General features: G+C 62.6%; 104 protein-coding genes (2 of these 104 only partly in view). 52 read left to right on the plus strand and 52 right to left on the minus strand.

Translation table 11 applies throughout. The features are described from left to right. From BLR66_RS15135 to BLR66_RS15160, 6 genes are all read right to left on the minus strand, one after another. A protein-coding gene (locus BLR66_RS15135; RefSeq protein ID WP_093288876.1) for an ATP-grasp domain-containing protein crosses the window boundary here: on the minus strand, window positions 1–839 show its 5' portion. Its footprint begins 319 nt before the window's first position; only the first 839 of its 1,158 coding nucleotides appear in the window; the start codon lies at window positions 837–839; the stop codon falls past the left edge of the window. Then, window positions 832–1,674 carry an MBL fold metallo-hydrolase gene (locus tag BLR66_RS15140; RefSeq protein WP_093288879.1) on the minus strand — a complete coding sequence of 281 codons (843 nt, stop codon included), beginning with the start codon at window positions 1,672–1,674 and terminating at the stop codon, window positions 832–834. The genes BLR66_RS15135 and BLR66_RS15140 overlap by 8 nt, the downstream gene beginning before the upstream one ends. Then, the gene (locus BLR66_RS15145) at window positions 1,661–2,656 is read right to left on the minus strand and encodes an NAD-dependent epimerase/dehydratase family protein (RefSeq protein ID WP_093288882.1); all 996 of its coding nucleotides are present in this window, start codon (window positions 2,654–2,656) and stop codon (window positions 1,661–1,663) included. Before BLR66_RS15145 ends, BLR66_RS15140 begins: the two co-directional genes overlap by 14 nt. A 3-nt stretch (window positions 2,657–2,659) precedes the next feature. After that, entirely contained in the window at window positions 2,660–3,676 is a 1,017-nt protein-coding gene (locus BLR66_RS15150) for a beta-ketoacyl-ACP synthase 3 (RefSeq protein WP_093288885.1), read from the minus strand. Window positions 3,677–3,881: 205 nt separating this feature from the next. After that, the gene (locus tag BLR66_RS15155) at window positions 3,882–5,129 is read right to left on the minus strand and encodes an HlyD family secretion protein (RefSeq protein WP_093288888.1); all 1,248 of its coding nucleotides are present in this window, start codon (window positions 5,127–5,129) and stop codon (window positions 3,882–3,884) included. A gap of 171 nt (window positions 5,130–5,300) precedes the next feature. Then, window positions 5,301–7,424, minus strand: a complete 2,124-nt coding sequence (locus BLR66_RS15160; protein WP_093288890.1) for a peptidase domain-containing ABC transporter — start codon at window positions 7,422–7,424, stop codon at window positions 5,301–5,303. On the opposite strand from BLR66_RS15160, the gene BLR66_RS15165 reads away from it, so the two are divergent. Beyond that, the gene (locus BLR66_RS15165; RefSeq protein ID WP_093288893.1) at window positions 7,344–7,568 is read left to right on the plus strand and encodes a helix-turn-helix domain-containing protein; all 225 of its coding nucleotides are present in this window, start codon (window positions 7,344–7,346) and stop codon (window positions 7,566–7,568) included. The genes BLR66_RS15160 and BLR66_RS15165 overlap by 81 nt on opposite strands. Before the next feature lie 228 nt (window positions 7,569–7,796). On the opposite strand, the gene uvrD is transcribed toward BLR66_RS15165, so the two are convergent. Together uvrD and BLR66_RS15175 are read right to left on the minus strand one after the other, a co-directional pair. Next, the gene (gene uvrD, locus BLR66_RS15170; protein WP_093288896.1) at window positions 7,797–9,986 is read right to left on the minus strand and encodes a DNA helicase II; all 2,190 of its coding nucleotides are present in this window, start codon (window positions 9,984–9,986) and stop codon (window positions 7,797–7,799) included. A gap of 53 nt (window positions 9,987–10,039) precedes the next feature. Further along, window positions 10,040–10,645, minus strand: coding sequence for a TIGR00645 family protein (locus BLR66_RS15175; protein WP_093288898.1), 606 nt, complete (start codon window positions 10,643–10,645; stop codon window positions 10,040–10,042). Between the two features lie 113 nt (window positions 10,646–10,758). Between BLR66_RS15175 and BLR66_RS15180 the strand changes: the two genes are divergently transcribed. The 4 genes from BLR66_RS15180 to BLR66_RS15195 all read left to right on the plus strand — a co-directional run bounded on the left by BLR66_RS15180 (window position 10,759) and on the right by BLR66_RS15195 (window position 16,134). Further along, the gene (locus BLR66_RS15180; protein WP_093288901.1) at window positions 10,759–11,475 is read left to right on the plus strand and encodes a glutathione binding-like protein; all 717 of its coding nucleotides are present in this window, start codon (window positions 10,759–10,761) and stop codon (window positions 11,473–11,475) included. Between the two features lie 55 nt (window positions 11,476–11,530). Next, window positions 11,531–13,765 carry a S9 family peptidase gene (locus BLR66_RS15185; protein WP_093288904.1) on the plus strand — a complete coding sequence of 745 codons (2,235 nt, stop codon included), beginning with the start codon at window positions 11,531–11,533 and terminating at the stop codon, window positions 13,763–13,765. Between the two features lie 50 nt (window positions 13,766–13,815). Continuing rightward, complete coding sequence (locus BLR66_RS15190; RefSeq protein WP_255402758.1) at window positions 13,816–14,250, plus strand: cytochrome c oxidase assembly factor Coa1 family protein; 435 nt, start codon at window positions 13,816–13,818, stop codon at window positions 14,248–14,250. A 90-nt stretch (window positions 14,251–14,340) separates the two neighbouring features. Further along, window positions 14,341–16,134 (plus strand): DUF885 domain-containing protein, encoded by a 1,794-nt coding sequence (locus BLR66_RS15195; RefSeq protein ID WP_093288910.1) that lies wholly within the window; start codon window positions 14,341–14,343, stop codon window positions 16,132–16,134. A 298-nt stretch (window positions 16,135–16,432) separates the two neighbouring features. Here the strand turns inward: BLR66_RS15195 and BLR66_RS15200 are convergent, their stop codons facing one another. The 3 genes from BLR66_RS15200 to BLR66_RS15210 form a co-directional block, all read right to left on the minus strand. Next, entirely contained in the window at window positions 16,433–17,119 is a 687-nt protein-coding gene (locus BLR66_RS15200) for a hypothetical protein (protein ID WP_143014667.1), read from the minus strand. A 17-nt stretch (window positions 17,120–17,136) separates the two neighbouring features. Next, window positions 17,137–18,795, minus strand: a complete 1,659-nt coding sequence (locus BLR66_RS15205; RefSeq protein WP_218119658.1) for an alkaline phosphatase — start codon at window positions 18,793–18,795, stop codon at window positions 17,137–17,139. A 197-nt stretch (window positions 18,796–18,992) separates the two neighbouring features. Beyond that, complete coding sequence (locus tag BLR66_RS15210; RefSeq protein ID WP_093288916.1) at window positions 18,993–19,424, minus strand: hypothetical protein; 432 nt, start codon at window positions 19,422–19,424, stop codon at window positions 18,993–18,995. A gap of 171 nt (window positions 19,425–19,595) precedes the next feature. On the opposite strand from BLR66_RS15210, the gene BLR66_RS15215 reads away from it, so the two are divergent. Continuing rightward, a complete protein-coding gene (locus BLR66_RS15215) occupies window positions 19,596–19,844 on the plus strand; it encodes a hypothetical protein (RefSeq protein ID WP_093288919.1) in 249 nt (82 codons plus the stop codon). A 60-nt stretch (window positions 19,845–19,904) separates the two neighbouring features. Here the strand turns inward: BLR66_RS15215 and BLR66_RS15220 are convergent, their stop codons facing one another. Both BLR66_RS15220 and BLR66_RS15225 read right to left on the minus strand, forming a co-directional pair. After that, window positions 19,905–21,479: a dipeptide ABC transporter ATP-binding protein gene (locus BLR66_RS15220; RefSeq protein ID WP_176943908.1), complete on the minus strand. Its 1,575-nt coding sequence runs from the start codon at window positions 21,477–21,479 to the stop codon at window positions 19,905–19,907. 10 nt (window positions 21,480–21,489) lie between these two features. Beyond that, window positions 21,490–22,347, minus strand: a complete 858-nt coding sequence (locus BLR66_RS15225) for an ABC transporter permease (RefSeq protein ID WP_093288926.1) — start codon at window positions 22,345–22,347, stop codon at window positions 21,490–21,492. Window positions 22,348–22,574: 227 nt separating this feature from the next. Between BLR66_RS15225 and hemB the strand changes: the two genes are divergently transcribed. The 4 genes from hemB to BLR66_RS15245 all read left to right on the plus strand — a co-directional run bounded on the left by hemB (window position 22,575) and on the right by BLR66_RS15245 (window position 25,849). Next, window positions 22,575–23,570 carry a porphobilinogen synthase gene (gene hemB, locus BLR66_RS15230; RefSeq protein ID WP_093288929.1) on the plus strand — a complete coding sequence of 332 codons (996 nt, stop codon included), beginning with the start codon at window positions 22,575–22,577 and terminating at the stop codon, window positions 23,568–23,570. A 101-nt stretch (window positions 23,571–23,671) separates the two neighbouring features. Beyond that, window positions 23,672–24,514, plus strand: coding sequence for a shikimate dehydrogenase (gene aroE / locus BLR66_RS15235; protein ID WP_093288932.1), 843 nt, complete (start codon window positions 23,672–23,674; stop codon window positions 24,512–24,514). 11 nt (window positions 24,515–24,525) lie between these two features. Next, a complete protein-coding gene (locus BLR66_RS15240; protein ID WP_093288935.1) occupies window positions 24,526–24,897 on the plus strand; it encodes a hypothetical protein in 372 nt (123 codons plus the stop codon). A 175-nt stretch (window positions 24,898–25,072) separates the two neighbouring features. Continuing rightward, window positions 25,073–25,849, plus strand: a complete 777-nt coding sequence (locus BLR66_RS15245) for a ThuA domain-containing protein (RefSeq protein ID WP_093288938.1) — start codon at window positions 25,073–25,075, stop codon at window positions 25,847–25,849. Window positions 25,850–25,879: 30 nt separating this feature from the next. Here BLR66_RS15245 and BLR66_RS15250 read toward each other — a convergent pair whose 3' ends face one another. From BLR66_RS15250 to BLR66_RS15285, 8 genes are all read right to left on the minus strand, one after another. Then, on the minus strand, window positions 25,880–26,932 hold the full coding sequence (locus tag BLR66_RS15250) for a DUF4380 domain-containing protein (protein WP_255402670.1): 1,053 nt from the start codon (window positions 26,930–26,932) through the stop codon (window positions 25,880–25,882). A gap of 93 nt (window positions 26,933–27,025) precedes the next feature. Next, a complete protein-coding gene (locus tag BLR66_RS15255) occupies window positions 27,026–28,324 on the minus strand; it encodes a DUF58 domain-containing protein (RefSeq protein WP_093288941.1) in 1,299 nt (432 codons plus the stop codon). Window positions 28,325–28,469: 145 nt separating this feature from the next. Continuing rightward, a complete protein-coding gene (locus BLR66_RS15260; RefSeq protein ID WP_093288944.1) occupies window positions 28,470–29,483 on the minus strand; it encodes an AAA family ATPase in 1,014 nt (337 codons plus the stop codon). Next, window positions 29,480–30,664 carry a DUF4350 domain-containing protein gene (locus BLR66_RS15265; protein ID WP_093289890.1) on the minus strand — a complete coding sequence of 395 codons (1,185 nt, stop codon included), beginning with the start codon at window positions 30,662–30,664 and terminating at the stop codon, window positions 29,480–29,482. Before BLR66_RS15265 ends, BLR66_RS15260 begins: the two co-directional genes overlap by 4 nt. Next, complete coding sequence (locus tag BLR66_RS15270) at window positions 30,661–32,199, minus strand: DUF4129 domain-containing protein (protein ID WP_093288947.1); 1,539 nt, start codon at window positions 32,197–32,199, stop codon at window positions 30,661–30,663. Before BLR66_RS15270 ends, BLR66_RS15265 begins: the two co-directional genes overlap by 4 nt. After that, complete coding sequence (locus BLR66_RS15275) at window positions 32,189–33,193, minus strand: stage II sporulation protein M (RefSeq protein WP_093288950.1); 1,005 nt, start codon at window positions 33,191–33,193, stop codon at window positions 32,189–32,191. The genes BLR66_RS15270 and BLR66_RS15275 overlap by 11 nt, the downstream gene beginning before the upstream one ends. Continuing rightward, window positions 33,190–33,870, minus strand: coding sequence for an RDD family protein (locus tag BLR66_RS15280; protein ID WP_093288953.1), 681 nt, complete (start codon window positions 33,868–33,870; stop codon window positions 33,190–33,192). The genes BLR66_RS15275 and BLR66_RS15280 overlap by 4 nt, the downstream gene beginning before the upstream one ends. Further along, the gene (locus BLR66_RS15285) at window positions 33,870–34,379 is read right to left on the minus strand and encodes an RDD family protein (protein ID WP_093288955.1); all 510 of its coding nucleotides are present in this window, start codon (window positions 34,377–34,379) and stop codon (window positions 33,870–33,872) included. Before BLR66_RS15285 ends, BLR66_RS15280 begins: the two co-directional genes overlap by 1 nt. Before the next feature lie 72 nt (window positions 34,380–34,451). Here BLR66_RS15285 and BLR66_RS15290 point away from each other — a divergent pair, with 72 nt between their 5' ends. Next, a complete protein-coding gene (locus BLR66_RS15290) occupies window positions 34,452–34,721 on the plus strand; it encodes a YkgJ family cysteine cluster protein (protein WP_093288958.1) in 270 nt (89 codons plus the stop codon). A 28-nt stretch (window positions 34,722–34,749) separates the two neighbouring features. Here the strand turns inward: BLR66_RS15290 and BLR66_RS15295 are convergent, their stop codons facing one another. From BLR66_RS15295 to BLR66_RS15305, 3 genes are all read right to left on the minus strand, one after another. Next, entirely contained in the window at window positions 34,750–34,947 is a 198-nt protein-coding gene (locus BLR66_RS15295) for a hypothetical protein (RefSeq protein WP_093288961.1), read from the minus strand. 36 nt (window positions 34,948–34,983) lie between these two features. After that, window positions 34,984–35,889, minus strand: coding sequence for a DUF2167 domain-containing protein (locus BLR66_RS15300; RefSeq protein ID WP_093288964.1), 906 nt, complete (start codon window positions 35,887–35,889; stop codon window positions 34,984–34,986). A gap of 152 nt (window positions 35,890–36,041) precedes the next feature. Beyond that, window positions 36,042–36,575 (minus strand): gamma carbonic anhydrase family protein, encoded by a 534-nt coding sequence (locus BLR66_RS15305; protein WP_093288966.1) that lies wholly within the window; start codon window positions 36,573–36,575, stop codon window positions 36,042–36,044. A 50-nt stretch (window positions 36,576–36,625) separates the two neighbouring features. On the opposite strand from BLR66_RS15305, the gene BLR66_RS15310 reads away from it, so the two are divergent. Both BLR66_RS15310 and xth read left to right on the plus strand, forming a co-directional pair. Then, complete coding sequence (locus tag BLR66_RS15310; RefSeq protein WP_093288968.1) at window positions 36,626–38,035, plus strand: coniferyl aldehyde dehydrogenase; 1,410 nt, start codon at window positions 36,626–36,628, stop codon at window positions 38,033–38,035. 91 nt (window positions 38,036–38,126) lie between these two features. Further along, window positions 38,127–38,897, plus strand: a complete 771-nt coding sequence (gene xth / locus BLR66_RS15315) for an exodeoxyribonuclease III (RefSeq protein WP_093288970.1) — start codon at window positions 38,127–38,129, stop codon at window positions 38,895–38,897. Between the two features lie 221 nt (window positions 38,898–39,118). On the opposite strand, the gene BLR66_RS15320 is transcribed toward xth, so the two are convergent. Then, the gene (locus tag BLR66_RS15320) at window positions 39,119–39,376 is read right to left on the minus strand and encodes a GlsB/YeaQ/YmgE family stress response membrane protein (RefSeq protein ID WP_093288973.1); all 258 of its coding nucleotides are present in this window, start codon (window positions 39,374–39,376) and stop codon (window positions 39,119–39,121) included. A 238-nt stretch (window positions 39,377–39,614) separates the two neighbouring features. Here BLR66_RS15320 and BLR66_RS15325 point away from each other — a divergent pair, with 238 nt between their 5' ends. The 9 genes from BLR66_RS15325 (at window position 39,615) to BLR66_RS15365 (ending at window position 47,305) form a co-directional block, all read left to right on the plus strand. Beyond that, on the plus strand, window positions 39,615–40,211 hold the full coding sequence (locus tag BLR66_RS15325; protein WP_093288976.1) for a 4'-phosphopantetheinyl transferase family protein: 597 nt from the start codon (window positions 39,615–39,617) through the stop codon (window positions 40,209–40,211). A 107-nt stretch (window positions 40,212–40,318) separates the two neighbouring features. After that, window positions 40,319–40,963 (plus strand): 16S rRNA (guanine(527)-N(7))-methyltransferase RsmG, encoded by a 645-nt coding sequence (gene rsmG, locus BLR66_RS15330; RefSeq protein ID WP_093288978.1) that lies wholly within the window; start codon window positions 40,319–40,321, stop codon window positions 40,961–40,963. Between the two features lie 258 nt (window positions 40,964–41,221). Next, a complete protein-coding gene (locus BLR66_RS15335; RefSeq protein ID WP_093288981.1) occupies window positions 41,222–42,022 on the plus strand; it encodes a ParA family protein in 801 nt (266 codons plus the stop codon). Continuing rightward, entirely contained in the window at window positions 42,023–42,922 is a 900-nt protein-coding gene (locus tag BLR66_RS15340; RefSeq protein WP_093288984.1) for a ParB/RepB/Spo0J family partition protein, read from the plus strand. A 68-nt stretch (window positions 42,923–42,990) separates the two neighbouring features. Then, window positions 42,991–43,332, plus strand: a complete 342-nt coding sequence (locus BLR66_RS15345) for a hypothetical protein (RefSeq protein WP_143014668.1) — start codon at window positions 42,991–42,993, stop codon at window positions 43,330–43,332. Between the two features lie 293 nt (window positions 43,333–43,625). Continuing rightward, window positions 43,626–43,862, plus strand: coding sequence for a 50S ribosomal protein L28 (rpmB, locus tag BLR66_RS15350; RefSeq protein WP_093288990.1), 237 nt, complete (start codon window positions 43,626–43,628; stop codon window positions 43,860–43,862). An 11-nt stretch (window positions 43,863–43,873) separates the two neighbouring features. Continuing rightward, window positions 43,874–44,038 carry a 50S ribosomal protein L33 gene (gene rpmG, locus BLR66_RS15355; protein WP_014159264.1) on the plus strand — a complete coding sequence of 55 codons (165 nt, stop codon included), beginning with the start codon at window positions 43,874–43,876 and terminating at the stop codon, window positions 44,036–44,038. A gap of 344 nt (window positions 44,039–44,382) precedes the next feature. After that, window positions 44,383–45,831 (plus strand): cardiolipin synthase, encoded by a 1,449-nt coding sequence (cls, locus tag BLR66_RS15360; RefSeq protein ID WP_093288993.1) that lies wholly within the window; start codon window positions 44,383–44,385, stop codon window positions 45,829–45,831. Between the two features lie 61 nt (window positions 45,832–45,892). Next, window positions 45,893–47,305 (plus strand): FAD/NAD(P)-binding protein, encoded by a 1,413-nt coding sequence (locus BLR66_RS15365; protein ID WP_093288996.1) that lies wholly within the window; start codon window positions 45,893–45,895, stop codon window positions 47,303–47,305. Window positions 47,306–47,378: 73 nt separating this feature from the next. On the opposite strand, the gene BLR66_RS15370 is transcribed toward BLR66_RS15365, so the two are convergent. From BLR66_RS15370 to BLR66_RS15380, 3 genes are all read right to left on the minus strand, one after another. Further along, complete coding sequence (locus tag BLR66_RS15370) at window positions 47,379–47,891, minus strand: gluconokinase (RefSeq protein WP_093288998.1); 513 nt, start codon at window positions 47,889–47,891, stop codon at window positions 47,379–47,381. Continuing rightward, window positions 47,888–50,209, minus strand: a complete 2,322-nt coding sequence (locus BLR66_RS15375; protein WP_093289891.1) for a GH36-type glycosyl hydrolase domain-containing protein — start codon at window positions 50,207–50,209, stop codon at window positions 47,888–47,890. The genes BLR66_RS15370 and BLR66_RS15375 overlap by 4 nt, the downstream gene beginning before the upstream one ends. Window positions 50,210–50,286: 77 nt before the next feature. Continuing rightward, window positions 50,287–51,684: an MFS transporter gene (locus BLR66_RS15380; protein ID WP_093289001.1), complete on the minus strand. Its 1,398-nt coding sequence runs from the start codon at window positions 51,682–51,684 to the stop codon at window positions 50,287–50,289. 163 nt (window positions 51,685–51,847) lie between these two features. Here BLR66_RS15380 and BLR66_RS15385 point away from each other — a divergent pair, with 163 nt between their 5' ends. After that, a complete protein-coding gene (locus BLR66_RS15385; RefSeq protein WP_093289003.1) occupies window positions 51,848–55,291 on the plus strand; it encodes a hybrid sensor histidine kinase/response regulator in 3,444 nt (1,147 codons plus the stop codon). Between the two features lie 14 nt (window positions 55,292–55,305). After that, window positions 55,306–55,683: a YkvA family protein gene (locus BLR66_RS15390; RefSeq protein WP_093289892.1), complete on the plus strand. Its 378-nt coding sequence runs from the start codon at window positions 55,306–55,308 to the stop codon at window positions 55,681–55,683. A 52-nt stretch (window positions 55,684–55,735) separates the two neighbouring features. On the opposite strand, the gene BLR66_RS15395 is transcribed toward BLR66_RS15390, so the two are convergent. From BLR66_RS15395 to acs, 3 genes are all read right to left on the minus strand, one after another. Continuing rightward, on the minus strand, window positions 55,736–56,821 hold the full coding sequence (locus BLR66_RS15395; protein ID WP_176943909.1) for a diguanylate cyclase: 1,086 nt from the start codon (window positions 56,819–56,821) through the stop codon (window positions 55,736–55,738). A 145-nt stretch (window positions 56,822–56,966) separates the two neighbouring features. Next, the gene (locus tag BLR66_RS15400) at window positions 56,967–57,635 is read right to left on the minus strand and encodes a response regulator transcription factor (protein ID WP_093289009.1); all 669 of its coding nucleotides are present in this window, start codon (window positions 57,633–57,635) and stop codon (window positions 56,967–56,969) included. Between the two features lie 170 nt (window positions 57,636–57,805). Further along, complete coding sequence (gene acs, locus BLR66_RS15405; RefSeq protein WP_093289012.1) at window positions 57,806–59,749, minus strand: acetate--CoA ligase; 1,944 nt, start codon at window positions 59,747–59,749, stop codon at window positions 57,806–57,808. Window positions 59,750–60,022: 273 nt separating this feature from the next. Between acs and BLR66_RS15410 the strand changes: the two genes are divergently transcribed. After that, a complete protein-coding gene (locus BLR66_RS15410; RefSeq protein WP_093289015.1) occupies window positions 60,023–61,399 on the plus strand; it encodes a DcaP family trimeric outer membrane transporter in 1,377 nt (458 codons plus the stop codon). 27 nt (window positions 61,400–61,426) lie between these two features. Beyond that, complete coding sequence (locus BLR66_RS15415; RefSeq protein ID WP_093289018.1) at window positions 61,427–63,091, plus strand: MFS transporter; 1,665 nt, start codon at window positions 61,427–61,429, stop codon at window positions 63,089–63,091. Window positions 63,092–63,187: 96 nt separating this feature from the next. Here the strand turns inward: BLR66_RS15415 and BLR66_RS15420 are convergent, their stop codons facing one another. Both BLR66_RS15420 and BLR66_RS15425 read right to left on the minus strand, forming a co-directional pair. Next, a complete protein-coding gene (locus BLR66_RS15420) occupies window positions 63,188–63,517 on the minus strand; it encodes an EF-hand domain-containing protein (RefSeq protein ID WP_255402680.1) in 330 nt (109 codons plus the stop codon). A 101-nt stretch (window positions 63,518–63,618) separates the two neighbouring features. Next, window positions 63,619–64,830: a DesA family fatty acid desaturase gene (locus tag BLR66_RS15425; protein WP_093289024.1), complete on the minus strand. Its 1,212-nt coding sequence runs from the start codon at window positions 64,828–64,830 to the stop codon at window positions 63,619–63,621. Between the two features lie 139 nt (window positions 64,831–64,969). Between BLR66_RS15425 and BLR66_RS15430 the strand changes: the two genes are divergently transcribed. The 4 genes from BLR66_RS15430 to BLR66_RS15445 all read left to right on the plus strand — a co-directional run bounded on the left by BLR66_RS15430 (window position 64,970) and on the right by BLR66_RS15445 (window position 70,551). Further along, window positions 64,970–65,809: an ABC transporter ATP-binding protein gene (locus BLR66_RS15430; RefSeq protein ID WP_255402760.1), complete on the plus strand. Its 840-nt coding sequence runs from the start codon at window positions 64,970–64,972 to the stop codon at window positions 65,807–65,809. A 203-nt stretch (window positions 65,810–66,012) separates the two neighbouring features. After that, window positions 66,013–66,825, plus strand: a complete 813-nt coding sequence (mutM, locus tag BLR66_RS15435; protein ID WP_093289030.1) for a bifunctional DNA-formamidopyrimidine glycosylase/DNA-(apurinic or apyrimidinic site) lyase — start codon at window positions 66,013–66,015, stop codon at window positions 66,823–66,825. A 70-nt stretch (window positions 66,826–66,895) separates the two neighbouring features. After that, entirely contained in the window at window positions 66,896–67,462 is a 567-nt protein-coding gene (locus BLR66_RS15440; protein ID WP_093289033.1) for an ECF-type sigma factor, read from the plus strand. A 290-nt stretch (window positions 67,463–67,752) separates the two neighbouring features. Then, window positions 67,753–70,551 (plus strand): serine/threonine-protein kinase, encoded by a 2,799-nt coding sequence (locus BLR66_RS15445; RefSeq protein WP_093289036.1) that lies wholly within the window; start codon window positions 67,753–67,755, stop codon window positions 70,549–70,551. A 24-nt stretch (window positions 70,552–70,575) separates the two neighbouring features. On the opposite strand, the gene BLR66_RS15450 is transcribed toward BLR66_RS15445, so the two are convergent. After that, window positions 70,576–71,205, minus strand: a complete 630-nt coding sequence (locus BLR66_RS15450) for a thymidine kinase (RefSeq protein ID WP_093289039.1) — start codon at window positions 71,203–71,205, stop codon at window positions 70,576–70,578. Window positions 71,206–72,056: 851 nt separating this feature from the next. Here BLR66_RS15450 and BLR66_RS15455 point away from each other — a divergent pair. The 3 genes from BLR66_RS15455 to dcd all read left to right on the plus strand — a co-directional run bounded on the left by BLR66_RS15455 (window position 72,057) and on the right by dcd (window position 74,513). Beyond that, window positions 72,057–72,542 (plus strand): hypothetical protein, encoded by a 486-nt coding sequence (locus BLR66_RS15455; protein ID WP_093289042.1) that lies wholly within the window; start codon window positions 72,057–72,059, stop codon window positions 72,540–72,542. Window positions 72,543–72,738: 196 nt separating this feature from the next. Beyond that, the gene (locus BLR66_RS19025; protein ID WP_218119659.1) at window positions 72,739–73,923 is read left to right on the plus strand and encodes a hypothetical protein; all 1,185 of its coding nucleotides are present in this window, start codon (window positions 72,739–72,741) and stop codon (window positions 73,921–73,923) included. Further along, window positions 73,920–74,513 carry a dCTP deaminase gene (dcd, locus tag BLR66_RS15460; RefSeq protein ID WP_093289045.1) on the plus strand — a complete coding sequence of 198 codons (594 nt, stop codon included), beginning with the start codon at window positions 73,920–73,922 and terminating at the stop codon, window positions 74,511–74,513. The genes BLR66_RS19025 and dcd overlap by 4 nt, the downstream gene beginning before the upstream one ends. Window positions 74,514–75,486: 973 nt before the next feature. Here the strand turns inward: dcd and BLR66_RS15470 are convergent. Together BLR66_RS15470 and BLR66_RS19030 are read right to left on the minus strand one after the other, a co-directional pair. After that, window positions 75,487–75,993 carry a hypothetical protein gene (locus tag BLR66_RS15470; protein WP_093289052.1) on the minus strand — a complete coding sequence of 169 codons (507 nt, stop codon included), beginning with the start codon at window positions 75,991–75,993 and terminating at the stop codon, window positions 75,487–75,489. A 508-nt stretch (window positions 75,994–76,501) separates the two neighbouring features. Further along, window positions 76,502–77,485, minus strand: a complete 984-nt coding sequence (locus BLR66_RS19030) for a hypothetical protein (protein ID WP_143014672.1) — start codon at window positions 77,483–77,485, stop codon at window positions 76,502–76,504. Window positions 77,486–78,141: 656 nt separating this feature from the next. Between BLR66_RS19030 and BLR66_RS15480 the strand changes: the two genes are divergently transcribed. Both BLR66_RS15480 and BLR66_RS15485 read left to right on the plus strand, forming a co-directional pair. After that, window positions 78,142–78,447 (plus strand): hypothetical protein, encoded by a 306-nt coding sequence (locus tag BLR66_RS15480; protein WP_093289058.1) that lies wholly within the window; start codon window positions 78,142–78,144, stop codon window positions 78,445–78,447. A gap of 149 nt (window positions 78,448–78,596) precedes the next feature. Beyond that, on the plus strand, window positions 78,597–79,787 hold the full coding sequence (locus tag BLR66_RS15485) for a radical SAM protein (protein ID WP_176943910.1): 1,191 nt from the start codon (window positions 78,597–78,599) through the stop codon (window positions 79,785–79,787). A 559-nt stretch (window positions 79,788–80,346) separates the two neighbouring features. Here the strand turns inward: BLR66_RS15485 and BLR66_RS15490 are convergent. The 4 genes from BLR66_RS15490 to BLR66_RS15505 form a co-directional block, all read right to left on the minus strand. Further along, window positions 80,347–81,042: a hypothetical protein gene (locus BLR66_RS15490; protein ID WP_143014674.1), complete on the minus strand. Its 696-nt coding sequence runs from the start codon at window positions 81,040–81,042 to the stop codon at window positions 80,347–80,349. 110 nt (window positions 81,043–81,152) lie between these two features. Further along, window positions 81,153–81,551: a GNAT family protein gene (locus BLR66_RS15495; protein ID WP_093289068.1), complete on the minus strand. Its 399-nt coding sequence runs from the start codon at window positions 81,549–81,551 to the stop codon at window positions 81,153–81,155. 219 nt (window positions 81,552–81,770) lie between these two features. Further along, the gene (locus BLR66_RS15500) at window positions 81,771–82,244 is read right to left on the minus strand and encodes a hypothetical protein (protein WP_093289071.1); all 474 of its coding nucleotides are present in this window, start codon (window positions 82,242–82,244) and stop codon (window positions 81,771–81,773) included. Between the two features lie 83 nt (window positions 82,245–82,327). Further along, window positions 82,328–82,723: a hypothetical protein gene (locus BLR66_RS15505; RefSeq protein ID WP_093289074.1), complete on the minus strand. Its 396-nt coding sequence runs from the start codon at window positions 82,721–82,723 to the stop codon at window positions 82,328–82,330. Between the two features lie 109 nt (window positions 82,724–82,832). On the opposite strand from BLR66_RS15505, the gene BLR66_RS15510 reads away from it, so the two are divergent. Continuing rightward, window positions 82,833–83,171, plus strand: a complete 339-nt coding sequence (locus BLR66_RS15510; RefSeq protein ID WP_093289077.1) for a helix-turn-helix domain-containing protein — start codon at window positions 82,833–82,835, stop codon at window positions 83,169–83,171. 105 nt (window positions 83,172–83,276) lie between these two features. Here BLR66_RS15510 and radC read toward each other — a convergent pair whose 3' ends face one another. The 4 genes from radC to BLR66_RS15530 form a co-directional block, all read right to left on the minus strand. Continuing rightward, window positions 83,277–83,759 carry a JAB domain-containing protein gene (gene radC, locus BLR66_RS15515; RefSeq protein ID WP_093289893.1) on the minus strand — a complete coding sequence of 161 codons (483 nt, stop codon included), beginning with the start codon at window positions 83,757–83,759 and terminating at the stop codon, window positions 83,277–83,279. After that, complete coding sequence (locus BLR66_RS15520) at window positions 83,743–84,444, minus strand: site-specific integrase (RefSeq protein ID WP_176943911.1); 702 nt, start codon at window positions 84,442–84,444, stop codon at window positions 83,743–83,745. Before BLR66_RS15520 ends, radC begins: the two co-directional genes overlap by 17 nt. A gap of 264 nt (window positions 84,445–84,708) precedes the next feature. Then, window positions 84,709–85,566, minus strand: coding sequence for a hypothetical protein (locus BLR66_RS15525; RefSeq protein ID WP_093289084.1), 858 nt, complete (start codon window positions 85,564–85,566; stop codon window positions 84,709–84,711). Between the two features lie 532 nt (window positions 85,567–86,098). Further along, the gene (locus BLR66_RS15530; RefSeq protein WP_093289087.1) at window positions 86,099–89,974 is read right to left on the minus strand and encodes a PIN domain-containing protein; all 3,876 of its coding nucleotides are present in this window, start codon (window positions 89,972–89,974) and stop codon (window positions 86,099–86,101) included. Window positions 89,975–90,302: 328 nt separating this feature from the next. Between BLR66_RS15530 and BLR66_RS15535 the strand changes: the two genes are divergently transcribed. Next, entirely contained in the window at window positions 90,303–90,887 is a 585-nt protein-coding gene (locus BLR66_RS15535) for a hypothetical protein (protein ID WP_093289090.1), read from the plus strand. Here the strand turns inward: BLR66_RS15535 and BLR66_RS15540 are convergent. The 3 genes from BLR66_RS15540 to BLR66_RS15550 form a co-directional block, all read right to left on the minus strand. Further along, entirely contained in the window at window positions 90,884–91,798 is a 915-nt protein-coding gene (locus BLR66_RS15540; RefSeq protein WP_143014675.1) for a replication initiation factor domain-containing protein, read from the minus strand. The two genes, BLR66_RS15535 and BLR66_RS15540, sit on opposite strands and share 4 nt — an antisense overlap. A 1,142-nt stretch (window positions 91,799–92,940) precedes the next feature. After that, a complete protein-coding gene (locus BLR66_RS15545; protein WP_093289096.1) occupies window positions 92,941–94,239 on the minus strand; it encodes a tyrosine-type recombinase/integrase in 1,299 nt (432 codons plus the stop codon). 228 nt (window positions 94,240–94,467) lie between these two features. Further along, complete coding sequence (locus BLR66_RS15550) at window positions 94,468–95,199, minus strand: tetratricopeptide repeat protein (RefSeq protein ID WP_255402684.1); 732 nt, start codon at window positions 95,197–95,199, stop codon at window positions 94,468–94,470. A 97-nt stretch (window positions 95,200–95,296) separates the two neighbouring features. On the opposite strand from BLR66_RS15550, the gene BLR66_RS15555 reads away from it, so the two are divergent. The 3 genes from BLR66_RS15555 (at window position 95,297) to BLR66_RS15565 (ending at window position 98,463) form a co-directional block, all read left to right on the plus strand. After that, a complete protein-coding gene (locus BLR66_RS15555) occupies window positions 95,297–97,282 on the plus strand; it encodes a UvrD-helicase domain-containing protein (RefSeq protein ID WP_093289894.1) in 1,986 nt (661 codons plus the stop codon). Window positions 97,283–97,505: 223 nt separating this feature from the next. Then, window positions 97,506–97,889, plus strand: a complete 384-nt coding sequence (locus tag BLR66_RS15560; RefSeq protein ID WP_143014676.1) for a hypothetical protein — start codon at window positions 97,506–97,508, stop codon at window positions 97,887–97,889. A gap of 34 nt (window positions 97,890–97,923) precedes the next feature. Next, window positions 97,924–98,463, plus strand: coding sequence for a DinB family protein (locus BLR66_RS15565; RefSeq protein WP_093289105.1), 540 nt, complete (start codon window positions 97,924–97,926; stop codon window positions 98,461–98,463). Between the two features lie 7 nt (window positions 98,464–98,470). Here BLR66_RS15565 and BLR66_RS15570 read toward each other — a convergent pair whose 3' ends face one another. Then, window positions 98,471–99,133 carry a YceH family protein gene (locus BLR66_RS15570; RefSeq protein WP_093289108.1) on the minus strand — a complete coding sequence of 221 codons (663 nt, stop codon included), beginning with the start codon at window positions 99,131–99,133 and terminating at the stop codon, window positions 98,471–98,473. Window positions 99,134–99,323: 190 nt separating this feature from the next. On the opposite strand from BLR66_RS15570, the gene BLR66_RS15575 reads away from it, so the two are divergent. The 5 genes from BLR66_RS15575 (at window position 99,324) to BLR66_RS15595 (ending at window position 106,206) form a co-directional block, all read left to right on the plus strand. Next, window positions 99,324–100,247, plus strand: coding sequence for a 5'-nucleotidase, lipoprotein e(P4) family (locus tag BLR66_RS15575; RefSeq protein ID WP_093289111.1), 924 nt, complete (start codon window positions 99,324–99,326; stop codon window positions 100,245–100,247). A gap of 14 nt (window positions 100,248–100,261) precedes the next feature. After that, entirely contained in the window at window positions 100,262–100,960 is a 699-nt protein-coding gene (pyrF, locus tag BLR66_RS15580; RefSeq protein WP_343123924.1) for an orotidine-5'-phosphate decarboxylase, read from the plus strand. A 317-nt stretch (window positions 100,961–101,277) separates the two neighbouring features. Then, window positions 101,278–102,177 carry a hypothetical protein gene (locus BLR66_RS15585; protein WP_143014677.1) on the plus strand — a complete coding sequence of 300 codons (900 nt, stop codon included), beginning with the start codon at window positions 101,278–101,280 and terminating at the stop codon, window positions 102,175–102,177. Between the two features lie 127 nt (window positions 102,178–102,304). After that, window positions 102,305–104,932 carry a glycerol-3-phosphate 1-O-acyltransferase PlsB gene (gene plsB / locus BLR66_RS15590; protein WP_093289120.1) on the plus strand — a complete coding sequence of 876 codons (2,628 nt, stop codon included), beginning with the start codon at window positions 102,305–102,307 and terminating at the stop codon, window positions 104,930–104,932. A gap of 68 nt (window positions 104,933–105,000) precedes the next feature. Then, window positions 105,001–106,206: a hypothetical protein gene (locus BLR66_RS15595; RefSeq protein WP_093289123.1), complete on the plus strand. Its 1,206-nt coding sequence runs from the start codon at window positions 105,001–105,003 to the stop codon at window positions 106,204–106,206. A 23-nt stretch (window positions 106,207–106,229) separates the two neighbouring features. Here the strand turns inward: BLR66_RS15595 and BLR66_RS15600 are convergent, their stop codons facing one another. Next, window positions 106,230–106,958: an N-acyl amino acid synthase FeeM domain-containing protein gene (locus BLR66_RS15600; protein WP_176943912.1), complete on the minus strand. Its 729-nt coding sequence runs from the start codon at window positions 106,956–106,958 to the stop codon at window positions 106,230–106,232. A 202-nt stretch (window positions 106,959–107,160) separates the two neighbouring features. Continuing rightward, window positions 107,161–107,367 carry a YdcH family protein gene (locus BLR66_RS19255; RefSeq protein ID WP_176943948.1) on the minus strand — a complete coding sequence of 69 codons (207 nt, stop codon included), beginning with the start codon at window positions 107,365–107,367 and terminating at the stop codon, window positions 107,161–107,163. Between the two features lie 67 nt (window positions 107,368–107,434). On the opposite strand from BLR66_RS19255, the gene ttcA reads away from it, so the two are divergent. The 5 genes from ttcA (at window position 107,435) to BLR66_RS15630 (ending at window position 111,183) form a co-directional block, all read left to right on the plus strand. Next, window positions 107,435–108,316 (plus strand): tRNA 2-thiocytidine(32) synthetase TtcA, encoded by an 882-nt coding sequence (gene ttcA, locus BLR66_RS15610; RefSeq protein WP_093289132.1) that lies wholly within the window; start codon window positions 107,435–107,437, stop codon window positions 108,314–108,316. Window positions 108,317–108,398: 82 nt separating this feature from the next. Further along, entirely contained in the window at window positions 108,399–109,304 is a 906-nt protein-coding gene (locus BLR66_RS15615; RefSeq protein ID WP_093289135.1) for a recombination-associated protein RdgC, read from the plus strand. A 139-nt stretch (window positions 109,305–109,443) separates the two neighbouring features. Continuing rightward, window positions 109,444–109,827, plus strand: a complete 384-nt coding sequence (locus BLR66_RS15620; RefSeq protein ID WP_093289138.1) for a hypothetical protein — start codon at window positions 109,444–109,446, stop codon at window positions 109,825–109,827. 56 nt (window positions 109,828–109,883) lie between these two features. Next, window positions 109,884–110,249, plus strand: a complete 366-nt coding sequence (locus BLR66_RS15625) for a hypothetical protein (RefSeq protein ID WP_093289141.1) — start codon at window positions 109,884–109,886, stop codon at window positions 110,247–110,249. Between the two features lie 133 nt (window positions 110,250–110,382). After that, entirely contained in the window at window positions 110,383–111,183 is an 801-nt protein-coding gene (locus BLR66_RS15630) for a M48 family metallopeptidase (RefSeq protein WP_093289144.1), read from the plus strand. 73 nt (window positions 111,184–111,256) lie between these two features. On the opposite strand, the gene BLR66_RS15635 is transcribed toward BLR66_RS15630, so the two are convergent. Continuing rightward, a complete protein-coding gene (locus BLR66_RS15635) occupies window positions 111,257–112,105 on the minus strand; it encodes an alpha/beta fold hydrolase (RefSeq protein WP_093289147.1) in 849 nt (282 codons plus the stop codon). Beyond that, window positions 112,102–113,070: a ferrochelatase gene (hemH, locus tag BLR66_RS15640; protein WP_093289150.1), complete on the minus strand. Its 969-nt coding sequence runs from the start codon at window positions 113,068–113,070 to the stop codon at window positions 112,102–112,104. Before hemH ends, BLR66_RS15635 begins: the two co-directional genes overlap by 4 nt. Window positions 113,071–113,313: 243 nt before the next feature. On the opposite strand from hemH, the gene BLR66_RS15645 reads away from it, so the two are divergent. Both BLR66_RS15645 and tatA read left to right on the plus strand, forming a co-directional pair. Continuing rightward, entirely contained in the window at window positions 113,314–114,210 is an 897-nt protein-coding gene (locus BLR66_RS15645) for a lipid-binding SYLF domain-containing protein (protein WP_093289153.1), read from the plus strand. 81 nt (window positions 114,211–114,291) lie between these two features. Next, a protein-coding gene (gene tatA, locus BLR66_RS15650) for a Sec-independent protein translocase subunit TatA (protein WP_093289156.1) crosses the window boundary here: on the plus strand, window positions 114,292–114,492 show its 5' portion. It continues 36 nt past the right edge of the window; only the first 201 of its 237 coding nucleotides appear in the window; it begins with the start codon at window positions 114,292–114,294; the stop codon falls past the right edge of the window.

A 114,492-nucleotide genomic window follows, 5' to 3' on the forward strand; every position in this document is an offset into this window, starting at 1 on the left:
TGCTCGGAGAACAGATGCAAACCGCTGGTAGCCCGCGGGTTGCATTCGATCACGGTCGCTTCGCCGTCTTCGCCCTGAATCCAGTCGAAGGAGATCTGCCCGGTGAAATTCATCTTGCGCACGAATGCGGAAACGAAACTCCGGATCTTCCCGGAGGGATACGGGTCGAAGTAGAAGCTGGAACTGCGCTGTATCCGGTAGCCGGGCCGATAGACCGCGTGGGCCAGTAGCCGACCACGATCGGCGACTCCGTAGGAACACAGCTCGATACCGGCGTGATACCGCTGCGCCACCCAGGCGCCGGCGATGCCCAGTTCCGGGGCTCGCATCGGCAAACCCTCAGGATAGAGGCGCACATGCACGCCGAAACGCGAGTACTCGGGCTTCAGCACGACAGGTTCGGCACCCGCCCATGCGCGGGCTTCCGCCAATGAAGCGACCCGGCAGCTCGCCGGCACGCGGACGCCGCAGCCTTGTGCGGCTGCGACGAAATGCCACTTGCTATGCAGTGTGCGCAGCGTGCCGAAGTCGTCGGCAAGCACGCGTACGTTCGCCGGCAACAGGTCGCGATATCGCGAAAGATAGAAAACTTCCTCGCATGTCGGCACGATCAGATCTATCCCGTACCTTCTTATCGCAGCGCAGATGCCCTCCACGAAAGCCATCGGCGCATAGCGCGGGGAGGCCAACGACAAAGTCGCAACCACCGAACGCGACCAACCCGAGAGCCGGCAAGGGATACTGTCGGCCAGGCACACCTTCCAGCCTTGGCTTTCGAAACGACGGGCATGATCCAGCGCCACTGGTGCCCTGCCGCCCAGAATGAGCACGCTAGGCATCGGTCCGGCTCCTTGCGGGTCGCCATTCACGACAATGCGAGGGGACTATCCGCACTTCTGGCGCCTCTTTGCCAAGCGCATTCAATTTGGCCAGCGTATCGCGGTAGCTGCGCGTATCGCCCAGCCAGCTTGTCACTAGCGCTGGCGGTGGAATGAAGTCGCGGATGGCCTGGCTGGACCAACTGGCGTCGGCGATCAGGAATACCGGACCGCTGGCGTCCTCGAACAACAGGCCATAGTGGCCGGCGGCATGGCCAGGCAAGGCGATAAGCAACAGGCTGCGATCGCCGAACAGATCGTAGCCCGATCCGAACCGCTCGAATGGACCGGACAAAGCGACCGCGGGCCGATCTTCGAACCACTGCAACCGCGCCTGTGCGTGCGCATCAAGCAGCCCTGGCAGCAGTCCCATGCTGAGCGCGCCGACACGGCTGCGGCTTTGCATGTCCTTCCAGGCCTCGTGCGAAAGCGCGATTTTAGAATACGGAAAATCGGCGAGCCCGCCGACATGATCGCCATGCAGATGGGAAACCACGACCCATGCGACAGCGGATGCGGGAATGCCATCGTGCTCGAGCTGCAACGACAACGCCGCGCCATCGTGCAGGCGCACCGGCGTCACCATCCGGTACAGCCGCTCCGGGAATCGTTCGGTGGCATGGAAGAAGTGCCGGGAGTAGCCGGTATCGAACAGGACGATCCCGTGCCCGGGATGCCGCAGCACCGATACCAGCGCGGGGAATTCGCATGCGCGGAGCGATCCGCCGGCCTTGGTCGCCCGTTCGGGGTGGGTGCAGTACCCGGCTTCATAGAGACGCCATTCAAGTGCCGGCATGCTGTTTCCACCATCGCGCGTAACGCTCGATTCCCTGATCGATGGAGATCGCCGGTGCGTAGCCGAGTTCGCGCCGGGCCAGCGAGATATCCAGCGTCTGCGAATAGCCGAGCACGCCTACGCCGTAACGGGTCAGCCGCGGTTCGGGACGTCCGGGGCGTGCGCGTGCGATGCGTTCCGCAATGCCTGCCATGGCCACCGCGACCCGACGCGGTACTGGGACCAGACGGACTTCGCGGCCCATGGCGGCGAACAATTTGGCGATCAGTTCGACGACCCGGATGGGGTCGCCATTGGTGACGTTGTAGGCGCGTCCATCGGCAACGACATCGGCCTCCAGGCATTGGGCTACGAGTCGCGACAGGTTGCCGACATAGGTCACGTCGATGACTGCCCCACCGCTGTGTATCAACGGGAACCAGCCCCGGTCGGCGATCGCCATCAGCCGGGGCAGGATGGCCTGGTCGCGCTCGCCGAAGACCGCGCGCGGCCTCAGCACCAGCGCTTCCAGCCCATTGGCGGCGGCGGAGCGGACGCAGAGTTCAGACTCCCATTTGCTGCGCGCGTAGTCGGTGATCCATCGCCGCGGCGGTTCGAATCGTTCGTCGATCCCATATTGATCCGCAAAGCGGAAATGGATGCTGGGCGAACCCATGTGGATGAAACGGCGCACGCCAGCGCGCTGGCTCGCTTCCAGGATTCGACGTGTAGCGAGTACGTTGGCGCGCGAGAAGCTGTCCGCTGCGCCCCAGGGAGAAGACAATGCGGCGCAATGGACGACCGCGTCGCATGCCTCCGCCAACGGCTCGAGCGGATCGGTAGACAGGTCGGCGGCAGCCAGCTGCGCTGCCGTACCTTGCAGCAATCGCAGCCGCTCCAGGCAACGTCCATTGGCGATGACCTGGTGCCCCGATGCTGCCAGATGAGCGGCAACATGACTGCCGATGAAGCCGGAAGCGCCAGTGACGAGGATGCGCGCCATGGTTCAGTAGCGCACCACGGCGCCGCCGAACGAAAGTCCGGCGCCCGAACCGACCAATGCGATCAGGTCTCCACGCAGGATTTCGCCCCGCTCTATGGCCCCATGCAGGGCAATGGGTATGGAGGCGGCCATCTGGTTGCCGCGCGTTTCCAGCACCCGCACCAGCATGTCGGAGCGCAGTTCCAGCGCCACTTCCAGATGCTTGAGCGCCTTGGCGCTGGCCTGGTGCGGAACCAGCTTCTTCAGATCGCCGATGGCGACACCGGAACGCGTCGATAGGCGGGCCATGAAGCGCGGCAGATGCTGCGCGGCCAGACGATAGGTGGCCCGTCCGGACATTTCGAAATGCGCGCCCTGCTTGAACGCTTCCAAGCCGTCTGCGATCCGCAATCGCGTACCGCCGGCGCGCACTTGGCACAGCTCGGCGCCTTCGGAATAGGTTTCCATGTGCGCAGCGAGGAATTGCGAACCCTCTTCGGCAAGGCAAGCCTCGGCCACCACGGCCGCCGCGCCATCGCCGAACAGGGGCGCGGTTTCCTGATCGTTCCAGTCCAGCCCTGCAGACGCCACTTCGCTGGAGACGATCAGTACCCTGCGATAGCGGCCGACGGCAATCGCCGCCGCGGCCAGGTCCAGGGCGACGACGAAACCAAGACAAGTCGCATTGATGTCGAATGCGGGAATTCCGCTGCCGGCAAGGCCCAGGCGGCGATGCACCAGCGCTGCGGTACAGGGAATGGCCTGCTCCATCACGCTGCACGCGGATATCACGCAGTCGAGCTGGTCGGCGCGGAGGCCCGCGCGGCGCAACGCGTCTTCAGCGGCGCGGGCGGCCATCAAAGACGCCGGTTCCTCATTGGTCGCGTAGTGCCGGTAGTCGATGCCGAGTTGCCGGCGGGTCCAGCCGGCGGGCTTGTCCCAGCGTGCGTCGAACTCCTCCGACCGGACCAGACGCGACGGGATGTACTCGCCGGTCCCTGTTATTCGGAGCGGAATCGGCGGCGGCGTTCTTTCATCCATGTGTAGCAACATCCTCAAGGTGGCACCGGCGCTAGCCTGAGGCGCTCATGCCGTTGCTTGCAAGCCGTTCGTGGCAGGAACACGCCCATGGCATGCCCGGTATCATAATTTGATACCACTCTCTCTAAGGAATGACTTGGAATGCCGTGTCCACGATGACAACCGCTGTCGCGGCCGGACTTCGCGCATCCCTGAATCACATGAACTAGCTCCCCACTTTTCCACGCAGCGAGTACAGCGGCTCCAATACCCATTCATAGAGCTTGCGGCGCTCGCCCAGTATGTCGGCATCCAGCCGCATGCCCGGCCGCAACGGCTCTTGTTTGCCGTAGGCGGTGATGGATTGCTCTTCCAGGGCCACCAGTACGCGGTAGTAGGGCTCCGCGCTCTGACCGTCGCCGCCGGCAGGGGTAATGGCGCTGCGCGATACACGAATCACTTTGCCGCGGTGGTGTCCGAACTTCTGGTAGGGGTACGCCTGATAGCGCAGCAACACACTATCGCCCGGCTCAATGAAACCTACGGCCGCGCTGGGCACCAGCAACTGCGCCTGCAACCGTGAGCCCTTGGGTAAAAGACTCATCAACGGCTGTCCGGCCTGCACCGCTTGGCCCGGTTCTATCAGGCGATTGGCGACCAGTCCTGCCAATGGCGCTCGCACCAGCAGCTCGCCGTTGGCCTCCTGCTGCACGCGCTCCTGTTCCAGCATCGCCAGATCGCGGCTGGTGGTCGCCAGCAGCCCCCTGCGCTGAGCGGGAAGTTCGCGCAAGGTCTGATCCAGCTGCGCAAGGCTGCGGCGGATCGAAGTGGCTTGCCGTTCCAGGCTTTGCTGGGCGTTGATCAGCTCGAGCAGGGATTGCTGTTGCTGATTCAACTGCACCTGGCTGACATACTTCTGATCCGCTACCAGCTGATAGCGCCCCGTGGTTTCCTTGCCGATACGCACCTGTTCGCGGCGTGTCGATATTTCGTTCTCTATTTGCGCCAGCTCGTGTTGCGCAGTGGCGCGCTGGCGGCCGATGCCCTGGACCTGCGCGTCTATCTGCTCGGCTTGCGACTGGCCCAGTTCGGTCAGGCTGTCGCGCCGGGTTTCCAGACCGCCCCTGATCACCGTCAATGCGTCGCTGCCGGCAGCGGTCACTCGCGGCACATCAATCAAGGTCAGCGCATCGTCGGCTTTCACCTGGTCCCCTTCTTCGGGGAAGAGCCGGCCTACGACGCCATTGGTCGGCGACACGATGGTCGATAGGCCAAGGTCCGGCACGAGTTCTCCTGCAACCCGCGAGCGGCGCGTGTAGTCGCCCATGACCAGGAAACAGATCACGGCCGAGGCAGCGAGCATCGCGAAGCCGGACAACGTCCATAGCCGCAGCGGCTGAGCAAGAGAGATTCCTCCCAGCCAGCTGTTGCGCTTGGCTTCCAGCACTTCATGACGGAACAGGGAATCAGTCATACGACGCGAATCCAATAACGTTCGTCATTCCAGCGAAAGCTGGAAGCTGATTTTCAACAGCCGAATGGCTGGTCATCCATCTTGACTTTGCTGTTGCTTGGCTTTTGGATACCAAGAGCAAATCAAGATCAAGATGGATTCCAGCTTTCGCTGGAATGACGGCTGACGGGTTCATAGCGCCACCGCCGTCAGCGTCGCAGCCGCAGCTGCAACCCGCACCGAAAGATGCTCCTCCACAATCCGCCCACCCTGCATCACCAGCACCCGGTCCGCGCTGGCAATCGTCTCCGTCCGGTGCGCGATGATCACCTTGGTCAACTTGAGCGCGCGCACGGCCTCGTTGACCAGACGTTCGCGCGCCACATCCAGGTGACTGGTGGCTTCGTCCAGGAACAGAATGCGCGGCATGCGGTAAAGGGCGCGCGCCAGGATCACCCGCTGCTTCTGCCCGCCCGACAGTGTGGTGCCCATATCGCCGATCAGGCTGTGGTAGCCCATCGGCATGGCGACTATTTCGTCATGCACGGCCGCCAGGCGAGCGGCGGCTTCGATACGTTCGGAATCGAAGCCTTCCTCGCCGAAGGCGATGTTCTCTGCCACGCTGCCGGCGAAAAGCTGATCGTCCTGCATCACCGCGCCGACCATCCGCCGGTAGTTGTGCGGGCCCAGCTTGGCGATATCGTGCCCGCCCGCGGCAATCGTGCCTTGCGTTGGTTTCAACAGGCCCAGCAGCAGCTTTACCAGAGTGGTCTTGCCGCAGCCCGAGGGACCGACGATGGCGACCGATTCGCCTTCCTCCACGGTGAAGCTGCAGTCCTGCAGCACCCACGGCTCGCCTTCGGCGTAGCGGAAGTTCAGCCCTTTTATTTCCAGGCGCGTACTTGCGGGCGAAGCCTGTTCGAAGCCATGTCCGTCCAGGAGTTCCGGTTCGGCCAGTGCGATATCCGCCAGGCGTTCGCCATGCAGACGCAGCATGCGGAACTCGACCCATTTGTCGATCAGGCCACTGACCCTTCCGGCGAACTGGTCCTTGTAGGCCAGGTAGGCGATCAGCATGCCGACCGAGAACACGTTCTGCATGGCCAACAGCGCGCCTATCCAGATCACGGCGATGCGCTCGGCGCCGAAGATCAGCTGGCTGGCGGTGTTGAAGCCCAAGCCCAGTTTGGCCAGCCAGACATCGCGGTTGACGGTGTCGTTCATCAGGTTGAGGTAAATGGAACACCGGCTGCTTTCGCGTCCGGCAATCTTGACCGATTGCACGCCGCGGATCGACTCAAGCAGATGGCTTTGCTGTTTGGCGCCGGCGACCAATTGCTGCTCGGTGCCTTCACGCACCGGGCGGAAAGCCAATGCGCGAAGACCGAGGTACAGCGCTACGGCCAGCAAGGTGATCAAAGCCAATTTCCAGCTGTAGAGCAGCATCATGCCCAAAGTCACCACGGCCATCAGTCCATCGATCAGGGCTTCGACGAAGCTTGTGGTCAGGGTGCGCTGGATGGTCTGCACGCTGCCCATGCGCGAAGTGATGTCGCCCAGGTGGCGCTTCTCGAAGAAATCCAGCGGCAGCTTGAGCAGATGGCTGAAGACGTTGCCCATCCACTGCAGGCCGAGCCGGCTGGAGAGATACACCACAGACCACCCACGCAATAGTCCAATGCTTACCTGGAGGAGCAGGACCAGAGCGAAACCCAGGCCCAGCACCGTCAGCAAGCTGCGGTCGGCGGAGATCAGTACCTGGTCCACTACCCACTGCATGAAGAATGGGGCCAGGATCACGAACACTTGCAAGGCCACCGACAAAGCGAGAATCAAAGCCAGCGAACGCCACAGACCGGTGACGCGGCCGGTCAGCTGGCGAAAGGAAATGCTGGGCGCGGCTTTCTGCGGCTTGAACTCGGCAGAAGGCGTCAGCTCCAACGCTACGCCAGTGAAATGGTCGGAGATTTCGGCATAGCTGAGCTCGCGCTTGCCGAAGGCAGGGTCAAGAATGGTGATTTTCTTCTTGCCAACTTTGGCCAAAACGACGAAGTGGTTCAAGTTCCAGTGCAGGATGCAGGGCAGCTTAAGTTCGCCCAGATGCTCCATGTCCAGCCGCAATGGGCGGCATTGAAAGCCGAGTTGCCCAGCGACCGTCATCAAGCGTGAGAGGTTGGCGCCTTTCAGCGATAGCGGGAAGCATTGGCGTAGATCGCGCAATGTGAGCTTCTGACCGTGGTGGTCGGCCACCATAGCCGGCTCAGCCAGCGTCAATTGGCCTCCCGCTTGGGGTTGGCGCACAGCACACTGGGACATTGGGAGAACAACCGCTCTTCGCCCAATGCCTGCCATTTGCTTCGTATTGCCGAGATCACCGGTGCCGATGTCTTCTCGCTGCTGACGGGGAAGCCGTCGCTGCGTACCGACGACCCCATGCACAAGAATGAGAAGGCCGCCTGATGCCCGTCCGCGGGCTTTTACTCCGTGTTTCCCCAGCGGATCTTGTGGAGATCGAAGCGTCTTGGTAACGGCAACCGATGGACCTTATGTTCAAGCAAGAAAAAACCCCGGTCGCGGGGGTTTTTTTTGCCCGCTGGGACGGCGAGTCGTTTTCACGCTCTTCCGAGAACAAGCCTTCCGCGGATCAATACGACGTCTTACCGCAGATCGCGAACAGACTCCAGGGCGTCACAACACCTGCAGGTTCGCATAAGCCAGTACCAGCCACTTGCTACCTTCGCTGTCGAAGTTCACCTGCACGCGCGCGTGGGCGCCGGCGCCTTCGTAGTCGGTGACCACGCCCTGCCCGAATTTGGGATGCGAGACATTGGCGCCCAGCTTGAGCGGCGGCGCTTCGATGGGCGCGTGGCCGAAGCTGCGGGGCGCGCCGGCCGAATAGGTGCGCGACACCTGCACCTTGGGCCGCACTTCATGCAACAGGTGCGTCGGGATTTCGCGCAGGAAGCGCGACGGGATGCCGTACATGTCCTGGCCGTGGATGCGGCGCGTTTCCGCATAGCTCAACATGAGTTTCTGTCGTGCGCGGGTAATGCCGACGTAAGCCAGGCGGCGCTCTTCTTCCAGCCGCCCGCTTTCGTCCAGCGACTTGCTGCTGGGGAAAAGCCCTTCTTCCATGCCGCCCAGGAACACGACCGGGAATTCCAGACCCTTGGCCGAATGCAGCGTCATCAGCTGCACGCCGTCCTCGCCCGCCTGTGCCTGGCCTTCGCCGGCTTCCAGCGAGGCGTAGGCCAGGAACGCGGTCAGCTCGCTCATGCCCTCGCGGCTTTCATCGAGGATGTCTTCGTCGTCGCGGCGAACGAAACGGGAGGCGACCGAAACCAGTTCGTCCAGGTTCTCGGTGCGCGAATCCAGCTGGCCCTTGCTTTCGTTGAGATAGAAATCGCGCAGGCCCGAGCGCATCAGCACGTGGTCGATCTTGTCCTTGAGCTCGAGTTCGGCGACCTCCACCGACAATGCCTCGATCAAGGTGATGAACCCCGCCAGCGCGTTGCGCGCGCGGCCCGCCAGCTCGTTGCCTACCGAAAGCGCGCGCGCCGCCTCGAACAGCGGCTGCGACAACGTGCGTGCGCGCTTGCGCACTTCGTCCAGGGTACGGTCGCCGATGCCGCGCGTGGGCGTATTGACGGCGCGCTCGAACGCCGCGTCGTCGGCGCGATTGGCGATCATGCGCAGATAGGCGAGCGTGTCCTTGATCTCGGCTCGCTCGAAGAAGCGCATGCCGCCATAGACCCGGTACGGCACCTGCTCGGCCAGCAGCGCTTCTTCGAAGGCGCGCGACTGCGCGTTGCTGCGATAGAGCACCGCCGCCTCGCCGTAGCTGCCGCCGTCGCGCACCCATTGCAGGATGCGATCGACCACATAGCGCGCTTCGTCGACTTCGTTGTAGGCCGCATACAGATCGATCGGCTCGCCGTCGCCGGTATCGGTCCACAATTGCTTGCCGATGCGGTCCGGATTGTGCGCGATCACCGCGTTGGCCGCACCCAGGATATTGGCGCTGGAACGGTAGTTCTGCTCCAGGCGGATGGTCTGGGCGCTCCCGAAATCCTTGAGGAAGCGCTGCACGTTCTCGACCTTGGCGCCGCGCCAGCCGTAGATGGCCTGGTCGTCGTCGCCGACCACGAATACGTGCCCGGTGTCGCCGGCGAGCAGGCGCACGAATCCGTACTGGATGGCGTTGGTGTCCTGGAATTCGTCCACCAGGATTTCGCGGAAGCGCGCACGGTAATGCGCGAGCAACGCGGGCTGGTCACGCAGCAACTCGTGCGCGCGCAACAGCAGTTCGGCGAAATCCACCAGTCCGGCGCGGTCGCAACGCTCCTGGTACAACACGTAGGCGCGGCGCAAGGTATCGGTCCACTGGTCGTCGCCGGGCTGGATGTGCTCGGCGCGGCGGCCTTCGTCCTTCTGCGCGTTGATCCACCAGGCGATCTGGCGTGGCGGAAAGCGCGCCTCGTCCAGCTCCATCTGCTGGACCACGCGCTTGACCAGACGCAGCTGGTCGTCCGAATCCAGCACCTGGAAGGTTTCCGGCAGCTTCGCCTCTTGCCAGTGCAGGCGCAGCAAGCGATGGGCCAGACCGTGGAAGGTGCCGATCCACATGCCGCGGCTGCCGTTGCGCAATTGCGCGTCGGCGCGGTGGCGCATCTCGCCGGCCGCCTTGTTGGTAAAGGTGACGGCGAAGATGCCGTGCACCGGCACGCCATGCACTTCGTTGAGCCAGGCAATGCGGTGCGTGAGCACACGCGTCTTGCCCGAACCGGCGCCTGCGAGCACGAGATAGTGGCCCGGCGGCGCGGAGACCGCTTCGCGCTGCGCCGGGTTCAGGTCGTCGAGTAAATGGGAGACATCCACGCGGCTATTTTACGCCGTACCGCGCGCAGGCACTGAGATCGATCAAGGGCAAATCAGTGCTCGGCTTTGGGTTTGCTGGTCACATGGCTCATCAAACGGTCCGTGTAGGCGATACCGATGGCCGACAGGATGAACACGCAGTGGATGATGGTCTGCCACATCACGCCCGATTCGGTGAACTTGCTGTCCGGCATGCCCAGGTCGCCGACTTCGATGAAAGTCTTCAGCAGGTGGATGGAAGAGATGCCGATGATCGCCATGGCCAGCTTCACCTTCAGCATGCTGGCGTTGACGTGGCTCAGCCATTCCGGCTGGTCGGGATGGCCTTCCAGGCGCAGGCGCGAGACGAAGGTTTCGTAGCCGCCCACGATCACCATCATCAGCAGATTGGAGATCATCACCACGTCGATCAGCCCCAGCACGATCAGCATGATCGCCACTTCGGCCGTGGGGCCGCCTTCGGCCAGCTTGGCGGCCTGCTCGGCTTCGCCGCCGTGCAGGAACACCTCGTTCACCAGATGCACCAGCTCCACGCCGAACTGCCAGACATAAACCGCCTGGGCGACGATCAACCCCAGATACAGCGGCAACTGCAGCCAGCGCGAAGCGAAGATCAGCGAGGGAAGCGGGCCGAGGCGATTGGGTTGCTGATGCGACATGGGATCGGAATGCTGCGTTGCGGGGATGCGGCAGGTTACCGGCCCATGGTGACGCTGCCAAGCACGACGACGGGGCTAAACTTCACTTTCCTTGCCCCACAACGAGTCTTGCCATGATCGATCTGTACTATTGGCCCACCCCCAACGGCCACAAGATCACGCTTTTCCTGGAAGAGCTGGTCGATGCGGGCCATGCACTGGAATACAGCATCAAGCCGGTGGATATCGGCGCCGGCGACCAGTTCAAACCGGAATACCTGGCTATTTCGCCCAACAACAAGATGCCGGCCATCGTCGACCACGCGCCCGCCGACGGCGGCGCACCGATCAGCGTGTTCGAATCCGGCGCGATCCTGCAGTACCTGGCGGAAAAAACCGGCCTGTTCCTGCCCGAAGATCTGCGCGGCCGCACCGCCGCCATGGAATGGCTGTTCTGGCAGATGGGCGGGCTGGGGCCGATGACCGGGCAAATGGGTCATTTCAATGTGTATGCGCCCGAACCCATCGCCTATGCCATCGACCGCTACGGCCGCGAAGTGACGCGCCTGCACGGGGTCATGGACAAGCGCTTGGCCGAGAACGAGTTCCTGGCCGGCGACGCCTACACCATCGCCGATATTTCGACCTATCCGTGGATCGGCGCCTACGACAAGCTGCCGGCGGATTTCGAGGCATTCCCGAACATCAAGCGCTGGCACGATGCCATCGCCGCAAGGCCGGCGACCGAACGGGCTTATGCTTGGAAGATCAAGGTGAACCCGGACGCGGGGAAACCGTTGAGTGAGGAAGAGCGGAAACATCTCTTCGGCCAAAGCAGTCCAACCAAGTAAGGATCGTCATCCCGGCTTTCGCCGGGATGACGACTGAAAATACCCCGAGACCTCCATGCGCCTCATGTTGATCAGCTTGATGATGCTTTCCGCCACAGCACACGCCGCTCAGCCGCTCCCGAGCAAACTCACGCTCGAAGCCATCACAGGCAACGCGCCGTTGTCCGGCCCCACGCTGACCAAGCCGCAGATCGCGCCCGACGGCTCGCGGGTGACCTTCCTCCGCGGCAAGGACAACGACCGCAACCAGCTGGATTTGTGGGAGTACGACGTGGCCAGCGGGCAGACGCGCCTGTTGGTGGATTCCAAGGTGGTGTTGCCCGGCACCGAAACCCTGAGCGACGAAGAGAAGGCGCGCCGCGAGCGCCAACGCATCGCGGCGCTGTCGGGAATCATCGACTACCAATGGTCGCCGGACGGCAAGACCTTGCTTTTCCCCTTGGGCGGCGAGCTTTACCTGTACGACCTGGCGAAATCCGGAACAGCGGCGGTGCGCAAATTGACCGACGGCAGCGGCTTCGCCACCGATCCGAAGATTTCGCCCAAGGGCGGCTTCGTCAGTTTCATCCGCGACCGCGACCTGTGGGTCATCGATCTGGCCAGCGGACAGAAGGTACGCCTGACCGGGGACGGTTCCGATACCATCGGCAACGGCGTCGCCGAATTCGTCGCCGACGAGGAAATGGGCCGCCACACCGGTTACTGGTGGGCCCCGGACGATTCGGCGCTCGCCTTCGCCCGCATCGACGAATCGCCGGTACCCGTGCAGAAGCGCTACGAGGTGTATCCCGACCGCACCGACGTGGTGGAGCAGCGCTATCCCGCCGCTGGCGATGCCAATGTCAGGGTGAAGTTGGGTGTGATCGCGCCGAAAGCCGACGCGAAGCCGGAATGGATCGACCTCGGCAAGGACGAAGACATCTATCTGGCCCGTGTCGACTGGCGCGACCCGCAGCGCCTCGCTTTCCAGCGCCAATCGCGGGATCAGAAGAAGCTGGAGCTGATCGAGACCACACTGGCCAGCGGCCGGCAGCGCACGCTGGCCACTGAAACTTCGAAGACCTGGGTGCCGTTGCACGACAACCTGCGCTTTCTGGACGACGGCCGTTTCGTATGGTCTTCGGAGCGAAGCGGGTTCGAGCATCTCTACCTCGCGTCAGAAGACGGGACGCAACTTGCGCCGTTGACCGGCGGGCCATGGCCGGTGGATGCATTGCTTGCGGTGGACCAGGAAAAGGGGCTGGTTTATTTCAGCGCAGGCAAGGATTCGCCTACCGAGGGCCAGGTGTATTCCGTTTCGCTGAAAGGCGGCCCGATCGCCGCCCTGTCTAGAACGGCCGGCAAACACGACGCGGTATTCGCCAAGAACGCCAGCATTTATGTCGACAGCTGGTCCAACGAGGAAACTCCGCCGCAGATCGAATTGTTCAAGGCCGACGGCAGCAAGCTGGCCACGCTGCTCGCCAATGAGCTGGCCGACCCGCGACATCCCTACGCGAAATACCGCGATGCGCAGCGACCCATCGAGTTCGGTACGCTGACCGCCGCCGATGGCAAGACGTTGCTGCATTACAGCCTGATCAAACCGGAAGGCTTCGATCCGTCCAGGAAATATCCGGTGGTCGTGTACGTCTATGGCGGTCCCGCCGCGCAGACCGTGACCCGCGCCTGGCCCGGACGCAGCGATGCGTTCTTCAACCAGTACCTGGCGCAGAACGGATATCTGGTGTTCTCGCTGGACAACCGCGGTACGCCGCGGCGCGGTGCGGCCTTCGGTGGCGCGCTGTACGAAAAACAGGGCACGGTGGAAGTGGACGACCAGCTGCGCGGCGTGGAGTGGCTGAAATCGCAATCCTTCGTCGATGGCAAGCGCATCGGCGTCTACGGCTGGTCAAACGGCGGCTACATGACACTGATGCTGCTCGGCAAGCACAGCGAGGCCTATGCCTGCGGCGTGGCGGGCGCGCCGGTCACCGACTGGGCCCTGTACGACACCCACTACACCGAGCGCTACATGAACCTGCCCAAGGCCAATGAAGCCGGCTATCGCGATGCCAGCGTATTCACCCATCTGGACGGCCTGAAATCGAAACTGCTGCTGGTGCACGGCATGGCCGACGATAACGTGCTGTTCACCAATTCGACCAAGCTGATGAGCGAGTTGCAAAAGCGCGGCAAGCCATTCGAACTGATGACCTACCCGGGCGCCAAGCACGGACTGAAGGGCAGCGATCTGCTGCATCGCTATCGCCTGACCGAGGATTTCCTGGCGCGCTGCTTGAAACCCTGACGGGCGTTGTACCCTTCATCCAATCCATCGGGATGACCGCCATGAATGCCATGCCGCCGCCGCTTCCCACCAGCCACTCCCGCGGATGGTGGAGCCGGCACTGGAAATGGGCTGTTCCGCTGCTCAGCGCCTTGCTCCTGGCTTTGTTCGCAGGAGTCATCCTGCTTTTCATGTCTACATTGTTAGGCATGATGAAGTCCTCCGACGCTTACCAGCAGGCTCTGCGGGAAGCCAAGGCCAATCCGGCCGTCGTCCAGGCGCTGGGCGAACCGATCGAGGAAGGCTGGTTCATGATGGGCAACATCAGTGTCAATGGCCCCTCCGGCAAGGCCAACCTGCAGATCCCCATCTCCGGGCCCAAAGGCGAAGGGGACATCTATCTGGAAGCGACCAAATCCGCAGGTCAATGGAACTACTCGACGCTGCTGGTGCGCGTGGACGGCAGCGACCGGCCCATCGATCTGCTGCCTGCGCAAACGCAGTGAATTATCCGCGTCGGAAGGCATGACCTAAGACGCATTGCCGCGGCAGGGGCTAGCCGGTAGGGTCATCGCACCTATTCGCCGGATCCGACAATGAAACCTCTCGTCTTCGCCATCGCCCTTGCGCTGTCCGCACCCCTGCCTGTTCTGGCCCAATCCGCAGCGCACGCCGCGCAAAGCAAGTCGGCCGCTTCTCCGGCCTGGGTGGAAACCAGCAACCGCTATGCGCAGATCCTGCTGCAGGCGCAAGCGCCTTTCCAGCCGGAATACGCCAGCTTCTTCGGCATTCCCGGCTACGACGACCAGGTGACCGATCTGGGCCCTGACAATCCCAAGCGCTACCGGGAGGCCACCGCGAAAGCCAAGGCCGAACTGCGGACCAAGCTCCAGTTGGAGCGCGACGCCAACGTGCGCCAGGATCTGGAGATCATGATCGCAGCGGCCGACGAGAACATCGAAGGCAGCGAGCTCAACGAAAAATACCTGCTGCCGTGGAGCGATGCGCCGCAGATGGTGTTCAACGGCATCAATGGCCTGCTTTCCGATCAGACACCCGCCGAGCGACGCGCCAAGGCGCTGGATCGCCTGAAACGCTATGTGGGACTCGCACCGGGCAGCACCGCCATCGCCACCCTGGCGCAGCAGCGCTACGAAGAGAAACTGGCCAACGGCGAACTGCTGCAGCCGACCAAACTCGAAGTCGAACGTGCGGTCGGCAATGTGGATACGTATGTGAGCGGCGTGCGCGATCTGTTCGCCAAATACAAGATCGCCGGCGCCGAGGAGGCGCTGGACGCGATGGAGAAGCAACTCAAGGCCTACAACGAATGGACCCGCACCCAGGTCCTGCCGAAGGCGCGCACCGACACCCGTCTGCCGCCGGAGCTGTACGCCTACCAGCTCAAGCAGTACGGCATCGACATCGACCCGGCCCTGCTGATGCGGCGCGCGCAGCTGGAGTTCATGGAAACCCGCGCGGCGATGCAGCAACTGGCGCCTCTGGTGGCCAAGGCCAAGGGCATCGAGGCGACCGACTACCGCGAGGTGATCAAGGCGCTGAAGAAGGACAGCATTCCCAACGACAAACTGGAAACCTACTACCGCGGCATCATCGACCGGATCGATCCGATCATCGTGCGCGAGAAGATCGTCGATGTGCCCAACCGGCCCATGCAGATGCGCCTGGGTTCGCCCGCCGAAAGCGCGGCCCAGCCGGCGCCGCACTTCCTGCCCGCACCGCTGGTGGGCAACACCGGGCAACAGGGCACCTTCGTGCTGCCGCTGGGCAACCCGGACAAGGACGGCAAGGGCAAGAACTACGACGACTTCAATTTCGACGCGGTGGCGTGGACGCTGTCGGCGCACGAGGGGCGTCCCGGCCATGAACTGCAGTTCACCGCCATGGTCGAGCGCGGGGTCTCGCTGGCGCGCAGCATGTTCGCCTTCAATTCGGTCAACGTCGAAGGCTGGGCGCTGTACGCCGAAGCCGAGATGGTGCCTTACGAACCGTTGGACGGGCAGCTGATCGCACTGCAGTTCCGCCTGCTGCGCGCCGCACGCGCGATGCTGGATCCCAGCCTCAACCTGGGCCTGACCGATCGCGAACGCGCACGTCTGGTGCTGGAGGAAGACGTGGGCCTGTCCGAACCGATGGCGCGCCAGGAACTGGACCGCTACACCTTCAACGCACCGGGCCAGGCTGGAAGCTATTTCTACGGCTACACCCGCATCCTGGAATTGCGCATGCAGACCGAGCTGGCGCTGGGCAAACGCTTCGACCGCAAGGCCTTCAACAACTTCCTGTTGGATCAGGGGCTGCTGCCGCCCGATCAGCTGGCGAAGGCGGTGAATGAAGTTTTCATTCCTGCGCAGCAGGCGAAGAAATAAGTTCTTAGAGCCTGTTCACTATCTGTCGGAAGACCTCATATTTGTCTGCGGAAGATCTGGAAAATGACTCGTCGTCCCCGCGAAGGCGGGGATCCAGTGACTTAAGCGTTTCTACAAACTGTACGGTCGCGGTACGAAAGACACTAGATCCCCGCCTTCGCGGGGACGACGAATTTATTTTTCAGTTTCACAAATTATTTCAAAGGTCGTGAACAGGCTCTTAGAGTAGGGCGGGCAGTGCCCGCCCTACTCTGTTGTCACGCAACTACCTAAGTCTCGACTAACGACTCCACCGGCATCAGTGCGCGGGATGCTCCGCATGCGACAGGCCATGGACGAACGCATCCATTTCCATGTCGCCAAGATCGGCATGATCGATCTCCAGCAGGCCATCGAACGGCGTGAACGCCTGCTGCACCGGAATCTGCGTCAATCCTTGCAGACGGATGACGTCTCCGCCGCTGCATCTGCTGCCGTCCGGCTTGCCGATGCAGTAGCGGGCCGGCAAACCGGAAGCCGGCAACCAATCCAGTTCGACATGCTTTCCCTGCGCGTCGGCGCCGCGATAACGGGCGAGCGGCTGGTCGAACGCGCTGGCATTACCGGCGTTATCCAATCGCGCGCGCAACGCGGGATCGACCAAGCCCGACAGCTGCGCCCAGTCCGGCACTTTGTCCAAGGTGCGCAGATCGCCCGGCGCGTACACCACCATGCGCCGGTCGGCCGGATACAGCTCACGCAGTTCCACCCCATCGGACGTTTGCCGCCAGACTCTGATCGGTTCGCCATCGATACGGTATTCGATGCGGGTGCCATTGCGCACCAGCTTCAGTTCGCGCTCGCCGCGGGCATCGCGGATGCGGTAGTCGCCCACCCATGCCGATTCATCGCCGGCAGCGTCGCCAGCGACCGTGGTGTTGGAGCCGGGCTCATCGCTGCCGCCATCGCCGGCCCATCCCTGGCCGGCGATCAACGCGAGGAGCAAGAGCCATCCGCGTGCCATCACTGCTTGGTCATGCCTGCGCGCAGGTCGGCTTCGAGCAATGGCGGAGCAATCGACGATTTCCTGTCGTTCTGTCCGCAGCCGCCGAACAGGGAACAGAAGAAGACCGAAGTGTCCCTCTGCGACTGCGCCATCACGTGGAAGACGACGTTCTGTTCGACCACGCCCTGGAAGGCATGCGCCCCCGGACCAGTAGCGTAGACGCCGACGTCTTCGGCAGCGTGGGTTTCCGAACCCAACGGCACCGCCGCTTCCTGCAGGAAGTTGACGTTGGCGGTGTCGATATTGGTCAGGTCCGGGCGCGCGGCCGGTCCGCGATAGCCGGGACCGTTGATGTAGCCGAGCGTGGTGTAGGGCTTGCCGTCGGAGTCCAACGCCAGCGCGCCATCGGTGACCACCTTGCCCAGGATGTTGTTGCCGCGGTCGGGATAGCCGGCGATGGTGAAGGTGTGGCTATGGTCGGCGGTGACGATGATCAGGGTGTCCTCGTCCGAGCTCTTGCGCTGCGCCGTGCGCACCGCATCGGAGAGGGCGATGGCGTCCACCAGCGCGCGGCTGGCGTTGCCGGCGTGGTGGGCGTGGTCGACGCGCCCGCCTTCCACCATCAGGAAATAGCCCTTGTTGCCGTTGCGGTTCTGCAGGATGTCGATCGACTTGGCGGTCATCTCGGCCAGGCTCGGTTCTTTGCCCGCATCGAGCGGACGGTCGGCCTCGTACTCCATGTGCGAGCGCTCGAACAGGCCCAGCAGGTGCTTGGTCGTGGCCGGATTGATGGCGTCGAACTGCGCCTTGTTCCAGACGTAGGCCGAAGCTGGCTTGCTGCCCCATTCGTTGGCCAGGTTGCGGCCGTCCAGACGGCGGCCTTTGCTGCTGGTGTCTTCGGGATCGTTGAGCGTGTTGGGCAGGAAATAGCTGCGGCCGCCTCCCAGCGCGACTTCAAGGCCGTTGCCGTACGGGAATTCGATCAATTGCCGGGCGATATCCTTGCAGCCCGAAGCCTTGGCCTCGGCGCTCAGTTCCGCATCGCTTTCCCAGTCGCGGTTGGGCGTGTGCGCGTAGGTGGCGGCCGGGGTGGCATGGGTGATGCGCGCAGTGCTGACGATGCCGGTGGACATGCCCAGCGCTTCGGCCACTTCCAGCAGGCTGGCCACGCCCTTGCCCTTGGCCGAGGCGCAATTGTTGTAGCGCGCGTCCTGGGTGACGCCCAGCACGCCCTGATTGGTTTTGATGCCGCTCATCATGGCGGTCATGGTCGGCGCCGAGTCCGCCGTCTGGCCGTCGACCGAATAGGTTTTCGACAGGCTCAGGTACGGGAACCGCTCGAAGCTCAGCGCGTTCTCTTCGCCGCTGCGGCCCTTGAGCTGGCCTTCCAGGATGCGCGCGGCCGCTACCGTCGACAGGCCCATGCCGTCGCCGACGAACAGAATCACGTTCTTGGCTTTCCGGTGGCTGGGGCGCAACTCGGCGCCCGCACGCGCGGCGCGCGCGCCGTCGCTGTACCACTGCTGGGCGCTTTCGCCGCGCGCCGGAGCCGGTGCGGAAGCGGCACGCTTGGCCGAGGCTTTGCCGCGGATGTGTTCGGGTTCGGCGGTCAGGCCGGGACCTGCGACCAGCATGGTCAGGGCGGCGCAGCCCAGGATCGTGGACAGGTGGCGCATGGGCGTTCTCCAGTGCTCGGGGGAGAACGCACTGTCGGTGCGGGTCGTTGCACTTGGATGACCGCAATGCAACCGTTCGGCTACGCCGGCAGCATGTGGGAGCGGCTTCCAGCCGCGAGCCTCTGAGCTGTGGTATGGCTGAGGGAAGAGCTCGCGGCTGGAAGCCGCTCCCACGGAGTCGCTATTGCTTCAATCGATCAAGGTTGCGTGGGCTCCGCCCCCGGCGGTACGTAGATCGCCACGCCGGCGGCCTTCTTCTGCGTGGTCGGAATGCCGATGCCAATGCCGCCCGCGCTGTGGCGGCCGTAGCTGCCGGCGCCCACCGACATGCCCACCGGCGAACCGCTGGAGCCGACGCCCATCAGGATCACGCCGTTGGCGCCCAGTGCGGCGGCTTCGCGCTTGAGCCGGGCCACGGCCGCATCGGTCTGGCCCTGGGTGCCGAAACCGACCGCACTGGAGGATTCGAGCTGGGCGATCTCGATGGAGCCCGGCGGCGGCGTGGTGTAGATCCGGACCTGGGCCGGATCGACCGGCGGACGCGCCTGGCCAAGCATGACCTTGGAGGTGCCGGCGCAGGCGCTGAGCGCAAGGGCCAGCAGGAAAAGAATGACGGGACGCAGGCTCATTGGCGGTTTCCCCTGGAAGGATGGCTGGATGATCGGCCTATGGGACTGAATGCTCGCATACCTTGGCGCCACTAGCGCGGGTGCCGCAACGGTGCGCCGACACGAGGCATCGCCAACCTGGATCGAAGGCGTCTGCGCGTTATAGTTGGCACATTAACCAGGAGTGCTGTCATGGGTCTTATCAGTGTGTTGTGGGGCGTGGTGGCCATGATCTGGATGGTGCTGGCGCTGATTCCGCTGCTGGGCTGGGGCAACTGGTTCCTGATCCCCTTCGCCGCGGTCGGCGCGATCATCGCGGCCATCGGCATCCTGTTCACTTCCGACGCCAAAACCGGGCGCGCCAAGACCGGATTGCTGCTGAACGGCATCGTGATCGTGGTGGGCATCGTTCGCCTGGCGATCGGCGGCGGCATCTTCTAAATCCAAACCTGTGTAGGAGCGACGTAAGTCGCGAAACGTGCTTCGCGACTTACGTCGCTCCTACAGGATGGCGGCGAGGGCGGGACGCGCGGCGACCAGCGCCTGGGTGTGAGCGTGCTGCGGTTGGGACAGCACCACCGCAGTCTCGCCGGATTCCACGATGCGGCCCTGTTCCAGTACGGCGATGCGTTCGGCCACGGCCGAGGCGGCCGCCAGGTCGTGGGTGACGAACAGCAGCGCCAACCCGCGCTCGCGTTTCAGTTTGGCCAGCAACGCCAGTATCGCAGCGCGATGATGTGCATCCAGAGCGGAGACCGCTTCGTCGCAGACCAGCAGATCCGGCGACGTCGCCAGCGCGCGCGCGATGGCGATGCGTTGCCGTTGCCCGCCGGAAAACTGGTGCGGATAGCGGTCCAGCGCGGAGTCGTCCATGCCCACGGCCTGTAGCAGTTCCGATGCTTTCGCGCGCTGGCTCGCGCTATCGCCGATGCCGTGGATGCGCAGCGGCTCGGCGACGATGCGCGCGATATCCAGGCGCGGATCCAGCGATGCGTAGGGATCCTGGAACACCACTCCGATGCGCCGGCGGAGCTTGCGTAACCCGCTTGCGCTCAGCGAATCCAGAACGACGCCTTCCAGCACGATACGGCCCTGCGCGCCGCGCAGGAGCTTGAGCAACGCGCGGCCCAGCGTGCTCTTGCCGCTGCCCGATTCGCCGACCAGGGCCAGGCCTTCGCCACGCCGCAGTTCGATCTCCACCCCATCCAGCGCATCGCGCGCGGCGCCGCGATAGCGCATGCGCAGGTTTTCGGCGCGCAACAGGACTGGCGCATCGGCAACGGGCGCAGGCAGTTTCTGCAGCTGGTCTGCCGCCAGCAGCTCGCGCGTGTAGGCGTGGCCGGGGGCGGCGAATACCGCATGGGTGTCGCCTCGCTCCAGCACTTCGCCGCCGCGCAGCACCAGCAATCGCTGCGCGTAGGCACCCACCAGCGGCAAGTCGTGGCTGATCAGCAACAGGGCCAGGTTCTGTTCGCGGCGCAGGTCGTCCAGCAAGTCCAGGATGTCGCGGGCGATGCGTGCGTCGAGCGCGGAAGTCGGTTCGTCGGCGATCAATACGCGCGGACGCGTCGCCAGCGCCAGCGCGATGGCGATGCGTTGGCGCTGGCCGCCGGAAAAAAGATGCGGGTACTTGGATAGCGCCTGGCGCGGATCCGGCATCTGCACGCGGCGCAGCAACTCTTCGGCTTCCTTGCCGGCCGCTTCGCGCGACAGGCCGCGCGCCGAGCGCAGGGTTTCGACCAGTTGTGCGCCGATCCTGCGCAGAGGATGCAGCGCCGCGAGCGGATCCTGCGGCACCAGGCCGAACGCGCGTCCGCGCAGGGCGGCATGCGCCGGCGAGCCGAACACGACCTGCTGCTCGTCCACACGCAGACTGGCACTGGCTTCCAATCCGGGCGGCAGCAGATTCAGCAAGGCCAGCGAGGTCAGGCTCTTGCCGCTTCCCGATTCCCCGACCAGGCCCACGCATTGGCCGCCATCGAGTTCCAGCGACAGGCCGCGCAGCAGTTCGCGCCGGTCCCGTCCGGACGCGGCGATGCGCAGATCGGCAAGCTCCACTCGCACGCGGGGGCTCATGCGGCCGAGCTCATGCGGCAGCCGACTCGGCGCGTTCGCCGCGCACACCTTCGCCACGGAGGTCCATCCAGTCGCGCAGGCCATCGCCCAGGAACTGGAAAGCGGCCAGCGTGACCACCAGCAACGAGGCTGGAAACAGCAGCGTCCACGGCGCCGAATCCAGTTCCTGCACGCCTTCGGCCAGCAGCGTGCCCCAACTGGCCGAAGGCTCGTCCACGCTCAGGCCCAGGAAACCCAGGAAGCTTTCCACCAGAATCGCCTGCGGCAGGATCAGGCCCAGATACACGAACGCCAGCGGCATCAGGTTGGGCAGCACGTGCCAGCGCAGGCGTTGCGCAAAGGTGGCCCCGGCCGCATGCGCAGCCAGCACGAACGGCGCCTCGCGCAGGCGCGCGCTTTCCGCACGCATCACCCGCGCCAGGTCGATCCACACGTAACCGCCGATGGCGGCGAGCAGCAGGCCCAGCGAGCGTTCGAACAGGGTCAGCAGCAGGATCACCACCAGCAGGAACGGCAGCGCGGAAAACACATCGAGCACGCGCAGCATCGTACGCTCCACCCGGCCGCCAGCCAGACCGGCGATGGCGCCGTAAGCCAAACCGATCAGCAGCGCGACCACGCTGGCCAGCAGGCCGATGGTCAGCGAAAGGCGTCCGCCCGCCAAGGTGCGCGCGAAAACATCGCGGCCAATGGCGTCGGTGCCGAACCAATGTCCGTTCACCCCGGGAGCGACGGAGAGCGAATTCCAGTCGGGGGAATGCGGGGCGTATGCGCTGAACAGGGGACCGAGCCAGCAGATCAATGCCAGCGCTGCGAGCAGGGTCAGGCAGGTGCGTGCGAGGGGTGGTAGGGAACGTAGTGTTTGCATAGGGTGCATCGTAGCGTGCTCTTTCCTTCTCCCACCGGGAGAAGAGCCTGCCCCGTACTTGGTACGGGGGCGGATGAGGATGCGGTGAAATAGTTAATGTCTGAACCATTCCAGCTTCGCCGTACCCTCACCCCAACCCCTCTCAGCTTTGCACACCCTTCGGGCGCCGATGGGAGAGGGGCTTAATGCTCAGGGCGTATCATTTACGCATCGATTGAGGATCCCCCATGGCCTACCCCTACACCCGCCCCCGCCGCATGCGCCGCGACGATTTTTCCCGGCGGCTGATGCGCGAGCACGTGCTGACCGCCAACGATCTGATCTATCCGGTGTTCGTGCACGAGCTGCCGGGCCGCGAGGCGGTGCCTTCCATGCCGGGCGTGGAGCGTCTGTCGATCGACGAGTTGCTGAAAGTCGCAGAGCAGGCTTCGGCATTGCGCGTGCCCGCTTTGGCCTTGTTTCCGGTCACCGCACCTGAAGCCAAATCGCTGCAGGCCGAGGCGGCCTGGGACGACGACGGCCTGGCCCAGCGCGCGGTGCGCGCGCTCAAGCAGCGTTTTCCCAAACTGGGCGTGATCACCGACGTGGCGCTGGACCCGTTCACCACCCACGGCCAGGACGGCATCATCGACGACAGCGGCTACGTGATGAACGACATCACCGTCGAAGCGCTGGTCAAGCAGGCGCTGTCGCATGCGCGCGCCGGCGTGGATGTCGTGGCGCCCAGCGACATGATGGACGGCCGCATCGGCGCCATCCGCGAGGCCCTGGAAAGCGAGGGCCACGTGCATACCCGGATCATGGCGTATTCGGCCAAGTACGCGTCCGCGTTCTACGGTCCATTCCGCGATGCGGTGGGCAGCGCCGGCAACCTGGGCAAGGGCAACAAGTACAACTACCAGATGGACCCGGCCAACTCGAACGAAGCGCTGCACGAAGTCGCGCTGGACATCGACGAGGGCGCGGACATGGTGATGGTCAAGCCCGGCATGCCTTACCTGGACGTGGTGCGGCGGGTGAAGGACGAGTTCGGCGTGCCCACTTTCGCCTATCAGGTCAGCGGTGAGTACGCGATGCTCAAGGCCGCCTTCAACAACGGCTGGCTGGACGAACGGGCTTGCGTGCTGGAGGCGCTGACTGCGTTCAAACGTGCCGGCGCCGACGGCGTGCTTACGTATTTCGCGCTGGATGCGGCACGCTGGTTGAAGGAAGAAGGCGCATAGTATTTCCGTAGGAGCGGGCCCTGCCCGCGACCGACATTGCCGATAAGGCTCGTCGCGGGCAGGGCCCGCTCCTACAATGGAATTCAATCAAGGAGCCCTGCATGAGTCACTACGCCGTCTTTGGTCACCCGGTTTCGCATTCGCTGTCGCCGCGCATCCACGCCGCATTCGGGCGCCAGACCGGCATAGCGCTGGACTACACCGCTGTCGATGCGGCGCCGGAAGCCTTCATGCAGGCGCTGGATGCTTTCGCGGCCGGCGGCGGCCGGGGCGCCAATGTCACCCTGCCCTTGAAGGAAGCCGCCTTCGCCCTGTGCAGCGTCACCAGCGAACGTGCGCGGCGCGCCGGCGCGGTCAACACGCTGACCCGCAACGACGGCCAATGGCATGGCGACAACACCGACGGCATCGGCCTGGTGCGCGACCTGACCGGCCGCCTGGGTCTGGACTTGCGCGGCCGCCGCGCATTGCTGCTCGGCGCGGGCGGCTCGGCGCGGGGCGTAGCCCCCGCGCTGCTGGATGCGGGCGTCTCGGAACTGATCATCGCCAATCGCACCCCCGAGCGCGCCGATGCGTTGGCCGACGCGCTGGGCGAGCCCGAACGTGCGCATTCGCGTTACTGGGACGATCTGGTCAACGAAGGCGACTTCGCGCTGGTCGTCAATGCCACTTCCGCCTCGCGCAACGGCACGACGGAATTCACGCTGCCGTTCCAGTTGTCCACGCCGCGCACGCTGGCGGTGGACCTGAATTACGGCGAGGCCGCCATCCCGTTCCTGGCCTGGGCGCGTGCCGCCGGCTGCCGCGACATGGTCGATGGCCTGGGCATGCTGGTGGAACAGGCCGCCGCGGCTTTCGAACTCTGGCACGGCGTGCGCCCCGACACCGCGCCGGTCTACGCCGCGCTACGCGGCAAGGATGCTTCACTGGTCACGGCGGACTGAGGAGTAACGAAATGGATTCTTTTCTGATTCCGGCGTTGACCACGCTCGGCTATTCGTTCCCGGAACTGCTGGCCTGCGCCATCGCCCTGGCGATGTTGTGGAGCGCGGCGCGCCCGGGCAAGGCGCGGCAGCTCGGCCTGATCGGCATCGGCCTGATGCTGGGCTGCGCGGTGCTGCAACTTGGGCTGGGGCTTTACCAGAACTGGGTGATCAGCACCGCCGCCGATTCCGCCACCCAGATCAGCACGATCTTCGCGCGCCTGAGCGCCGTGCGGATGTTGATCAACTGCGTTTCGCTGGCAGGGCTGGTGATGATTGCGTGGGGACTATGCAAGGCGACGCGGCAAGCCGAAGCGACCGCACGCATGCCCCAAGGACAGTGATCGGCGATGAAGGCTGTGCGTGCGATCCTCCGCACCGCACCGTCGCCTGACCGCCGTACGAGATAGTTCGCAACTGCATACCTCGCTGCCGATGCGGAATAAGTAACGAAGGGAAATCTGAAGCCCTGAGCCAGCGACGCCGATACGGCCGCCATGTTTGCGCTACGATCGGGCCATGAGGAAATCGATCGTCCTACTCGCGCTGATTTGCGCATTGTTCGCAATGCCTGCGCAAGCGCAGCAGCAGTTCAAGGTGCTGGTCGCAGCCATTCCCAACAAGTACCACAACGACTACGTCACCGTGGCCAAGCCGTCGTTCGAACGAATGGCGCGGCAGCACAATTTCGAACTGGTCTGGGCCTGGGACACAAGGCCTTTCGATGGCGACCTTTCGCAGTACGCCGCCATCGTGTTCCTCAACACTCCCGGCGCAGAGCTCAGCGAGCCGCAGCGCAAGCGCTTCCAGGACTACATCCATGCCGGCGGCGGCTTCGTGGCCGTGCACAAGGCCATCGCCACCGCCCGCGAATGGACCTGGTACGAGCATCTGGTGGGGCGTTCGTTCCGTACCCATCCCTATATCCAGACCGGCGTGATCGACGTGGTGGATCACAACTTCCCGGCCACGCTGGGATTGCCGGACCGCTGGCTATGGACGGACGAGTGGTACGAATACGACGCACCCTATTCCTCCGATCTGCACGTCGTGATGAACGTGGATGAGTCCAGCTACGATCCCACCCTGATCTGGCCCGGCCAGAAAGCCGAAGGCATGGGCAAATCGCATCCGGTGGCGTGGTACCACTTCTTCGAGGGCGGCCGCAGTTTCGTCACCGCGCTGGGGCATACGCCGGAGCTGTACAACGACCGGCTTTATCTGGATCACCTTTACGGCGGTATCTACTGGGCAGCCACGGGACGCGGCATCGTCGCGGAAAAGTCCGCTCCGTAAGCCGCATCCGCGCCTGTCGGCCGCTGCCGGTTACGGCGCCTTTTTCTTCCGGTTGCCGCAAAGATCCTCAAGCTCCAACCGTTCCGCCGCTTCCCCGCACAGGAACGCCACCTGCGCCTCGCGCGTATCCGCTCCGTCGTACGGCAGCGCGGTCCACCACTCCACCGCCTCCATCTCTTCGCCCGGCCTGAGCGTGCGGTACGGTGCGTGCACCTCCATTTCCAACAGGCCCGCGTTCGCATCGGCGCGTTCGTCCAGGTAAAGCTCCACCTGGCCCTGCTCGGGATGGATCTTCGAAAGAGGATGATGCCGGAACCGGATCAGGAAAAGCTGGCCACTGGAGAATCCGGCCATCCAGCCCGCGGAGGGCTGTATCAGGACCTTGCCGCGCCGGGCGCTCATGCCCTCCCCAAGCGCCGATCTGTCCAGCGAGAACAGGCCGCGCTCCACGTGCGGCAGCAAGGGCCCTATCGTCTGTTCGGTGGATGCCTGCACGCGCACGTCCTGGTCGCCGGTCACCGGCACATACACGCGCGTGTACGAAGGAGTGCGCGTGTTGAACCACAGATCCCACGCGATGTCGGTATTGCGGATATTGCGTGCGGTCGCGCGGACTTCCACGGTATCCGGCCTGTCGGCGGACAACTGGAATGCCTTGCGCAGGCGCACACCCGAGACCGGACTGTCCACGCCTTCCAGGACCAGGCGCGTCGGCGTTCTCTCCACAATCCGGGTATCGGCGAAAGCCAGGAACGGATCCGGCGGCCAGTTCGCCCGGGCTTTGCGGCGTGCGGGATTGGCATCCTGATGCACCCACCACTGGCTTTGCGGGCCCACCCATACATCGTGGCCGAGGTAGCCGATGTCGTCGGCCGTCGCGCTGACTTCGGGTTTGGGCCGAGTGGTCAACGGCTCGCCGGTCTTCAGCAGATTGGGACGGCCCTTGAGCGAGAATGCCAGGCCGCGCCCTCCCAACTCCGGGGTGACCTCCAGGGCGACAAGATCATTCTCGAGGCGAACGGTTTCGACTGCCGAAACCGTCATCGGCATGCAGAACGCGACGAGCGCCAGCCAGGATTTCATTCAACCCGCTCCCGATTTTTTGTGATGTTACGGCGTCTTACGCCCAACCGGGAAAGCATCGCGCTCGAAGGGCATGCCTGCAATGCCGCGCGATTACAGCAGCCCGTCGCGCTTGACCGCCAGATATCGCTCCACCAACGCCGCTGGCAACTCTTCGCTGGCGACATCCAGCACCATCACCCGATGGCTGCGCAGCGCTTCGTGCGCAGCGGTGCGCTGTTCGACGTAGCGGGCGACCGCGCCGGCACGGATGGCGCCGGGCAGGTCGTGCACTTCGTCGGTCATCGCCTGGTCCAGCGCGCGTTCGCGCAGGCTGGCGACGCAGACCAGGTGGCGTTTCTGCAACAGGCGCACGGCGGCCAGCAGGTCTTCGATGTCCTCATCGCGCACGTTGGTGACCAGCATCACCAAAGAACGCTTGCGCTGGCGCAACGACAGTTCCGTCGCGGCGGCCAGGTAATCGGTGGCTACCGGCTGCGGCTGCAGGCTGTAACTGGCGCGCAGCAGGGTATCGATGCTGGCCATGCCGCGCTTGGGGGCCACCCAGCGCGATTCGCCGCCGCTTGCGAACAAGCCGACCGCATCGCCCTGACGCAGCGCCAGGTAGGACACCACCAACGTTGCGTTCAACACATGGTCGAAATGCGCCAGCTCGCCTTCCTGCGCCATCATGCGGCGGCCGGTGTCGACCATCATCACCAGCTGCTGGTTCTTTTCGTCCTGGTATTCGCGCGAGATCAATTTGCGCGAACGCGAGGTCGCCTTCCAGTCGATCTGGCGCAGGCTGTCGCCGACGCGGTACTCGCGCATCTGGTTGAAATCGGTGCCTTCGCCACGGCGGCGCTTCAGGTGCGCGCCGACCAGCCGAGAAGCCTGTTCGGCGCTGAACAACGCGAACTTGGTCAGCGGCGCGAAGTTGGGATACACGCGCACCCGCTGCGGCGTGCCGGCGATGCGCGATTGCCGCCAGAGCCGCAACGCCGACGCCAATCGCAATTGCACTCCGTCGAACGTCGCATCGCCGCGCGCCGTGGGGCGCAGGTGGTAGCTGAAAGTGGAAGCGGTGGCCGGCATCAGCTTCAGGCGTTGCGGCAGACCTTGCGCGGGCCAGCCACCCGGATGCAGGTCGAACAGATCGATGCGCTGGCGCGACATCGATTCCACGCGCAGGGTCACGTCGCGTTCGATGCCCAGCGGCAGGGCTTCTGGAATTTCGCGCGAGACCTGCGGAGTGGGACGCCGGCGCAGGAGCAGGCCATCCAGCACGGCGAGCAAGGCAAGGCCGGCACCGGCCAACAGCCAGGCGAGCAAGGGCACGCCCGCGAACAGCACGGCGAAACCAGACAGGCCCCACAGCACCAGCAATCCGATAAGCAGCGGTGCAGGCCTCAAAGCAGCTCCCTCCTTTGGAAAAGGAGGGTTGGGGAGGATTTGCTCTTCGCGGCAGCCCCCGAAAGCAAAGTCAAAAGCAAATCCCCCTCGATCCCCCTTTTGCAAAGGGGGAAGACAGGCCAGGCAAGAGCAGAACCGCGTCGCTTCATTTCCGCGGCGCTTCCACCTTGGCCAGCAACGCGTGCAAGGCGTCGTCGGGCGACTGGCCTTCGATCTGCAGTTCCGGCGACAGGGTGATGCGGTGCCTCAGCGCCGGCTTGGCGATCTCGCGCACATCGTCCGGGGTTACGAAATCGCGGCCTTGCAGCACCGCCTGCGCGCGCGCCGCGCGCACCAGTGCGATGCTGCCGCGTGGGCCGGCGCCCAGCGAGATGCCCGGCCACTTGCGCGTGGCGGCCACGATGCGCACCGCGTAATCGATCACCTGCTCATCGACGATGACCGCGGCGGTGCCGCGCTGCATGGCCACGATGTCGCTGGCGCCGAGCACGCGGCGCACCTGAGAGAGATCGAAATCGCCTGCGCTGCGGCCGGTGGTGATGGCATCGACCATGCGCTTTTCGTCGGCCAGCTGCGGATAGTCGATCAGGATCTTCAGCAGGAAACGGTCCAGCTGCGCTTCCGGCAGCGGATAGGTGCCTTCCTGTTCCACCGGGTTCTGCGTGGCCAGGGCAAGGAACGGCGGTGACAGTTCGAAGGGCTTGCCTTCGATGGTGACCTGGCCTTCCTGCATCACTTCCAGCAACGCGGACTGGGTCTTGGCCGGCGCGCGGTTGATTTCGTCGGCCAGCAACAGGTTGGTGAACACGGGACCGCGGCGGATCTTGAAGCTCTCGGTCTTGGGGTCGTACACCGCATGGCCGCTGACGTCGCTGGGCATCAGGTCGGAAGTGAACTGCACGCGCGCGTAGTTGAGTTCCAGCGCTTGCGCCAATGCGCGCACCAGCAATGTCTTGCCCAGGCCGGGAACGCCTTCGATCAATACATGGCTGCCAGCGAGCAACGCGATGAGGATCTGGTCCAGCACCTCCGGCTGGCCGATGAAGGCCTTGGAGACTTCCTCGCGCACGGCGGCGGCGCGTTCGGCCAGCGCTGCGCCGGTGATGGCGGGCACCGTATTCACGGAGGCGGCGGGCGCGTTAGCGGTTTCATCGTTCATATGCGGTTTCTCAGCTGGATCAGAGTGGAAATGCGGTCGCGGAAAGCGGGCTTGTCATGCGAGGACGGCGGCTGCAGCGCGGTTCTTATTTTGTCGGCGGAAATGTTCAGGCGCTCGGCGATCGCCTCGATCTGGGCCTCGCCGGACAGCGCGGCGGCCATGGGATCGCGACGACGCAGACGGGACAGGAAAGAGTTGCGCACCGCTGCGTACAGCAGCGCGCGCTTGTTGTAACGGAACAGATGCTCGCCGCTGGCACGCACGTGTTCCAGCAACGAGCGCCGCTCGGCCGGCGGCGATGGCCGCAAGGGGCCGAAGCGCTGCATGCGCAGCCACAGCCAGGCCAGCAGCGCCAATAATAACGGCACCCACACGGGCCAGCCCTGGGTCAACACGGTGCGCAACAGCGAGGGCATCTGCGCGGCGTAGACCAGGTGCATGGTGCCTTGGCCGTAGTTGGGCGCCAGCACCTGCCTTGCCAGCGCGCGATGCGGGCCGTCGCGCAGGCCGCCGGACTGGTCGTCTTTGACCATGCCCAGAAAACCGCTGTCGGTGCTGCCTTTGTTGGTCAGGAAGTCGAAATCCGCCAGCACGTCCACATGGCCCTTGCCGTGCGCGAGCCGCGCGTACACGTAATCGGCCTGCAGATCGCCCCAGGAGAGTTCGGGTTCGACTTCATCGAAGTAAAAGCGGCGGCCGCTGCAGAACTCGATGTGGCTGTCCTGGCCTTCCACTTGCAGCGGCTCGCATTCCGGCGATTGGTCGCTCAGGAATATGCCGATGTCCTCCAGAATCGGAACGCTGGTTTCTTCGTCATGAATTACCGTGGGCGGAGTGCGTACCAGCAGATGTCCGCCGCCGGCCACCCATTCCAGCAATCGGCGGGATTCCACCGGAGTCATGGTGCGCGGATCGTTGAGGATCAGCAGCGTGTCGTGCGCACCGAGCTGTTGGGCGGCCAGGTTGAGACGCTGACGCGATTCGACTTTCACCCCGTCGGCCTGCAACGCCTTCTTCAGCGCGTACAGCGGGTTGTAGCCGGCTTCGCCGCGCGGCGGCAGCGCGATTTCGCGCTCCACCTTTTCGTAGGCATGCAGGAACCAGGCCACGCCGCCGCCTATCACCGCTGCGGCCAGCAGCACTATCAATACGATGCGCGCGGCGGGGCCGAACCGGTTCATGCCGCCCACCGGTAGCGCTGCTGCAAGCTGGACAGCAGATCGTCGAATTCTTCCTGCGCAGGCAGCTGTTGCGCATAGGCCGCGTATTGCCACACGCGCACCATCCGCGCGAACAGGCTGCGGTCCTCGCCGTCGGGCATGCGTCGCGAGGCGCGCAGGCATTCGGACTCGGTGGCGCCGGGCGGCAGGGCGACTTCTGCGCGCTTGGCCATGGTTTCCACGCTGGCGCGGTACAGCAACGCCAGCGCATGGCGCGGCTTGCCCTGCGCCCACAACCGCCGCGCTTCGGCGGGTACGTTGTCGGGCAGGATTTCGGGGAGTTGAAGGGCTTCCGTTTCCACGTCCACCGGCAGCGGTTTGTGCCTGCGCAGCGAACCGCGCATCCATGGCAACCAGTGGCGCAGGGTCAGCAGCAGGATCGCCACCAGTCCGCCCACCAGTATCCACAGGCCCCACTCGGCGATGAAGGCGAACGCCGTGCCGAAGCCTGACAACCACGACATATCGCGTTGAGTCTGCGGTTTGTCTTTAGCCTTGGGCTTGTCGCGTTTCTCCCACGTCACCTGCTTGCTTTTGGAATTGAGCAAGGGATCGCGATAGGCCTGGTCCACGGCTTTGCTGAAAGCGCGTTCGTCCACGCGCGCATCGCCGAACACGGCCGGCAGCGTCGGGGCTTCCTGCTTGGCCGGCGTGGCCGGAGCTTGCGCTTCCTGCGCGCGCGCGGGCGCCAAGCCGGCTCCCAGCAAGGCCAGCACCAGTGCGAATGGCGCGGCCACGGCGGTCAGTCTTGCGCGCAATTTGCGGAAGGCGATTTCCACGTCCCAGGCTTCGATCTGGGTGCGGCGGTTGAGGTAGAGGCCGAAGCCGGCGCCGACGAAGAAGGGTTCGATCACCGAGGTGGCGATCCAGCCCGCCAGGTTGCTGCCCACCTGCACCCACCATGGCGGCTGCTCGATGGCCAGCGACCACGCGGCGCGCATGGTTTCGGGCAGGTATTCCACGGGTACGAACAGGAAGACCAGAGCCACGCTCGCCAGCGCCAGCGCGATTTCGAAATTGATGCAGACCAGCGTCAACAAGGCGGCATTGCCGTAGACCGCGCTGCCCAGCACCCGACGACGCTCGCGCAAACGCGCGCCCTGCACGCCTTCCAGCAAATCGATGGGCAGGTACAGGGAGCGCGCGGGACTGAAACGTCTCCAGGTAAGGTAGTGAAGCAACGGCCTCCAACCCCAACGCAGTTGCGCCGCCAACGTGTCCCGCACGCTGGGGGTGGCGCCGAAGGTGGCGCGGGAGATCACGAACAAGGGAATGCGGTCGAACGCCGGCTTCAACCACCACATCAACAGGCCGGCCAGCCAGATGGAATCGATGGCCCAGGCGGCGGCATTGAACGCGACGAACAACGGCACGGTGACCAACAGCCAGGGCTTCCATATCGCAGCCGCATGCCGGCGCACCAGCGCCGTTCCCAATTCCACCGCCTCCCACGCCGAGCGCGAACGCAGATGCACGGTCATCTGCTCAAGACGCATCGGCGTCTCCAGGCTGATTGCGCCCGCCGCGCCATAGCCATAGCAGCACCAGCGTCCACAGCACGCCCGATACCGAATACTTGATCGATGCCGGAATGGACTGCGTGGACGACCAGAACGCCTCGATGAACGCCGCCACCAGCAGCATGAAAGCGATACCCAGGCACAGCCTGGCGCCCTTGATGCCGCCGGCGACCAATGCATCGATGCGGGTGCGGCGGCCGGGAGCGATCAGGTTGAAGCCCAGCCGCAATCCAGCGCCGCCGGCAAGTACGATGGCGGTCAGCTCGAACGGCGCGTGACCGGCGACGAAGCGCCAGAGCGGATCGCCCGAACCGATCTGCTGCAGGTGGCCGAACGCCGCGCCGATGCCTACGCCGTTGAGTATCAGCACCAGGATCGTGCCCACGCCGGCCAGCAGTCCGCTGGCGAAAGTGCGCAGGCCGATGCTGATGTTGTTCATGATGTAGTGGCCGAACATGGCCCAGTCGGTCCCGCTTTCGCGCCCCAGCTTGTTGCTGTCGCTGGCCGGGTCGTACATGCGCTCCAGCTGCGCCACTTCCTGCGGGCTCATCAAGCCGTGGATCAGTTCCGGATAGAACTGCAGCAGCACGAACATCGTCACCAGCGGCACCACGAACAGCACCAGCGCGGCCCACATGCAGCCGGCCTCGCTGCGCACCAGGCGCGGGAAGTCGGCCAGCAGGAATTCGACCGCGCGCTGCCAGCGCGGCGGCGGCGTGCGGTACAGCAGGTTGTGGCCGCGCTGCATCAGCGCCTGCAGCCGCGCGGTCACTACCGGGCTGTAGCCGCGCCTGCGCGCCAGCGCCAATTGCTGGCACAGGCGCCGGTAGCGCGCGGGAATGTCTTCATCGCCGATTTCGCCGATATTGCGTTCGGCCAGCGCATGGCGCGCATTGCCGCGCGTTTCCAGCCAGTGCTCGAACTGCTGCCATTCGCGTTGATGGCGGGCGACGAATTGCTCCTGTCTCATCGCCGCCCCAGCAGCCAGTTGGCCATGCCGTACAAGCGCAGCACGCCGCCCTGGCCGCGGCTGCCGGTGAGCGGCTCGACGATGTTGGCCAGTTCTTCCTGCCGCGCGGGCGTCAGCAGCGGCGCGCGTTCGCCGAAGGCGACCACGGCCGCCTGTTCCGCCGGTTGCAGGCCGGCGCTAGGCGCAAGCACCGCGTTCACCGGCGCCGCCGCCGCATCGCGCTCGTGTTCGTTGTGCACCACCAGCGTACCCGCAACCATGTCGCCCAGCCGCCGCGCATGCGGATCGGCCAGGCAAGCGATCAGGCCGGCGGCATAGCCGAACGGCAGCATGTCCACGGTACGCAGCAGATTGCGGGTGATGGCGGGCAACCAGCCCACCGGCGCGCCGTCGCCGTTGACCACGCGCAGCGACATGGCTTTCTTGCCGGGCGTCTGTCCGTCCCACAGCACCTCGAACAGAATGGGGTAGGCCCAGAAGATCAGGAACATCGAGATCAGGTACAAGCCCTGCCCGGCCGCTCCCAGCAAGGCCAGCAGGGTGCCGACCAACATCAGGATGCCCAGGCGGATGGCCAGATCGATGGACCACGCCACCGCGCGCGGCACCGGGCCGGCGACGGGCAGATGCAGGGCCACGCCTTCGGGCGTGACTACCTCGCGATAGGTGTCCAGCATCAGGCGAGCACCACCATGGTGTCGGCCATGTGATCGTGCAGACAACGGCGGTCGTCCGCGAATATGAAGAGCGCATCCACCAGGCTGAAGATTCCACCCACGCAAGGAATGGCGCCGATCAGCGTCGGAAAGAAATAACGCAGCCAGAAGATCCGGCCCAGGCCGCTGCGGCTACCGTCGGTACGCACGATGCGGATGCCGAGCCAGCTTTTCGCCAGCGTTTGCCCCTGCCGATGCAGCAGCCACAGGTTGTAGCCCAGCAGTCCCAGGCCCAGCAGACCGGTCACCGGGGCGATCCATTGCAAGACCGATGCCGCGTCCGCGGGCATTTCCTCCAGCAACAGCAGGTATCCCGGCAGGAATGCGATGGTGAACAGGATATTGTCGATCAGCACCGCTCCCAGACGGATGGCGCGCCCGGCAGGCTCCTGCCGAAGCGGCGGCGGTTGCGCGGCCAGGGGCGATTGCGGTGCCGCATATGGATTGTGGTTCGCTGTTTCGCTTTCCATGCGCCTTTCCCTGTCGGTATGACTTTAACGACCAAAACCGGCCTTGCCCAGAGTCATTACACTGGCGATGCCATGGAAAACTCCGCTTTCCCCTGCCGCAGCCGTTGCGGCGCCTGCTGCATCGCGCCGTCGATCACCTCGCCCATCCCCGGCATGCCGCAGGGCAAGCCGGCGGGCGTGCCCTGCGTGCAACTGGATGCGGATCTGCGCTGCAGGCTGTTCGGAAAACCCGAGCGGCCCGCGTTCTGCGCTTCGCTGCGGCCGTCGATGGAGATGTGCGGGAACGACCGTGCACAGGCGCTCGCGTTTCTAGGCCATCTTGAAACCGCCACCGCGCCCTAGCAACGGGCGCGGCAGCGTCCGTCCGTACTCAGGCCGCCGCTTCTTCCTTGCTGGGCGTGAAAAACCAGATCGCGGCGCCGACCACGATCAGGCCGATGCGGATCGACCAGCCCACGGTGGGACCCCAGTTGTCGATCCACGAAAGAATCTTGAACTGCATGTCGAAGAAGTCGAGGACGATGGAGCCCAGGCCGAAGATGGCCATGTACATGCCGAGTGATTTCACGTCTTTCTCCTGTAAGTATTGAACGGTTGTCCGCGATCAGCTGACCGATCCCTTTTCACGTTTGCCACTGAACATCTTCTTGACCAAAGCTCCCAGGCCCAAGACCGCGATCAGGCCCAGCTTCCAGAACTTGGCCAGAACCAGGCCCAGCTTGGCGAACAAGCCGGCCTTGGCCGCCAGCCCGCCACCGATCAGCGCGGCCACGCCATAGGCGGCGACCTTGTCGGTGGAGGCGTCGTAATCGGCGTAGCGCGCGCCGGCGTCGAACTCGGTCATCGGCAGCAGTTGCTGCATGCCGGTCTGCACCAGTCCCAGCTCGGACATGCCGGAGACGGCGTTGAGGCTCAGGTAGCCGTTACGGCCAAGCACGCGTATGTCGTAGTTCAGCGTGTTGTCCTTGGACTCGTCGAACTTCAGCTCCTTGGCCCAATACATTTTCTTGCTGGCGGCGTCGTAGCGCGGCGCCACGGCCCAACCCAGCAGATCGACGGTGCCGTAGCCCGCCTCCTTGCGCGCGGCATTCTCGTCTTTGGTGCCTTGCTGCATTTCCTCCAGCATTTCCTGGTAGTCGATCTTGGCGGCGTCCTCGTCGGAAACGTAACCGTCGTCGGAATAGGTCACCACCACCGCCCAGCTGTTGTCGTCGGCCAGGTTCGGAGTAGCCGGCACGATCAGGCCCAGTACGCTCTCGTCCGGAGGATTGCCCCAGAACTCTTCCAGCACGCGGCGCGCGTCGGCCTGCTCCAGGTAACGGAAGGCGGGCGTCAGGCGGAAATGCGCCTTGGCTTGCGGTACCGCGACCTCTCCGTCCTTGAAATGCAACGACGCGACGAACTGCTCTGGTGTCGTTTCCGTCCCCTTCTCTTCCGGTGCCTGCGCGGCTGCGGACAAAGCCATGCCCACGCACAACGTGGCCAGCAGGCCACGAATCATCGCCTTCATCTTCTATCGCTCCGTGATTGGGCATCCCCATGCCCGCGCGCCAGTGTCGCGTGGCCGCCGCCCGCGCGCAACGGGTGCCGATGTAGGTCGGGGCTACGCCCCCGACACTAGACGACCTCGGATATGCCATGCGTCGGGGACGTAGCCCCGACCTACGCGTGCAGGTACTGGTCCTTCAGCCGCACGTAGTGCTGGGCCGAATACAGCAGGCTCTCGATTTCCTTGTCGCTGAGCTTTCGCACGAAGCGCCCGGGATTGCCCAGCCACAGTTCGCCTTCGCCCACCACTTTGCCCGGACCGATGATCGCGCCGGCGCCGACGAAACCGTGGGTCTCCACTTTCGCGCCATCGAGGATGCAGGCGCCCATGCCGATCAGGCAGCGGTCGCCGATGCTGCAGGCGTGGATGATGGTGCCGTGGCCGACGGTGACGTCCTCCCCGATCAGGGTCGGATAGCCGGCCTGGTTGTACGGGCTGTGGTGGCTGACGTGGATGATGGTGCCGTCCTGCACGTTGGTGCGCGCACCGATGCGGATGTGGTTCACGTCGCCGCGGATGATGGTGCCCGGCCAGACGGAAACGTCGTCGCCCAATTCGACATCGCCGATCACGGTGGCGGCCGGGTCCACGTAAACACGCTGGCCAAGGGTGGGAAGCCGGCCAAGATAGGGGCGTAGTGCGGTCATCCTTGCATTGTAATGGGCAGGCCCGCGGAGGCCGGACTACACTGCGGCGTATGGATACTTCCACCGATACTCCCAGCACCGAACTCCAGCCCACCCTGGTCCGTCTGCGCGCCGCCTGGCAGGGGAAACGCCCGGATTACCGGCAGCGCCGGGACGACCTGCAGCGCCTGCGCGAGGCACTGAAACGGCGGCTGCCCGAAATGGCCGACACCATCGCCGCCGACTTCGGCCAGCGCTCGCGCCACGAGACGCTGCTGGCCGACGGCATGACCGTCCTGAATGAAATCGACCACCTGCGCAGCCACCTGCGCCGCTGGATGAAGCCCAAGCGGGTGGGCGTGGGCTGGCGTTTCTGGCCGGCGCGCGCCGAGATCCGGCCCGAGCCGGTGGGCGTGGTGGGTGTGATCGCACCGTGGAATTATCCGGTGAACCTGGCTCTGATTCCGCTGGCCACCGCCATCGCCGCCGGCAACCATGTTTACCTGAAGCCTTCCGAGCACACCCCCAACACCACCAGTTTTCTGCGCAGCCTGCTGGCCGAAGTGTTCGCCGTCGATCGGGTGGCCGTGGCCAGCGGCGGCGCGGAGGTGGCCGGCGCCTTCGCCGCGCTGCCCTTCGACCACCTGGTGTTCACCGGCTCCACCGCGGTCGGCCGCAAGGTCATGGCCGCCGCCGCGCCGAACCTGACCCCGCTGACGCTGGAACTCGGCGGCAAGTCGCCGGCCATCGTCTGCGCCGATTTTCCGGTGGAACAGGCCGCCGCGCGCTTGGCGACCGGCAAGTGGTTCAACGGCGGGCAGACCTGCATCGCGCCGGATTACGTATTGATCGACGAAGGCCGCGCGCCCGCGCTGGCCGAAGCGTTGCGCGCCCAGGTGAGTGCGCGCTACGGCAGGTTGGCGGAATCGGACGACTACACCCGCATCATCAACGACGGCCAGTACGCGCGCCTGGAAAATTATCTGCAAGACGCGCGCACGCGCGGCCTGCAGGTCCTGCCGCTGGGCGAACACGGCAAGCCGGGTGAGCGTCTGTTCGCACCGACCGTGGTGCTGGAACCCGGCGACGATGCGCTGGTGATGCAGGAAGAGATCTTCGGACCGATCCTGCCCATCAAGTCCTACCGCAGCCTCGACGAGGCCATCGCCTACGTCAACGCGCACGACCGGCCGCTGTCGCTGTATCCCTTCAGCCACGACCGCGACAGTGTGGAGAAGATCCTGCGCAATACCCTGGCCGGCGGCGTCACCGTCAACGACACGGTGCTGCATTTCGGCATCAACAACCTGCCCTTCGGCGGCATCGGCCCCAGCGGCATGGGTGCCTACCACGGCCGCGCGGGTTTCGACGCTTTCAGCAAAGCGCTGCCGATCCTGTGGCAGCCCAGGCGCGCGGGCAGCGACATGCTCAAGCCGCCGTATTCGAAGGTGGCGCGCTTCATCGATTTCATCATCCGCTAAGCTTTTGTAGGAGCGGGCCCTGCCCGCGATGCCTTACCCTGAAACCATCAAAAGCGTCGCGGGCAGGGCCCGCTCCTACACAGGGCACCACATGAAAATCGCCAGCTGGAACGTCAACTCGCTCAACGTGCGCCTGCCACACTTGCAACAGTGGCTGGGCGCTTTCGCGCCGGATGTGGTGGGCATCCAGGAAACCAAACTGGAGGACCACAAGTTCCCCGACACCGTCCTGGCCGAGGCCGGCTATCGCAGCGTGTTCGCCGGACAGAAGACCTACAACGGCGTGGCACTGCTGTCGCGGCTGCCGGCCAGCGACGTGCAAGTGGGCATTCCCAATTTCGAAGACGAGCAGAAGCGCGCGATCGCCGCGACCGTAGGCGACGTGCGCATCGTCAATCTGTACGTGGTCAACGGCCAGGATGTGGGTACCGACAAATACGCCTACAAGCTGCGCTGGCTGGAAGCGGTGCATGCCTGGCTCGAGGACGAACTGCGCACGCATCCCAAGCTGGTGGTGCTGGGCGATTTCAACATCGCGCCGGACGACCGCGACGTGCACGATCCGGCAGTGTGGAACGATTCGCACATCCTCACTTCCACTGCCGAACGCGATGCGCTCAAGCGCCTGTACGCGCTGGGCCTGCACGACGCCTACCGCCTGCATAACGAGGCCGGCGGCGTGTTCAGCTGGTGGGATTACCGCATGGCCGGTTTCCGCCGCGACCTGGGTTTGCGCATCGATCTCACGCTAGTGTCGGATGCATTGCGCGATAGCGCGCATGAAGCGGGCATCGACCGCGAACCGCGCACCTGGGAACGCCCCAGCGATCATGCGCCTGCTTGGGTGAGGTTGGACGCTTAACGGACGCCCCCAAGGCACTTGTTGCCCGGCCGAACGCACGGCCATGGATGGCAAACATCCAAAAAAGAATTAGTAGCGGGGGCACCGCCCGCCGTTCGGTTGGCGCGGAAAGCGGCGGGCAGTGCCCGCCCTACACGAACAAAGGCCCGGCATTGCCGGGCCTTTGCGGTGCCACGAACCATGGGTGCGTCTTAATCGCGCACGCGGTCGCAGCGAAACGTTTAACGCGCCTTGCCGCGCGTAAACAGGTTGATGATCAACAGCAGGACGACCGCACCGATGAAGGCGGTGACCAGGAAACCCAGCGTACCGCCGCCCAGGCCGAAACCGATCTGCGGCAGCAGCCAGCCACCGAGGAAACCGCCGATGATGCCGACGACGACGTTGAGGATGATGCCTTGCGAACCATCGCGCTTCATCACGATGCTGGCCAGCCAGCCCGCGATACCGCCAACAATCAGATAGATCAGGAAGTTCATCAAGCGTTCTCCTTGCATTTGTGGAAAGGCGTTCCCGCGTCATTGCGGGAACGGTTGCACCAAAACTTTCTACCGGAACGATTTAAGGCCTCGACATGTGAAGCCGCTGTTAACCCGCGTCCTGGTGGGGCCCTCTCCCTTGTCGCCTTCTAGATAGCGCAAACCAGCCGCGCTTGCACGCCGCCGCGCAGCAGAGAGAAATGTGAGACGGAACAAGCCATCGGCTACATTGGTGCGCATGCCGAACCTGCCTTCCGAAACCCCTGTCCGCCTATGGCTGCTGCGTCACCCCCGGCGCGAACGCGGCGAACCTTACGTGCGCCCTTTGCTTTGCGAGGCGCTGGGATGCGACGACGACGATCTGCCCTTGTCGCGCGGCAGCGAAGGCCGCCCCTTGCTGGGGCCTCCTTACCAGCGCTTCGACGCGGGCTGGAGCCATAGCGGCGATGCGTTGCTGCTGGCACTGGGCGAATCGGTCCAGCTCGGCGTGGATATCGAACAACTCCGGCCGCGCCCGCGCGCACGGCAACTGGCGCAGCGGTTCTTCCATGCCGATGAAGTGCACTGGCTGGCCACCCAGGGCGAAGACGCGATGGAATTTTCATTCGTGCGTCTGTGGTGCGCCAAGGAAGCGGTGCTCAAGGCCCACGGCAAGGGCCTGTCGTTCGGGCTGGAGAAATTGGTGTTCGCCGAAAACGGCGGCGAGCTGCAACTGATCCGCTGCGACTTCGCGCTGGGACAACCGCAGGACTGGACATTGCGCGAGTGGACGCCCTTGCCCGGCTACCAAGCCGCGCTGGCATGGCGCGCAACGGACGCCGTAGGAGCGACGTAAGTCGCGATGTGGCCTCGCCGGGAAAACCCTTCGCGACTTACGTCGCTCCTACGTCGCTCCTACGGCGCTCGTACGGCTCAAGCGGGTCGTCTGCGATACTGGCGGGAATGAATACTTCTTCTTTTCCCGAAGCGCTGCGCGACGATCTCAACCGCGGCCTGACCACGCTGGGCCTGGATGGCGATGCGCTTTCGCCGCCCCTGCTCGCCTACCTGGCCCTGCTGGATCGCTGGAACCGCGCCTACAACCTCACCGCTATCCGCGACCCGCGCGAAATGGTGACCCGCCACCTGCTCGATTCGCTGGCCATGCATCCGTTCGTCGAGAACGAAGCGCTGGCCGATCTGGGAACCGGCCCCGGCCTGCCCGGCATCCCGCTGGCGATCGCCAAGCCGAAGCTGCGGGTCACCCTGGTGGAGAGCAACGGCAAGAAAGCGCGATTCCTGCGGGAAGCAGTGCGCACCCTGGGCCTGACCAATGCGCGGGTGGCCGAATCCCGTGCCGAAGCGCTGGATGAGCCGGGCGCCTACGACGCCCTCACCGCCCGCGCTTTGGACGTACTGGCCGGGATCATTGAAGTCGGCGGACATCTGCTGAAGCCAGGCGGCAAGCTGCTGGCCATGAAAGGCCTCCGGCCGGACGAAGAGATCGCCGCGCTGCCGGCAGGGTGGACAGTCTCGGACGTACATACCCTTGCCGTGCCCGGATTGGTCGGCGAACGGCATCTGGTGATCGTCGCCCGCGATGCGTGAGCAGGGCCTCCCCCTTTAGATTTGAAATGAGCAGGGCCTCCCCCTTTGAAAAAGGGGGATTGAGGGGGATTTGCTTTTGGCGCCAAGAGCAAATCCCCCGTAAGCCCCCTTTTCCAAAGGGGGCAAAAGCAGCAGCACGCGCCTGCGAGGACCGACTCCTCGTCCAAAATCCAAAGACGGGGGCACCGATTCCCCAAAGTTCCACGCTTCATCCCGCATAATCCCCGACCCACCAGGGTTCCACGAGGCGTCCCACGCATGGCCCGCATCATCGCCATCGCCAACCAGAAAGGCGGAGTCGGCAAGACCACCACCGCGGTCAATCTGGCCGCCGCACTGGCGCGCGCGCCCAAGCGCGTGCTGCTGGTCGACCTGGATTCGCAGGGCAACGCCACCATGGGCAGCGGCGTGGACAAGCGCGAACTGGAAGCCTCCAGCTACGACGTGCTGCTGCAGGAAGCCGACGCGCGCAGCGTGATCGTGAAGACACCGGAAGATTTCGACCTGATGCCCGGCAACATCGACCTGACCGCCGCCGAGATCCAGCTGATGGAGATCGAAGGCCGCGAACAGCGCCTGAAGGTCGCGCTGGATCCGTTGCGCGAGGACTACGACTTCATTCTGATCGACTGCCCGCCGGCGCTGTCGCTGCTCACCCTCAACGCGCTGACCGCGGCCGACTCGGTGCTGGTGCCGATGCAGTGCGAGTACTACGCGCTGGAAGGCCTCAGCGCGCTGATCGACACCATCGAGGCGCTGAAGGCGCGGCTGAATCCGGGCCTTGAGATCGAAGGCGTGCTGCGCACCATGTTCGACGTGCGCAACAATCTGGCCAACGCCGTGTCCGGCGAACTGACCAACCACTTCGGCGACAAGGTGTTCCGCACCATCGTGCCGCGCAACGTGCGCGTGGCCGAGGCGCCCAGCCATGGCCAGAGCATCGTCGGTTACGACCGGGCCTCGCGCGGCGGCGTCGCCTACCTGGGCCTGGCCGGCGAGATCCTGCGCCGGCAGACCGAGCGCAACAAACAGCAAGCGAAATATCTGGAGAACGCGTAAATGTCCGCCCCCAAGAAACGCGGCCTGGGCCGCGGCCTGGAAGCACTGCTGGGCCCGAAAGCCGCCGCCACCGCGCCACCCGAAGCCCAACCCGGCGAACACCTGCGGCAGATTCCAATCAAACAGCTGCAGCCGGGCAAGTACCAGCCGCGCATGTCCATGGACCCGGCCAAGCTGAGCGAGCTGGCCGAATCGATCAAGGCCCAGGGCGTGATCCAGCCGATCGTGGTGCGCGAGCTGTCGCCCGGAAAGTTCGAAATCGTGGCCGGCGAACGCCGCTGGCGCGCTTCCCAGGAAGCCGGCCTGGCCGCGGTGCCGGTGGTGGTCCGCGACCTGGACGACCGCACCGTCATCGCTATGGCGCTGATCGAGAACATCCAGCGTGAAGACCTGAACCCGCTGGAGGAAGCGCAGTCCCTGCAGCGCCTGATCGGCGAATTCTCCCTGACCCATGCCGAAGCCGCCGAAGCGGTGGGCCGTTCCCGCGCCGCGGTCTCCAACCTGTTGCGCCTGCTGGAACTGCCGCCGGCCATCCGCGCCTTGCTGGAAGCCCGCCGCCTGGAGATGGGCCATGCCCGCGCCCTGCTGACTCTTTCGCCCGAGCTGGCCAGCAAGCTGGCTGCCGAAGCGGCCGAGCAGGGCTGGTCGGTCCGCGAGGTGGAGCACCGCGCCCAGCAGTTCGCCGCCGGCAAGGTGCCGGTCAGCAGCAAGAAGGCCAAGCCCGGCAAAGCCACGCCCCAGGCCGATATCGCCTCGCTGGAGACCGAGCTGTCCGAGTCCCTGGGCACCAAGGTCAGCATCGCCCATGGCCGCGGTGGCAAGGGCAAGCTGGTCATCCATTACACCGATCTGGATACGCTGGAAGGCGTGTTGGAAAAGCTTCGCGTTAAAGTGAGTTGACTCACATTTTCCTCTTCTGATTCAGACATTTACAATCCCCGGATCAATCGAATCGAGGGGGATAGGCAATGATCATCTGGAGAGGTTGGGGAATACTGGCTGCGTTGATACCGGCAGCGTTTTTCATTCTGTTTGCGGTGGTGTTCGGCATCGGCGCCAAGGGTACGTTTCTGGCAAACCCCACCCTGATGATCCCGGTTTCCGGCGTTTGTTCCGCCGCGATGGTGTGGTGGCTGGGAAGGAAGCTGAACTCGGCGCCCACCCGCGAGCTGGTGGATCCGAAGACCGGCCAGCGGGTACTGCTGCGCAACGACCACAGCCTGTTCTGGATCCCCATGCAGTGGTGGGCGATCCCGATCGTCCTGCTGGCGGGTGTGATCGTGGCCGGCATGGTCCTTGACCAGCACTAGTGGTGTGAATTAGTGCCCGTCGCCCTCTGGTCTGGCCTGGATCCAGGCGGGTCCAGGGCCGTTTGCTGGCCACGTAGGCCGTCATAAGTGTTTGCGCCATAAGGGAAACCTGGGCATAATGCGCGGCTCGCTTCGTCCGGTCGGCCTTTGTGCCTATGACCGGGCGGGTCCGGAAGCACGATTCCGACCCGCCGCCGGTAGCGCCAAACCATTGCCCGTTTCGTGTGCCGCTATCGCGGCGGGGCCGCCGTTTCCCTGGCTAAGGGCGACACAAAAATCTATCGAGGTGCGTAATGTCCCGCGTATGCCAAGTGTCCGGCAAGCGTGTGATGACGGGTAACAACGTCAGCCACGCCAACAACAAAACCCGTCGTCGCTTCCTGCCCAACCTGCACGAGCGCCGCTTCTGGGTCGCCAGCGAAAACCGCTGGATCAAGCTGAAGGTTTCCGCGCATTCGCTGCGCACCATCGACAAGAACGGCATCGATTCCGTTCTGGCTGAGCTGCGCGCGCGCGGCGAAAAGGTCTGAGGAGATAAGACATGGCAGGCAAACGCGACAAGATCCGTCTGATTTCCTCGGCCGGCACCGGTCACTTCTACACGACCGACAAGAACAAGAAGAACACCCCGGGCAAGATGGAAATGAGCAAATACGACCCGGTCGTGCGCAAGCACGTGGTCTACAAGGAAGGCAAGATCAAGTGACCTAGCGGCGCGTTCGCGCAGCGAACGCCTTTGCCGCTAGGTCATCCCCGCGAAAGCGGGGATCCAGCTTTCAGACAAACCCGCCGCAAGGCGGGTTTGTTGTTTGCGGCATTTGATTTCTCCATAACCCTCCCACACCCTGACGTCATCCCAGCGAAAGCTGGGATCCATTTTGCTCTTGATCTTCGCGTGGCCGAAAGCAAAGCAAGATCAAGATGGATCCCAGCTTTCGCTGGGATGACGAACTCCGGATGGTCTTTCGCCAGCTTCGGGCGTGCTACTACGGCCACGCACGATGCAAGCGCGCTTTGTCCTTTCCCGCTCCACCCCGCAGAATCGGGGCCATGAATTCCTTCCTCCACCAGTTCGCCGAATGGGCCACGCCCTTCTCCGCGGGCGTGTGGCTGCTGGCGCTGGACTGGGTGATCCGTCTGGCGGCGCTGTTGTGGATCCCCACCCGCACCACGCCGGCGGCGGCGCGCAGTTGGTTGCTGCTGGTGGGTTTCCTGCCGCTGGTGGGCCTGCCGCTGTATCTGTTGTTCGGTCACCCCTGGCTATCGCGGGAACGCGTGCGCCGGCAGACCCTGGCCTCGGGCGTGATCCGCGAGGAACAGGCGCCGCATGGCGCGCTGCGCTGGTTGCCGGACGGCAGCGAGGCCGCCAGCGAGATGGTGCCGCTGGTGGAGCGGCTGGGCGACTTCATGCCCACTCACGGCAACGCTATAGAACTGCTCGACGACTACGCCGCTTCGTTGACGGCCCTGCTGGCCGACATCGATGGCGCCAGCGAACGCGTGCACCTGCTGTACTACCTGCTGTTCGACGACGCTGTCGGCGAAGCCGTCTGCCAGTCGCTGGAACGCGCCGCCGCGCGCGGCGTGCAATGCCGGTTGCTGCTGGATGCCGTGGGCGCCAAGCGCGGCCTGCGCTGTTACGCGCGGCGTCTGCGCAAGGCCGGCGTGGAGGTCCACGTGATGCTGCCTGGCGGGCTGCGCTGGCGGCGCAGTGGGCGCATGGACCTGCGCAACCATCGCAAAGTCGCGGTGATCGACAGCAGCGCCGGCTACGTAGGCTCGCAGAACCTGGCCGCGCCGGATTTCGTGCGCGGCTTCCCCAACCGCGAGCTGGTGGCGCGCGTGCAGGGACCGGTGGTGGCGCATCTGGAAGGGGTGTTCGCCAGCGACTGGTATATCGAGACCGGGCAACGGCTGCAGGTCAAGCCCGTGCCCGCAGTGAGCGAAGCCAACGTGGCCATGCAACTGCTGCCCAGCGGGCCTGCGTATCCGTTCGAGAACGCGCGCGACACGGTCAACGCGTTGATCCATCTGGCCCAGCGCAAGATCGTGCTGACCACGCCGTATTTCGTGCCCGACGATGCGACTCTGAGCGCCTTGCGCATCGCCGCGCTGTCGGGGGTGGAGGTGCAGCTGATCCTGTCGGCCAGCAACAACCAGCGGCTCACCGCATGGGCGCAGGATTCCTACTACGACGAACTGCTGGCCAGCGGCGTGAAGATCGCGCTGTACCGGCCGCATTTCCTGCATGCCAAGCATCTGAGCGTGGACGAGGACATCGCCCTGGTGGGTTCGATCAACCTGGACATACGTTCTTTCGCGTTGAACGCGGAAATAGGATTGCTTTGCTACGACCGCGGCGTGGTCGCGCGCATGCGCGAAGTGGAGGCGGCGTATCTGGCGGACGCCGAAAGGATCGACCACGCGGCCTGGAGCAAACGCCCAGCCTGGAAGCGCAGCCGCGAAGGCATCGCGCGCCTGGCCGACTCCTTGATGTAAGACCTCTCACAATGAAAGGGGCGACTCCGGGGTTTGCGAGCCATCCCCTACAATAGGGCCGATGACGAACCGATCCCCGCAATACGATTTCGACATCGCCATCATCGGCGGCGGCGCGGGGGGCGTACTGACGGCCATCCATGCGCTGGGTCTGGCCGGCGCCGACGTCCGCATCGTCTTGATCGAACCCACTGCGCGACTGGCGCAAGGCGTGGCCTACGCCACCCGCCATGCCGAACATCTGCTAAACGTGCCGGCACGGCGGATGAGCGCGTTCGACGGCCAGCCGGACGATTTCGTGGATTTCCTGGTCGCCCGCGAAGGCGAGGCCGCACGCGAAGCCATCGCGGTGTCCTACGCGCAACGCCGGCACTACGGCGAATATCTGCGCGATCGTTTGCAACGCGCGCGCGAAACCGCGGCGGCGCACTTCGAAGTACTGCAGGACCGGGTCACGAGCCTGGACGAGGCCGACGACATGCTGCGGCTGGGCCTCGAATCCGGCGGCTCGATCCGCGTCCGCGGTGTGGCCATGGCGGTCGGCAACAATCCGAAGCCGCTGCCCGCTCGCGGCGCATCGGGACTGCCAGGGAAATCGGTGCTGGAAGCCTGGGACTTCGATGCGATAAAACAGATCCCCGCCGATGCGGAAATCTGCATCGCCGGCTCCGGCCTGAGCATGGTCGACACGGCGCTGAGCCTGGTCGCAAACGGCCATCGCGGCCGTGTGCACGTGTTGTCGCGGCACGCGCTGCTGCCGCTTGCGCATACCAAGCATGCGGTCGCCGATTTCGATGCCGAGGCGCTGCTGGGCATGCCGTTGCGGCAGCGCATGCGCGTCCTGCGCGCGGCCGTCCGCGACGCTGACCATCAAGGGCTGCCGTGGCAAGCGGTGATGGAAAGTGCGCGCCCTCTGGTGCAAAAGCTGTGGCTCACGCTTTCCCATGAAGACCAGCGGCGTTTCCTGCGTCACGTGGTGCGCTACTGGGACGTGCACCGCCATCGCATCGCGCCGCAAGTGCATGCGCAACTCGAAGCGCTGCAGGCCAGCGGCCAGCTGCGGCTGCATCGCGGCCGCCTGCAGACCGTGGCCCGCGAAGGGGAACGCATACGCGTGACCTTGATGATGCGCGACCGGCGCACGCAGGAACTCGATGTGGACCGCATCGTCAACGCCACCGGAGTGGAGATGCGCGCGCAACTGATGCGCAATCCGCTGCTTTCCGACCTTCTGGGCAAGGGCAACGCCCGGCCCGGTATGCATGGCATCGGCATCGACACCTGCGCCGAGGGCGACCTGGTCGATGCGCAGGGCCGGAATCTGGCGGGCGTGGCCGTGGTCGGCAGCCTGCGTATCGGCCAGCTGTGGGAAAGCATCGCCGTACCCGAGTTGCGTGGGCAGGCGGAGAACGCCGCGCGACGGCTGTTGGCGCTTGCGCGAACGCCGGGTAGGGGCGACGTAGGAGCGACGTAAGTCGCGAACGTCCAGCCGATGATTCGGAGATCATGAGTTTCGCGACTGACGTCGCTCCTACAATATCCAGCTCCTACAAGGGCTCGGCCAGGGCTTGCAGGGCGCGACGCAACTGCGCATCGGGCGGCAGATCGACCGGCAGCACCACGACATCGTCCTCGGCGACCGGTTCCTCCAGCGTGGCGAACTGGCTGTCGAGCAGCGACACCGGCATGTAGTGGCCGCTACGCTCGCGCATGCGCTGGCCGATCAGCGCCGCCTCGCCGCGCAGGAACAGGAACCGCAGCGGCAATCCCGCGGCGCGCAGCACGTCGCGGTGCTGGCGGCGCAGTCCGGAGAAGGCAAGGCTCACGCGCGCGCCATCGGCCACGCGGCGTTGCAGATCGGCGGCGATACGCGCTACCCACGGCTGGCGCATTCCGTCGGTCAGCGGCTTGCCTGCAGCCATCAACTCCTTGGCCTCGTCGCTGTGGAAATCGTCGGCGTCGAGGAAGGTCGCCTCCCATGCATCGGACAACGCGCGGGCCAGCGTGGTCTTGCCGCTGCCGGACACGCCCATCACCACGGCCACGCGCACCTCGCTCATGCCGGCCCCGCCTCACCCGGCAGTTCCACACGGACCCGGTAGCGACGCCCCGCCTCGATGCCGGAAAAGATATCGCCCTCCAGCCATTGGCCATCGATCGCCACGCGGGCCTCGGTGCGGCCGGCGACACGTTCGATCTCCACTTCGAACTCGGCGCCGCGGAACCGCCGCCAGGCGCGTGCGCGCGGCCAGTGCGAAGGCAGCTGCGGTGCAATCCTCAGCGCTTGGCCCTCGCCGCGCAGACCGAACAGTTCCTCCACCAGGCAGCGATACATCCACGCCGCCGTGCCGGTGTTGAACAGCTGGCTGGAGCGGCCGGCGGTGCGCGGGTGCAGGCGCCAGGCGCCGCGGTAGTAGTTGGGCACGAACACCGGCAGCTGTCCGCGCTGCAGGCAGTCTTCCAGGTCCGGGCCGGACAGCATCGCGCGCAATACGCTCCAGGCGCGATCCCCTTCGCCGACCTTGTACAGGCTGTGCAGGTAGAAGGCAGCGGCGTGGTTGTAGACCGCGCCATTCTCCGCCGAGCCGGGGAATTTCTGGGTCAGCCGGCCAATGTCTTCGCGCATGCCGGTATAGGGCGGGTCGAGCATGGCCACGCCGTACGGCGTGGCCAACTGCGCATCGACCGCGGCCAGCATCCGCGCGCGGCGCGGCGCGTCGGCGGCGCCGCTGAGCATCGCCCAGCTCTGCGGGTTGAGGTAGATGCGGCCTTCGCTGTCGGCGTTCACGCCGAACGCCACGCCATCGTCGGTGATGCCGCGGCCGTACCAGTCGCCGTCCCACAGATGGGCGTTGACCGCGGCATTGAGCGCGTCGGCACCGGCTTCGAAGCGTACGGCTTGCGCGACTCGTCCGCTGCGTACGCAGACAGCGGCCCACAGGCGCAGCGCATGCGCGCTGGCCAGCGACAGCCAGCCGGACACGCCCCTTCCCTTCCAGCCGACCATGTTCATCGGATCGCACCAGTCGCCCTGGGCGATGTAGCTGAGCCCGCGCGCATCGCGCGCCTGCAACAGCCAGTCCATCGCCCGGTCAATGCGCTCGGCGACGCTGGCCGTGTCGCCCGCGCGGTCCGTCACCCTCGCTTCGAGCAGGGCATCGTCGCCGGTCTCGTCCAGATAAGCCTGCAGGCACACCGGCAACCATACACAGTGGTCCGTGTGCGGCACCTGGTTGATGTACTTCAGCTCCGCACCTTCGACCAACAGGATGCCGTCGGGCATCGCCCCTCCGGGTTCCTGCTGCGACAGCGCGTGCAAGAAAGCCGCCCGCGCCGTCTGCGGTCGCAGATAGGCCATGCCCATGTGGTCCTGCAGATAGTTGCGGGTCTGCGGGTCGGTGGTCAGGCGGTTGCAATCGCCGTGGTAATAAACCTGCCGCGGCAGCCAGTGATTGGCGAAGTCGTCCAGCCACGGATCCGGGGTCTCGATGCGCAGGCAGCCGCGGCCCTCGTCCAGGTAGGAAGCGTGGGCCGTGGTGGCGGCGGCGAAACCTTCCTCGGACAGATAGCGTGCGCGCAGCATGGCGGTCTCGGCGTCGTCGCGGGCCGGGGCGAAGACGAAGCGGAAGGTTTCCTCGCCCTCCGCCGCCAGCGCAACGCGGTACTGCAGCACCGCCGCCGGCGTCTCGTACAGCGCCTCGCCGCCCGCCAGCCGCTGATGCGCGGTGACGGCGGTTGGGGCGTGCAATCCGCCCTCGCCCTCGAACGCGGACTGGTTCGCTTCCCAGGCATCGGGCTGGCGCTCGTGCAGCAGCACGGTCCGATCCTTGAATTCGCGTTGGCGGAAGTAGTCGTCCACCTTCTGGTATGGAGCGACGCTGTCGCAGACGATTCCTCCCAGGTCCGCGCGATAGCCGCCGGACTGGTTCATCCACGACATGTAGCCGACCGGGAAATACGGATACAGGCTGATCCGGCGCGCACGGCCGGAGCGGTTGCGCACGCGCACGGTCCACAGTTCGGCCACGTCCTCCAGTGGCAGCCGCACCGACATTTCCACCTTGATGCCGTCGCATTGCACCGTCCAGGCGACGTCGCCCTGGCCGACCGAGAAAGCGAATGCGTCCGGCGCGCGGTTCACCGGCGCGTGCGGCGCGGAGAACAGCAGACCGCTGTCTTCGTCCTTGACGTAGCAGAAGCGGCCGGGATGGTGCGCGTAGTACGGTTGCTCCGGCTGCATGAAGCTCCTGGCTTCCAGCGTTGGCGCATGCGCGTACTTGGCCGGCTCCGGCTGCATGAACTGCGCGGTAGCGTAACCACGGCAGTTCAGCTGCAACAGCATCCGCCGGTTCCACAGGAAAGTGGAGGCCTGCGGCATCGCGGTGGGACTGCCGAGGACGAAGCGTCGGCCCTGCTCCTGGAAGCCATACGGCAGGGTCGCGTCGAAGACACCGCTCACGTCCCCACCTCCCGCCGCGCCTGCAGTTCCGCCTCGACCCGCGCCAGCGCGGCGTCATCCAGCGGATAGGCCCGCATCACCCAGACCGCCAGCAGTGCCACCACACCCGGAATCACGGTCAGCAGCAGCACGATGCCCAGGCGCGAGGCGTCGGACTGGGCCTGATTGGCGATATAGCCCATCGCCGCCAGCATCCAGGCGATCGCGGCCGAGGCCACCGCACCGCCCAGCTTCTGCGAGAACGCTGCTGCAGCGAAGGTCATCGCGGTGGCGCGGCGCCCGGTCTTCCACTCGGTGTAGTCGGCGCAATCGGCATACATGGAGAACGCCAGCGGCGACTTCGGCCCGAGCAGCAATCCGACCAGGGTGTTGAGCGCGAACGTCACCCAGATCTGTTCCTTGGGCACGAAGTACATCGCGCAGCTGATCACGCCGACCCCGGCCATCAGTCCCATCATCAGCCGCCGCTTGTCCACCAGGCGGGTCAGCAGCGGCGTCAGCGCCGCGCCGACGGCCAGCGCCACCGAATAGCTGCCGAGAAACAGGCCGGTCAGCTCCGGCCGGCTTACGTAGTACTTGAGGTAATACACCAGCGAGCCGCTACGCATCACGATCGTCACCATGATCACCAGCGCCAGCACGAACAGCACCAGCCAGGGCTTGTTGCCCAGCAGGTCGAGCACATCCTGGCGCATCGTGCTGCGCTGCTGCGGCGGCGGCTCGATGCGCTCGCGGGTGTTGGCGAACACCGCCACGAAGGTGGCGACCGCCACGACCCCGTACAGGACCATGGTCAGCTGCCAGCCAAGCTGCTCGTCGCCGCGGCCGAGCCAGCGCACCAGGTCCAGGGTCAGCCAGTTGACCAGGGTGGTGCCGGCGAAGGCGGCGATGAAACGGAAACTGATCAGGGTGGTGCGTTGCTGGCTGTCTGCGGTCATGACCCCGGACAGCGCCGAGTACGGCATGCTCAGCACGGTGTAGACGAACATCATCAGGGTGAAGGTGGCATAGGCCCACAGCAGGCGCCCGCTGCCATCCAGGTCCGGGACCGTCCAGGTCAGCACGCCGGTGATCGCAAGCGGCACCGCGGCGTACAGCAGGTACGGCCGGAAGCGGCCCCAGCGGGTACGGGTGCGATCGGCGATCGCGCCCATCAACGGGTCGGCCGCCGCATCGACCAGTTTGGTCACCAGCATCATCGTGCCGACCGCGCCAGCGGCCAGCCCCATCACGTCGGTGTAGAAGATCAGCAGGAAGGCCGAGATGTTGGCCCAATAGAGGTTGAAGCCGAAGTCGCCGATGCCGTAGCTGATCTTCTCGCGCAACGGCAGGCGCGCTCCGTCCGCGGCCGCGCGCTGGTTTCCGGCTGGCGCCGTGTCCTGGTCCTGCGTCATGCGTTGGTTGCTCCTGAAGACCGGCATGTCGGCGCACCTCGCGCGCATGCACCGGCTGTTGACCGCATTTCAGCTTGCCGGCATCGCGTAGCGCAGGCAAGCGGGCGGCCCCGGGCGGTGCAGCTCGGCATACACTCGCAGACCCAAGATACGGAGCGCCGCATTGGTTTCCAGCTGGGTCCTGCTGTTGGTATCGGTCGGTTACGCCGCGCTGCTGTTCGGCGTGGCGTGGTGGGGCGACCGGCGCCCGATGTATCCGGACCGGCCCTGGTTGCGCCCGGTGGTCTACAGCCTGGCACTGGCCGTCTATTGCTCCTCATGGACGTTCTACGGCGCGGTGGGCAGCGCGGTGCGCAACGGCATCGGCTATCTGCCGATCTATCTGGGCCCGCTGCTGTTGCTGCTGTTCGGCTGGCGCATCATCGAAAGGCTGGCGCTGATCGCGCGCAGCCAGAACACCGTTTCCATCGCCGATTTCATTTCCTCGCGTTACGGCCGTTCGCGCCGGCTGGCGGCGCTGGTCACGGTGATCGCGCTGATCGGCGTGATTCCCTACCTGGCTTTGCAGTACAAGGCGGTGGCGCTGAGCCTGGGCGTGCTGACCGGCCAGGATGCGCAGAACAGCGGTTTCTTCACCGATCCCGCTTTGTACGTGGCACTGCTGATGGCGTTGTTCGCCGCGCTGTTCGGCACCCGCCAGGTGGACGCCACCGAGCATCACCACGGCATGATGCTGGCCATCGCGCTGGAATCGGTGGTGAAACTGGTAGCGATGATCATCGTGGGCGTATTCGCCTATATCTGGCTGGGCGGGCGCGCGCTGCACGTGGAGGAGTCCGCACGGACCCTGTTCGAGAACGCGCCGCCGGTGGGTTTCTTCACCCAGACCCTGCTCGGCTTCCTGGCCATCGTGTGCCTGCCGCGCCAGTTCCACGTGGCGGTGGTGGAATGCAGCGACGTCGGCGACATCCGCAAGGCGCGCTGGTTGTTCGGCATCTATCTGGTGCTGATCTCGGTGATGGTGGTGCCCATCGCCGCCGCGGGCGTGGCCATGTTCGGCGGCGCCGGCGGCATCGCCAGCGACACCTTCGTGCTGGCGCTGCCGTTGACCGCAGGCAACAACGCATTGGCGCTGGTGGCGTATATCGGTGGATTCTCGGCGGCCACCGGCATGGTGATCGTGGCCAGCATCGCCCTGGCCACCATGGTCAGCAACGATCTGGTGATGCCGGTGCTGTTGCGGCGCGGCTGGGCCGAGCGCCACGCCGAGGCCGACGTGGCCTCGCGCGTGCTGTGGATACGCCGGCTGGCGATCCTGATGCTGGCTTTGTGCGCCTACGCCTACTACCGCACCAGCAGCAACGACAATTCGCTGGCCTCCTACGGGCTCATTGCGTTCGCGGCGGTGGCCCAGTTCGCGCCCGGGTTGATCGGCGGCCTGTATTGGCGCGGTGCCAGCCGGCGCGGCGTGGAAATCGGCATGCTGGTCGGCTTCGCCACCTGGATCTACACGCTGCTGCTGCCGACGCTGTCGGCTTCCGGCTGGCTGGGTCCGGAATGGCTGCAGACCGGACCGTACGACATCCACTGGCTGCGTCCGCAACAGTTGTTCAACCTGACCGGCTGGGACCCGCTGACCCACGGTACGTTCTGGTCGCTGCTGCTCAACACGGGCGTGATGATGCTGGTGTCCGCGCGTTGGCGGCCCAGCGTTGACGAACGCCTGCGGATCGCTCCGTTCCTCGACCCCTACGCGCAACGGCAGGCGCTGGTGGCCAGCGAATGGCCGGGCAACGTGCGCGTGTCGGATCTGCTGGCCCTGGCCGAACGCATCGTCGGCGAGCGGCATGCGCGCCGCGCCTTCGCCGAGCAGGCCACCACGCTGCAGCGCGAACTGCAGCCGGCCGCCGCCGCCGACCGTGCCTGGGTGCAGTTCACCGAACGCCTGCTGGCCGCGGCCATCGGCGCGGCCTCGGCGCGGTTGGTGCTGACCAGCGTGCTGCGCGGCTCGGGCATGGAACTGGGCGAAGTGGTGGCGGTGCTGGACGAAGCGGGACAGGAACTGCGCTTCAACCGCGAAATCCTGTCCACCACGCTGGAGAACATCAGTTCCGGCGTCAGCGTGGTCGATCCGGACATGCGCCTGGTGGCCTGGAACCGGCGCTATCAGCTGATGTTCGGCTATCCGCAAGGCATGCTTTACGTGGGTCGCCCGGTGGCGGATCTGATCCGCTACAACGCCGAGCGTGGCGAGCTGGGCAGCGGCGATCTGGAAGAGCAGATCGCCAAGCGCATCAGCTACATGCGCGTCGGTTCGCCGCACATCTTCGAGCGCGTGCGCAGCGACGGCAGCGTGATCGAGATGCGCGGGCAGGCGCTGCCCGGCGGCGGCTACGTCACCAGCTACAACGACATCACCGATTTCAAGCGCGCCGAGAACGCGCTGCTGGAAGCCAACGAGAACCTGGAGCAGCGCGTGGCCGACCGCGGACGCGAAGCCGAGGCCGCGCAGCAGTCGAAGACACGCTTCCTGGCCGCGATCAGCCACGACGTGCTGCAACCGCTGAATGCGGCGCGGCTGTTCACTTCGGCGCTGCGCGACAGCGATGAGCCGGGCGAACAGCGCCATCTGGCCGAACGCGTCGATGCGTCGCTGCGCGCGGCGGAAGAATTGCTGGACGGCCTGCTGGACGTCTCGCGCCTGGATGCCGGCGGCATGCACACCGAAATCGGCGATTTCGACGCCGGCGCGCTGCTGCGCGAACTGGCTTCCCAGTACGCGCCGGTCGCCGCCGGCCGCGGCCTCGATCTGCGGGTGCACGCCTCGGCGCAGCCGGTACGCAGCGACCGTCGGTTGCTGCGTCGCGTCTTGCAGAACTTCATCGCCAATGCGCTGCGCTACACCCGTAGCGGCCGCATCGTGCTGGGCATGCGCCCGCGCGGGCAGAATCTGGAACTGCAGGTGTGGGATACCGGTCCCGGCATCCCCGAACACCACATGCGCCAGATCTTCGACGAGTTCCACCGCTATCCCCAGCCCTTCGATTGGGGCGAGCAGGGATTGGGATTGGGCCTGTCCATTTGCCAGCGCATCTCGCGGCTGCTCGGCCACGATCTGGGCGCGCACAGCCGTGTCGATCACGGCAGCATGTTCTCGATCACGGTGCCGCGCGCGGCGTTCGCCGCCGACTCCCTCAGCGAGCCCGCGCCCTTGCCGCGCGCGACGGACTCGCTGGCTGGGTTGCGCGTGCTGTGCGTGGACAACGACCAGGAAATCCTGGATGGCATGCGCGCGTTGCTCAGCCGCTGGCAGGTGGAGGTGATCACGGCGGCCACCGTGGACGAGGCCTTGCGCAAGATCGAGCAGGCTCCGGCGGTGATGCTGGTCGACTATCACCTGCACGACCGCATGGACGGACTGGAAGCCCTGGATGCCTTGCAGGCCGCCAGTGCGGCGCCGATCACCGGCGCCCTGCTGACCGCCGACGGCCGCGATGAGCTCAAGCAGCGCGCGCGCGACCGCGGTTACCGGCTGCTGACCAAACCGGTGAAGCCGGCCTCGTTGCGGGCGTTCCTGGCCGCCCACCATCAGACGATCACGGTGTGAGCGGTCAGGCGCGCATGTCGCGTCTTCGCGAATGGGCGAGAGAGCTGAAACGCCAGACTCTGGTCGTCTACTTCGCAGCTCGTGATCCACGTACTCCCTGGCTCGCCCGTCTGCTGGCGCTCGGGATCGCGGCATACGCGCTCAGCCCCATCGACCTGATCCCCGACTTCATTCCCGTGCTGGGCTACCTGGACGATCTGGTGATCGTCCCCTTGGGGTTGATGCTCGTCCTGCGTCTTGTTCCAACCGATGTCCTTGCCAGCTCACAGGCCAAGGCCGAAGGCGCCGTAGACAAGCCGACCAGCCCTGCGATGGCAGCGGTCATCGTGGCGATCTGGGTCATCGCGATCGTTGCGTTGGGCCTTTGGGCGCGGCAGGCGTTGCGCGCCTGAGGTTTCGTTCGAGTCGGTCCGCATCGTTACCGTCATGAGCGCGCGGGGTTCGCTAGGCGTCGGCCCGGGACAGCGCGGCATAAGGGGAGCGTTGCGGGATTTTCGCCACCTCGATGCAATCGCGACCTTTGCGCTTGGCTTCGTACAGTGCGGCGTCGGCAACATTGACCCATTCGGTGGGATCGGCGATGGAGTGATTGATCTCCGACAAGCCGATACTTACGGTGCATTTGAGATCCACGGCCGCAAAAGCGTACGCGGCTACCTGCCTGCGCAGGCGCTCGGCGGCGACGATGGCTTCTTCCCAATGGGTTTCGGGCATGACGATGCCGAACTCGTCGCCGCCGTAGCGTCCGCCGGTGTCCATATCGCGCAGGCAGGCCTTCATCAGGCGCGCGAATTCCTCGATCACCGCATCGCCCACGGTATGGCCGTAACTGTCGTTGATCTGTTTGAAGTAATCGATATCGATCATGATCAGCACCGCCGGCCGGCCCGCGCGCACGAAGCGGTTGAATTCCACATTGGCCGCGTATTGCCACTGCTGCCGGTTCATCAGGCCGGTGGCGGCATCGAAGCGCGAGGTCTTCTCGAACATGCGCTTCTGCCGCAGCGTCTGCTGCGCCAGCAGGCGGCTGGCGGCGCCGATCGCCAGTGGATAGACGATCAGCAGCGGCAGGCAGGCCAGCATGGTGCGGTAGGTGGTGTAGGGCTCGAAGCGAAAACCCATGAAGGCGCTGGTGACCAGGCAGGTCATCGCCATCAGCGCCAGGTTCTTGGCGCCGAAGCGGCGACCGCCGACGATCACCTTGTCCATGGTCAGCATCACCGCCAGCAACACGCTGGGCAAGGTGTCGAAAGCCATCACCGCGATCCAGAAGCCGCCGAACGCGGCGTCGGTCATCAGGTTGCGGTATTCGGCCTTGATCGGGTCGCGGCTGCGCAGGACGTGCGCATAGGCCAGATGCGGCCAGATCAGGCCGTCGAACACCAGCAATCCCCATAACCAGGGCGCGGCGCCGTGCTCGTGCATGACCGCGGCCACGCACAGCACGCCAATACCCAGCCCGATGACGCGCATCGGGTACAGGCGTCTGCCGAAGTTGGTACGACGGGATTCGCTGCGGTCGCTATCCATCCGCCTATCCGGAAAGCCGGCACGCACCAGGCGGGCCCCATCGCACCATCGTAGCGCGGCCATACTGGCGACCCGGGCGCAATTTGTGCGCGACGTTACATTTTCGTGCTCACCGGATGCAAGCGCAGCCGGCGAACGTGCGACGTCAGTCCTGCTCTTCCGGCGGCAGCACCATGGCCTCCGGATCGACCGACAGGCGCCCCGCCATCAACACCGCCTGAGTGCGGTTGGTGACCCCCAGCTTGCGCAGGATGGCGGTGACGTGGGCCTTGATGGTGGCCTCGGACACGCCCAGATCGTAGGCGATCTGTTTGTTCAAACGGCCCGCACCCAGCATCTGCAGCACGCGGAACTGCTGCGGGGTGAGGTCGCGCAGACGCTGGGCCACTTCATACTCGTCGCGGCCGATACCGGGCGCGGCCAGCGCTTCCGGCGGCGCCCAGCGTTCGCCGTCCAGCACCAGGCGGATCGCTTCGCCGATCGTTTCCGAGGCGGCCGACTTGGGGATGAAGCCCAGGGCGCCATGATCCAGCGCGCGCCGCATCACGCTGGGCTCTTCGCGTGCGGACACCACCACCACTGGCAGTTGCGGATGCAGCACGCGCAGGTGCACCAGCGCATTGAAGCCCTGCGCGCCCGGCATGTTGAGGTCCATCAACAGCAGATCGGCGTCGGGATGCGCGTCCACCAAGGCATAGAGCGCATCGACGTTGTCGGCCTCGTGCAGTTTCACCCCCGGCATCACCCGCTGCACCGCGCCACGCAGGGCTTCGCGGAACAGGGGGTGGTCGTCGGCGATGAGCAGGGTGGTCATGGGTCTCTGCGAATCCGCTGAGCCGATTTCCCGGTGTCGTCATCCCAGCGAAAGCTGGGATCCATTTTGATCTCCGGCTGTTCCGGCCAATACGAAGTCAAAATCAAGATGGATCCCAGCTTTCGCTGGGATGACGATGGAAGGATAGTCGCGGATCGCAGTTTCAAGGTCTATTTCACCTTGCGCTCTGCCACCAGTGATTCGACCACGGAGGGATCGGCCAGAGTGGAGGTGTCGCCCAGCTGATCCGGCGCGTTCTCGGCGATCTTGCGCAGGATGCGGCGCATGATCTTGCCCGAACGCGTCTTCGGCAGGCCCGGCGCCCATTGCAGATGGTCCGGCGAGGCGATGGGACCGATCTCCTTGCGCACCCAGGCCACCAGTTCCTTCTGCAGCTCGTCGGTCTGCGCTTCTCCCGCGATCAGGGTGACGTAGGCGTAGATGCCCTGGCCCTTGATGTCGTGCGGGAAACCCACCACTGCCGCTTCGGCCACCTTGGGGTGCGATACCAGCGCGCTCTCCACCTCGGCGGTGCCGATGCGGTGGCCGCTGACGTTGATCACGTCGTCGACGCGGCCGGTGATCCAGTAGTAGCCGTCTTCGTCGCGACGGCAGCCGTCGCCGGTGAAGTAGGTGCCTGGATAGGTGCGGAAATAGGTATCGATGAAGCGCGGATGGTCGCCGTAGACGCTGCGCATCTGGCCAGGCCAGGAATCGAGCAGCACCAGATTGCCTTCGGCGGCGCCTTCGAGGATTTCGCCGTTGGCGTCCACCAGCGCAGGCTGCACGCCGAAGAACGGCAGCGTGGCCGAACCGGGCTTGAGGTCGATGGCGCCGGCCAGCGGAGTGATCAGGATGCCGCCGGTTTCGGTCTGCCACCAGGTATCGACGATGGGGCAGCGCGAATCGCCCACCACCTCGTAGTACCAGCGCCAGGCCTCGGGATTGATCGGCTCGCCGACGCTGCCCAGCAGGCGCAGCGAGCTGCGCGAGGTCTTCTTCACCGGCGCCTCGCCTTCGCGCATCAGCGCACGGATGGCGGTAGGGGCGGTGTAGAAGATCGTGACCTGGTGCTTGTCGATGACTTCCCAGAAGCGCGACACGTTGGGATAGTTGGGCACGCCCTCGAACATCACCGCGGTGGCGCCGTTGGCCAACGGGCCGTAGACGATGTAGCTGTGCCCGGTGACCCAGCCGACGTCGGCGGTGCACCAGTAGATGTCGTCCTCGCGCAGGTCGAACACCGCCTCGTGGGTGTAACTGGCGTAGAGCAGATAGCCGCCGGTGGTATGCAGCACGCCCTTGGGTTTGCCGGTGGAGCCGGAGGTGTAGAGGATGAACAGCGGATCTTCGGCGTTCATGCGCTCGGGTTCGCATTCGGCCGGCTGGCCTTCGACCACCGCGTCGAACCAGCGGTCGCGCGGCATCTGCATGTCCACCGCGCCGCCGGTGTGGCGCACCACCAGCACGGTTTCCACCGTATTGGTGCCGGGAAGCTTCAAGGCAGCATCGACATTAGCCTTCAGCGGCACCTTCTTGCCGCCGCGCAGGCCTTCGTCGGCGGTGATGATGAGCTTGCTGGCGCAGTCGGCCACGCGGTCGGCGATGGAATTGGGGGCGAAGCCGCCGAACACTACCGAGTGGATGGCGCCGATGCGGGCGCAGGCCAGCATCGCCACCGCCGCGTCGGGGATCATCGGCAGATAGATGGTGACGCGGTCGCCTTTCTGCACGCCCAGGTTGCGCAATGCGTTGCCCAGCCGGCAGACGCGTTCGTACAGCTCGCGGTAGCTGACGTTGTAGGAGGGACTGTCGGGACTGTCGGGTTCGAACAGCAAAGCGGTCTTGTCGCCGCGCGTGGCCAGCTGCCGGTCCAGGCAGTTGACGCTGGCGTTCAATTCGCCGTCGGCGAACCAGCGGATATGGAAGTCCTTGAGGTCATAGCTGACGTCCTTGATCTGCGTAGGCGACTTGAACCAGTCGAGCCGGGTCGCGGCCTGTCCCCAGAATTTTTCCGGGTCTTCGATGGATTCCCGGTAGTCGCGCTCATAACCATTGCGGTCGATGCGCGCCTTGGCGGCGAATTCCGGATTGACGGGATACAAATCGGACATTGGGCCCCTCCCTGCAGACCAGTGCTGCAAGCGTTGGTGATGGTGATGGTGATGGACAGGATGTTAAAGGAAGCGATGCGCGTCAGTTTGACGCATTCGCCGATGACGCGTTGCAGCAACGCCCTTAGACCATCGTCGTATCCGTACGCATAGGCCGCCATTCATGCGGTCGCTTTCGACTAATGGCGAATAGGCGCGGCCGACGGTCGCGCGCAGTCTGCGGCGCAACCGTGCGCTCTGCGCGGCCCATCACGCATTATCGGGAGAGGGATAATGAGCAAACGCATCGCATCGATGTCGCGGCGACCCTTGGCTGCGGCACTGTTCGTGGCGCTGATCGCGCCGGGCATGGCTTTGGCCGAGACCAAGAAAGAAAAAGAACTGGAGGCACGCATCGCCCAACTGGAACAGCAGGTCCAGGCCTTGCTGTCTTCGCAGCAACAGCAACAGACGGCGATCGCGCAAACGCAGACCCAGATCACCGAGGTCAAGACCGCGCAAGCGGCGCCGGCCGACGGCAAGCCGCGCATCCAGACCGGGCCGATCATGCCGGGCGCCAACCCGGGCACGTCGTTCACCTACGGCGGCTTCATCAAGATGGACGGCATGTACACCGACACCAGCGACGGGCGCATCGCCGATGGTTCCTCGGGACGCCTGTTCTACCTGCCCAGCAGCATTCCGGTCGGCGGCCCCACCGCCGATGGCGGCGATCCGTACACCGACTACCACGCGCAGTTCTCGCGTTTCTGGTTCAGCGCCGACCACACCACCGACAAGGGCGACAAGATCAAAGCGTATATCGAAGCCGACATGTTCGGCGGCGGCAGCAACGCCCTGGCCGGCAACGAAACGGCTACCAACACTTATGCGGTCTCGCTGCGCCAGGCCTATGTGAGTTGGAACGGCTGGCTGGCCGGCCAGACCTGGTCCAACTTCCAGGACGTGGCGGCGATGCCGGACGCGGTGGACTTCGTCGGCACCACCGACGGCACCATCTTCGTGCGCCAGGCGCAATTGAGATACACCAAGGGTCCGTGGTCGTTCTCGGCGGAAAACCCGCAGACCACCGTCACCCCTTATCTCAACAACGGCGCACGCTTCAACAGCGGGGACAACGTGGCCCCGGACATCACCGCGCGCTGGATCACCAAGGGCGATTGGGGCCATTTCACCGTCGCCGGCCTGTTGCGCCAGTTCAAGTACCTGGATGAAACCGACACCGGCGGCGCGGTCAGCGTGTCGGGCAAGTTCAACTTGGGCAAGAGCGACGACATCCGCTACGCGGTCAATGCCGGCAGCGGCATCGGCCGCTATCTGGCCTTCGGCTTGGGCAGCGACGTGGTGGTGGACGCCAATGGCGAACTCAACGCGCTGGACGGTTACGGCGGTTTCGTTGCCTGGCGCCATGTGTTCTCGCCCAAACTGCGCAGCAACTTGATGTATTCGGCGGCGATGTTCGACAACGACAAGGCCATCACCGGCTTTGGGGTGACCGAACGCGCGCAGTCGTACCACGCCAACCTGATCTATTCGCCGTTCCCGAAACTGGATATCGGCGCCGAACTGATCTTCGGCCAGCGTGCGCTCGAGGATGATCGCGAAGGCGACCTGCGGCGCATCCACACCCACGTCAAATACAGCTTCTAACGGCAGCATCCCAATAGGAACTCCGACATGTCAACGACAGCAAACGCCGCATTGCCCGCGGGCAAACCGCTGACCGCAGGCCACAAGAAGGTCATCTTCGCCTCGAGCCTGGGTACGGTATTCGAGTGGTACGACTTCTATCTGTACGGATCGCTCGCCGCGATCATCGCCAAGCAGTTCTTCTCGGCATTGAATCCGGCCAGCGCCTTCATCTTCGCCCTGTTGGCTTTCGCCGCCGGTTTCGCGGTGCGCCCGTTCGGCGCGCTGGTGTTCGGCCGCATCGGCGACATGATCGGGCGCAAGTACACGTTCCTGGTCACCATCGTGATCATGGGCCTGTCGACGTTCCTGGTCGGCATCTTGCCCAGTTACGCCACCATCGGCGTTGCGGCGCCGGTGATCCTGATCGCTCTGCGCATGTTGCAGGGCCTGGCGCTGGGCGGCGAATACGGCGGCGCAGCCACCTACGTCGCCGAGCATGCCCCACAGGGCAAGCGCGGCTTCTACACCAGCTTCATCCAGACCACAGCGACCTTGGGCCTGTTCCTGTCGTTGCTGGTGATCCTGGGCTGCCGCTATTTCCTGGGCACCGAGGCATTCGAAGCCTGGGGCTGGCGCATTCCGTTCCTGCTGTCGGTAGTGCTGTTGGGCGTGTCGGTATGGATCCGTCTGCAGCTGGCCGAATCGCCCTTGTTCCAGGAAATGAAAGACCAAGGCAAGACTTCCAAGGCGCCGATCACCGAGAGCTTCTTTTCCAAGAACGGCAAGATCGCACTGCTGGCCCTGCTGGGCGCCACTGCCGGCCAGGCCGTGGTCTGGTATGCGGGTCAGTTCTACGCACTGTTCTTCCTCACCCAGACCTTGAAGGTCGAAGCCACTACGGCCAACCTGTTGATTGCGGGCAGCCTCATCATCGGTACGCCGTTCTTCATCTTTTTCGGCTGGTGGTCGGACAAGATCGGCCGCAAGCCGATCATCCTGGGCGGCTGTCTGATCGCCGCACTGACGTTCTTCCCGATCTTCAAGGGACTCACGCACTACGGCAATCCGGCAATGGAAGAAGCGGTAGCGACCAGCCCGGTGGTGGTGATGGCCGATCCGGCGACCTGCAGCTTCCAGTTCGACCCGGTGGGCAAGAAAGTGTTCACCAGCAGCTGCGATATCGCCAAGGCCGCACTGGCCAAGGCGGGCGTGACCTATTCCAACCAGGACGCGGCGGCCGGCACCGTGGCTCGCATCAACGTGGGTACGGCGACGGTCGAGGCATTCGAAGGCGCCGGTCTGGATCCTGCGGCGTTCAAGACCAAGACGGAAGATTTCGGCAAAGCGCTGAAGGCCGACCTGACCACCGCCGGCTATCCTGAGAAGGCCGACCCGGCACGCATCAACAAGCCGATGGTGCTGTTGCTGCTGACCATCCTGGTCATCTACGTAACCATGGTCTATGGGCCGATCGCGGCGTGGCTGGTGGAGCTGTTCCCCACCAAGATCCGCTATACGTCCATGTCGCTTCCGTACCACATCGGCAACGGCTGGTTCGGCGGCTTCCTGCCCACCATCGCCTTCGCCATGGTGGTGGCCAGCGGCAACATCTACCAGGGCCTGTGGTATCCGATCGTGATCGCGGCGATGACCCTGGTGATCGGCACGCTGTTCCTGCCGGAAACCAAGGACGTCGATATCACCAAGTAAGCAATACCCCTGCGTCGCCGGACCCGGTCCGGAGTACCCAGCGCCGATCCGGAAGGGTCGGCGCTTTTTTGTGGGCGTAGAAGGAAACGCGCGCGTTTACTGAGGCGGGGCAGCGAGCTCTCTTGCGCTCAAATAGCCGTCGCGGTCTACGTCCTGCTTCTTGAACGTGGCAGCCAGACGCTCGCGGTGCTGCTGGCGTGTGATCGCCTGGCCTTTGCCGCCGGGAAGTTCGTCGGCGGTAAGCACGTCATCGCGGTTGAGGTCGCGCGCGTCGAACGCGTAACTCATCCAGTCCAGATATTCGGTCAGGCCGACGCGGCTGTCGCCATCGCCGTCCATGCGCGCAAGGTAGTCGCTGGTCGCATTGACCTGGGCGAAGACCGGAAGCGGCGCCAACAGCGCTATCGCGAAACAGAGACGTTGCATGGCAAGCATGCGGGCATTGTAGAGCCGAGCTTGCCCGGCTGCGGTTTGCCTGGTATCAAAGCAGCCGCGCAAGCTCGGTTCCACAGAGGACCGGAGCGGCCTCAATGCGCGGCCAGCGCGTAGCCTTTCAGGCGCATCGAATATTCCTGCAGCGCGCGGATGCCGCTGGCTTCGGCTTCATGGCACCAGGCCTGCAGCTGCTTCAATCGCTCGGACGCGTCGTGCGTGCGCGCTTCCAGCAGCGCGGCCAGGCGCGCGCGGTGTTCGACCAGCGCCTGGATGCGGGGGCGTTGCGACACCCAGCTGTGCAGCTGTTCGCGCGCTTCGGGTTTCAACCAGCGACCATCGTCGGCCAGCCCCTTGCGCAGCCTGCGCGGCAACAATCTGCGCAATTTCTCGCCGGCAAGACGGGCTTCTTCCTTCAACGCCGGTTTCAGCACGTTGCGCTGGTAATCGGTCATGGCCAGGAAGCGGTGCGACAGCAGCGCTTTCAACGTATCGCCGTCGGGCACCGAGATATTCGGACGGATGTCCAAAGTGGGCGCCACGCGCAACACCTTGGCCAAACCCACCGCTTCCATCGCCTTGATCGCGGCCCAGCCGATATCCACTTCCCAGCGCCGCATCGAGAAGCGCGCCGAGCTGGGAAACGCATGGTGGTTGTTGTGCAGCTCCTCGCCGCCGATCCACACACCCCAAGGGGTCAGGTTGGTGGAGGTATCGGCCGATTCGAAGTTGCGGTAGCCCCACCAATGGCCAAGGCCGTTGACCACGCCGGCGGCCCAGAACGGGATCCACGCCATCTGGATGGCCCATAGCGCGATGCCCGGCACGCCGAACAGGAGCGAATTCACCAACAGCAATGCGATCGGACCAGCGGTGGGATGGGCGGTGTAGAGATGGCGCTCGATCCAGTCGTCCGGCGCGCCCTTGCCGTATTGCTCTATGTCGGCGCGCTGCCAGCGCGCTTCGCGATAGAGCTCGACGCCGCGCCAGAACACGTTGCCGATACCCTTGAACTGCGGGCTGTGCGGATCTTCCTCGGTTTCCACCTTGGCGTGGTGCTTGCGGTGGATGGCCACCCATTCCTTGGTGATCATGGAAGTGGTCAGCCAGGTCCAGAAACGGAAGAAGTGGCTGACCAGCGGATGGAAATCCACGCCGCGATGGGCCTGGCTGCGATGCAGGTACAAAGTGACCGAGAAGATGGTCAGCTGGGTGAAGACCAGCAGCACGGCAAGCATGCCCCACCAGCCGGGCGCGAGCAGGCCGCCGGACAGGAAATCGAACAGGGCTTGGGGCAGAGCGGGCATGGCGGGTTTCCTTGGGACCGGCGGGAAAATGAACGGCGGGATGCGTTGCCGATGCGATAATCATGGGGCCTGCCGGTCCGGTTTTCACCCGTCGCCCGCGTATGGTGTCCGTCCGCCCCGCCCACACCGGAACCCGCATATTTCTCTCCCCAACCCCTTCGCCGCCGCCGATCTTTCGCCGCAGGCGCCGCCTCCGTTGATCGAACTGGATCGTGCCACCGTGGTGCGCGGCCAGGCCACCGTGCTGGACGCGCTGACCCTGCGCATCGTCGCTGGCCAGCACACCGCGTTGCTGGGCCCCAACGGCTGCGGCAAATCCACCTTCATCAAGCTGATCAACCGCGAGCTGTATCCGCTGGCGCGCGAGGGCGAGGCGCCGGTCAAAGTGATGGGACAGCAGCGCTGGGTGGTGAACGAACTGCGTGCCCGCCTGGGCGTGGTCACCGGCGACTTGACCCGCGACCTGCAGGACATGCCGCACCTGGACGTGGAAACGGCCGTGCTCACCGGTTTCTTCGCCAGCTTCATGCTGCCTTCCGATGCGGAAGTCAGCGAGCCCATGCGCGAACGCGCGCGCGAGGCGTTGCAGCGCGTGGGCGCCGGCGCGCTGATCGCGCGGCAGGTCACGGAAATCTCAACGGGCGAAATGCGCCGCGTCCTGATCGCGCGTGCCTTGGTGCACCAGCCGCAGGCGCTGCTGCTGGACGAACCCACCGCTGGGCTCGATCTGGTGGCGCAACGCGATTTCCTGCAACTGCTGAAGGAGCTGGCCGGGCAAGGCATCACCCTGGTATTGGTGACGCACCATATCGAGGAGATCGTCGCCGAAATCGACCGGGTCATTCTGTTGCGTGGCGGCGGCGTTTATGCGGATGGAACTCGTGCCAGTACGCTCACCTCCGAGAATCTTTCCGCGGTGTTCGGGGGCGAGTTGCGGGTGCGGCGGGAAGGCGAGCGCTATTTCGCTTCAAGTACATAACGACAAAAACCCTGTCGTCATCCCAGCGGAGGCTGGAAGCGCTCTTCGACAGCCGAATGGCTGGTCATCCATCTTGATCTTGCTTCACGCGTCTCTATTGTTTGAATTGCAGAGCAAAGATCAAAGTCAAAATGGATCCCAGCGTTCGCTGGGATGACGATACGAAAACTTGACGGTACGCGACGACCGACTCAGACACCCCCATGCCCGAACTCCCCGAAGTAGAAACCACCCGCCGCGGCCTGGCCCCGCATCTGGAAGGCAAGCGCATCCGTGGCGTGGTGCTGCGCCGGCCCGATCTGCGCTGGCCGATCCCCAGGGAGATCGAAAGCGTCCTGCCCGGCCAGCGCATCGACGCGGTGCGCCGTCGCGCCAAATACCTGCTGCTGGATACCGAAGCCGGCAGCGCCCTGCTGCATCTGGGCATGACCGGCAGTTTGCGGGTGTTGCCGGCAAGCACGCCGGTGACCGCGCACGATCATGTCGACCTGCAACTCAGTTCCGGCCGGGTGATGCGCTTCAACGATCCGCGCCGTTTCGGCAGCCTGCTCTGGCAGCCGGCGGGCGAGACCCACGAACTCCTGCGCGCGCTGGGGCCCGAACCGCTGGCGGACGAATTCGACGGCGACTATCTGTTCGAACGCAGCCGCAATCGCAAGGCGCCGGTGAAGACCTTCCTGATGGACCAGGGCATCGTGGTGGGCGTAGGCAATATCTACGCCGCCGAGAGTCTGTTCCGTGCGGGCATCTCGCCGCTGCGCGCCGCCGGCAAGGTATCGCGCGAGCGCTATGCGGCCCTTGCCGCGGCGGTGAAGGACGTCCTGGCCTACGCCATCACCCGCGGCGGCACCACGTTGCGCGACTTCATCAGTCCCGACGGCGCGCCGGGCTATTTCGAACAGGAGCTCTCCGCCTACGGACGTGGCGGGCAGCCTTGCCCCAACTGCGGGCGGCCGTTGAAATTCGCCAACATAGGCCAGCGCGCCAGCGTCTGGTGCGGCCACTGCCAGCGCTGACCTGCCGCGCTCACGCCGGGCACGACGTTTGGGGCTATATTCCGTCCCTGCATTTCTTGGGGAAGGGACGATGGCGGACGCAGCAGATATCACCGTATGGCTGGACTCGGCGCGCAGCGGCGACCGGGCCGCGCTGGACCACGTGCTGTCCACGCTCTACCAGGAGCTCCACACCATGGCGCGGCGCCAGCTGTCCGGCCAGCACGGCTATACGCTGGATGCCACCGCGCTGGTGCACGAGTCCTACCTCAAGCTGATCGGCAGCAGCAGCAACGCCAAGTTCGACGACCGCGCGCATTTCTTCGCCTATGCCGCTTCGTCGATGCGCAGCGTGGTGGTGGACTACGCGCGCAACCGGCTGGCGCGCAAGCGCGGCGGCGATCTCAAGCGCGTGGCCGAGATTCCCGAGGACGTCGAAGGCCCGCTGCGCCTGGATGAAGACATGCTGGCGCTCAACGATGCGCTGGACAAGCTTTCGGCCGCCGACGAGCGCCTGGCCCAGGTGGTGGAAATGCGCTACTTCGCCGGCCTGTCCGAATTGGAAATCGCCGAATTGCAGCAGCGCTCGGAGCGCAGCATCCGACGCGACTGGCAGAAGGCCCGGCTGTTCCTGTTGGCGGCGATGCAGGACGACTGACCCGGGCTCGGTCTAGGGCCTGTTAACGCTATTGGGATAGGTCCCGCCGTGCCTGAGTGCGTACGGGGCAAGGAAGAATGAGGAAATGTATGCCGATACATGCCCGAGTGATGACGCGGCCCCGTGCGCACTCAGGCACGGCCCTTCGGGTTGCGCCGCCGCAGCGGTCAGACGCTCGCGCGCGGCTTGAACAGGCGGCCAGCCTGTCGCGGCGCCGCGCACAAGCGTCTGACCGCTGCGGCGGCGCAACGTGACCTATCCCAATAGCGTTAACAGGCCCTAGCGCGCCCATGGACGCCGAGCGCTGGCAACGCCTGTCTCCGCTGCTCGATGTGCTGCTCGAGCTCGGCGCCGAGGCGCGCGCGAAACAGTTGCAGATCCTGAAGGCGGAGGACCCCGAACTCGCCGAGGATCTGGAAAAACTGCTGGCGCTGGAAGACGACAGCGATGATTTCATGGTCCAGCCGCTGCTGGACAAGCCGGGCCAGCCGCAAACCGGGACCATGGTGGGGCCGTACCGGATGGAATCGGTGCTGGGCGAAGGCGGCATGGGCATGGTCTGGCTGGCCTCGCGCGCCGATGGCCTGTACGAGCGCAAAGTCGCGCTGAAGCTGTTGCGGCCGGGCCTGGCCGACCCCAACCTGCGGCTGCGTTTCAGCCGCGAGCGCGAAATCCTGGCGCGGCTGGCGCACCCCAACATCGCGCGTCTGCTGGATGCCGGCATCGGCAGCGAAGGGCAGCCTTATCTGGCCCTGGAATACGTGCAGGGCATTCCCATCACCGACTACTGCCAGGCCCACGGCCTGTCGATAGACACACGGCTGAAACTGTTCCTGCAGGTTTGCGAAGCGGTCAGCCACGCGCACGCCAACCTCATCGTCCATCGCGACCTCAAGCCGTCCAACATCCTGGTCACACCTACCGGCGAAGTGCGCCTGCTGGATTTCGGCATCGCCAAACTGCTGGACGACAACGAACCGGTACCCGTGCATCCGCGCACCGAGGTGCGATCGTTCACCCTGCATTACGCGGCGCCGGAGCAAGTGCGCGGCGAACTGGTCACCACCATGACCGACGTGTATTCGCTGGGCGTGGTGCTGTACGAGCTGCTGGCCAACACCAAGCCCTACCGCCTGCGCCGGCAGACCGACGCCGAATGGGAGCAGGCCATCCTCGCGGTGGAACCGCTGAAGCCGTCGCTGGCCGCGCAACGCCCCACCGACGGCGGCCTTGTTCAAGCCAACGCCAGGCGCCAGGCCCGGCGGCTCAGCGGCGACCTGGACAACATCGCGCTCAAGGCCCTGGCGAAATTGCCCGAACACCGCTACGCCTCGGTCGAAGCGCTTTCGCAGGATCTGCAAAGGCACCTGCAAGGCAGGCCCGTGCTGGCCAGGCCGCAGAGCCTGAGCTACCGGGTACACAAATACGTTTCGCGCCATCGCCTGGGGCTGGCGGTCGGTGCGGTGATCGCGTCGGTATTGCTGCTGGCGCTGGCGGCCAGCGTCTGGCAAAGCCGGCAAGCCATGCGCGAGACCGCGCGCGCGCAGGCGATGCAGGATTTCGTGATCGGATTGTTCGACAACGCCGGCGTGGCCCAGCAGGGCAATATCTTCGATGCGCGCAAGCTGCTGGTGGCCGGCGAGCGCCGCGGCGAACGCGAACTGGCCGACCAGCCGCTGGCGCACGCTGAATTGTTAGGGGTGATCGCACGCCTGCGCATCGGCCTGGGCGACTACCAGGAAGCATTGGCGCTGATCGAGCGCCAGGACACTTTGTTGGCGCGGACGGATTCGGCGTCGGCGGGGCTGCGCCTGGAAGCGGTGACCCAGCATGGCCGTACCCTGCGCCTGCTCGACCGCACCAAGGAATGCCTGCAAGTCATGGCGCCGTTCGAATCGCTGGTTCCGGGCATACGCGCGCAACCGGCGCAGCAGGCGGACTTTCTTTCCCAGTACGGCCGTTGCCGGCGCCTGATCGGCGAGCGCCAGACGGCCCAGCATCTCTACGAGCGGTCGCTGGCGCTGCGCCGCGAACTGAAGGACGAGACCGGCGTCGCGGAAAACCTGTACGACCTGGCCTTGATCGACAACGATCTGGGACGCACCGACGATGCGCTGGCCGGCTACGACGCGGCATTGCAGCATCTGCGCAAACACGTAGGCGCGCGCAACGCGCTGACTGTCGAGATAGAAACCAGTCGCGGACGCCTGTTTCGCGCAAGAGGCGACACCGATCTTGCGCGCGATACCTTCCGCCAGGCCCTGTCCATCGCCGAAGAAGTCCATGGCCCGCAGCATCCGGTCACCCTGACCATCCGGCGTTTGCTGGTGGCCATCCAGGTCGACCAGGAACACTACGCCGAAGCCGAACAGCAGATCGAACCGCTGTACCGGCTGACCTTGAACGCGCTGGGGCCCAACCATCGGGAAACCGGAATGGCATTGAATACGCGGGGCGTGATCGCCTTCGAGCTGGGACGCATGGACGAGGCGATCGCCGACGTCGCCGAAGCGGTGCGCATCTGGCGGGGGGCGGCCGGTTCGCAGAACCTGCACGGCGGCCTGTTCAATTACGGAATGATCCTGCATGGCGCCAGGCGCGAGGACGAAGCGCTCAAGGCGCTGCAGGAATCGCGCACGCTGCGCGCCACGCAGTACGGCGCCAGCGACTCCTCGGTCGGCGAAGCCGACCGCATGATCGGCGAAGTGCTCGCCGGCCAGGGCAAGCTGGACCAGGCCACCGTCTACTTCGATCGGGCGGTCAAGCTCACCCGCGTGGGCCTGGGGCCCAACCATCCGCGCACGCTGTTCGCGCAACTGTCGATGGCCCGGCAGCAGGCGCGCATAGGCCAGAGCGTTGCCGCACTCAAGACGCTGGAAGCGCTGGCCGCGCACCCGGGCGAGGACAGCGAGATTCCCAAACTGCATTGGAGCGCACGCGCCTATGCCGCCGAAGTCCGTTGCCGCGACGGCCAGCGCGAACGCGCTAGGCGCGACCTGGACGCGCTGATCGCCGAACTGCGCGCCGCCCGCCCCGACGGCGGAGTGATCACCCGCGAAGCGGTGGCGATCCGCGCCGCTTGCCGATGAAGGCGCTTGCCGAGAAGGGAAGGACTATTCCTTCGCGAACGGGAACGGCGTCTGCAGCGGATCGATGCTGCCCTCGCCACGCGCGATGCGCTTGTATTCGGCCCGGCTGACCGATACGTAGCGTTCGTTGCCGCCTATCTCGACCTGCGGCCCTTCCTGCAAGGCATGGCCCTGATCGTCCACGCGCACGGTCATGGTGGCCTTCTTGCCGGTATGGCAGATGGTTTTTATTTCGGTCAGCTCATCGGCCCACGCCAGTAGGTACTGGCTGCCTTCGAACAGCTCGCCCCGGAAATCCGTGCGCAGCCCGTAGCACAGCACCGGAATGCGCAGCTGGTCCACCACTTCGCTCAATTGCCAGACCTGGCTGCGGGTCAGGAACTGGGCTTCGTCCACCAGTACGCAATCGAGCTTGCCGTTGGCCGCGATATCCAGGGCGACCATGCGCTCCAGATCCGCATCCCGATCGAACGCCATGCCCTCCGCGCTCAACCCGATCCGCGAAGCCACCACGCCGCTGCCGGCGCGATGGTCGAGCCTGGGAGTGAGGATCGCCACCCGCATGCCGCGCTCGCGGTAGTTGTGCGCCGATTGCAGCAGGGTGGTGGTCTTGCCGGCGTTCATCGCCGAATAGTAGAAATAGAGCTTGGCCACAGCTAGGATTCTTTAGTTATTGATTTATATATATTTTTTAATCTAACTTCAGGGCCGCTGCGAGCATCCTACCCCCAAAAATACCCCAAAATGGCAGGCGTACTGCTCAGCATGCATCTTGTTTAACCAGCTAGATTGGTTATTCCAGATTTGTATCCGGACGAAATATGCGTAGCCGCTCGATTCTGGCTTGAGGTGAGAGTACTTCCAAACACTTCCAACCAAGCTCCACATACAGTGGGGTTGGGAGCTGATTAGGTTCGAGTATTGAATGAAGAATGGCAGGCAGTTGGACGCGTCCATCGGAGGGTCGCAAAGTGAGCTCCCGGTATCGATCCTGAAAGGCCCTGTACGCCTCTAAATTTTCTGCCAGAAACGCATCGTCTTCGTCCCCGGCGTCAGCTAATAGGTCTTTTTCCATAGCATTGAGGCGCGAACTTACTAACGCCTTTTCCCACAACCTCAGTCGGCCAGCGTCGACTAGCTCGGCAATCAGTAGGTCGGGGCCGTTGGGCGTTTCCCAGTGAAGGGCCTCTAAAATGGCCCGAGGTACCCTAAAGCGCCGTTTTTCATCCAGCTGAACAACAGCACTCAACACGACATATTTTGGGTCAGTTTGGCCCATTTTTGCAGCCCATGTGAACTAGCGGCGGTTGCTACAGGTAGTGCCACAGGCATGGGTTTACCCCATTATCTTGGGCCTCTGGACATCAGATCGAATAACGTATAGGCTGCATCTAGGCGCTTCGCGCTCGCGCGTTTGTAATAGCCTAGGTTGCCTTCAACAAAGAAAAAGGTAGTCCAGCTTGGGCCGGTTTGGCCCAAGATTCAAGCATTTTAACGGAGGTATTATGAGTGACCCCAGCCTGCAACTCCGTAGTGCGGAATCGATTAAGTACGGATTACTTGCCGCAAGGTCCTCAGAGGCCATAGCGCGGGCCGAGGCACACCAGGAATTAACGTCTGAGGATCAAACGATCTTGGAGGAAGCCGAGGAGTTTCTACGGCAGGTGGCCGATGGAGCTGCCTTCATTTCTACCGGTGCTCACCCCCGCGGAAGTGTTATCAGCTCGACGGACGCTTTTGGTTTCGCTCTCCAACCAGTCGAATCTTTAGACCTGTTGAAAGATCGCCAAGCGCCCGATGTGTTCAATGAGCTTGCAAGGGCAGTTCACCAGATATCAGCGGGCCAGGCCTCCACACTTGAAGAGGTCGATATAACTAATGCTCGTGCATTCTTTGACCGTCTCTACGCCTCGGCATTGGAGCTTCTGGAAATCAATCGTCTCCGGCCAGCCGCTGTAGGTCGTAGAGCACTGCTTGGCCAGCTCACCTAGCCCAGGGTTTCGTACCCTTGACTACCACCGGCTCCGCTCCGCGGAGCTGTGCCTAGCTTTACAAAATAGATTCGAAGAACTTCGCTCGAGAGACTATCCCGACGAAGGCGCTAACGAGGCGCTAGAACTTCTCGGCAGTCTACTCGCGATTCTAAGAAGGCGTATTGAAAGTTTATCTGACGAGCAGATTCTGATTATGACTAGCCGGGCAATTGTTGCGCTCGGCGAAACTCTCGAATATTTCGACAATGCAGGTACTGATCAAACCCCGAGAGGCTTGGTTTGTCTTCTTCGATCACTGTATGAGCGGCTGAATCGGCAATCTAAGTTCTTAGCTTGGCCACAGGCGGGTTACAACTTCACCATCCGTAGCCTTGTCGTCTACCTGAAAGAACTTTTTAGGTATCTAGGCGCTGACGCCGAGGTGTCAGCAGTTTTCTCTGCCTATTCAGGCCCCCAAGACCTTGTATCTTTTCCGCGTGTCGAACGAGACAACGTGGCCATGTTCTCTATTTTTGGACATGAGCTAGGCCATCCGATTGCAGATGCCTTTCTCCAGATGGAAGCAACCTCTGCCGCTCATCAGGCGAGAGGATTGCGCGCTCGGCAAGACATCATCCAGGCTTTAGGCGGCTCTCCAACAATGCCTGAGCTTCAAGCAGCTATTCAAGCAGTCTTTCAGCTTAGACGTCGTGCTTTGGAAGAACTGATATCCGACACCGTCGGAGTATATTTGTTTGGACCAAGCGCCCTGTTCGCCGGCTATCAAATTCTCATGTGGAATACTTTGGACGTGATTCCCTCGCGGCAAAACGAAGGGTATCCCCCGGGACGCATGCGGATTCGAGTTTCGTTAGAAGTTGCCAGGGCTGAGGGGCATATCGACGCATTAAGAAATCTCACAACGGACCAAGTTGTCGGACCTACCTTTTCCAATGCGGGAGTATTGCTCGATCATTTAGAACAATTAGCTTCCGACAATTCAGACGAACTCACGATTAACACTTCGCCCATTGCACGTATTGCATACGATTGGATTAGCACGACGTTGCCCAGCGCCCAGCAGTTTGCACGCACAGAATTGGCAACAGCCCGGTATGAGGACTCCACGCTGAAGCTTGAAGTACCCCGCCTAGTGGAACGCTTGAAACATGGACTTCCGCCTAATGAGATTGGGGACTCTCTTAGCCCTGTGGCGGTTGACGAACGGTCTGCGGTTTTGGCTGGTTGGCTAGTCTCACTGGAGGCATCCCAGGCGGGGACAAATCCGGACCAAGCGATAAACGAGTTAAGTCGCCTCAATGAAAAAGCATTGAAGGGACTTGAGTATGTAGTACTTCAGCGTCGTTATAGGTCGGGTACGAGGACTTCGCCTTCATGAGCGTGTTAGGGAATCAAAGGCTGATAGATGCGCTTCGAGACAGTGAACCGGAAAAACGTCTTGTAGTCACACCTTTGCTCAACCCGACCCAAGTAGGCGAGGCGTCCATTGATATTCGTCTGGGTAACGATTTTGTTGTAACGCGGCGAGGGAACCTGCCATCGATTGATCCTGCAGGCTCTGATCCAAGGTCCGCGCGGTACAACTCCCGCCACTATGCGAACTTTGGCTCAAAGTTCTACTTGCACCCAAACGAGTTGGTTCTCGCAAGTACTCTTGAGTATGTGAAGTTGCCATTCAACCTGTCTGCCTGGGTTACTTCAAGATCACGCTGGGGAAGGGTTGGACTTGTAATCGCAACAGCTACTGCGATCCAACCTGGCTTCGCTGGAACAATAACCCTCGAATTAGTGAATCTTGGCGAAGTTCCACTCGTTCTGTATCCCGGACTACTTGTCGCACAGATAATCTTTTCAGATTGCGAAGGTGCTGCCGTCTACACAGGTTCTTTCGCAGAGCAAGTCGATCCGGGCCATGGAAATGTCTCGGCTGATGTTGATATGGCTTTTTGGACACATCCTGCAAACTAGCAATAGCGCGCACTTGCCAATAGCGCGCTCGCGTGTCCTCGGCCGGCTACCGGCGTTAGCGCATGTAGGGCCGATGGCTCTAGAGGCCCACCCTGGCCAGCATAACATTCGTAATTCCGACCACCTCAAGTCTTAGGATAATGTTCAGTCACTGCTCTGAACATTGCAGTGCGCAACTGCATGCGGGTTAGCCGCAAATTTCCGCAGGGCTGGCCGTTCCGAGAGACGGCTTGGCGTATTGCCTGCCGCTGAGCTGAGCGGGAACTCTTTTCATCGTCTGAGGCATTTTCATTTGGGGTGTTGGCCTATGCGTACCTACGGCCTTGGACGCATTATCGCTTCGTCGATTTGCACACTCGTTCTGCCCGTCGTTCCATCAATCGTTACTGAGCAAAACTGAAGGAAATTACGGCCGAGAATCCCGACGAGATTAATTGAGTCCCGAGCATAGCGTTTGGCCAAGTCCGGGACGCCGGTACAGTCCACAGGGAATCGAAAGGCGAACGAACGCCCAGCGCCGTCAACGACGGGGAGCGTCAAATTGGCGATGTACTTGGAGGCCATCGTCATGCCATTGACACCGTGGACTTCCATCTTCGAATGGCTGACTAGGCTTAAGGATTCTGCTACTGCCTGGTCGATGCACATACCTGAAGCTCCGGTGTCCAAGAGCATAAAGGTTCCATGTGGAATCTCAAGGCTTCCCGATTCGCTTTGGTCCCACCAAGCCCGAATCAATGGGCCGACTTTACGGAGTGCTTCTGGTGTCAGTTGAGAGCTAGCAGTACACGGCCATGTCGTCATCACAACGCCCTTGAAGGTCGAGGCTTGATCTTTGCTATGGTAGCAGTGTAGATGTCTCACTCTGCGATATTTGGCGGTCGCAGCTGGGCGAAGCTCTCACGTCGTGGGCACTTGTGGAAAGTCACGAAATAGTTGCGCCCCAGCAAAAAACAGCGGGTTGACTTTGCGGCTATCGCGGGCGATTGCCAAACTCGTCTCGAGCGCGAGCCAGCTGCGCTCGCAACTCCCCCACGCAGAATAGGGCGGATTCATGTGCTATCCGATCGTTCTCAATGAGCGATCTAAACCTTGGGGTGTGATGCGCAAAGGCGCTGCGGCCCGACTTGTCGCGCCACTCATGAATCTCGTCCCACAGGAGGCCGGCCTGGCGTTCTGCGCCCACTAATCGTGGAAGAAACTCGGTGAAAAGATTGTCGTAGTTCCTGAGGGCGTCTTGGACCACGGATGGCTCGTGGGACAGCACGAACTGGACTTGCTCGATCTCGCGCCTAGCCGAAGCGAATAAGTTTCGGCTCTGCTCGACATGCATTAGCAATTCCGATTTGTCTTTCTCGAACGCTAGTGTCGATTCTAGTTCATGCACGCTTACGGAATGAGTGAAGGCTCGGTAGCTGATGTACGCGGATGCCAGGCTGACGACGAGCGCGAGAACCGCAATGACATCAGAATTGCCCATATCGCCAGCGCCTCATTTCAGCCGACCCGCAGCAGGGCGGCGACCCAGCGCGAATATAGCCCACCGCGCTCCGAAGGTCGATCTCAGGATTTGAGAGTCCTCAGCCAGAACCTCGCCTCAACTCTCGGGAAAGCAGGCGATGGACAGAGGCGGAATTGACTCAAGGCTACACAGGCTAAGGGCTGATCTACTCGGCATGTTGGCGGACGCTGAGGATCAGGAAGACTTTCTAGGCGGCGTTCACTGGCGAGGCAGATGTGATCGAAGACCGGGCGGTTAGGGCCGCGGACTGCCGTTATGTGCGGAATCAGCTGACCCGATCGCTCCAGCAGGTCGGCGTAACCGAAAGGCTTTGACCACGCTGGTAGCGATAAGAGCGTGTTATTACTAACAATCCCCTGCATATTTATTTCAAGCGAGAGGCTGATCGCTACCTCCGCTCGAGTACTGCTCGGCGGCCTTTATCGTTGAAGACCAAGCGGGAACGGTATTGCGCTGTCAGTTCGTCTCAGAATCGATCTGAGCAGCCGAGGTATAGACGCTGAGACTTGGAGAGGGTTCCAGCATCCCTAATACAACGCAGCTGCTGTAACTGGGTTTCCGAAGGTTGAATGGGATCAAGCGATAAATTGGCGCCCCCGGTTCTGTCCAGATTTCGCGCGTTGAACAGTCCGTCAAATTTCATGAAAAACCCGTACTCACCTGATCGATACTGTGGATCGGAAAGCTGGCTTGCTCTCGGCATGTGAAATGTAATTCCGTAAGCCCAGTCTTGCGGAGCAAAAGCGACCATCGCAATACCTTCGTGGTTGATTCGAGCGCCATGGTCGCTCACTTGGTCACCGGCGCTTTGGGGCGGGGCCGAGTCAATCAATAGAGAGCCTTTTTGTATTTCCTCATCGGTTTGGTCATCAACGATCTCGTCATTGAAGTATTTCTCCAAAGGAACTTCACGCGGGCAACCGCAACCACCGCATGCTTTCTCTATCGCCATGGAGACATACACAGGTTGATCGCGGTGTTGATCGAAGAACTCCGCGAAGTCAACCAAGGACTTGCGTTCGTCATCTGAGAGAGTAAAGGGGCTTCCCTTTGTATCGTCGCCGCATGTAAGAGAAAGAGAGAATGCAGGTATGGGCGGAAGTGGATCGACCGCCTCGCGAACTACCCTGTCCCCTATAAAGCTCGCACCAAAAAGTAGCAGCCCGACCAACAGCAAGCCGCCAACTACGACATGCAGGCTTTTCATCCCAATGTTTACGTCACGTCCACCTGCAACTGAACCGCCCGAAGCAGATACACGCACGTTGCTGGAGCTGCTAGATGGCTTAGCATCCCCATCCGCCCGGCCTCGAGGCTTCTGAACCCGCCTTTCCAACCAGAACTTGATAACCGTCCACATGCCTGCCGCTAGCGCAGCGATGCCTCCGCCCAACCAGGCCAATGCAGAGCGTGTAGCTTCGTCCCCTAAGCGATCGAGAAGCCAGTTCATCTGCGAACCCAACCTTCGTGAATGCCCCGCGGCGAGATTAAACCCTGTTAGCGCCCATAACCAGCCCAAGGCGGGTATCTTTGTAGGGGCGTACAAGGCGCAAGTTGACTTGGCCGTTGGCGCATTCTTGATCGCGCGAGTTCAGGAATTCGGGCCGTCGTCAACCGGTCTCACCTGCGCGTTATTGCTCTCGGGAAACTACGTAAATAATTCACACCAAGGTCCGAGGAATCCCGCAGATACTTGGCTAGTCCGGCAAATTCACAGCGGACCAAATTACGCCTTGCAAGCCGGGGGCCTCGACGTACTCAGCAGGTTCTCGCTGGCTCCAGCTTAGATGATGGCTAGCAGGCACAGTGCACAAGGAGCGATTGCAGACGTCTCAAGTACAGCCAAATCTTATAGTTGGGTGTTATCAGCAGTGAGGTAGAAGTTGACTTGAGATGCGCGGCGAGATGATCAGACCCTTTCGGCCTTCGCCGTCCATCAAGCATGCAATGGGTTGTCAGAGTGCAGAGGGCATCTACCACCTGATGAGCGGTGGCCGCAGCTTTCGGCCAAGAAGGAGCCGACAGGGCGGCGGTTAGTGTTAATGGCCGGTTCTTAATGGACCAGACGTTGTTCCCTCGTGCATAAGTCTAAAAGAGGTGTTAATCATGGCGACAAGTGACCGAGTCTTGCTTGATCTGACTGGCGATCAGCAGGCTGCCCTGCAGCACTTTGGATTGGAAGTGGCACAGGTCTCCGTGAATGCAAAAACCGGAGCTGCCCAACTCGTGCGTCCACGAAAGCCGGGCTTAGTACGCCTTACAACCGAGCAAACGAAGGCGCTCAAGAAAGACGTGACTGGCGCTCCTGAAATTGCTGGTTTTGAGACCAACCCCAAGACTTTTGGAATTGACCTGATAAGTGTCGCTGACAGCAGGAAGATCAAGGCTATGTGGGGCGAAGGGGGCGAGTAAGACACCGCAAAGTGGTCTTGTATTTTTCCAAGTTGCCGACGGGGGAGACACTCTGCGTATTCCCGCAGACTTCTACGTGGATGTTTGTCTCAGAACAACAGTTACGGGACATCAAATTCCGCTTTTGGAGCCGCTTGGAGCTTCGGCCAATGGACTCTCCTCCGAGTTCAAATTCCGGATACTCGAATCAAGAGTCCACTGCTACCGTTGATGAAGAAATAGCCAGCTATTTTCAGCAGTTTTCCAACGGAAACGAGCGCCCTAACGAAAGAACCCTCCTACGCAATCCAATTGTGAGCTTAACCAATCGATGTTTTCTCAAGTGCGCCTATTGTTACGTTAGCTCCCCGTCGTTCACAAAATCTCAGTTCCGGACACTGGCATACGAGTATGTCGTGTCATTCATAGATTCCCTGCTTAAAGTCGGGGGCAACGATGTTTTTTCCATCCAGTACTTCGGCGGCGAGCCTACAGTTCATAGGCAGCTTCCAGAGCTTATTAAGTACTCACGCTCGAAGAATCTTCTAGTAAGAATCTCTACAAATGGTGTTGCAGCGTGTCTTCGATCAGAACAGTACATCGCAGCCATTAAGGATGAAGGAGTTGAATGGAGAGTTAGTCTTGATTCTATTCATGAATCTGTGAATGACTACTCGAGAGGCGCAGGAACGTTCCGCTCGATCATGCGAAATCTGGAGCACCTTCACTACGTCGGCGCAAATGTTTCCTTGAAACCAGTTCTAACTCGAGAGAACATTTCTGGCCTTGAAGACTATCTTGAGTTTGCATTCTCGCATGGCTTTAAAGTCACCTATGGAACACTACTCCCGGTCGGGGATGCCATTCGCAACGGAATCAAGAGAGAGCTGAATGAGTTTCATGTCGCGCAGTATCTAGTGGAGGTTTTTTCGAGAAAACCCCATCTGATCCAGACCATAGAGTTGTCACCACTTGGATGGACGCTGAAGACGATCTTTCTTCGCGGCGCCAAAGCCTTGCCTCGATTTACACTCTATCTACACGACGACGGTAATGTCTACCCGATGGACGGGATGATTGGGCCGGAGTTTTGCCTTGGAAAAGCCGACGATTTCGATCTTGTGAAGCTTGCGAAACTTCAGTTGGAGCATGGCCTTTCATCAGAAAGATGCAGGAAGTGTTTTGTAAACGGATTCTGTTACACCGGCGACTTTCACGAGTTACGGAGCCGTGATCCTTCGATGAAAGCGGATTTTTATGCGTGCGAGGATAGGCGTGATATCTACATGCTCCTAATGAAAGGAGCGACAGAGTTTCAGAATATTGCGAGGATCATGCTGTCCTCTCATTACACACACTAAACTGGATATTCGGTTAGCTTGAGCGAATGTCCGATTTGGGTTGTGAGCGGACATTGAATTTTTATTTATCTGAAACTTCAAGGTTAGTAGCGATAAGGCGTGGTTATCGCTAGTGGCATGCCTGCACGTCGGCGAGAAGTGAAGCCGCTGTTCGAGCAATCGCATGCAAAGGTGTAAAGGTATGCACTTCAAGGCTGGCCGCCGCCTCGCCGGGTACTCAAACGGCAGCGGAGGCGGCTCAGAAACACCTACCGCAGAGCCAGACTCCTCCCGATTGCGAGGGACGCACTTGGTAGGCAACCTACACCTGCCCTGGCAGCATACGCTGCGCTGGCAATCATGTCGCTCCGCACGCTGCGGTCGCGGTTATCCCAAAGAAAAACGTCAAAGGTCGCGTCAGATGCCTAGTCGGGTCTCACTTCGTGACCTGACCTTGGCATTGCCTTGAATCACTAAGAAGCAAGAATAAGGCAACTAAGAAAGGCCAGAACGAGTGGATAAGAGAACACTCGTTTCTTGAGGTCCCAGAAAAAAATCGCCAGGCCTGTGCCGATAGGATTCAGTCATAGGTAGAGGACTCCGGCGAGAATGTCTCGTATGCGCGCACTGCCCTCCGTATCCATCCGGAGGCCCAATCTGCGTCGTAGTCGCTGAAGTTCTCTGCAAAGAACTTATCCGCCCATAAGAAGTACTCCAATACAGAGAAAGCAATGTGTCCCAAGGATGTGTACGCGTGTTCCGTAAACATGGGGTATACGGCAGTCATGCTTCCATCTTGAGCGTTGACGCTGCCCAAGAGTTCGAGTGGCTGTAAGGCCGAAGAGTGCGCGATTTCCGAGTATGAGCCATACAGAGATTTGATTTGAGTTTGGAGGGATGAGAGATTGGGCGTGCGTCTAAGCAGACCTTCAACGGATTCGACCTTCCGAAGTTCATTGAGGCGCGCCAGAAGCTCGATCTGCTTTCTTGTCAGCGTTGCCGCCTCGACTAATTCGCTATGGATTGTTAGGTCAACCGCGATGAAGTGTGTCCTTACGAAGGACACAATGAGCTTGGCAATATAGATTCCGTGCGGAATACTCCTTACATCCTTGCCGCTCATCAGAAACATTGTGGTCGCGACATATTCGTTGGCAACGGAAACTAGCGGTAGTGCATGAGGATTCTCTAAAAACTTGTTGCGCGCGATTTCCCGGAACGCATGTCGGGAACGTAAGTAGTTGTCTTGAGCCAGCTGCGGCAATGGTTGATTCATGTCAAACACTCGAATTAAGCCGGTTCGTGATGAATTGGCAAGGAGGCCGATGATACTGGGAAGCATAACGAAGCTAGTAAACCTGATGCGGGTTCCGTTCGAATAGATTTTTAGGCATCAGCGAAGTCAACACGATAGAAGACTTCATCATCCTTTCGACTTGTCTCCACCGCCCCGAATTTTGCAAGTAGCCCATTACTAGGACGACCAATCCTTGCCTTAGCTATGACCCAAGTAATTCCTCTTCGGACCGCGACGGACTTGGCTAGGACAAGAGACGCGAGAGCAATTCCCTTCCTCTGGTAATCTGGATGAATCGCAATCATTGCCTCATGCTGAAGCGTCACTGTCAGTATTCCAACGGTTATCTCGTCATACAGGATGGCTTGCGCGATCCCGCCTATTGTTTCCAAGGGCAAGATTGCTTCGGGAGGAAGCCCCGGCAACAAGAATTGCAATGCGGGACTATCGAGGTGCTCCCTTCTCAGAGACTCAAGTGAAACTGTCATTTGATCTGATGCCTAGCGTCCTAATTGGACCGACCCTTTATATCGCAGATCGTCAGATCGCAGCGATAACGCACCATCATTCTTGTTCAAAGCTGAGATGCCGTTGCCGCCTCGATTCTTTGCGATGCGTTTGATCTGCTTTGGCGTAAGGGGTTTCGCTATTCCTGGGAACCGGTCCTGCCTGCCATTGCCAGCAACTAAATCGAACATGCGTTGGAACTAAACCGGTCCGATCCTTGTTCGGAGCAATTCGAACCACACATGCGTTTTGTCGCGGTCTATGACACCCCCCGACCCCGTCATCACACTCAGTGACGTAACAGTCAGGTCGCTCTTCTTGAACACTATCCGTACGCTCCTGCCGAATTTCTCTTCCCGGATCGCGGTGATGTCTCGAAGGCTAACCGTGAGCATCGTGTCGTAACGCTGCTCGGCTTCCAGCCATTGTTGGAAGTAAATTCCCTTGGTAGTTATCAGCAAGACGCCTAACAACGGTGCCTGCTGGCTCCGAATGTCCGCGAAACCATTGGCATTATTGGCCCACGCACCAGGCTCCGATGCTAGTACCTGTCCTGCATCGGTAGGCAATTGCGCCTCTGCCAGCTGCTGGTAATTACCCTGATTAACCGGCCCAAACGAATTCAAGCCCGTCAGCAGAACCAAGCTCAGCCCGCTAAGTATCCATTGGTGCATTTTAGATCGACCTTTTGTTCTGAGAGTGCATTCTTCTAGGGATCGGATGAGTCACCATCGGCGCTTCTTGTTGCGAGAGTCGACTACTGCTTCTCATTGAGATTGGGTGCGTCACCGCAGTACAGATCAAAATAGAAGTCTTTGGATTTCTCTGAGATGTAGACGCTCTTGCCCAAAGAGGTCGCGTAGAACCGCGACCAACCCACATAGGCGCCGACGCTGTTCTTCGCGTTCAGTTCACCGCAGTAGATCAAGCTGACTTCCTCAGGCGGACCTTTCAGGTGAATCGTCCTGAGACTCAGATTGCGAAACTGGACCGAGAACGGGTCTTTGAGAGAGGACTTTTCGATGATGAGCTTCCTGATGGGCGCATCGTCATCAAATGGAACGAAGGGTGGAAGATCATCCGTCGCTGCCTTAACGGCGCTGCTGACGATCAGAAGTCCACCCAGTACCACTAACAGCTTGGTGACCGACATTGCTTTCTCCACTAGCACGCCCCGTTGGGTGCAGATAAACTACGTTGAACGTAGTACGAGTTCAATAGGCTTCCCGGCATTCTGTTGGCCCTTGTCACTTGCTGGCCTTATGCCTGGATCACTTGCGACGCAGCATTTCGCCCGCCGGCTTAAGGCGGCACGGCTTGCTGCCGGATACACGCAGACCGAATTGGGTGTGCGTATCGGGCTGGAAGAAGATGTCGCCTCCACCCGCATCAACCGGTACGAGAAGGCTGTGCACAAGGCAGACATTGAGACGATCGAGAAGATGGCGCGGGAGCTGGGGGTGCCGGCGGCTTATCTGCTCGCCTCTGACGACCGTCTCGCCAAGGCGATCCTTGGCTTCGCAAGCCTGAAGCCTGGCGATCAAGACGCTGTGCTGGCTGCGATCAAGAAGCTCGCTCCGAATCTCCCAGATATCGTTTAGCCCGACATTCCACCATTTGGCGCGGCTTGTTCTGGCACTAGGACGTCGGCCCTGATCGAGGGAGCCTGAGGTTAGACGTTTTCGCAATGGGTTGCTGCGCATGCCTTACACCCTCCCCATTGCCGCCAGGCTGGTGAACGCTTCAGCCGTCACCACAAAGTGGTCTAACAACCGGATGTCCACCAATCCCAACGCCTCTTTTAGCTTATTGGTCAGCGCATGATCTGAGAGGGAGGCCGTAGGATCGCCAGAAGGGTGGTTATGTGCACAGATCAGCGCAGCCGCGTTTAGCTCAAGGGCACGCCTGACGATCACGCGCGGATGGACTTCGGCGCTGTCGATGGTGCCGGTGAACGCCGGCTCAGCTTCTATGATCCTGTGCTTGGTATCCAAATACAGCACGTAAAACACTTCTTGCTCGAGGCCCGCCAGGCGCATCTTCAGGAAGTCCGTGGCCGTAGTCGGGTCGGACAACGTACCCAAGCGTCTCAGTCGCTTGCGCAGGATCGCCGCCGCTTCGTTGAGAATCGCTTCGTCATTCCACACTTTCGAGCGTTGCCGGAGGAATGGCCTATCGGAGATGATCATGGGCATTGAGAATGAAGGGATCGAGTTCACGGATGTAACGCGCCAGCATGTCCAGGGAGGCATGCCCGGTCTGGCGCTGAATCGATACCAGACTCGCCCCGGCTCTGACCGCTGAAGTGACGAAGCCGGCACGTAGGCTGTGACCGGAGATGCGATCGACCGGAAGGCCCACGGCCACGGCATATCGCTTGATGATCAGGCTGACGGACTGATCTGATAAGCGGGCACCTGATCTTTTCGACTTCAGCAGGCGTCGGAACAACGGACCCGAACGGATGCCACTGGCATACAGCCATGCGCGCACGGCAAGCACGGTACAAGCGTCGCCGGTCCCATGGGGCACGCCGATCAGTCGAGTCTTCCCGTACTGATCATTTTTGCTTCGCCTCAGGCGTACCGTCAGGCCCGCTTCTGTAAAGCTCAGGTCCTCCACATTCAGAGACACGACCTCTGAACGACGGAAGGCGCAGGAGAAGCCAAGCATTAACAGTGCTCTGTCCCGCGTCTGGGTCAGGCCTACCGTGCGCTCGAACATCTGCTGCAAGTCTGCGTGCAAGATGGGTTGCGCCTGACGCGGCGTAACACCGTGCACCCGTTTTACTCCACGCATGAGCTTCTTGATAAGCGTGCTTTTAGTGGGATCGGTATGGCCCTGCAGTGCATGCGCCATGCCGATACCGGTCAACCGACGCTCTAGGGTTCGTACCCGGAACACCTTTGCCCGTTCGTTGATGTACTCGACGACCTGTTGCTCCGATGCCGGGAGGCACCCGCCCCATTTCAGGAAGTCGCGTAGGTCACCTGCGTACGCCCGTCTCGTCGAGTCCGACCAACATGCGGCGAGGTAGCGCTCAGTTGTCGGCTCGAGTGCAGTGAGCGCGACAAGGTCACTCATACGTTTGGCAAGAAAGCCAGGGTAGGAACGTATTATCGATACCTATCTCGGTACTCATGAGACGGTCCTTACGTTGACTTGACGGCGGAAAGCGTTGAGTTGGGGGAGGTCGTTGGCCATGTCTGATTTGAGTTGGGCGATTTGGTCTGGTGGTATGCCGAACCGACCTAGAGACACTTCTTCGGACCACTCACGAATGGCTGGGGCGTGTAGGACTTCGAGGGGTCGGCTCAGGTGTCCGCCTTCTGTGTAGAAGATAAGGTGGCCTAAGGCCTTCTTGAGGTTGCGAACTCCGAGAGCCTGGAGACGGCCACCCCATGGGGTGTGTCTGAGGAACTCGCCGATGGCCTGCATCCCGGGGGCTGAGTACATGCAGAAGGCAAAGGCCGGCAGACCGCTGATGAGGTCCCACGAGGCAGGCGCAGGTGGCTTCGGAGTGGGACAGGTGCGCCCTGCTCCTATGAGCTGGTGGGCCGGCACCAGGAGGGCGTTGAGGGCTTCCGTCCCTGCCCCACGGACCGCAATAAAGCGGACCAGGGGCGGTGCCTGGATCAGGTCCAGGTACTCGTCTCTGAGGCGCGGGTTGCCCCTGCTGATAGTCCTCCATCTGCCGGCAACCTGGGTTGAGTAGGCCGCCGTCTGACGCCAGGCGGTGGCGAGTGCGAGGAGCTTGGGCTTGTCGAAAACTCGAAGGCTTGAGCCGACGTCCAGAAATTTGGTTGCAAAGGTGTCAAGGGGGAGTAGGCAGGCAAGGTCGCAAGCCGTGCGGGATTTGCGAGCACCCGCCAGTTCGGCTGAAAGATGGCTGGCCAGCTGGCGGTCCCCCAGCCTTCTCTGCAGAACCCGCTTGCCCGCAATGGCGAGGACGCTAGCGGAAACCTCAAGGTTGCCAACGGAGATGTCTTCAAGCACGACGATGCGGATGCGTCGCCAGAAGTAGTCTGGGTCACGACGATGCAGCTCAAGGCCACATCTGGATGCCAGGCTGGCATCGCTGCGTCGGATTGCCTTTTGCCAGGCGCTTGAGAGAAGTGAGAAGTCGTGTCGCGCTAACGCAGGCGAAACTGTCGCGACTGGAGCTTGGGTGAGACTTTCACTGAGTGCTTCTAAGAGGTTCTGCTCTTGGGCCTTGAGGCTATCCAAGGAAAACGCAGTGGAAGGGTGATTTCATACTTAGATCGTATCTTTTGCCGGTCAAGAGGCAAGAGATATCTCAGTTCAAAACAAAAAAAGCCGGTCAATGTAGAGCTACATCCACGAGCAATCAATCACATCTGTCAATCTCATTGAAAAGTGCCGTCCATTGCCAGCAATCTAGCCAATCCGCATCCAACGCCTCAGAAACTTGAGGACACCGAAATCGATGTGGCCCGCGACATAGCCACATTCCACAAAGGTTGCAAGTTGGTCAGAACTTTTCAAACCACCCTGAGGGCACGCGCCTCTATTCTCCAAGGGAACGTTTCAACAGTCCTTGAAAATATCTTCTATCGCTGATCTTTAGCCGCCTACCATTTCGCCCATAAGCCTGCTGCAAGCGTATTGATATCAACTCGATGATCTTATCTTTGAACTCGTCACGCCCCGCGCAAAGTGCATCCCTTACCTCACACGCATAGCCCCCAGCAATGCGTGGAGACATGTTCACCAATACGAAGCGCAGGAAGTCCATCGCCACGGTCGCAGCTGAAGGGAAATCTATCGTCGGCCTCTTACAGGTGTCGAGCATCGTCTTAACCGATGACGATACTGAAGTTGCTTTAGCTTTAGCGGCATGGGCAAGGTCTTCGGTTCTGACGCTAATGAAGTCTCTCCCAGTCTGGATCATGGCGACTATACCGGCAACATACGAGTCAAGGGCGATCACGCCGCTTTCCAGCCCGACCATCATAAATGGCTGTATCCACGCAACATCTGCGACGCCGAAGTCCTTGGCCAAAAGCCTCACAGTTCCATCTTCCGAAAACAGTACGGCGCCCTTCTCCACTGACAGATAGAACGAGTCAATCACATGCTCGTCCAGCACCTGCGCATAGCGACGAATATTCTCATCCACTTGGGGCGACCCAATCGTCGGGGATACGTGACACTTATCGAGATTCTCAAGAATCCTCTCGAGTTCGATCGTTCTGCGTGCGTGTTCTTCACTATTGGCCTCAAACAGAACTAGCCCGTTGCCGCTGTCGGCTAATGTGGCTGCAGGTTTCTGTTTAGTGTGAAGCTGAAGAATGTTGCTCACCTCGTCCTTGACGGACTGTGCGACAAATGGATTGCCCACGACTCTGATGAACTGGTCGAATAACCCAAGTCGCGTAAGTTCAGTAGCAGTAGCCAGGTCTATGACGTACGTCTTGTCCGAGGCCTTGATAACTCGAATCGCTTCGTCGCGCTCCGCTTGCGTGCCCGTGCTCACAAACATATCGAACTGAGAATAAGGCCATTCCAGCATCAGAGTTATCAGATCAGTGCCGATCCACTTGGCCAGCAAACTCAATGGAATCTTGTTCTTCTTATAGCTAGAGAAGGCCGTTTCAACCAACTTGCGCCTCTCCTTCGCTGGTGTGGCAATAGCATCAACATCCAGCTCCCCGTCCGTCTTGTAAGCTTTCACGCTCCAAAGCGGTCCATCTTGGGCGGCAGACGCCGCCAAACGCTCTTGTGCTTTCCGAACTGCAAAGACGTATGCGGAAATAACGTCTACGACCTCTGCATCACAAGAGCCAGCGCCTCGAGCTACTGTTACTGAATCACCATTTTTCTTACCGATTAACTCGGCAGCCATCGGACTTGAAGCAACAACTTGCTCCGGCCAGGACCCTATCGAGCTTGACTCATCAATAAGAATCCACCACTCCTCAGTACTATTCCTCAAAAGAACTGCGGACGTCGCCGTGATTTGCTCCGGTGAGTTCATCTCCGTGGTTAGTGGAGCCAGCAGAACTTGGCTTAAGTAGTATCCCGCAATCTTTGTGCTATCCGGATTGCCTCGGTATAGCGCGTACAACCTCGCGATAGCTAGCGAAGCGAGGCCCGCATGCACTTGGTACTTCGCAAACTCGAACTCGCTTTCGGGACTACTTTTCTTGAACTTCGAGTCCTTAGCCAGAAAATCCCTCAGCTCCTTCAACTTTCCAACACGATACAATGCACCGGCATACGCCACTGCAGTTTGGGCCGACTCTGGGCAGCGAGCGATTTCAAGCTCAAGCAGTTCTTCTAGACGCGCCCAATTTGATGTTCTCCGGGCAAGGTTACATTCAATTCTCCGAATCGTCGGATTCTGTCTCTCAGTATTCGAGAGCCGATCCAAAGTGCTCTGGACCTTCCACCGCTGATCTGTTTCGATCAAGCTAATCAAGAAGTTGATCGTCATCTCGTCGGCACTTGGCTCTGTTACTAGCGCCTCGTACAAATTGGCTGCGGCCTCGAAGTCTTCAAGCCTGAAAAACAGCTCTGCTAGTTGAATTTGATAGAAGAGCGCCTCTCCGGTGATGATGCCACTGCAAACGTGACACTGGTCGAGGGCTTCAGCCCTGCGATCAGCACGCAACAGCAGATCAGTTAACACAATGTGGCCGAGCACATGCGAAGGATGATTGCGTAGATGGTCTCTTAAGCCTTGGATCGCGGAATCGCGGTCACCCACAGCCCACTTAAGCTGGAAGTCGAGCAGCCGTATATCGGTCAATACTCCACTGTCATAGTCACGGTCCTCAATATGCCGAACAACATCCTTGTACCACTCAGGCACTCCTAGCGTCGCTGCCACTTCGGCAAGCATAGTCAGAACAGGCAAAGGCAGGGTGTCGAGCTGATGGTCAGTTAGCCTCCTGATCTCCTCTATATTTTTCTTCCCCGCCAAATAGAGAACGCGCACCCTTAGTAGCGGTTCGGCGCTAGGGTGCTTGTGAAGAAATACGCTGGAAATCGCTTGAACCCTTTCATCCTTACCCACGAGCCAAAGTGCATTTACGACATTGCAGGCCACTTCTTCGGAGATGGCTTCGGATTGAATTTTTGGAAGCGTTTGCTCCAGTGGCTCCAAATGGTCAATCGACCTTGTCAGAGCTGACTTGATCTCTTGGCTCAGGTGGAAGTTTCGCGCCCGCGCCGGGTCCTGGATTGCCCACTCTAGTGATTCAATCAGCAATGCGCGTTTCGTAGAGAACGACGCTTTGTCACTGCTAAGGCACAGGTCAAGCAGTTCGACTGCAAGGCGAAACTCCTTCTTCATGGACGCCAGTCTTGCGCGCGAAAACAACAGTTCGTGATGCTGTTTTATCTCCTCAGGTATGTTGGCTTCCGGGTCAGCAACGCCAATTGCATGCATTGCATGAATCTTCACTGCCCAAAGATTCGCAGTGTCACCGAAGCGCCTGATACCTTCCTCGCAAGCTTCAAAGGATTCGTCTGTCCTTCCTAAGATGAACAGCCCATGCGCACGATTTACTGACGCCGTTTCGTTGTCGGTGGCGAAATCGAAGGCCCGTATATAGCCCTCTGCCCCGGACTTAGCCCTTCCTTCTTCTATCTCAATCGTCGCCCAGTTAGTGTGCCAACGAAACTTAGAAAATTGGTCCTTGAAGTCGTCAGGGGAGCCGATTGCCTCAAGAATGTTCTTAGCGTCAGTTGTCCGCCCTTCTCTCAAAGCGTCACGGACGGTGTCCAACTTAGCGACTATATAGGGGTCGGCTTCGTCGCCTTTTGCCTCTGGGGCTTGGAGAGATTTGTTGTACGCCGTGACCAATGCGCTGGTATGCGATTCTATAGCCGCAAGGGTGACATGGCTGAGATCGATGGCTTGCCTGGTGTCTTTGGCGATTGCCAAATGCTCACTCGACGCTTCTAGCACTTCTAGTTGAAAGGACCCTGGGAAATCGGATATGAACACCCGACCGACTTGAGGATGCATTCGCAAGTGGCCACACAAGTCACCCCAGAAATCAATCGATACGGTGAACTTCTTGGACGTCTTTCGTTCTTCACTTAATTTTGCAACCGCGAGAATCAGCTTTGGATCGCTCCCGGCTGTCGTTGCAAAGAGCAGATGATCTATCTGGAGGTCAGTCGCCGCATCTGCCTTTCTAATGTCTGAGAGGACGGTAGACAGCGTGAATGCCGTCTTATTGAAGTGCTTGCACTGCACGCCCACTCGCTGGGATTTGAACACTCCAAGAATGTCCACGCCGAACTGAGCCTGACCTACACGACCCACACGCACGCAGGTCAAGTCCTCCCACATCAGCTTGTACAGCTGATGGCACATCTCCTCGAAGTCGCCTTCTGAATCTGGCTTTGCGTATTCCTTACTTACTGACATGCGACACCCTAGTTCCCCCAATGTTCTGGAGTCTGCCCTAAACCCTATCGAGACGCATCTGCGGAGCCACCTTTGATCCTCTTTGGCTCCACACTACGATTCGGGCACTGAACGGCAACGACTGATCCGCCCTATCTCCAATAGCCTGATTTCATCTGTGCGGTCGGCCCCACTCCTCCACCGGCCGCAGAAGCCGGCGTTTTGCCAGTAGACCCTGCTGTGAAGTATTTACAGCTTCCCATCTACGGCGTGGAGAGTGTTCGGCATGTGCCTGACCTGACATATCCTAGGAACGAGCGGGAGCCGACCGTCCACAAGTGGGGGAACCATGGGGCAGGATTCAAGCGACTATCAGGGGCATTTTGCGAATTATGCCGAGTACTCGAAAACATTTCGTGCTTGGATGGTGGCGTATGGGATCGGAGGACCGGTACTGTTTCTGTTGAACAAGGATGCGCCGCAAGCTATAGCTGCTTCCCCCAACGTGGCCTGGATAGTTGGCCTTTTCCTCACTGGAGTCGTACTACAAATCCTCCTGGCGCTTTTGAATAAATGGGCTGCCTGGCATATGTACCGTGGTGCACTAGCCATGCATCTTGATCAGCAGGGTGACACGGAGTGCGACTACCACAATTTAAGCAAGAGCTACAGACGATGGCGCTTTATAAACAAGCAAAGCTGGATCGACTACGGAGTGGACCTGGTTTCTGTCATGGCGTTTTCGATCGCCACTTGGTTAGTTCTGTCAATTCTTCTCACGGCTCCTAAAGGTCAGAAGGAGAACGTGAGCGCCCATCCGGAGTGCCAGATGACCCCTAGTACAGACACCCGCCGCAGTTTCAGTCTGAGGCTAGACAGTTCTGCAACAAGTGCTGAAGTGTCAAGTTCAGGCTCTAAGGGTAGACAACACTAGTGCAGCGAAGCTATGGCCAGCGCATTCTCATGCAAGCCTAGTTTGTTCAACCACCCGAGGGAGCTCGGGTAATTAGTCCATGCCTTTCCGGGGTCCCACCAAGGCGCTACTCGCTCCTTAAGCTCGCTCCATAGCATTTCCTTTTCGTTCTTATGTCGGTCGTGAAACACTAAGTCGGCCGGCTCTCCGCTCTCCACTCTTGACCGGAAGCTGGACAGTATTGGTGATCCAGGAGCTGCGAGATCACCGCGATGAAGTGCCAAGAGGGAGCTGTACGGGTTGTGCACGTGTGGAAGACTGTTTAACAGTATCGAAGGTCTCCTCAGGCGTGCTTCGATTCTCAGTCTAGGTGCCGGCAGCGTAATGCCATGGATGTCACTCAGCTGCTTGGCTTTGTCATAGATGTTGAACATCCGCTGGCCGTTGCTAAACCCCAGGTAGGTGGACCCCACTGATTCCAGGCTGGCGTCACCGGTGCGCAAACGGCGGTCCACGAATATGTAGTCGCTGAACTGCTCACCTTCGACGTCTATCGCAATGTCCGCCTGTTTCAGACCGGCCTTCTGCCAGAGAGACTGAAATCCGTAGTCGTACATCAGTCCAAGGTAGGCGTTGAGATATCCCCAGTCATCTGCAGCAACCTTGCTTGGATTGAACGTAACCCATGAGTAGTGCCTGGGAAGCACGTATCCGTACCGGGTGACCAACGAGGACCCGCCCAGCAGTGGCTGGGAGATTATGGTGTACGGTCTGTGAGCCTTCTTCCAGGTCTTGCCCGGGGGCTTGAACTCGTGATCCTTGACGCTCAGTCCGAAGGACACCACTGCTTGGTACTCACTATCTGCCTTCACATCTGGTCCGTATCTGTACGCCGTTGTTAGTTTGTCTACCACCATCGATATCTTATTCATGGCTCTTGACCTCTGGATTTCTTAGTTGAATGTTTGAGTTACTTGCTATTTCTAGTGAGGCACGGGCATCCACCCATGCGTAGAGGTCAGCCAAGCGGATTCGCGCGCTATTCCCAGTTCTAACCACCCAAGGTCCACTTCCCAGCGCAATTTCTTGCCTGAGGCTCCCTTCCGACCTTCCGAGCAGTTCGGACGCAATGCGGATAGTCACAAGCCTCTGTGCTCCCCGCATGTCGCGGCGCTTAAGTGTTATCTCTGTCTCCATTTGGGTAGGAACTCCCTAATCGTCCTTGAGTGCCAATAGGGCCTAGTGTCCTTGCCGTCGCGCTGCGGTATCTCCCCCGACTCCTCTTTTTTGTATAGCGTTTGATGCGATATCTCCAAGACCGTCAGCACGTCCCCGATTCGCATGCGCCACTCCAGCTCGATAGGGTGTTTCAATGGCCTGGCTCTACTCACGGCGCATCCTTTTTCACGTGGGACGCCGGTAGACCTGGCGGCGTAACTAATGGGCGAATGGTTTCGGTAAACCAATACGGTCTCCCCGGCCGACCAGAAGTTAGATGCATCAAGTCGTAGCCGTCTGGTTTAGGGATTCCGCCGTCATCGATTCGCTTATAGACCGTCTGGTGAGACACGTTAAAAAGCGCCATTAGATTCGAGACTCGCAGCCGCCCTGGCTGATCGAGAGAAATACAGGGAGCCTTTGGTTTGCGCTTATAGGTGATCTTGGTAATGACCATTTCTTGCCGTCCCTTCATATTTTTGAGTCAAAGAGGCCCACGCACGGCGCTAACTTGCGCTGTACTTCTGCGTCCTTCACAAGGTCGGGATATGCCCTTGGCGCAGCCCTTGAGCTGCAATGCATCCGTGATGGCGGGATGATGGCGCTGTGATTTTGGCAACGCCAGAGGCGAGTTCGCCGATTGCACGCCGATTGCACGGGAATGGCCCTTTTCGGGGTGAAAAGTGGCAAATTTGATCAAATATCGCGCATATAAAATTTACTCATATGCGTGTAGTTCGTTCGACCCGGCATGATTTGCGTGGTCGTCTGGAAGCAAAGTGCGCAGACATTTCGTAAGCGGTTGAAAAGCTGCGAGAAATATCTGCGAGCGCCGGTAGAAGCGCGTTTCGCGTATCTAAGAGGCCTTCTTAAATTGCAGTACGTTGCCGATAGTTGCTTTCGCCATCATTGACCAGTCCGACATCAGCTTGACCCTGTCCGTCCAGTAGACCGCGTGGTTATAGGCGGCAGCCGTTCGATTCCGGTCTACCTGGTGGGCGAGCTGGGCCTCGATGACATGGGGACTATATCCGCGCTCGTGGAGAGCCGTAGAGGCCGTTCCTCTAAACCCATGCCCTGACAACCTGCCCGCGTAACCCATACGGTAGAGCACCTGGTTAATGGTGTTGGCGTTCATGACGCCCTCTGCGCGCCTTGCATTGGGGAAAAGGTACTTGCTTTCCCCAGTAAGCCTCTTGAGCCGATCTAGCAGCATCAGCACCGCATCGGCCAACGGCACCATATGCTCACGGCGTTTCTTCATCTTGTGGGCTGGAATCCTCCAGTGCGGTCCAAGCTTATGATTCGCATCAAATTCGAACTCAGACCATTCTGCAAGGCGAAGTTCCGCTGTTCGAACAAACGTGAGTGCCAAAAGCTCGACCGCAATCTTTATTGGCTCGCTGGCAGCAACGCCCTCTAAGTCAGTCCAAAAGGCGTCCATATCTTCGAGCTGGAGATGCACGTTGTGCTTGGGCGCAGGTTTGCTGACTACCTCCCCCAGGCTCCAAGTGGGATCAAAATCATATTTGACTAGTCCCTTGGCTGCGGCATGCTTAAAGACCCCGCGACATAAATGCAGGATTTGAGCTGCCGTCGTAGTGGCCCCTCGGTCTCTTACCCGCACCTTGCTCTGGTGGGGCATTTGGACCTTCTTTCTCTCAGCTACGGACTCTAGAATCGGCCCGATCTGGGCGGCCCCAACGTCTCCAATCCGCAGCGCACCTAGCTTTGGGAACACTTCACGGACAAATATCCTTTCGTTTTTGCTCGCGTATCCAGGCGTCCACCTTTTGGCTGGATCGCCCTTCGTGGTCTTTTTCAGAAGGTAATCGCGAGCGACTTTCTCGAAGGTGTTCTCGGCGTCCTGGCTTAGCTGTTGCCGCTTTGCGCGGCGTTGCTGCCCAGGGTCTAGATTCTGATCGACTAAGGCTCTTGCTACGTCATGCGCCTTACGCGCATCTGCGAGGCTTACTTCAGGGAACTGTCCAATCGTGAAGCTTCGCTCTTTACCAAGATGGCGATACTTATAACGCCACGTTTTTGTCCCTGTCGGAGTAATCGCAAGGAATAGCCCTCCACCGTCGGTGATTTTCTGCAGCTTGCCGTTGGACTTCAGGTTGGCAACGGCCGTGGCCGTGAGTACGCGTTTCATGCCGGCTCAAGTAGGTAGTTTTGATACCCCCAAGAATACCCCCAATATCACTGAATTTGGGGGTATCGCGCCTGACACGTCCTGACAGGTGATTGCGATCAAACCGCTATTCTTAAGCTGTTTTCTTACAGTTTTCGTTCGGTCCTGATCGCAATAGTAGAGATAGAGCTTGGCCATGTGCGAATGTTACTGCGTAGCCATAGGGAACAACACGCAATCCCTCGGCATTCAATTCTCAGGGTCTAGCGGCGCTTCGCTTTCCTGCACGGGCAGGTTTTCCAGGTCGCCCACACTTACGCTGCCCTTGAATTCCTCGCGCCAGATGCGATCCTGCAACTTCCAGTACTCGCCGGGTTCCCAGAATTCGCGCGCATAGAAGCGCTCCGGATCGATGGAGCCTCCGCGCGCCAAATTGATGTACAGCGCCGAGGCCGATGAGTAGCCCAGCAAACTGCCGGTAGAACTGCGCTGCCCTCTGCGCATCGCTTTCTCCTGTCGCCCCTTGGCTACTTTGTCGGCGTATTCGGCGAGCATTCCTGGTTCGCGACGCCTGGCCTCATCGCGCTCCCCTTTATCGAGCTTGCCCCAATAATGCATCTTCCAGACATCGAATTCCGGATAACCACGCTCGGCTGCGAGCGCCATCCACAGGAACGCTTGCACGCGGTCCTGTTCGCCCCCTTGTCCATTCCAGAACATTTCGCCCAAGCGCGCTTGCGAAGGCTTGTCGCCGTAACGCGCCGCCAAGCGATAGTGCTTTCGCGCGTCCTGGTGGTTGCCGCTGGCATCGGCGCGCATGCCCGCGCGGCGGTGCCACAGATCAGGATGGGCTTCCAGAAAGCCCTCGGTCATCACGTCGGCCGGGATTTCTTCGAATTTCGAAGGGTCGGAACCGGCTTCTGCTGCGATTGCCCCTCCGAACGCGCTGGCGAGAATGAGGGAGAACACTATCCTTAGCACGTTCAGTTTCCTTGTTTCTCAATGATCTTGCGGGATTCTAGGCCTCACTCTTCCGTCCAATCTATAAACTAACGGCCTATCGCCGTTAGCCATGATCATGAACTCCCTCAACCAACCACAACGCGACGCCGTCAGGCACTGCGAAGGCCCCCTGCTGGTGCTGGCCGGCGCCGGCAGCGGCAAGACCCGCGTCATCATCGAGAAGATCGCCCACCTGGTCGCCTCCGGGCGCATGCCGGCCAAGCGCATCGCCGCGATCACCTTCACCAACAAGTCCGCCAAGGAAATGCGCGAGCGCCTGGGCAAACGCCTGAAGGGCGATGCAGCCGAGGGACTGACGATCTGCACGTTCCATGCATTGGGTTTGCGCTTCCTGCAGATCGAGCACGCCGCCGTAGGACTGAAGCGTGGGTTCTCCATCTTCGACGCCGACGACAGCAATGCGCAGATCAAGGACCTGATGCCCGGCGCCAAGAACGACGCGGTGGAAGCGGCCAAAAACCTGATTTCGCGCGCGAAGAACGCCGGGCTCTCTCCCGAGGAGGCGCTGGCTGCATCCAAGACCACGCGCGAACAGGAAGCGGCCAAGCTCTACGCGCGCTATCAGGCGCGGCTGGCCACCTTCAACGCGGTGGATTTCGACGATCTGATCCGCCTGCCCGTGCAGGTGCTGGAAAACGACGCCGAGATCGCCGCCGCCTGGCGCGAACGCATCGGCTACCTGCTGGTGGACGAATGCCAGGACACCAACGACGCGCAATACCGCCTGCTGAAGGTGCTGGCCGGTCCGCGCGGCGACTTCACCTGCGTGGGCGACGACGACCAGAGCATCTACGCCTGGCGCGGCGCCAATCCGGACAACCTGATGCAGATGGCGCGCGACTATCCCGCGCTGCAGGTGATCAAGCTGGAGCAGAACTACCGCTGCAGCAATCGCGTGCTGCGCGCGGCCAACACCCTGATCGCCAACAATCCGCACGAGCATCCCAAGAAGCTGTGGAGCGACCAGCCAGACGGCGACCGCATCCGCGTGTGGGAGTGCCGCGACAACGAGCACGAGGCGGAGAAAGTCGCCGCCGAGATCTCTTACCTGCACACCGCGCGCGACGCGCCCTGGAGCGACTTCTGCATCCTGTTCCGCGGCAATCACCAGTCGCGCCCGTTGGAAAAAGCGATGCAGCTGCTACGCATCCCCTACCACCTGACCGGCGGCACGGCGTTCCTGGAACGCCAGGAAGTGAAGGATGCGCTGTCGTGGCTGCGGCTGGTGGTCAACCCGGAGGACGACGCGGCTTTCCTGCGCGCGGTGCAGTCGCCCAAGCGCGAAGTCGGCGCGACCTCGCTGGCCAAGCTGGCCGAGATGGCCCAGCACGCGCACCTGCCGATGTCGCGCGCGGCCGAGTCGATGGGCGCGCTGAAGGCCCTGCCCCCGCGCGCGGCCAACGGACTGAGCGCGTTCAACGACATCCTGCGCGATCTGCGCGCCCATTCGGCGCAACTGCCCGCGGCGGAGCTGGTGCGGCGCTTGAGCGAACGCTCCGGGTTGCTCGCCGAGATCCGTGCGCAATGCAAGGACGATGCCTCCTTCGCGCGCCGCCGCGCCAACCTGGACGAATTGGCGGACTGGTTCGAGCATACCCATAGAAGCGAGGGCCGCGGCAGTGCGGGCGACCTGGCTGCGCAGCTCGCCCTGCTTTCGCGCAACGACAAAGACGACGGCGGCAACCAGGTGCGGCTGATGAGCCTGCACGCAGCCAAGGGCCTGGAGTTCCGCTACGTCTTCATCGTCGGCTGCGAGGACGGCACCTTGCCGCACGAGATGAGCCTGGACGAAGGCAACCTGGCCGAGGAACGCCGGCTGATGTACGTGGGCATCACCCGCGCCAAGCAGGGCCTGTACCTCAGCCACAGCCGCGAGACGCGCAGGTTCCGCGAAAAAGTGCGTTTGAAACCCAGCCGCTTCCTTGACGAGCTACCGCAATCGGAACTGCAACGCGACGGCGCCGATCCGGAGGCCGACGCGGCGAGCAAGAAAGAACGCGCCAGCGCGGGACTGGCGGCGATCCAGGCGCTGTTCGACTGACAACCCACCTTGTAAAGCCGAGCTTGCTCGGCTGCTTCTAGTCCGTAAAAGTTAAAAATATCGGATCGAACCTTTATCCCGTCGAACATCCCCAAATGGTCATCATCGGCGGTCAATCCCGAGCAAGCTCGGCTCTACAAGGAAGCAGTGGAAGGGCGATAATGGAATTCGTTGCGGACGCTGCGGTAGGCTGGACACCTTGGTCTATGGCGATACGAACACCATGAATCGTTCCAGTCCCGGCTGGCTATTGATCGCCTTCCTCATCGCTTTGATCGGCGTGGGATTTCGTTACTGGCAGATGGCGTACTCGCAGGTCACCCTGCCCGAATCGCTGTATGGCCCGGGGTTGGTCGCCGTAGGCGTGGTGGCGATGATGGCGCGCGCTTTCGGACTGGCGCGCTTCTGGAAGGTCTGGTTGTTGGTTGCCGCAAGCGTTCCTTGCGCCGTGCTGGCGCGCATTCTGGTCGAAGCGGTTTCCCGTCCCGGTACGCACGACCTCTGGCCATTGGAACTGGCCGTCGCCGCGGGCATGGGCCTGGTGGCTTCGGTGGCGGGCGCCCTGCTGGGCAGTCTGTTCCTGCTTCGCAGCAGCAAGCGTCCTTGACCGGTCGTCAATGATTCCAGCGGAGAACGTGCAGATGGTGTCTAACGAATACGCGCGTCGCATGGCGGCCTACAACCGCTGGATGAACGAGAAGGTCTATGCGGCGGCGGCACAACTCCCCGCCAGCGAGTTGGCCGCCGAGCGCGGCGCGTTCTTCGGCTCGGTACTGGGCACGCTCAACCATTTGATGGTCGCCGATCTGATATGGCTCAAGCGTTTCTCGGCGTTGCCCGACTTCCATGCAACGCTGGCGCCGTTGCGCGGCCTCGCCGCGCCGACCGCGCTGGATGCCATGCCGTATCCGGTTTTCGCCCAGTTGCGCGAACGGCGCCAGTGGCTGGACGGTGTGATCGAAAACTGGGCCGATTCGCTCGGCGGCGACGACCTGCAACAGGTGCTGGAATACTCCAACACCCGCGGCCAGCGTTTCCGCAAGCGCATGGACGGGGTGGCCATGCACTTCTTCAATCACCAGACCCACCACCGCGGGCAGGTCACCACGCTGCTGAGCCAGGCGGGCATCGATGTAGGCGAAACCGACTTGCGCGCCCTGATCGCGGACGAGCCCGACTAGGGCCGATTCAGGCTGCGCCGTCGCGCGCGGCCATGGCGGACAGGATCGCGCGCAGTTCGGCCACTTCGTTTTCCAGTGCCTGCACCCGTGCTTCCAGTGCCGAGGACGGAGCTTCGCCGGCGCTGGAGGATGAAGCGATCCGCGCCGTCACCGCAGCCACGTCCACCGGTCCGCTGAGCAAGTGCACGTAGCGGTCTTCGCGCTGCCCGGGACCGCGCGGTATCTGCTGGACCAGCGCCGGCTGGCGCTGGATCAGCCGATCCAGGTGGTGACGCACATCGTCGGCATCATTGAACGAGGCCAGCCGTTCGCTGCGCGCCAGCAATTCGTGCACGGTCTGCGGGCCGCGCAACAGCAGCAGGCCGATCAGGGTGAGTTGCTGCCTGGACAGATCCAGGGCTTTGTCGGCGCGGTGTTCGTAGCGCTCGGCGCGCGAGGAGAACACCTGTTTGGCCAGTCCTTTCTGCTCCAACTGGCGCAGCGCGTGATTCACATCGCCCGTATTCAGCGCCATCACCGGATCGCGCGCTGTTTTCTGGTTCGCCGCCACTTGCGCGGCATTGACCGTCAGCGGATAGGCATCGGGCGTGGTGGCTTCCTTTTCTATCAGGCAACCCAGCACGCGCGCTTCGGAGGTGGTCAGCACCACGGCGGAAGTTTCATCGGTCATAACCATATGCATGCATCCTCGAACAGCGCGCAAGGATAGCGGAGTACACGTGGGAGCGGCCTCCGGCCGCGAGCTCTTGTTTTTTGCGCCAGAGACTGGGAGTTCGAAGCCGGAGCTCGCGGCCGGAGGCCGCTCCCACGACAGGTTGTCATCGGCAACCGGTAAACTTCACGGACCGCCGCCCGATCGAATGCACTCCATGCGCCTGCTCGTTCTTGCCGTTTGCACCGCCCTGACCCTGTCCGCCTGCAAGCGCGTGGAGACGCCAGCCGCCGCAGCGCCGGCGGCCCCGACGGCGGCCGAATCGTCCAGTCCCGCGACTGCGCCCGCCGCATCGAATCCCGCCCATGACAACCTCAACGCCGTGGCCTGGGTGCAGACCTCGGTGGAGTACAAGGCGCTCAGCGAGCAGACTTACCGCGCCGCCGCCGACCACCTGGACAAGGCCCTGAAGGAAAAGAACTGGGATGCGCTGGTGCCGGAAGAGCGCGGTAATGCCGCCACCGGCCTGAAGCCGGCGGTGGTGATGGATGTGGACGAGACCGTGCTGGACAACTCGCCCTACCAGGCGCGGCTGATTCGCGACGGCGTGGACTACGACGAGGTCACCTGGGGCCAGTGGGTGGCGGAAAAGAAGGCCAAGCCGGTGCCGGGCGTGGTCGATTTCGCCAAGGCCGCCAATGCCAAGGGCGTAACCGTCCTGTACATCTCCAACCGCGCCGAGCATCTGAAGGAAGCCACCCTGGCCAATCTCAAGTCCGTGGGCCTGCCGGTCGCCGACGACAGCGTATTCCTGGGCCTGGGCACCTTCGTCAAGGATTGCGAACAGAACGGCAGCGAGAAGAACTGCCGCCGCAAGCTGGCCGGGCAGAAATACCGGGTGCTGATGCAGTTCGGCGACCAGATCGGCGACTTCGTGCAAGTGGTATCCAACACCCGCGGCGATCGCGACAAGCTGTACGCCGAATACCACGACTGGTTCGGCGAGCGCTGGTGGATGCTGCCCAACCCCACCTATGGTTCGTGGGAACCGGCGCTGTTCAACAACGAATGGGCGCAGCCGACGGAAGCGCGCCGCCAGGCCAAGCGCGACGCACTGGACTACGCGCCTTGAGCGGGCGCGGCAAATTGCAGCTTGGCCAACGCGAACGCCTGATCTTCGCGCTGGATGCGCCCGATCGCGAACAGGCCCTGGCCTGGGTGGACCGGCTGGGGGATTCGGTCGGCTTCTACAAGATCGGGATGGAACTGCTGGCCTCCGGCGACTACTTCATCGTGCTGGACGAACTGGCGCGCCGGGACAAGAAGATCTTCGTGGACCTGAAATTCTTCGATATCCCGGCCACCGTCGCCGGAGTGATCCGCGGCCTGTCGCGCTGGCCGGTCAGCTTCGCCACCATCCACGGCTGGCATGCCGGGATGATGCAGGCGGCGGCCGACGCCCGCAGCGGCGATTTGCGCTTGCTGGCCGTCACCGTGCTGACCTCCATGGATGGCAAGGATCTGCAACAGATGGGCATTTCCGGCGAACCGGCAGACATCGTCGTTCAACGAGCGCTTTCCGCCCAGACTTCCGGGATCGATGGAGTGATTGCCTCGGGGCAGGAAGCCGGCGTGATCCGCGCCGCCTGCGGACCCGGCTTCTCCATCGTCTGTCCCGGTATCCGTCCTGGCGGCCCGGTCGGCGACGACCAGAAACGTACCGTCGGCGTGGCGGAAGCTTTCGAGCGCGGCGCCGACGCCATCGTGGTCGGACGCCCGATCAGCCATGCAAGCGACCCGCGCGCGGCCGCCGAAGCCATCCAGGACGAAATTCCGGCCCTGTAATTCATATATATCAGTTAGTTACATGCTTTTAATTGAAGTATTGCATTAACTGTTAACGGGATTTAACATGGCGGCGTCCGGTTTCGGCCGGAAATGTGCCACAACACTGTCTACCGGCTTCGGCCGGCTTCAGAGGCCCTCTGCTTTCGCAAGAAAGCACGGCCTCTTTTTTATGGCGGATGTCTGAAGGCGCGCGCCGGGGCATGTCCAGCAACGTGAAGCCCGTGCTTGCTGGCGGCAGGGGGAGCAAAGCAAGATGCGGGAGGATCGGGGAATCCAACTTTATGCTTTCGCGCCTGCCCACATGCCGATGGATCTTGCTCGCCCTGCCCTTATGCGGCTTGCTGGCGCTGGCTGCGTGCAAACAACAACCCGCCGAACCGCGGGAATCGACCAGCGGACCGGCCGCCGCCGTTCAGCAGCTGATCCGCCGCCTGCACGACGACGATTTGGTCGGTTTCGCCCAGGCCGCTGTGCCGCCCGCCGAATACGCGCAGCTGGAAACCGCCTGGCGCGAAGGGCACAGCCGCTGGCCGCTGACCGAGTTGCCATTGGACGACCAGCTGGAAGCCCTGCTGTCAGCGTTGGCGGCGCCGGATTCGGAACGCACGCTGCAACAGAGCTTCAAACGCAACTTCGCCAATCAGGACAAGGACTTGAAGGACGCCGCGCGTTCGCTGGGGCTGTTCGGCGTGCAGTACGTCAAACGCGAGGGCGTGTACACCGACGAGGAGCGCGCGCACTACGCCCAGCTGATCACGGCCTTGAGCGAATGGGCCCAGCGCGCGCCTTTGTCCGATCCGCAACGCGGCATGGCGGCGATTCCTCCGCTGGTCGCCGCGGCGCGCAAGACCGGCCTGACCGACGAACAGAGTTTCCGCGAAGCCGGCATGACCGGCAGCCTGCAACGCCTGTCGCCGTTTTTCGCCCAGGCCAAGGCGCTGCTGGCCGGTTATGGGTTGCCACTGGACCGGAGCTTTTCGGAGCTGCGCACCGTTCTGGTGGAACAGAAAGGCGACCAGGCGCGCGTGCGCGTGCATTACCCACTGGGCGACCGCGAAATCGACACCGTGGTCAGCCTGCAGCGCCGCGCGGGCCGCTGGTACCTGACCGACTACCTGCGCCATGCGGAGCAGGCGCTGGCCATACCGGCTGAAGAACAAGCCCCCGAATCGCAGATCGGTCCCGGCACCCAGGTACCGCCTCCAGCATCCTGATCCGTGGGAGCGGCGTCCCGCCGCGAGCTCCTCGCGCCAATCCGATATAAAGCTCGCGGCGGGACGCCGCTCCCACCTGTCACTCCTCTGTGCAGACGCGATGGCGTTGACGGGTCGCTAGGCCATAATGTCGCCGATGCCTGAACAGAACCCCCTGCCGTTCCCGGACGCGCCGCCACCGCCGTCCGACCCTGCGCCAGAGCCCAAACCGCCGCTGGAGCCCTTCTCTGCGGGCCCGCGTCCCACCGCGCGCCCGGCCAAACGCCCGCTCTGGGCCAACCTGATGAGCAAGCTGGCCGATCCCTGGCTGACCCCCAGCATCGAGCCCGAAGACCCGCGCCAGTACGTGGACGCCCGCCCGATCTGCTATGTGCTGGAGGACTATGGCCTGTCCAACGCCCTGATCCTGGACCGCGCCTGCCGCGATGCCGGCATGCCCTCGCCGCTGTCCCCGCTGCCCGGCGATCCGCTGGGCCGCAAGCGCGCCTATGTGGCTCTGTCGCGACGCAATGCCGGTGCGCTGATCCCGGAGCCGGGCAGCACCAAAACCCATTCCGGCTCGCTCGCCCGCCTGCTGCAGGCCCATCGCGCCAACCCCGAACTGGACGTGCAGCTGGTGCCGGTGTCGATCTTCGTCGGCCGCTCGCCGGACAAAGCCAGCGGCTGGTTCTCGGTACTGTTCTCGGAAAACTGGGCCATCGTCGGCCGCTTCCGCCGTCTGCTGGCGATCCTGTTGAACGGCCGCGACACCATCGTGCGTTTCGCCGCGCCGGTTTCGATCCGCGAAAGCATCGCCGAGGATCTGCCGCCCGAACGCACCGTGCGCAAACTCTCGCGCGTGCTGCGCACCCACTTCCACCGCATTCGCGAAGCGGTGATCGGCCCGGACCTGTCCACCCGCCGCCTGCTGGTGGACCAGGTGCTGGCCGCCGAACCGGTGCGCGAAGCCATCGCCACCCAGGCCAAGCGCGACAACATCAAACCCGAGGACGCCTGGAAGAAAGCCCATGCCTACGCCTGGGAAGTGGCCGCCGACTATTCCAACCCCGTGGTGCGCTCGGCCAGCTTCCTGCTGACCCATGTCTGGAACCGCATCTACGACGGCGTGCTGGTCCATCACCTGGACAAATTCAAGGCGGCCGCCCCCGGCCATGAAGTGGTCTATGTGCCCTGCCACCGCAGCCACATGGACTACCTGCTGCTGTCGTATCTGCTGTACGAACGCGGCATCGTGCCGCCGCACATCGCCGCCGGCATCAATCTCAACCTGCCGGTGATCGGCACCCTCCTGCGCAAGGGCGGCGCCTTCTTCATGCGCCGCAGCTTCCGCGGCAATCCGCTGTACTCGGCGGTATTCACCGAATACGTCGCGCAGCTGGTGTCTGGCGGCTATTCGCTGGAATACTTCATCGAAGGCGGACGCTCGCGCACGGGACGGCTGCTGCAGCCCAAGGGCGGCATGATCTCGATGACAGTGCGCGCGTTCCTGCGCCAACCCAAGAAGCCGGTGCTGTTCCAGCCGGTGTACATCGGCTACGAGAAGCTGCTGGAAGGCAACAGCTATCTGGACGAACTCAGCGGCAGGCCCAAGGAGAAGGAATCGATCTGGGCGCTGCTGTGGGGCATCCCCAAGGTGCTGCGACAGAACTACGGCCAAGTGGTGGTGAACTTCGGCGAAGCCATCCCGCTCAGCGAAGTACTGGCCAAGCATGCGCCCGAGTGGAACGGTGAAGCGCTGGGCGAGGAAGACAAACCCGCCTGGCTGTCCGACACCATCGACGCGCTGGCCGATCAGATCCACGTACGCATCAACGCCGCCGCCGACGTCAACCCGATCAACCTGCTGGCGCTGGCCCTGCTGTCCACCCCCAAGCATGCGATGGGCGAAGCCGACCTGATCGCGCAGATCGAACTGTGCAAGACGCTGCTGGCCGAGATGCCGTATTCGGACCGCGTCACCATCACTCCGCACACGCCCGAACGCATCATCGCCCACGGTCTGGACATCAACGTCCTGCAACGCATCAAGCACCCGCTGGGCGACGTGCTGGACGTGGTCAGCGAAGACACCGCGGTGCTGATGAGCTATTACCGCAACAACGTGCTGCATCTGTTCACCGCCGCCGCGTGGATCGCCTGCTGTTTCCAGACCAACCGGCGCATGGTGCGGCAGCGGGTGATCAAGCTGGGCCGCTCGCTGTACCCGTTCCTGCAGGCGGAATTGTTCCTGCCCTGGAGCGAAGACGAATTCGCCGAACGCCTCGACAAGACCATCGACGTGTTCGTGCGCGAAGGCCTGCTGGAGCAGGTGAACGAAGACGACGGCGGCATCCTGCAACGCAACGCCGGCCAGACCGACGAAGTGTTCCGCCTGCGCGCGATCGGCCATTCGCTGCAGCAGGCGTTCGAGCGCTACTACATCGCCATCAGCGTGCTGGTGAAGAACGGTCCCGGCGTACTGGGCGCGGCGGAACTGGAAAGCCTGTGCCAGCAATCCGCGCAGCGCCTGAGCCTGCTGTACGCCCCGGCGGCGCCGGAGTTCTTCGACAAGGCCCTGTTCCGCGGCTTCATCCAGAAACTGCGCGAACTGAAGCTGGTATGGCCCGACGAGAACAGCAAGCTGGTGTTCGACGAGCGCCTGGATGCGTGGGCCAAGGACGCCAAGGTCATCCTCGGCCGCGAGCTGCGCCATACCATCGAGCGGGTGAGCCCGGAAGCGGCCAAGCCTGAGGTCGAAGTCACGGCGCAGGACTGAGCGCGCGTGGCCTGGAAGTCGAACGGGTTTGCGTTCTAGACTGCGGCTAAACCACAGGGGACCCATCCATGCCGATCCAACGCCTGCTCACGGGCGCGCTTTTGTGCGCGCTGTTTCCCGCGCTCTCCGTCGCTGCCAAGGAGCAGCGTGGCCTGGCTCTGGCCGATGTCGAAGTCGCCAAGACCTTGCCTATGCAGGTAATCGTGGCGCAGCCGCGGTTGCGGCCGCAGATCCGATACAACTACGTGGATACCATGCAGGCCGGCGTCGGTGCCGGCGATGGCCTATATAACAACCCCGGCGGCATGAGCTACGGGCAGGCGATGGGCGTCGGCCTTGCCGGCGGATTGATCGCAGGTGCGATCATCAACGGCGCCGAAAAAGCCACCGCCAAGCGGGCTGTGCGTGATCCCTATCAGCTGATCGTGCAGGCCAAGTGCGACCTGCCGCTAGTCGATTCGCACCAGGCCCTGGTCGCCGACGCACTGCAGCGCGCGCAATGGCGCCAGCAGGACGACGCCTCCAGGCCCACAATCGCCAAGGCGGGGCCACGTTATATGTTCACTCTGTCCACTAGTTTCACACCCGATTTCTCGGCGTTGACCACCACCATAGATGCGGCTGGCTACGCGCCGGATGCGGGCGGCAAGGCCGGTCGCAAGCCGACCTGGCAGGATTCGCTGGTGGTGGTTTCGGACGGCCTCTGGCTTGCGCCCAAGACCCAGGCCGACATCGAGCAGATGGTAGCGGTCGAGCAGCAGCGTTACGCAGCCAGCGGCGCCGACGCACTGATCGACAAGGTCAACGCCGCCGCCAGCAACGCGCCACGGCAGGACCGCAAGCGCGCGAGCTTGATGGCCAACCAGCATGCCCAGAACATGGCCGACGCCAAGGACGAAGGATGGTCCGATGCCAGCACAGCCATGCGGCGCGCGATGCTCTGGTCGCAAGGCGATTGCGCGTTGCTGAAAAAGACTCTGCGCAGCAATCTGGAACACGCCGACGGCATGATCCAGGCGCTGCTGCTCAATTCGTTACCGCCCAGACCGGAAACATCTTCGCAGCCAGCCCGGCCCATGGCCGCAGTGGTGACCAAGCGTCCGGACCCGGCGACGCTGGAGCTGCCGATCAGCGTGGGCGTGCCTGAAGGAACTGTGGTGGAAGAGCCGGTGTCGGTGCGGGTGATCGAGCCCACGCCTGGCGGGGTCTATGTTTCGCGCCTTTCCGCCGAGAACATCCCCTTGGGCTATCGCTACACGTTGCTCGACGACTGAGCGCAGGCGCGTCGTGCGCTGGTTCAGAGCGCGCTCTTTTCCGGGAAGGTGCGCATCAGCCATCCATGCGCGGAGCTGCCTGCGACCGGATTGCGTACCAGCGGCAGCAATGGCGACTCGCACTCGCGCAGTATCGTCGCATCATCGACCACCAGTCCCATCCGCAACAGAGCCAGGCCGGAAGGCAATACGGCCGGCGGCAAATACTCGCGGAAACCGTAGTGCTCGAACACGCTGTACAGGAAGGGCTCGCAGGCGATGAGTCCGAACTGGATGCCGTGTTCGTGGGCGTGACGGTAGGTTTCCTCCACCAGCGCATCGACCACGTCCTTGGCGCGCCGCTCGGCCTGCACCGCGAAACGCGTGCATACCGCCACCCGTTCCAGCGGCCAGCTGCGCGCGAATCTATCGATCTGGAACAAGCTGCCGTATTCGACCTGCACCGCCGGCGAGCCGAAGTCGTGCAGGCGCAAGGTGGCGACGGCCTTCCGGCCTTCCTCGACGACCACGATCGTGCCGCTGGCGTCCAGTCCGTCCGAGACGCGGCGGCTGTGCTGCTTGTCGTTTCTCCCCTGCTCTTGGAAATACACCTCGCGGCGCAGCCTCTGCACGTCCCCCAGCGGCTCTCCCGGCTGGATGCGCCGTACCCGCAAGGCTTCGCCCCGCGACGGCCTGGACACGCGCGGCGGCTCACGGCCCGCCAGGTCGTAGCCGCCGGTCAACGCGGGGATGGGTACAAGGTTGTCGTTCACCGCAAATCCTGGAAACAGAAGAAACGAGCTTCTGTTCACAGTTACGCAAACATCGGGCCAACCCTGAATAGCGTGTTTTGGCCGTGCGTCTTGCCACCCTGGCCGGTTATCGGCGACAGGTCATGCCTGGCAAAGCGAGGGAGTGACGCGATGCGTCAGTAACAAGCCCCTCCCTTGCGAAGCAGGGGAGGGGGCAAGAGCACTACGCTGGCTCGTCGGGGATCAGCGCGCTTTCCAGCCGGGAGATGCAGTCCTTCAGCCACAGCTTGCGCTTCTTCAGGCGCTTGATGGAGATCTCGTCGGCCTGGATGTCGGCGATCAGGCGATCGATTTCGGCGTCGAGGCTGCGGTGCTCGAGCTTGAGCTCGGACACGCGGCGGGTGATTTCGGAAAGGCTCAAGGGTTCCACGCGGCCAGCGTACACCGCAGGCCCGGCGCGCGTCACCGCGGACGCGGCCGGTACAATGGGGCACTCGATGACCACCGTAAGCCCCCTTCCTTCCCCGTTGCGCGATCCCGCTCCCCGCCTTGCCGCAGGGATCGACGGCAAGCGCGCGCTGCGCTTGCGTCGGCAGGTCGGCCAGGCCATCGCCGACTACGGCATGATCGAAGCCGGCGACAAGGTCATGGTCTGCCTGTCGGGCGGCAAGGACAGCTACACGCTGCTGGATGTGCTGCTGCAATTGCAGAAGAAGGCGCCGGTGGAATTCGAGCTGGTCGCCGTGCACCTGGACCAGAAACAGCCCGGCTACGACCCTGCCGTGCTGCCCGGCTACCTGAAGCGCATCGGCGTGCCTTTCCAGATCATCGAACAGGACACCTATTCGGTGGTCAGCCGGGTGATTCCGGAAGGGCGGACGATGTGTTCGTTGTGTTCGCGGCTGCGGCGCGGTGCGCTGTATGCGCATGCCGATGCGCATGGCTTCACCAAGATCGCACTGGGCCATCACCGCGACGACATGGTGGCCACGTTCTTCCTCAACCTGTTCTTCCACGCCAAACTCAGCGCCATGCCGCCGAAGCTGCTCAGCGACGACGGCCGGCATGTGGTGATCCGCCCGCTGGCCTATGTCAGCGAAGCGGAGATCGCGGCGCATGCCGAAGCGATGGCCTTCCCCATCATCCCCTGCGACCTGTGCGGTTCGCAGGACAACCTGCAGCGCAAGCAGGTGCAGAAGATGATGGCGGCATGGGAAGCCGAAACACCCGGGCGCATCGATCAGATCGCGCGTGCGCTGGCGCGGGTGGAACCCTCGCAGCTGGCGGATCCTGCATTGTTCGATTTCCTTGGATTGTCCTCAAAAAACAAAGTCGTCATCCCGGTGCAAGCCGGGGCCCAAGCATCACCGCACGCATAGTTGGGTCCCGGCGTTCGCCGGGATGACGACCTTGAAACTCATTCTTTACTTTTCTTGCTGATTTCTTCTTACCGGATACCTGATGTTCTTTCGCAACCTGACCCTGTTCCGCTTCCCCACCACTCTCGATTTCTCCCAGCTCGACAGCCTGCTCGCCGAAGTGCCGCTGAAGCCGGTCGGCGCGCTGGAACTCTCCTCGCGTGGTTTCGTCTCGCCGTTCGGCCGCGATTCGGAAGAATTCTCGCACCGCATCGGCAACTCCATCTGGCTGACCGTCGGCGGCGAAGACAGGCTGCTGCCCGCCACCGTGGTCAACGACCTGCTGGGGAAGAAGCTGGCCGAAATCGAGCAGAAGGAAGGCCGCAAACCCGGCGGACGCACCCGCAAACGCATCAAGGAAGACCTGGTGCACGAGCTGCTTCCGCGCGCCTTCGTGCGGCCCTCGCGCACCGACGCGCTGCTGGACCTGGAGCATGGCTTCGTGGCCGTGGACAGTTCCTCGCGCAAGAGCGCCGAGAACGTGGTGTCCGAAATCCGCCATGCGATGGGCAGCTTCCCCGCGTTGCCGCTGAACGCAGAAGTGGCTCCGCGCTCCATCCTGACCGGCTGGATCGCCGGCGAACCGCTGCCCGAAGGCCTGGCCCTGGGCGAAGAATGCGAGATGAAGGACGCGATGGACGGCGGTGCGGTGGTCAAGTGCCAGAACCAGGATCTGCAGAGCGACGAGATAGCCAAACACCTGGAAGCGGGCAAACAGGTCACCAAACTGGCCCTGACTCTGGACGACCATCTGTCCTTCGTACTCGGCGAAGACCTGATCATCCGCAAGCTCAAGTTCCTGGACGGCGCAGTGGACCAGTTGGAGAACACCGAACGCGAGGACCTGCGCGCCGAACTGGACGCGCGTTTCGCGCTGATGAGCGGCGAAGTTAAGCGCCTGTTCGCGGTGCTGGAGAAGTCGTTGAAATTGAGCAGGGTGGAAAGCTGAGTGTCCGGTGTTAGGGCCAGGAATCGGCATAGCCATATCTGGAACTGATCCCATCGAATGCTGCCAAACCGGGATCATCGCCTTGACTTAATCTTATTGCCAGGACCACGTTGGGCTAACAAAAAAATGGGGGTAATTCATGAAGGCGTTCGTGAAGACATCCTTACTACTCGCGTTGCTGGTGCCAGGCATGGCTCTGGCCAGTACGCCACCGCAACCCCTAGAGTTGCCGAAAGAAATGACGATCACCGGGTCCAAGTTCATCGTACGGTGCTCGGATGAAGCCTTCAGCAAAGCCACCAATCCGCGTGTCCTGGCTATCCGGTGTCAGGAAATGCTGGCAGCTTGGCGCCAGGAAGCGGCCTGGCGTCAGGGGCTTGCGCGTGGCGAAAGCGGGCTTGTTAGCAGGGATATAATCCCGACTCTCGCGATTCGCGGTATTCCTGCCTATCCTCCCCCCGCTGAGTGCGGCTGGCATTGCGACGATCGGCGACTGTCGGACGTACCCAACGTGATCGTTTGACGAATGGGCATCGGGTTCGTGGAACGTGACTTACCTTTCTCAAATAAGGAACGCCCGTGATTAAGCTGAAGACCCTAGCAGTGATCTCGCTTCTGTCGCCCGCGCTAGCCATGGCGGCTGAAGGACTTCCGTCAAGCATGCTTGTCGTGCCCGGAATCATGACTGCCGCCGGCGAGCGCTTCGCGTCTCAATGCAGTGATGAGGCGTTTGCCGTCGCCCCCAGCAGCCAGAAGCTAGCCAACAGATGCGACAGGCTGCTGGCGCGCTGGCATGCGGAGGCGGCCCAGCGCATTGCACGGCGGGCCAACCCTCGTATCGAAAAAATCATGGTCGCAAATACTGCGGAAGGTGCGCATCTGCCTTTCGATACCGTGGCTATGCTACGCAGCGATCCGTTCGCCGGCTTTGGCTCGGCCCGGTAACTGCGCCAACATCACGCCAGGGACACAAAGGCCCCTCATTGCGATGGGGACGTTCCGGCCCCGATCAGAACGACATCAAAGAAGCCCCGCTCAGTTGCGGGGCTTTCTTTTTCAATCGGCCATAATCTGTCCCATGCCCTTGCACCGTTTTCGCATACTGCTCCCGCGATCCGTGAAACGCGATGTGATTTTCCTGGACCTCCCGGGGCGTAGCCCGATAGAAATACAGCGCGTGCGCGATCCGCGCGCCAAGCGCATCAAACTGAGCGTGGACGAGCGCGGCGCGCGGCTGACTCTGCCTGCACGCGCCAGCCTGGTGTCCGGCGAGCGCTTCCTGCAAGAGCACCGTCACTGGTTGTTGGCGCAGCTGGAGAAATACGCTACCAGCGACGCATCGCCCGCGCTGGTACGCGGCACCACCGACCGCCTGCCCCTGCGTGGAGAACAGGTGCCGTTGCATTGGCGCGAAGGACGCTACACGCGGCTCACGCGCGAGTCCGACGGCCTGCATTTCCATGCTCCTGCCAAGGACGCCTCCGCCAGGACCGGCGACGCCGCCTTGCGGCGCACGCTGCGCGAGTTCTACGAAGCCGAGGCGCGGGCCGACATGGGTCGCTGGTTGCCGAAATACCTGCCCGGCCTGCCGCGCGCGCCGGCCCGGCTGCGCCTGAAGGTCATGTCGTCCCAATGGGGCTCGCTGAGCCCCGACGGTTCGCTGGCGATGGACCTATCGCTGGTACTGGGACGGCCTTCGGCATTCGAATACGTGCTGGTGCACGAACTCTGTCACCTGATCCACGCCGATCATTCGCCCAGGTTCTGGCATGAAGTGGAATCACGCTTCCCGGCCTGGCGCGACGAACGCGAATACTTCCATGCCCAAGGCCGTCAGCTGAAAGCAAGCCTGCGCGCGCTGGTTTCCACACAACGCTGATGCTGAAGTAGGTCGGGGCTACGCCCCCGACACACGGAAACCCTGCCTGCGCACGTCGGGGCGTAGCCCCGACCTACGGGCCGAAGAATCCGCCAATGGCACGTGCCACTTCGATCGGCGCTTCCATGTGCAGATGGTGTATCCCCGGCAACACGACCAGCTCGCCGTGCGGCAACAATGCGGCACGGTCGCTGCGCAAGGGTTCGGGCAGGTAGGTCTGGGGCGGATCGGCGAAAATCACCCGTACCGGGCATTCGATGCCGGCGATCAATTGCCGCACCTGCGCTTCGGTCATGCGCTGCAGCGCGGGCAGGGTGAGGCGCGGATCGCTGCTCCAGACGAAACCGCCTTCCACCGGCGCCACGCCGCGCTCCACCAGCAATCGCGCACTCGCTTCGCTGAGCTGGTTGGCCTGCATGCGCGCGCGCACCGGCGCGGCCAGGTCGGGGAAGACGCGCAGCTTCTTCGACGGCAACGCGCGCGCCGCGGCCACGCCGTCGCGCAAGCGTTGCACGGTACGTTCGGGCGCTTCGGCCAGTGCTCCCAACGCTTCGATGGCGACCAGCCGCAGCACCCGCTGCGGCAACGACGCGGCCAGGATGCTGCCGATACCCGCGCCCATGGAATGCCCCAGCAGCGCGAAGCGTTCCCAGCCCAGGCGGTCGGCCACGTCCAGCACGGCGTTCACCGTGACCAGCAGGTTGTAGTCCGCGCCGGACGGCAGATGCGCGCTGCGGCCGTGGCCCGGCAGATCCAGCATCACCAGGTCCAGCTGCGGAAGTTGTGCGGCCAAAGGCAGGAAACTGGCGGCGTTGTCGAGCCAGCCATGCAAGGCCAGCACTTTGGTTCCGTTCGGGGTACCGCTGCGCAGGCAGGTAATGCGCCCCAGCGGAACGTCGAACGCGATCTCCCGCGCGGTCATCCGTTCACCGCGCGCCGCGCCAGCTCCACCAGGGCATCGGCATGCGCGGCCGAGTCGTTGAGGCAAGGGATGTAGCGGAGCTCGCCACCTTTTTCGGCGAAACCTTCGGCGTACTGCATCGCCACTTCTTCCAGCGTTTCCAGGCAGTCGACCGCGAAGCCGGGGCAGACCACGTCAATCCGGCGTACGCCGCGCGCGGCCATTTCCTCCAAAGTCCTGTCGGTGGCCGGCGAAAGCCAGCGCTCCTTGCCGAAGCGCGACTGGTAGGTCAGCGTCCACTCGGCCGGCGACAGCCCCAGCGCGGTAGCGATCGCCTGCACGCTGGCGGCGCAACGCTGCGGGTAGGGATCGCCCAGGTCGGCGATGCGCTGCGGCAGGCCGTGGAAGGAAAACAGCAGATGCTCGCCGCGACCGTGCTGTTGCCGCCAACGGGCGATGGAGTCGGCCACCGCGGCGACCCAGCGCGGATCGGTCGAGTAGTCGTCGATGAAGGCGACCGGCATGCCTGCCGCTTCCCGCTTCACCACGTCTTCTATCGAAGCGGTGGTGGTGCTGGAGTACTGCGGATACAGCGGCAGCACCACGATTTTGTCGAATCCCTGCGCACGCAAGCCGGGCAGCAGGCCCTTCAGCGCGGGCTTGCCGTAGCGCATCGCCGCAGCGACTCGCCATTGCGGAAGCCGCGCCTGCATCGCCGCGGCCAGACGCTGCGTGTGAACGGCCAACGGCGAGCCTTCCGGCAGCCAGATCTTGGCGTACTTGGCCGCCGCTTTCGGGCCGCGCAGGGGCAGGATCACGAAGTGCAGCAAGGGGCACCAGATCCAGCGGGTCAGCTGGACCACGCGCGGGTCGTGGAGGAATTCGGCCAGATATCGCCGCACCGCCTTGGCGGTGGGTGCGTCCGGAGTGCCTAGATTGGCGACCACCAGGGCGATCCTGGATGGGCTTTCGGGGATTTCGGGCATCGGCACATGATGACAGATGGGTTTGCGGGTTCGCGCGCCAAGGGTCTTTGTAGCGCCGAGCTTGCTCGGCTGCCCTTGGCGGAGAAGCAAAAGCAGCCGAGCAAGCTCGGCTGTACAAGGCAAAAACTCATCGACGATTCACGCTGCCGCGTCTAGGCTCGGGGTTCTAGGCTGCACTATCAAGGCCTTAGCGCGCGTTCCTGTTGCGCCACATCGCCAACGAATCCACTTCGGGAGTCAACCATGTCCGTCCTTCGCCCCCTACGAGGATCGCGTCTTCCGCGTCTGGCCCTGCTGCTGGCAATCGGCGCATTCGCCGGCCAGGCACTGGCCGGGACCGAGGAGGACAAGCGCGCCACCGATGCGGTGCGCGTGCTCAGCGAGATCCAGAAGATCCCCGAGCAAGGCATCCCCGACAAACTGCTCGACGAAGGCCGCGCGGTGGTGGTGATTCCCGACACGCTCAAGGTCGGCCTGGTCATCGGCGGACGCCGCGGCCACGGTCTGATGTCGGTGAAGAGCCCCGACGGCAGCTGGTCGCAGCCGGTGTTCGTCAAACTCACCGGCGGCAGCATCGGCTTCCAGGCCGGCGTGCAGTCTTCCGACGTGGTGCTGGTGTTCCGCAACGACCGCAATCTGGAAAACATCGTCAACGGCAAGATCACCCTGGGCGCCGATGCCGGCGTGGCCGCCGGTCCGGTCGGCCGCAACGCCTCGGCTTCCACCGACGGCCAGTTGAAGGCGGAAATCTGGTCGTGGTCGCGCGCGCGCGGACTGTTCGCCGGCGTGGCCCTGGACGGCGCGGTGCTGCAGATCGACGACGACGCCAACGTGGCGGTATACGGCAGCGCGGCCACCCCGCGCGCTATCTTCGAAAGCCGCGCCGGCATTCCTTCCGACGCCGTGGTCGGTTTCCGCGACCAGCTGGAGGAAGCCACCGCCATCGCCCGCGCCGCGCGCCGCGACGAGCCCTCCGAACCGTCGGCCCCGATGGCCGCGCCGGTCACCGTCACCGGCTCGTCGGCTTCCCAGCCGGAAGTCTCCCAACCGCAGCCCGCCACCACCGAAGCCCAGCCACAGGGCTTCCAGCCCGTGGCCGATGGCGAAATCCGCAGCGAGCCGCTGCCGACCACGCCGTAAAGCGATTGCGGGCCGGTTTCGCAGTCCCCGACCCGCAAGCTGCGTTATCCTGACGTCCCTCATTTTTTCGGCGAGCGCACCATGGGCGGTTTGAGCATCTGGCATTGGATCATCGTGCTGGTGGTGGTGTTGCTGGTTTTCGGCACCAAGCGCCTGCGCAACGCCGGGCAAGACCTGGGCGAAGCGGTCAAGGGTTTCAAGAAGGGCATGAAGGACGAGGACAAGCCCAACGGCCAGTTGGGCGACGAATCCCGCGACGAGGGCACGCGGTCCAAAGACGCC

The organism is Pseudoxanthomonas sp. CF125 (assembly GCF_900104085.1).
Classification (GTDB): domain Bacteria; phylum Pseudomonadota; class Gammaproteobacteria; order Xanthomonadales; family Xanthomonadaceae; genus Pseudoxanthomonas_A.

Excerpts from the sequence above, each read along its gene's own strand:
- BLR66_RS15595 (WP_093289123.1), top strand. The coding sequence starts at position 105,001 with ATGCCGATCCAACGCCTGCTCACGGGCGCGCTTTTGTGCGCGCTGTTT.
- BLR66_RS15305 (WP_093288966.1), bottom strand. The coding sequence starts at position 36,575 with ATGACCGCACTACGCCCCTATCTTGGCCGGCTTCCCACCCTTGGCCAG.
- BLR66_RS15490 (WP_143014674.1), bottom strand. The coding sequence starts at position 81,042 with ATGAATCAACCATTGCCGCAGCTGGCTCAAGACAACTACTTACGTTCC.
- BLR66_RS15535 (WP_093289090.1), top strand. The coding sequence starts at position 90,303 with ATGGGGCAGGATTCAAGCGACTATCAGGGGCATTTTGCGAATTATGCC.
- BLR66_RS15190 (WP_255402758.1), top strand. The coding sequence starts at position 13,816 with ATGCCGCCGCCGCTTCCCACCAGCCACTCCCGCGGATGGTGGAGCCGG.
- BLR66_RS15160 (WP_093288890.1), bottom strand. The coding sequence starts at position 7,424 with ATGTCCCAGTGTGCTGTGCGCCAACCCCAAGCGGGAGGCCAATTGACG.
- BLR66_RS15290 (WP_093288958.1), top strand. The coding sequence starts at position 34,452 with ATGGAAAACTCCGCTTTCCCCTGCCGCAGCCGTTGCGGCGCCTGCTGC.
- radC (WP_093289893.1), bottom strand. The coding sequence starts at position 83,759 with ATGATCATCTCCGATAGGCCATTCCTCCGGCAACGCTCGAAAGTGTGG.
- BLR66_RS15560 (WP_143014676.1), top strand. The coding sequence starts at position 97,506 with ATGAATCGTTCCAGTCCCGGCTGGCTATTGATCGCCTTCCTCATCGCT.
- BLR66_RS15545 (WP_093289096.1), bottom strand. The coding sequence starts at position 94,239 with ATGAAACGCGTACTCACGGCCACGGCCGTTGCCAACCTGAAGTCCAAC.
- BLR66_RS15380 (WP_093289001.1), bottom strand. The coding sequence starts at position 51,684 with ATGACGCAGGACCAGGACACGGCGCCAGCCGGAAACCAGCGCGCGGCC.
- rsmG (WP_093288978.1), top strand. The coding sequence starts at position 40,319 with ATGAATACTTCTTCTTTTCCCGAAGCGCTGCGCGACGATCTCAACCGC.
- BLR66_RS15345 (WP_143014668.1), top strand. The coding sequence starts at position 42,991 with ATGATCATCTGGAGAGGTTGGGGAATACTGGCTGCGTTGATACCGGCA.
- BLR66_RS15480 (WP_093289058.1), top strand. The coding sequence starts at position 78,142 with ATGGCGACAAGTGACCGAGTCTTGCTTGATCTGACTGGCGATCAGCAG.
- BLR66_RS15455 (WP_093289042.1), top strand. The coding sequence starts at position 72,057 with ATGAGTGACCCCAGCCTGCAACTCCGTAGTGCGGAATCGATTAAGTAC.
- plsB (WP_093289120.1), top strand. The coding sequence starts at position 102,305 with ATGTCGCCGATGCCTGAACAGAACCCCCTGCCGTTCCCGGACGCGCCG.
- rpmB (WP_093288990.1), top strand. The coding sequence starts at position 43,626 with ATGTCCCGCGTATGCCAAGTGTCCGGCAAGCGTGTGATGACGGGTAAC.
- BLR66_RS15425 (WP_093289024.1), bottom strand. The coding sequence starts at position 64,830 with ATGCCCGCTCTGCCCCAAGCCCTGTTCGATTTCCTGTCCGGCGGCCTG.
- BLR66_RS15260 (WP_093288944.1), bottom strand. The coding sequence starts at position 29,483 with ATGAACGATGAAACCGCTAACGCGCCCGCCGCCTCCGTGAATACGGTG.
- BLR66_RS15180 (WP_093288901.1), top strand. The coding sequence starts at position 10,759 with ATGATCGATCTGTACTATTGGCCCACCCCCAACGGCCACAAGATCACG.
- BLR66_RS15530 (WP_093289087.1), bottom strand. The coding sequence starts at position 89,974 with ATGTCAGTAAGTAAGGAATACGCAAAGCCAGATTCAGAAGGCGACTTC.
- BLR66_RS15420 (WP_255402680.1), bottom strand. The coding sequence starts at position 63,517 with ATGCAACGTCTCTGTTTCGCGATAGCGCTGTTGGCGCCGCTTCCGGTC.
- BLR66_RS15440 (WP_093289033.1), top strand. The coding sequence starts at position 66,896 with ATGGCGGACGCAGCAGATATCACCGTATGGCTGGACTCGGCGCGCAGC.
- BLR66_RS15615 (WP_093289135.1), top strand. The coding sequence starts at position 108,399 with ATGTTCTTTCGCAACCTGACCCTGTTCCGCTTCCCCACCACTCTCGAT.
- hemB (WP_093288929.1), top strand. The coding sequence starts at position 22,575 with ATGGCCTACCCCTACACCCGCCCCCGCCGCATGCGCCGCGACGATTTT.
- BLR66_RS15140 (WP_093288879.1), bottom strand. The coding sequence starts at position 1,674 with ATGCCGGCACTTGAATGGCGTCTCTATGAAGCCGGGTACTGCACCCAC.
- BLR66_RS15265 (WP_093289890.1), bottom strand. The coding sequence starts at position 30,664 with ATGAACCGGTTCGGCCCCGCCGCGCGCATCGTATTGATAGTGCTGCTG.
- BLR66_RS15240 (WP_093288935.1), top strand. The coding sequence starts at position 24,526 with ATGGATTCTTTTCTGATTCCGGCGTTGACCACGCTCGGCTATTCGTTC.
- BLR66_RS15210 (WP_093288916.1), bottom strand. The coding sequence starts at position 19,424 with ATGAGCCTGCGTCCCGTCATTCTTTTCCTGCTGGCCCTTGCGCTCAGC.
- BLR66_RS15285 (WP_093288955.1), bottom strand. The coding sequence starts at position 34,379 with ATGGAAAGCGAAACAGCGAACCACAATCCATATGCGGCACCGCAATCG.
- aroE (WP_093288932.1), top strand. The coding sequence starts at position 23,672 with ATGAGTCACTACGCCGTCTTTGGTCACCCGGTTTCGCATTCGCTGTCG.
- BLR66_RS19030 (WP_143014672.1), bottom strand. The coding sequence starts at position 77,485 with ATGAACTGGCTTCTCGATCGCTTAGGGGACGAAGCTACACGCTCTGCA.
- BLR66_RS15555 (WP_093289894.1), top strand. The coding sequence starts at position 95,297 with ATGAACTCCCTCAACCAACCACAACGCGACGCCGTCAGGCACTGCGAA.
- hemH (WP_093289150.1), bottom strand. The coding sequence starts at position 113,070 with ATGCCCGAAATCCCCGAAAGCCCATCCAGGATCGCCCTGGTGGTCGCC.
- cls (WP_093288993.1), top strand. The coding sequence starts at position 44,383 with ATGAATTCCTTCCTCCACCAGTTCGCCGAATGGGCCACGCCCTTCTCC.
- BLR66_RS15635 (WP_093289147.1), bottom strand. The coding sequence starts at position 112,105 with ATGACCGCGCGGGAGATCGCGTTCGACGTTCCGCTGGGGCGCATTACC.
- BLR66_RS15275 (WP_093288950.1), bottom strand. The coding sequence starts at position 33,193 with ATGAGACAGGAGCAATTCGTCGCCCGCCATCAACGCGAATGGCAGCAG.
- BLR66_RS15225 (WP_093288926.1), bottom strand. The coding sequence starts at position 22,347 with ATGCAAACACTACGTTCCCTACCACCCCTCGCACGCACCTGCCTGACC.
- BLR66_RS15445 (WP_093289036.1), top strand. The coding sequence starts at position 67,753 with ATGGACGCCGAGCGCTGGCAACGCCTGTCTCCGCTGCTCGATGTGCTG.
- BLR66_RS15150 (WP_093288885.1), bottom strand. The coding sequence starts at position 3,676 with ATGGATGAAAGAACGCCGCCGCCGATTCCGCTCCGAATAACAGGGACC.
- BLR66_RS15175 (WP_093288898.1), bottom strand. The coding sequence starts at position 10,645 with ATGTCGCATCAGCAACCCAATCGCCTCGGCCCGCTTCCCTCGCTGATC.
- BLR66_RS15205 (WP_218119658.1), bottom strand. The coding sequence starts at position 18,795 with ATGCGCCACCTGTCCACGATCCTGGGCTGCGCCGCCCTGACCATGCTG.
- BLR66_RS15215 (WP_093288919.1), top strand. The coding sequence starts at position 19,596 with ATGGGTCTTATCAGTGTGTTGTGGGGCGTGGTGGCCATGATCTGGATG.
- BLR66_RS15565 (WP_093289105.1), top strand. The coding sequence starts at position 97,924 with ATGGTGTCTAACGAATACGCGCGTCGCATGGCGGCCTACAACCGCTGG.
- BLR66_RS15155 (WP_093288888.1), bottom strand. The coding sequence starts at position 5,129 with ATGACTGATTCCCTGTTCCGTCATGAAGTGCTGGAAGCCAAGCGCAAC.
- BLR66_RS15500 (WP_093289071.1), bottom strand. The coding sequence starts at position 82,244 with ATGCACCAATGGATACTTAGCGGGCTGAGCTTGGTTCTGCTGACGGGC.
- BLR66_RS15300 (WP_093288964.1), bottom strand. The coding sequence starts at position 35,889 with ATGAAGGCGATGATTCGTGGCCTGCTGGCCACGTTGTGCGTGGGCATG.
- BLR66_RS15370 (WP_093288998.1), bottom strand. The coding sequence starts at position 47,891 with ATGAGCGAGGTGCGCGTGGCCGTGGTGATGGGCGTGTCCGGCAGCGGC.
- acs (WP_093289012.1), bottom strand. The coding sequence starts at position 59,749 with ATGTCCGATTTGTATCCCGTCAATCCGGAATTCGCCGCCAAGGCGCGC.
- BLR66_RS15510 (WP_093289077.1), top strand. The coding sequence starts at position 82,833 with ATGCCTGGATCACTTGCGACGCAGCATTTCGCCCGCCGGCTTAAGGCG.
- BLR66_RS15575 (WP_093289111.1), top strand. The coding sequence starts at position 99,324 with ATGCACTCCATGCGCCTGCTCGTTCTTGCCGTTTGCACCGCCCTGACC.
- BLR66_RS15365 (WP_093288996.1), top strand. The coding sequence starts at position 45,893 with ATGACGAACCGATCCCCGCAATACGATTTCGACATCGCCATCATCGGC.
- BLR66_RS15570 (WP_093289108.1), bottom strand. The coding sequence starts at position 99,133 with ATGACCGATGAAACTTCCGCCGTGGTGCTGACCACCTCCGAAGCGCGC.
- BLR66_RS15325 (WP_093288976.1), top strand. The coding sequence starts at position 39,615 with ATGCCGAACCTGCCTTCCGAAACCCCTGTCCGCCTATGGCTGCTGCGT.
- BLR66_RS19025 (WP_218119659.1), top strand. The coding sequence starts at position 72,739 with ATGACTAGCCGGGCAATTGTTGCGCTCGGCGAAACTCTCGAATATTTC.
- BLR66_RS15195 (WP_093288910.1), top strand. The coding sequence starts at position 14,341 with ATGAAACCTCTCGTCTTCGCCATCGCCCTTGCGCTGTCCGCACCCCTG.
- BLR66_RS15495 (WP_093289068.1), bottom strand. The coding sequence starts at position 81,551 with ATGACAGTTTCACTTGAGTCTCTGAGAAGGGAGCACCTCGATAGTCCC.
- BLR66_RS15400 (WP_093289009.1), bottom strand. The coding sequence starts at position 57,635 with ATGACCACCCTGCTCATCGCCGACGACCACCCCCTGTTCCGCGAAGCC.
- BLR66_RS15245 (WP_093288938.1), top strand. The coding sequence starts at position 25,073 with ATGAGGAAATCGATCGTCCTACTCGCGCTGATTTGCGCATTGTTCGCA.
- rpmG (WP_014159264.1), top strand. The coding sequence starts at position 43,874 with ATGGCAGGCAAACGCGACAAGATCCGTCTGATTTCCTCGGCCGGCACC.
- BLR66_RS15145 (WP_093288882.1), bottom strand. The coding sequence starts at position 2,656 with ATGGCGCGCATCCTCGTCACTGGCGCTTCCGGCTTCATCGGCAGTCAT.
- BLR66_RS15620 (WP_093289138.1), top strand. The coding sequence starts at position 109,444 with ATGAAGGCGTTCGTGAAGACATCCTTACTACTCGCGTTGCTGGTGCCA.
- BLR66_RS15415 (WP_093289018.1), top strand. The coding sequence starts at position 61,427 with ATGTCAACGACAGCAAACGCCGCATTGCCCGCGGGCAAACCGCTGACC.
- BLR66_RS15540 (WP_143014675.1), bottom strand. The coding sequence starts at position 91,798 with ATGAATAAGATATCGATGGTGGTAGACAAACTAACAACGGCGTACAGA.
- BLR66_RS15270 (WP_093288947.1), bottom strand. The coding sequence starts at position 32,199 with ATGCGTCTTGAGCAGATGACCGTGCATCTGCGTTCGCGCTCGGCGTGG.
- BLR66_RS15250 (WP_255402670.1), bottom strand. The coding sequence starts at position 26,932 with ATGAAATCCTGGCTGGCGCTCGTCGCGTTCTGCATGCCGATGACGGTT.
- BLR66_RS15310 (WP_093288968.1), top strand. The coding sequence starts at position 36,626 with ATGGATACTTCCACCGATACTCCCAGCACCGAACTCCAGCCCACCCTG.
- BLR66_RS15220 (WP_176943908.1), bottom strand. The coding sequence starts at position 21,479 with ATGAGCCCCCGCGTGCGAGTGGAGCTTGCCGATCTGCGCATCGCCGCG.
- BLR66_RS15280 (WP_093288953.1), bottom strand. The coding sequence starts at position 33,870 with ATGCTGGACACCTATCGCGAGGTAGTCACGCCCGAAGGCGTGGCCCTG.
- BLR66_RS15185 (WP_093288904.1), top strand. The coding sequence starts at position 11,531 with ATGCGCCTCATGTTGATCAGCTTGATGATGCTTTCCGCCACAGCACAC.
- xth (WP_093288970.1), top strand. The coding sequence starts at position 38,127 with ATGAAAATCGCCAGCTGGAACGTCAACTCGCTCAACGTGCGCCTGCCA.
- BLR66_RS15375 (WP_093289891.1), bottom strand. The coding sequence starts at position 50,209 with ATGCCGCAGGCCTCCACTTTCCTGTGGAACCGGCGGATGCTGTTGCAG.
- BLR66_RS15340 (WP_093288984.1), top strand. The coding sequence starts at position 42,023 with ATGTCCGCCCCCAAGAAACGCGGCCTGGGCCGCGGCCTGGAAGCACTG.
- BLR66_RS15470 (WP_093289052.1), bottom strand. The coding sequence starts at position 75,993 with ATGGGCAATTCTGATGTCATTGCGGTTCTCGCGCTCGTCGTCAGCCTG.
- BLR66_RS15505 (WP_093289074.1), bottom strand. The coding sequence starts at position 82,723 with ATGTCGGTCACCAAGCTGTTAGTGGTACTGGGTGGACTTCTGATCGTC.
- dcd (WP_093289045.1), top strand. The coding sequence starts at position 73,920 with ATGAGCGTGTTAGGGAATCAAAGGCTGATAGATGCGCTTCGAGACAGT.
- BLR66_RS15630 (WP_093289144.1), top strand. The coding sequence starts at position 110,383 with ATGCCCTTGCACCGTTTTCGCATACTGCTCCCGCGATCCGTGAAACGC.
- BLR66_RS15390 (WP_093289892.1), top strand. The coding sequence starts at position 55,306 with ATGTCGCGTCTTCGCGAATGGGCGAGAGAGCTGAAACGCCAGACTCTG.
- BLR66_RS15395 (WP_176943909.1), bottom strand. The coding sequence starts at position 56,821 with ATGGATAGCGACCGCAGCGAATCCCGTCGTACCAACTTCGGCAGACGC.
- BLR66_RS15645 (WP_093289153.1), top strand. The coding sequence starts at position 113,314 with ATGTCCGTCCTTCGCCCCCTACGAGGATCGCGTCTTCCGCGTCTGGCC.
- BLR66_RS15335 (WP_093288981.1), top strand. The coding sequence starts at position 41,222 with ATGGCCCGCATCATCGCCATCGCCAACCAGAAAGGCGGAGTCGGCAAG.
- BLR66_RS15485 (WP_176943910.1), top strand. The coding sequence starts at position 78,597 with ATGGACTCTCCTCCGAGTTCAAATTCCGGATACTCGAATCAAGAGTCC.
- mutM (WP_093289030.1), top strand. The coding sequence starts at position 66,013 with ATGCCCGAACTCCCCGAAGTAGAAACCACCCGCCGCGGCCTGGCCCCG.
- BLR66_RS15320 (WP_093288973.1), bottom strand. The coding sequence starts at position 39,376 with ATGAACTTCCTGATCTATCTGATTGTTGGCGGTATCGCGGGCTGGCTG.
- ttcA (WP_093289132.1), top strand. The coding sequence starts at position 107,435 with ATGACCACCGTAAGCCCCCTTCCTTCCCCGTTGCGCGATCCCGCTCCC.
- BLR66_RS15410 (WP_093289015.1), top strand. The coding sequence starts at position 60,023 with ATGAGCAAACGCATCGCATCGATGTCGCGGCGACCCTTGGCTGCGGCA.